The following is a 113981-nucleotide window of genomic DNA, read 5'->3' on the forward strand; positions in this document are numbered from 1 at the left end:
ATCGAAGGGCGCTGCCCGTTCGATGTGGGGCGTATTCTACTCACTTGTGGTTATACGTCAACCCTTTGGCTCACTCTTTTATCGATTCGCCGTTTTCGTCAGGCGCTCGAGCAGCTCGCTGCGACGGGCTTCGTCGATAAACGCCTCTTCCAGAGCATTGCGGTTGAGCGCCTGGAACGTCGACTCCTCCCAACCAAAGGCCTCGTGACAGGCGATATGGTTGGCCAACAGGCCGCCACCGAAATAGGCCGGGTCGTCGGAGCTGATGGTGATCTTGAGACCTTTATCGAGCAGCGCGGGCAGCGGGTGAGACTCGAGCCGGTCGACGACCTTGAGACAGACATTCGACAGCGGGCACACCGTTAGCACTACCTGCTCCTGGCGAAGACGCTCGGTAAGCGCTTCATCTTCAAGACAGCGCACGCCGTGGTCAATACGAACGACGTCAAGCTCGTCCAGCGCCTGGCGAATATAGTCGGCGGGCCCTTCCTCACCGGCATGGGCGACGCCCTTGATACCCGCGTTCCTTGCACGCTCGAACAGTGCCTTGAATTCAATCGGCGGATTATCACGCTCGGCGCTGTCCAGACCAATCGCGTCGAGCCGGGAATGGTAGGGAGCCGCCTGCTCGAAGACCTCGAGCGCCTCCTCGACCGGGCGGTCACGCAGAAACGCCATGATCATGCCCACCGAGAGATCAAGCGACGACTCGGCTTCCCGCTTGGCCTCGAGCAGCCCGGCCATGACCTCCTCGAGCGCCACACCTCTAATGAGATGCGCCTGGGGATCGAAATGCATGTCGATATGCACGACGCCTTCGCTGCGGGCGCGCTTGAAATAGTCGAGGGCCAGATCGAAGAAGTCCTGGCGGGTGCGCAGCACGTTCATGCCCTGGTAGTAGAGATTCAAAAACCCCTGCAGGTCATCGAAGTGATACGCCGCTTTGACCTCGTCAACGCTTGCGTAGTCGAGCTCGATACCGTTGCGTTGGGCCAGCTCGAACATCAGCTCCGGCTCGAGCGAGCCCTCGATGTGCAGATGAAGCTCGGTTTTGGGCAGCGCGCGTAAATACTCTTGCATGATGGTCTCCCTGTGGCCTGCCCGCCCGGGCTCCCTTCAAACAGGGGAAGCCCAGGCGCCTGCAAGCGAGCCGTGATGTAGCGAACGACTATACGTGAGCCCGGGAAACAGCGATACATCATCGGCCTGGTGAACCAGGTAGACCGCCGTTCGACCCTCAAGCCAACGATCGAGCGAGCCGGCGAGATGGCGAGCGGTAACCGCATCGACCCCGGCGAAAGGCTCATCGAGCAGCACGAGCGTCGGGTTGCGCAGAAAAAGCCTTGCCAGCGCTACGCGCCGCGCCTGGCCGCCGGATAGCTGGCGCCCCTTCTCCCCCACTGGCGTTTCAAGCCCCAGAGGCTGGGCGCGCGCCCACTCTGCCAGCGCTACCAGCTCGAGCACCTCCCAGAGCCGTTTATCACTGGCGCTCTCGTCGGCCAGGCGCAAGTTATCGGCCAGGCTCGCATCGAAGAGATCGACCTGTTGAGACAAGAACGCGAAGCGCTCGGCGCGCTGCACCGGCGTAAGCGCAGCGGGCGGCTGGCCCGCTACCGTCACGCATCCTTCGCTCGGCGCCAGCCGTCCCAGCAGCAAATGAGCAAGGGTCGATTTGCCCGCCCCGGAAACGCCGGTGATCGCTACCCGCCCCCCGGCGGGAATCGTCAGCGAAACGCCGCCGAGCGCCGGGGCGAGCATACCCGGATAGCTATAGCCCACACCTTCGAGCGTGACCGGGTCACCGGCAGGCGATTCGGGAAGCCGCGCGGGCGTGGCCTCGGCGCGCTCGGAAGGTGTCAGCCGATTCAAGCGGCAAGCGCTTGCATAGCTTGCGCCGAACTTGATGAACGCAGCGGGAAGCGCGGTATAAAGCTCGCTGGCGCCCAGCACCAGCAGCACCAGCATGATCACAACCGGCGCGGAGACGTCCTCGCCGGCCGCCTGCCCGCCGACCCAAAGCACGCCCACAAGCAGCGCCCCCATTACCCAGGAGACCAGCGCGTTACCCAGCGCCGCCTTGAACGCCAGATAGCGCTGATTGCGCCTTACGCGCGCCTCAAGCCTATCGATTTCGTTCTGGTGCCAGGCCAGCGTGCGGTAGCTTTCGAGCTCCGCGCTGGCCTGAAGCTGGTCCAGCACCCGGTAGCGCAGTGTCTGCTGATCATCCACCTGCTGGTAGCTTTGCCCAAACCCGAGCATTGCAAAGCCGAGCGTCAGCGCAAGCCAGAGCCCACCAAGCACCAGACCCACAGCCAGCGCCAGCATTGGCAGCCACAGGGCAATAAACAGCGTGACGAGTGCAATGGCTAAAAGCGACGCCAGCGGCGGCATGAGTAGGCGCAGATAGAAGTTGTCCAGCGTATCGATATCGGCGGTCAGCCGGCTCAGCCAGTCGCTCGCTCGCCGCCGGCCAAGCGTGGCGGGGTCGAGCTTTGTCAGGTATCCAAACACCTTGAAGCGTAGATCCGCCAGCAGTGTCAGCACCGCGTTATGATTGTGCAGGCGCTCTAGGTAGCGCGCCACGGTGCGCAGCAGCGCAAAAAAGCGGATACCGCCGCCGGGCACGTAGATATCCAGGCTCGACGGCTGCCCCGCCGCCAGCAACAGCCCGGCCAGCGCGCAGGCGGTAATGAACCAGCCGGAGAGCCCCAGCAGCGCAAGGCCGGCCAAAAGCGTTACGAGAACGAGTGCGGCGCCAAGGTAAAACGTCCGGCGTCGCCGGGTGAGTAGAAATAGCCAGGGGCGCAGCGCCCGAACAACGGTTTTCACGGTGACACCTCCTGGACCCGACCACCGTTGAAGCACAGCTGGCGGCCGGCGATCGCCATGACCTGCGGGTGATGGGTGGCGATGACCAGCGTGCGCCCCGCCTCCGCCCAGGCCTTGAGCGCCTTGATCACCAGCGCCTCAGTCGCGGCGTCGAGACTCGACGTCGGCTCATCGAGCAGCACCAGCGGCGCCGGGCTGAGATAGACCCGCGCCAGCGCCAGCCGCTGCGCCTGGCCGCCGGAGAGACCAACCCCGCGCTCCCCCAGCGGCGTCTCGAGCCCCTGGGGCAGCGCGGCCACGAGTTCCCCAAGCCCGGCCTGGTCGAGCGCTGCCAGAAGCGCGCGGTCATCCGCCTCGGGAGCGGCCAGGCGCAGATTCTCCGCCAGGCTGCCTTGAAGCAGGCAAGGGGTTTGATCGAGCCAGGCAATCGCCTCCGGGCGACGGCGAAGCTCGCCGGCCTGGGGCGCCATGAACCCGGCCAGCAGCGCCAGAAACGACGACTTGCCGCTGCCCGACGCCCCGGTCAAGGCGACGATATCGCCGCGCTCGAGGGAGAGCGTCACGCCTTCGAGCACCGGCGCGCCCTGGCCATGAGCCAAACTTATCCGGTCGAGTTCGAAAAGCGCGCGGTCGCTTTCGGGCAGCGCCAGCGCCTCATGGCGAGCGCTACGCTCGTTGAGAATGAACGCCAAACTCTCCGCCGCCCCGAGCGCCGCCGCGCGATCATGATAGTGCTGGGAAAGCGTGCGCAGCGGCTGGAAGAACTCCGGTGCCAGCAGCAGCACGGCCAGCCCGGAAAAGAGCGACAGCGAAGCCGCCGGGCCGAAATCGAGATAGCCCAGAAGCCCGAAGCCCACGTACATCGCCACCACCGCAATGGCCACGGAGGCGAAGAACTCGAGCACCGCAGAAGAAAGAAACGCCAGGCGCAGGGTTTTCATCGAAAGCCGCCGGTACTCGTCGGTGGCGTACCACACGTCCCGGCGCGCCGTGGCGGTACGCCCGAATAGCTGCAGCGTCGCCATGCCGCGTACCCGGTCGACGAAGTGCGCAGAAAGTCGCGAAACCGCGCCGAACTGCTCGCGGTTCATTCGCTCGGCGCCCATACCCACCAGCGCCATGAAAAGCGGAATCAGCGGCGCGGAAAGAAGCAGAAAGATCACCACCACGTAGTCGAGATAGCCGACCACCAGCGCGATCAATAGCGGCAGGATGACCACGATACGAAGCTGAGGATGAAAGCGGGCGAAGTAACCCTCCAGCGCATCGACGTGCTCGACGAGCTGCGTGGCCAACGCCCCGCTCTGTTGGCGGGTGAGCCATGCCGGCCCCAGCGCGGCGAGCTTTTCCAGCAGCGTATGACGCAGACGCTGGCGAAGTCGCAGCGCCGCCTCGAACCCCAGCGCCTCCTGGCCCCACTGAAGCAGCCCGCGCAGCGCGACCAGTACGAAAAGTCCTGCGAAGAGCCCCACAAACATGCCGGGCGGCTGGCCCTGTACCAGCATCTGCTCGGCAAGCCAGGCAACGCCGAGAAGAAGCCCCATCGTACAGATGCCGGCCAGCACTCCGCAGGCCGCCGCACCCATCAGCCGCGGCTTTTGTTCGCGCGCCAGACGCTCTAGCAGCCGGCGCGGCGTCAGTTCTACCGCATCACCGTTTGTACCGCTCATGAACTCAGTGGTACCCCTCGCCCACACGCACCTTGCCGCGGAATACCCAGTAGGTCCAGGCGGTGTAGGTCAGAATGACCGGGATCACGAAGAGCACACCAATGAGCAGAAAGAGCTGGGATTCCGGTGCCGAGGCAGCGTCCCATAGCGTGTAGTCCGGCGGCACGATCACCGGCCACTTGCTGACGATCAACCCAAGGTAAGTGAATACATAAATGCCCACCGTGGCGACGAAGGGCAGGCCTTCACGCCGAGCCTGAACGCTTCTGAACACAACCAGGGCACACAGCAATGCCAGCGCCGGGAAGATCCAGATAAAGCGCAGATGACCGAACCAGCGCTCCCACACCAGAGGATCGATGAACGGTGTCCAGAGGCTGATGATCGCGAATATCACCAGCACACCCGCCAGTAGCATCGGCGTAATCCTGTAGGCCCACTGCTGGATGTAGCCTTCGGACTTCATGATCAGCCAGGTCGAGCCCAGAAGCGCATAGCCAATCATCAGGCCAAGGCCGGTGAGCACCGAAAACGGTGTCAGCCAGTCGAGCGCCCCGCCGGTATAGACGAAGTCTTCGACGGAAAAGCCCTGGATGTAGGCACCGACCACAGCGCCCTGGGCAAACGCCGCCACCGCCGATCCCCAGCAGAACGCCCGATTCCACCAGCGGCGGTTTTTACGCGACTTGAAGCGAAACTCGAAGGCGATACCGCGAAAGATCAGCCCGGCGAGCATCAGAAACACGCCGATATAAAGCGCCGGCAGAAACACCGAATAAACCAGCGGAAAAGCCCCCAAAAGCCCCGCCCCGCCGAGTACCAGCCAGGTTTCGTTGCCGTCCCACACCGGTGCGACGGAGTTCATCATGACATCGCGGGCATCCTCGTCCGGGGCAAAGGGAAAAAGAATGCCCACCCCCAGGTCGAAGCCATCCATCAGCACGTACATGATGACACCAAAGCCAATGATCCCGGCCCAGATGATAGAGAGATCGAACATTTCCATGATTAGCTCCTGACCGGCTCAACGTCATCATCAAAGGGAGTATGCGCGGCGGAAAGCGGCCGCTTGGGACGGTCGGCGTCCGGGTCGACCCTGGCCTGGGCTTCACCGGGCAGCATGCCGTTACGTACCACGCGGGTGAGGTAGTAGATACCGGCGTAGAACACCACGGCGTAGACCAGCACGTAACCGGTCAGCGAGAACAGCGCCATGGGGCCGGTCAGCGAAGGCGTTACGCCTTCGGCGTGGGTCATCATGCCGTAGACGAGCCAGGGCGCACGGCCGGATTCGGTAACGATCCAGCCCGCCAGTACCGCGAGAAAGGGCGTGGCGATCATGCCGACCAGCACTTTCAAGTACAGCGTGTGCTCAAAAACCCGGGCGCGCCGGCGCAGCAGCAGTCCGGCAAAGGCGACGGCGATCATCACAAGGCCCAAGCCGACCATGACGCGAAACGACCAGAACACCAGCGCCACCGGCGGCTGCTCTTCCGGCGGTGCTTCGCTGATGCCGGGAATCTCACCGTCGAGGGAGTGGGTGAGGATGATGCTGGCGAGATTCGGGATACCGATCTCGAAGCGGTTCTCCTGGGCCTGCTGGTCCGGAATCGCGAACAGCAGAAGCGGCACGCTGCCGGAGGTTTCCCAGTGCCCTTCCATCGCTGCCACTTTGGTTGGCTGATGCTCGAGGGTATTGAGGCCGTGGTAATCGCCGATCACCGCCTGGGCGGGGGTGAGCACCATGAGAAGCCACAAACACATCGAAAGCGCCCGGCGGTTGGCCGGCACGTCACGCCCGCGCAGCAAGAACCAGGCGCTGACGCCGGCGACCACGAATCCGCCGGTGATGAACGATGCTACCGCCATGTGCGCGAAGCGGTACGGGAAGGAGGGATTGAAGATCGCCGCGCTCCAGGAGGTGACATGGAAGCGGTTATCGATCAGCTCGACCCCGGCCGGCGTGTGCATCCAGCTGTTGGCGGCGAGAATCCAGAACGCGGAAATGAAGGTACCCACCGCTACCATGACCGCCGCGAAGAGATGCACGCCTTCGGGTACCTTGCCGCGACCAAAGAGCAGAATGCCCAGAAACGCCGCCTCGAGAAAGAACGCCGTGACCACTTCGTAGCTCAGCACCGGCCCGATGAAGTTCGAGGCCGCAAGCGAAAAGTTGCTCCAGTTGGTGCCGAACTGGAAGGACATCACGATGCCCGACACCACACCCATGGCGAACACCACGGCGAAGACCTTCGTCCAGAACAGCGCCAGCCGGTCCCAGGCCGGATTTTCGGTCTTGTAGAAGAGCCCGTGCAGCAGCGCGATATAAGAAGCAAGACCGATGGTGAAGACGGGAAAGATGGTGTGAAAGCACACCACGAACGCGAACTGTATTCGCGAAAGCAGCAGGGGATCGAGTTCCATGACACTCTCCTGAAACCGGGGAAAAGTAGAACGCCCATGGGTAGCAAAAGCCTGGCTATGCCAGGAGGCCGGATACTACGCAGACCAGGCTATTTTTTACTCATGGCATTATCTTACGCCCTCGGCTACAGGGTTACACGGCTTCCCCGACGCCAATTATGTGTCGCAATGACGCACGTCAAGAATGCTCAACTCATCAGTACGATACTTACCATATAGCCGGTGTAGGCGATGAACAGCGTAAACAGCACACCCCCTTCGAGGCGGTTGATACGCCGCGGCCGGCCGCGCCAGGAGAACGCGAACAGCACCATCAAAAGCGTCATCGAGATCATCACGCTCCAGTCGCGCACCAGCACCTCGCGCCCGGCCTCGATCGGCATGATCACCCCGGCAAGCCCTACCACCGCCAGGCTGTTGAACAGATTCGACCCCACCACGTTACCCAGCACCATGTCGTGCTCGCGACGGCGTAGCGCGCTGATCGACGAAGCAAGCTCCGGCAGCGACGTACCCACCGCCACCACGGTCAGGCCGATGATCAGCTCGCTCACACCGAACATCTCGGCGATTTCGACCGCGCCCCACACCAGTAACCTGGAGCTTGCGATCAGAAGCGCCAGCCCGATCAGCGTCCAGGCGATCGACTTGCCGCGCGACATCGGTTTGGCATCGAGGGTTTCGCTCACCTCTTCTTCCAGCGCATCGGCCTGCTGACGGCGCGAGCTCCAGATGCTGTAACCGATAAACAGCACAAGCGCCACCAGAAGAATCAGCGCTTCGAGCCGCGTCACCCAGCCGTCGATGAGCATGTAGCCGGTGAGCATCATCACGATAACCAGTAGCGGCATCTCCTTGCGGATGACGCTCGAGTGCACGGCAAGCGGCGCCATCAGCGCGATGAACCCGAGCACCAGGCCGATATTGGCGATGTTAGAGCCGTAGGCATTGCCCACCGCCAGCCCCGGATTGCCCTGCACCGCCGCCAGTACCGATACCATCATTTCCGGCGCCGAGGTACCAAAGCCGATCACCAGCATGCCGATCAGAAGCGGTGAAAGCCCCAACCACCGCGAGGTGGCCGCGGCCCCATCGATGAATTTTTCCGCGCTCCAGATGAGTAGAACCAGTCCGATCACGACCGCCAGAAGAGCGAGCAGCATGAAGTGTCCTTGTGTGTTGTATCAGTGATTGGGTCAGCAAATCTTTCGCCCGCGTGGGAGAAAGCGTCTGCATCGTTGTCCAAGCGTGGGTAAGCGTCAAGCCTGGAGGGTACAATCCTTGCGTGCCGCGTTTGACAGCCTTTATCGCTCAACGTATTAATCGTGCTAAAAGCCGTGTCACGAGTCACGAATCGCCGAGAGTAACCCATTGCGCTACTACCCGCTCAAAAAGCGCCCCACCCTGACGCTTGCGCCACCCCGTGTCGATATCGAACCGCCGGAAACGCGGCTCACGCGAAGGCGCCTGCGCGCCTGCCACGAATGCGACTGGGTCAGTGCCCTGCCGCCGCTGGGCTCGGGCGAGAAAGCCAGCTGCCCGCGCTGCGGGCATACCCTGGTCAAGCGCCATCGCTACCCGGCCCAGCGCAGCATGGCGCTGGCCGTCTCCGCTTTCATCGCACTGATGGTCGCGGTGTCGTTTCCGTTCGTCAGCTTCAACGTCAGCGGCGTGAGCAATCGCATCGAGCTCTCCCAGACCGCCACCACGCTGATCACGTTCCAACAGCCCCTGGTCGCCATCGCGGTGATCATGACGATTGCCGTGCTGCCGGCGCTTTATCTGATCGGCGTGATGTGGCTTCAGTACGGGCTGCTGCGCGGCCGGCCGATGCCCTTCAGCCGCGACATCGCCCGCTCGCTTTCCCACTTCGTGCCCTGGATGATGGCGGATGTCTTCATCATCGGTGCGCTGGTCAGCCTGATCAAGATCGCGGGTCTTGCCCAGATTTCGCTGGGAATCTCGTTCTGGGCGTTCTGCATTTTCGCCATCCTGCTGCTCAAGACCAGCCAATCCCTGGATGCCGACTGGATGTGGTTTTCGTTGGAAGGCGAGCCGCTGGCGCCGGAAGGTACCCGCACCGCCTGCACCGCCGCCGCCCAGGGCGTGACCGGCTGCCCGACCTGCGGGCTGATCAACCGGCTGCCCAAAGGAGGCAAGGGGCGCTGCACGCGCTGCCACGAAAAACTCCACCTGCGCCTGCCCCATAGCCTGCAGCGCACCTGGGCACTGCTGTTCGCCGCCACCGTGATGTACATTCCGGCCAACGTCTACCCGATCATGACCACGACGAGCCTCGGTTCGAGCTCGCCGTCGACGATCATCGGCGGCGTAGTCCAGCTCATTCAGATGGGCTCCTGGCCGGTGGCGGCGGTCATTTTCATAGCCAGCGTCATCGTACCGGTGGGTAAACTCTTCGCCCTGGCGTGGCTTTGTCTCGTCGCCAGGCGCAGCCACGAGCTGCACGCCCAGAGCCGCACCCGGCTCTACCGGCTGACCGAGTTCATCGGCCGCTGGTCGATGGTCGACGTGTTCGTGGTCGCCATTCTGGTGGCGCTGATTCGCGCGGGATCCTTGATGTCGATTACCCCCGGCCCTGCTGCACTTGCCTTCGGCGCGGTGGTCGTGCTAACCATGCTCGCCGCGATGACCTTCGACCCCCGCCTTTTATGGGATACTCCGCCTCCGCGCCGCGCCAAACGCGGCGGTATGACACGGCTCAAGATAGCGACCAAGGAACCAGTGGATGGCTGACGATTTACCGCAACACGACACGCCCGCGCCCGATGAGAACGATCAGCATCGGGCCAAATCTTCACGCCAGACCCGCCTGTCGCCCATCTGGATCGTACCGATCGTCGCGCTGGTGATCGGCCTGTGGCTGGTTTACGACAACTACACCAGCCGCGGCACGCTGATCACCCTGACCACCAACAACGCCGAAGGCATCGAAGCCGGCAACACCCTGATTCGAAGCCGCAACGTCGAGATCGGCCTGGTACAGAGCGTGCGGCTTTCCGACGACCTTTCTCAAGTCGTGATGACCGCGCGCATTCAGCCGGAGGCCGAGGCGCTGCTGCGTGAAGATAGCCGCTTCTGGGTGGTCAAGCCGCGTATTGGCCGCGAAGGGATCAGCGGGCTCGGCACGGTGCTCTCCGGCGCCTATATACAGCTGCAGCCAGGCCGCTCCGAGGAGCCGCGTCGAGAGTTCGAGCTCAGCGACGTGCCGCCGGTGGCGGTCGCAGGCCAGGCCGGGCTTCAGATCAGCCTGGTCAGCCAGCTGGGCAACTCACTGCGCGTGGGCGACCCGGTGTCGTATCAGGGTTACACCGTTGGCCGGGTCGAGGACAACCGCTTCGACCCGGAGTCGCGCACCATGCAGCATCAGGTCTTCATCGAGGAGCCCTACGCCGATCTGGTCACCGATAGCACCCGCTTCTGGACCTCCAGCGGTATCGATTTTCGCCTCGACGCCAACGGCGTGCGGGTCAACGTGGAGTCGCTCGAAGCGCTGCTGGGCGGCGGCGTCACCTTCGGCGTGCCGGAAGATTTGCCCATGGGCAAGCCGGTAGCCAACAACGCCCGCTTCACGCTCTACGCCGACGAGGACGACGCCCGGGAGGGCACGTTCAACCGCTATCTCGAGTACGTGCTGCTGGTCGACGACACGGTGCGCGGGCTTTCCCGCGGGGCACCGGTGGAGTTTCGCGGCGTGCGCATGGGTAGCGTGGTTGCAGTGCCCTGGAACTTCACCGCGCCGCAGCCCAACTCGCGAGCGCAGTTCGCCATTCCGGTGCTGATCCGTATCGAGCCCCAGCGGCTGGGAATCGAAAGCGAGGATGTCGACCTGGAGGAGTGGGAGGCGCGCTTCAACCGCATGTTCGACCTGGGCCTTCGCGCCTCGCTCAAGAACGGCAACCTGCTGACCGGGGCGCTGTTCGTCGATCTCAACTTCCAGCGTGATCTGGCCGGTGACCATACGCCGGAGCTGTTCGCCGAGCGCACCGTCTTCCCCACCGTCGCCGGTGGCTTCGCCCAGATCCAGGCCCAGGTGACGAGCCTGCTCGACAAGCTCAACGCGCTGGAAGTCGAGCCGCTGCTGGCGGGGCTCGATCGCAATCTGCAGGCGTCCGAAAGCGTGCTCAACGAGGTGCGGGAAGTCAGTACCTCACTCAACGCGATCCTGAGCGACCCGGAGACCCAGGCGCTTGGCGGCAACGTCAATGCCACGCTCGAGGAGCTTCGCACCACGATCGAGGGGCTCTCGCCCTCGTCGCCGGCCTACCAGGATCTGACCTCGGCGATCGAGCGCCTCGATCGCCTGATGCGCGACCTGCAGCCGCTGACCCGCACGCTCAACGAAAACCCGCGGGCGCTGCTTTTTGACAACCTCGACGCGGAAGATCCGATCCCGCGCGCACCTCGGTAAAAGGATGACACCATGCGCCACCGGACGCTGACACTTTTAACCCTTCTGGGGCTGGTCCTGATACTGGGCGGCTGCGCTTCGAGCGTGGAACCGCCCGCGCGTTACACACTGCCCGTAGCGCCGATCACGCCCGCCGCCACGGCCACCGAGCACACCCTCGCCGTGCGCTCGCCCAGGCTCGCTCACTACCTGGACGTCGAGGGTATCGTCATGCAGCTCGACGACATCACGCTCAATGCCGCCCGCCAGCATCAGTGGGCTGAAGAGCTTGGCCGCCAGCTCGAGCGCGGGCTGCGCGGGCGCCTCTCCCGGGAGCTGCCGCTGGTGCAGGTGGTACGCGCCGAAGGCCGCCAGCAGGGCGCGGTGACGCTCGCCGTCGAAGTCGATCAGTTCCAGGGCCGCTTCGATGGCAACGCCGTGGCCAGCGGTCAGTGGCAGCTGCGCGGGGCAAACAACGAGCTGCTCGCCCTGGAAAGCTTCAACGTCGAAACCGAACTCGCCCAGGACGGCTATCCAGCGCTGGTGCGCGCGCTCGGCCAGAGCCTGGATGAGGTGGCCGCCGAGATCGCAAGCGATATCCGCACCGGCGGCTATTTTACCGCGCCTTGACGCCAATCGCGTCGCCGGGCGCCGAACCCGGTGACGCGCTACCGCGGCGTCAAAACGCCACCTTCCATCAAATGCCCCTCGCAGCCGGCGGCGCTATCTGGCAAACTTCGCTGCCGCGTGAGTCCGGCTTGCGCGTATCCCATTCATTTTTAACCCTGGCCCGGCGAGCGTACGCGCTTTCGCCGAGCAATGGCGGAGAACGCATGAGCTTTACCGAACTTGGTCTGCAGGACGATTTACTACGCGCCATTGACGCCCAGGGCTACACTACGCCCACGCCCATTCAGCAAAAGGCTATTCCACTGGTGCTGGCCGGGCGCGATCTTCTGGCCAGCGCCCAGACCGGCACGGGCAAGACCGCGGGCTTCACCCTGCCGCTTCTACAGCGGCTCAATAATGGTACACGCCCCGGCAAGCGTCAGGTGCGCGCACTGGTGCTGACCCCCACCCGCGAGCTTGCCGCTCAGGTCGGCGAAAGCGTGACCGACTACGGCAAGTTCCTGCCGCTCAAATCGCACATCATCTTCGGCGGCGTGGGTCAGAACCCTCAGGTGCAGGCGCTGAAAAACGGCCTTGACGTGCTGATCGCCACCCCCGGGCGGCTGATGGACCTGCAGCAACAGGGCCACGTCGACCTCTCTCGGGTCGAGATTCTGGTGCTCGACGAAGCCGACCGTATGCTCGATATGGGCTTCATCCACGACATCAAGCGCATCCTCAAGCTGCTGCCGCAAAAGCGTCAGAACCTGCTGTTCTCGGCGACCTTCTCCAACGAGATCCAGACGCTCGCCACCCAGCTACTAAACGACCCGGCGCTGGTCGAGGTCGCCCCGCGCAACACCACCGCCGAGAAGATCGAGCAGAGTGTTTACCGCGTGGATCGCGAGAAAAAGCGTGAGCTTCTGGCGCATTTGATCAGTCAGCACGGCTGGTTCCAGGTGCTGGTCTTCACCCGCACCAAGCACGGCGCCAACCGCCTGGCGGAGCAGCTCTCCAAACAGGAGATTCCGGCGATGGCGATCCACGGCAACAAGAGCCAGGGCGCGCGCACCCGAGCGCTGGGCGCGTTCAAGAGCGGCGACCTGCAGGTTCTGGTAGCCACCGACATCGCCGCTCGCGGACTCGATATCGACGAGCTGCCCTTCGTGGTCAATTTCGACCTGCCCAACGTTGCCGAGGATTACGTTCACCGCATCGGGCGTACCGGCCGCGCCGGCAGCAACGGCGAGGCGGTATCGCTGGTGTGTGTCGACGAGCACGCGCTGTTGGCCGGCATCGAGAAACTGATCAAGCAAACGCTGCCGAAAAAGATCGAGCCGGGCTTCGAGCCCGACCCCAACGCCAAGCCGCAGCCGATCGAGAACGGCCGCCGCGGTCAGCGCAAACCCGGCGGCGGTGGTCGCGGCCAGGGGCAGCGTCAGGGCCAGGGGCAGCGCCAGGGCGAGCGCTCGGACAAGGCGCCGCGTCGGCGCGCTCGCCGCTAGCGCGCTCGCTGCGAATATGCGAAGGTTGTCCGCTTTCAGACACCCGCCTTCAGGCCCCTGGCCGAACCCGTTCATGGAGTGATTATGGCGTCATCGCAACTGATCAACGACTACCGCCGGTGGTTGACCTTTCAGCGCCAGGAGCAGCTGAGCCGCGAACACCAGGGCGTCACCCAACGCCTGGAGGATGCGAAGGTCACCCCCAACCAGGTGATTCAGGCGTATCGCAGCATGGCAGAGAAAGCCTCCTCCGAGGGCGCCTGCTACCGCACGCTGTTTCTGCGTGAAAGCAGCGAAGAGGCGGCGCTGGTGTGCGAAGGGTGGCTGTTCATTCGCCGCGTGCTGAGCGAAGGCAACACCACCCGCGTGCGCGCCACGCTGCTGGAAACCTTCACCCTCGAGGAGGGCGTCATCGAGCCCGGCAACAAGCCCGCGCGCAAGGTCACCCTCGAGATCTTCGAGAAACTCGATATCAATAGGGCCATGCGCACCGACGTACGCGTCGATTGCCTCGAGGATTCGAAGGATTACCACTTCATTACCCTGATGGACGTCGCTCGCGGCGATCTTCGCCGCCACCTGAAGTAGTCCCATGACTTTGAAACGCAGCGCGACTTTCATCGCCCTGATGTTCGTGGTCGGGCTCAACTTGCGCCCTGCGCTTTCGTCGGTGGCCCCGCTTCTTACCCGCCTGCAGGAAAACGCCGGGCTCAGCCCGGCGGCGGCGGGGCTTCTGACCACCCTGCCGGTGCTGTTTCTGGGCATGGCGGCGCCACTGGCGCCGCTGCTCGCACGCCGGCTGGGTAGCGAGCGCGCCCTCAGTGCCGCCCTTCTACTGCTGACCGCGGCCCTTCTGCTACGCCCGCTTCCCGGTGCGCTGTTTATCACTACCGCGCTTGCCGGCGCGGCGATCGGTCTGGCCGGTACGCTGCTGCCGGGGCTGGTCAAGCGCGAACTTCCCGAAAGCGCGGATCTTCTGACCGGGCTCTACACCATGGCGCTCTGCTTTGGCGGTGCGCTCGGCGCGGGGCTCTCGGTGCCCATGGCCAACGCCTTCGGCGGCTGGCAGACGAGTCTCGCCAGTTGGGGGCTTCTGGCGCTGGTATCGCTTCTGCTTTGGGCGACGCTTGCGCCCAAACCGACCGCGAGCGCCGGGGCCAGCGTGTCCGGTGCGTCACTTGGCGCGCTTTTGCGCCAGCCGCTGACCTGGCAGGTGATGCTCTACATGGGCCTGCAATCCTCCATGGCCTATATCGTCTTTGGCTGGCTGCCGACGCTGTTGATCCATCGTGGCTACGGCGAGAGCGAGGCCGGCTTTATCATGGCGGTGTCGATCGTGTGCCAACTCGGTTCGGCGCTGTGTGCCCCCTGGCTTGCGCGGCTGGGCCGCGATCAGCGCCCGGCGCTGCTCACCATGCTGGGTGCCACCGCGCTCGGGCTCTATCTTCTGATGATCGCGCCGCTTGGCTTTCGCTGGCTGGGGGCGCTGTCGCTGGGGATCGGTCAGGGCGGCTGCTTCAGCCTGGCGCTGAGCCTTCTGGTGCTGCGCACCGCCAATGCCGGGCTTGCGGGCAAGCTCTCGGGGCTGGTGCAGGGTGGCGGCTACACCATCGCCGCGCTCGGCCCGTTCGGCGTCGGTCTGTTGCTGCAGGTGGGGGCACGCATCGACCATATCGCCTGGCTGCTGCTGGCGCTGATTGGCATCTGCTGCGTGTTTGCCCACCTGGCCGGGCGCGACCGAATCCTGGACGACGCCGGCGGCACGCTTCGCATTACGCCTTCAGCTTATACGCCTACCAGGGAAGGACCATGAAAAAGTCTCCCCAACTGCGCGACGCCGCCCGGCGCTGCGAGCGCCTGCTGGTGATCTACACCGGCGGCACGATCGGCATGCAAGGTGGCGACGCGGGCCTGGCCCCCGGTGAGGATTTCCCGATGCGGCTCGCCCGCGCGCTCGAAGGCCTGCCGGCCTCGATTCAGAGCGCGCTGCCGGCCTTCGAGATCGAAAGCCTTGAACCCTTGATCGACTCGAGTGCGGCCACGCCGCTGACCTGGCAGCGCATCGGCGCGCTGATCGCCGAGCGCTTCGACGCCTACAAGGGTTTCGTCGTGCTGCACGGCACCGACACGCTCGCCTTCAGCGCGGCAAGCCTTGCTTACCAGCTTCAGGGTCTCGACCGCCCGGTAGTGGTCACCGGCGCCATGCAGCCGCTCGAAGCGCCAGGCAGTGACGCACTCGACAATGTCGTCGGGGCGCTGCGCTTTGCCGCCAGCGAAACGCTCAAGGAGGTCGCGGTCCATTTCGCCGGGCGCCTCTATCGCGGCACGCGCGTGGTCAAGCGCCACAGCGAAGCGCCGGACGCCTTCGAGAGCCCCAACTATCCGCTGCTCGGCGAGCGCGTGGGCAGCGATTTCGTCGAGTACCCGGCCCGCGGGCTGGGCGCTACCCAGCGCGGCGCTCCGCGCTTCGAGCTTGCCAGTTACGCCGGCCTCGCCCAGGGCGAGGTGATTCGCCTGGCGCTCTGGCCCGGCATCAGCGCCTGGCAGCTCGAGGCTCTTTTGGGCGACGTTCGAGTAAAGGGCGCGCTACTGCAGCTCTGGGGAGCGGGTAATCTGCCCGACGACCCAGAACTTCTCGAGGTACTGGCCGGCGTCTGCGGTGAGGGCAAGCTGATTGCCGCCATCAGCCTGTGCCCGGCGGGAAGCGCGCATTTTGGCGCCTACGCGGCGGGCTCTGGCCTCGAGCAGGCAGGGGTACTTTCCGGCGCGGACATGACGCCGGAGGCCGCACTTGCCAAACTCGTGCACTTACTGGCCCAGCCGCTTTCCGAGGCCGACCGTCGCCAGCGCTTTCTCACGCCGCTGGTCGGCGAGCGCTGAGCTGGCGCCTCACGATATTCCGGCTATGGTTAACAACATGCGTTACTATGGCGAGGATAGCATCGCCAACGACTCACCAGGGAAAGGAAGAGAGAGATGGAACAACCCGTACACCAATTCAGCGATCTTTTCGAACAGCTCGGGCTCGATTCGGACAAGGCCTCGATCGAGGCGTTCATCGATAAAAACGGCCCGCTGCCGGACACCATGCCGATCGCCGAAGCGCCCTGCTGGAACGACTCCCAGGCGGCTTTTTTGCGTGAAGCCATCATCGAGGACGCGGACTGGGCGGAAGTGGTCGGCCATCTCGACGCCGCGATGCACCAGCCGCGCTAGTTAACCTTGATGACCGCGCGCCGCATCCACGCGGCGCCGGTACCACGCCCCTACCAGCAATAGACCCGCCAGCGCCAGAAGCGGCAGCAGAACGTCGAACTGCAGCGGGTCATCCTCCTCGATCGCTTCCAGCGCTCCGTGTATGGCGCTGCTGTAGACGCCCCACTTGATCGAAAGGCCCAGCGTCGCCGCCAACAAATAGGGCTTTAGCGGAAGCCGTGTGAGGCCAGCGGCGTAGTTGATCACCGAATGCGGAAAGCCCGGCAGTATGCGCAGCGCACACTGGGTGAGAAGATCGCTTCGCCGCTCGAGCCGAGCCATCACCTTCGCGGTCAGCCCGCCCGGCTCGATGCGGCTGTGAAAGCGCGCCGCAAGAAGATAAGCGCCCCAGGCCCCAGCTACGCTGCCAAGCGTGAGCATGAGCGTGGCCGCCACCGGCGTATAGAACGGGGCGATCAACCACAGGCCGATACTGCCGGGAAGCCCGATCGCGAGCGTCACCGCCATGACGAGGATGACCCCCAGAATCACCGCCGGATGGTGGGACATGGCCGAGGCCCACTGTTTGAACGCCGAGAGATTGGGCGAGTGCCAGAGCCAGACATAGCCAAGCATCGCCATCAGCGCAAAGAGCGCTACCCACCGCCAGCTTACATGCCGGGGTCTAGCCATTGAGCCGGGCTTCGACGCGATCGAGAATCTGCCGACTGACCTTGCCGACCATGGGTTGGGCGGCTTTATTGACGGCTTTCTCCATCAGCCGGTTGCGGATGTCGTAGGTCAGCGTCAGCGACACCCGTGTGCCCTCTTCCACCGGCTCGAGCCGGTAGCGCCCCTGATTCTTGACGCCGTCCAGCGACTCCCAGGCGAGCGTGTGCGGTGGATCGATTTCGGTCACGGCGACATCGAAGGCCCACTCCATGCCGACCGCGCGTACGTGCCAGCGGTAGCGGTTGTCGCCAAGCGTCTCGATCGAGTCGATCATATCGGAGTAGTCGGAAAAGTCCTCTACCCGGCGCAGCAGGTCGAATACGCGCTCCGGGGCGGCGTGGACGATTTCACTATGTTCTATGGTCGCCATGAATACGTCTCTTGAGGCTGTATGAACCAGCTTAGCATGACCCTTGCGGCGCACCTACCGCGCCTTGAAGGCGCATTCAAACGCACGGCTAGCCAAGCGCGCGGTCAATGCGTACACTGCCAGCCGTTCCGGACCGGACCCCGGATCTCTGCCCGATGGGCACTCAATAAATTCTCCGGCCAGCGAGTATCTGCATGCCCCTTTCCAACCCCTCTGTTTCCTCCACCGTAGTGATCTACTCCGGCGGCATGGACTCCTTTACCGTGTTACACCGCGCGCTCGAAGAAGGCCTTGAGGTTCACGCGCTCTCCTTCAATTACGGCCAGCGCCACCGCCGAGAGCTCGATACCGCCCGCCATGTGTGCGCAAAGCTCAATATCCCCCACCAGGTGGTGGACATCCGCGCGATTCACGGGCTGATCGACAACTCGGCGCTGACCGATGCCAGCGCCGCGATGCCCGACGCCGAGTACGCCGAGGAGAACCTGCAGGCCACGGTGGTCCCCAACCGCAACATGATCCTGTTGTCGCTGGCGATTGCCAAGGCGGTCAATATCGGCGCCGGGCGCGTCGACTACGGCGCCCACGGCGGCGACCACGTGCTCTACCCGGACTGCCGACCGGAATTCGTCGAGGCGATGCGCCACGCCGCCGCTATTGCCAATTTCGAGCCGGTCGAGGTGCACGCGCCTTATCTTGAGGCGACCAAGGCCGAGATCCTGCGCGAGGGCTTGGCGATGGGGCTCGATTACCGCGACACCTGGACCTGCTACGAGGGCCGCGAGCTCGCCTGCGGGCGCTGCGGCAGCTGTCGCGAACGGCTGGCCGCCTTCGCCGCAAACGGCGTGGCGGACCCGCTCGAGTACGAAACCGCCAGCGCCCCGGAGGCCGCCGATGTATCACGTTAAGGAGGCCTTCTACACCCTGCAGGGCGAAGGCGCTCAGGCCGGCCGCGCCAGCGTGTTTTGCCGCTTCACCGGTTGCAACCTCTGGTCCGGGCTCGAAAAGGATCGCGCCGGGGCGCGCTGCACTTTTTGCGACACCGACTTCATCGGCGTCGATGGTGAAGGCGGCGGCCGCTTCGACAGCGCCGAGGCACTTGGCGCCCACATAAAGGCGCTCTGGCCCGACGCGGCAAAAAACGCGGTGCCCTACGTGGTGTTTACCGGCGGCGAGCCGCTTTTACAGCTCGACCCGGCGCTGATCAAAGCAATCAAGGCAGAGGGTTTCGAAATCGGCGTGGAGACCAACGGCACCGTCAGCGTGCCGGACGGCATCGACTGGCTCTGCGTCAGCCCCAAGGGCGCCAACGCCCTCAAGGCGCTGGAAGGCGACGAACTCAAGCTCGTCTACCCCCAGTGTGATGCGGCGCCGGAGCGCTTCGAGACGCTCGGCTTTCGCCACTTCTTTTTGCAGCCGATGGACCAGGGCGGCGCCGAGCAGAACCAGGCGCGGGTCGCGGCCACCACCGCCTACTGCATGAAGCATCCTCAGTGGCGGCTGTCGCTGCAAACCCACAAGATCGCGGGGTTCGCCTGATGGCTCTTTTCGTAAAGCAGTTGAGTCATATCGACGTCTCGCTCTGGTGCCCACAGAGGGGGCTGGTCGGCGCCAGCTGGCAGGTCGACGCCTGCCTCGAGGGTGAGCTTGGCGAGGACGGCATGCTGTTCGACTTCGGCCGGGTCAAGCCCTTCATCAAGAAGAGCCTCGACGCCGGGGTCGACCATACCCTGCTGATGCCCACCCGCGCGGTGGGCGTCAGCATTGAGGAGTGCGTTGAGGGCCTGTGCATTCGCACCACCGCGCCCTACCCCATCGAGGTGCGCGGCCCGGCGCGCGCGTTCACGCTGGTCGACGTCGAGCACATCGAGCCCGCCGCGCTCGCCGTGTCCCTTGGCGAGGAGCTGACCCGCACCTGCCCGGAAAACGTCGAACGCGTCAGCCTAACGCTTTCTAATGAGGTGATTGACGGAGCGGCCTACGGCTATAGCCACGGGCTCAAACGCCACGACGGCAACTGCCAGCGCATCGCCCACGGCCACCGCTCGCGCCTTGAAATCCTTCAGCACGGTGAGCGCCAGCCGGCGCTCGAGGCGCGCTGGGCGGCGTGGCTCGACAACCGCTACCTGCTCGAGCGTGCCGATATCGTCTACCAGGACGAGCAAACGCTTGCGTGTCGCTACGAGGCCGGTGAAGGCCGCTTCGCGCTGAGCCTGCCGCTTGAGCGCTGCGCGGTGCTGGACACCCCCACTACGGTCGAGAACATCGCCCGCTGGCTCGCCGAGCGGATTGCGCGGGAGACGCAAACGCCAACCCGGGTAAACGCCTTCGAGGGCTTCAACAAGGGCGCCACCGCCGAAAGCGGGGGCGCCTGAGCGTGGCGGAACTGATCGCGATGGAAAACGGCGGGGGAAGAAGTGTTGCTGGCGAGGGCGGCACTCTCGCCAACGGCGGCTGCCGCGCCGGCTGCGGGGCGTGCTGCATCGCGCCGTCGATCAGCTCGGCGATTCCCGGCATGCCTGGCGGCAAGCCCGCCGGGCAGCGCTGCGTTCAGCTCGATAACGACAATCTCTGCCGGCTCTTTGGCGACCCGCGCCGCCCGGCGGTGTGCGCGCGGTTCGACTACGACCGCGACGTATGCGGCGAGCGTCGCGAGCAGGCGCTGGCGACGCTCACCTGGCTCGAAGCCAACACCTGAGCCCGATCAGCTCTCCATACCCGCCGGCTGGGGCAGCCGGCGCTCGAGCAGATTGACCCAGCGTACCAGCACCGGTGCGTCGCTATGGCTAACTCTCATCAGCCGCTCGCGAAACAGCTCGCGCGCTTTCTTGTCCTCCGGCGCGACGTGGGTCAGCCAGAACTCGAGCGCGCCGAGCTCGTGGTGGTAGTTGCCCTGCTCCCGCGCGTGGTCGATGGCAAGCTCCGCCAGCGCGCTGACCTCGCTCTTCGAGTAACCCTGAAGATGGCGCACCCGGGCAAGCTGGGTGGCGATCTCGGGCAGAAACAGCGTGCTGCGCTCCCGGGCGATCGTCAGGCACTGATCCAGATACTCCTCGGCGGCGGCCAGTTCGCCAAGCTCGATACAGGCGTCGGCGTACCACAGAATCGGGCGCTGAAAGCGGTCGCGGCCGTTGAGCTCTGCACGCTGATCGAGACTTTCCTTGATTTTGACCAGACCCGCCGGGTCACCGCTCAGCGCCTGCTGCCATCCAAGCACTCCCTGCGCGGAGACCTGCCAAAGCTGTAGATCCGGCGTGGCGGTCATCGCCGCGGCGCGCTCGGCGTGGCGGGCGGCCAGGTGCACGTGGCCCAGCTGGCGATAAAGCGCCGTGGCAAACATCAAGGCGATCGCCAGCGTCCCCGGGTGGCCGATTTTCTCGGCCAGTCGAATCGCCGCGGCGATCTGGCGCTCGGCGCGCTGGTAGTCGCCGCGCAGGCACAGCGTCCAGCCCTGAAAGCAGACCGCGCTTACCTGGGGGTGATCCGAGAACGGCAGCCATTCGATCATCATCGGCGCGTTGAGCGGGTCGAGCTCGTTGAAATGATCGAACGCCTGGGCGATGCGTCCGGCCCAGTACTCGCACTGCGCTCTGGCGTAGTCGGCAAGCCTGGCGTAGCGCGGATCCTCCAGCCGCTTGGCGATCGAGGAGAGCGTTGCCGCCAGCGCGAAGGCGTCGGCGTGAGCGTAACGCTGGCTGCGGCTGAGCCACAGCCCCCACTTGACCAGGAAGATCTGCTCCAGATCCTCCTCGTCATCGGTGTGGTCGCTGCCATAGGCGCGCAGAAGCTCGCGGGCGCTGACGAAGCACTCGTGCGCGGTGGGCGAGCCGTGGCCCTCCAGCGCAAAGGCGGCCTGGCCCTTGACGGTCAGAAGGCTCACTTCGCGCTCGACGTGTTCGTCGATATCGCTCAAGCAGCGCAGGCCCCGATCCGCCATTCTCAGCGCGGTACGGTTGGCGCTGACCTTGAGCGCCTCGCGCGCGGCAAGCTCGAAGTAGCGCGCAGCGCGGGCAAAATGGCCGCTGCGGCGCAGATGATTGGCGAAATCACCCGGGTGGCGGCTGATCCACATCGGAAAGCGCTCTTCGATCAGCGTGACGACCTGCTGATGGAGCACGCCGCGCACATCCGCAGGGCACGACTGATATGCCGCTTCGTGCAGAAGCTGATGACAGAACTGATACTCGGCCTCGGCGCCGGGCTGCTCGAAGGGCTCGATGATTTCGAGTTTGCGCATGTGCTCGAGCGCCCGAGAGAGCCGCCCCTTGTCGACCTGGCTTGCCTCGAGCAGCATATCGAAGCGAAAACGCCGGCCGAGCACCGCCGCCACGTGGGCGATTTCGCGGTCGCGCTCGAGCTGATCCACCCGGCTGGTCAAGAGGCCCAGAAGCCCGCGGGGCAGCTCGCTGAACTGCACGCTGCGCCCTTCGCGGCGGTCCATGTCCAGCCGCCGGCAGATCTCCTGTAAGTAAAGCGGCACGCCGTCGCAGCGCTCGACGATCTGATTCTTGAGCCGGGGGCTGATATGCACCTGGTAGCGGCTGGCGAGCTGGGTCAGAAGCCGCGCCGACTGGCCGGGGTCGAGCTTACCAAGCACGATCTGCTGATCCCAATGCAGCTTGACCGGAAGCGACTCGCGCCCGTGGTGGCTCGCTACCAGCATGAAGGCGGTATTGATCGCAAGCCTCGCCTGCAGGCCGGTCAGTACCTTGAAGGAGGGCTCATCGAGCCACTGAAGATCGTCGATCATCAGCAGCAGCGTGCGCCCCTGAGACTCGCGCTCGATCAGCCGGTGCAAGAGCCTGGCCACCAGCTCCACGGCCTCGCCGTTCTGGGTGAGCCTTGCAAGGTCATCGACCTCACGCACGCCGAGCGCCTGTTCGAGCAGCTGCTGGCGTTCGGCGTCGAGCGTGGGGAACTCGAGGGTGCGTAAAAGCGCGTGCAGCGCCTCGAGATCGCAAGGCTTCTGGCAGTGCCAAGCGAGCAACTGACGGGCGACGCCGTAGGGCTCGAGCACCGAAAGCCGGGTGGTGGGAAGCCAACATACCGCTGCGTCGCGGCTCAGTTCGAGCTGGCGAAAGCCGACCATCAGCGCCGACTTGCCCATGCCGGTGCCGCCGCGCACCAGTATGCTCTGGCGCAGCCCGATACTCGCTCGGGCCTGGCCGTCGCGCAGCGTTCTCAGCGCGGTTTCGCGGCCGATGAGACTCGGCGGCAGCGCATCGCGCCCACCCTCGTTCTGACCCAGCACCAGCGCGCGCAGGCGAATGCGGCCATCGCTTGCCACCAGCCGCGAGGAGAGCCTGGGCTGCAAATCGAGCGCCGGCGGCATGTGCTGGCTCGCCTGCTGGGAGATCACCAGTTCGCTGCCTTCGGCGGCGCTCATCAGCTCGAGCGAGAGCTGAGTCACCTGCCCCAGGGGGTCGGCGAGCTGACGCTCGGGAAGATACACCACCCGGCCGCTGTTGAGCCCGGCGGTCAGCTCGAAGCTCGGCGGAGCCTGATCGATGCTCCAGCGCCGCTCGATCTCCTGGGGCAGCGCCTGGCGACAGTGCTCGTACAGCGCGACCAGCTCGGCGAGCTGGTGGGCGGGGCCGTGGGTACCGAAGCAGGCAAGCCCTACGCCGCCGGTCGCACCGGGCAGCCAGAAGCCGCCCAGGTGATGACACTGCTGTTCGAGCCAGCGCAGAAGTTCCAGCTGTAGCGTCAGGCAGTGGCGCATGGCGCCGCGCTCCTGCCAATCGCCCTTGAGCGTTAGCCGAATGGCCATCACCGATAGCTGTCTGAGCTCGATTTCGTCATCGCGAAGCGGCTTGCTGTCGGCGGCCAGCGCCCGTGAGTAGGCGCCCTGGGGGCTCACCAGCTGGGCATCACTCTGACCATCGGACCAGTAGCTTGCCAGTTGCAGAAAGCCGGGCTCCGGCTGCTGGCCGGAGAGCGCGAGCAGCTGCAGGTAGCTCTGGTACTGTTCGTGGGCGGCGGCCATGTGGTTGCTTTCCGCCAGCTGGCGCACCAGCCGCTCGTGAAACGGGCCGTAGCCGGAGAAGCTGCTGACCAGCTCCTCGATCACCGAATCCGGTACATCGCTTTGGGTATCGAGCACCTGCTCGGCAAAGCGAATCACGCGCTGGCGCCACTCGTTTCGCACCTGCACCAGCCAGCGCTGAAACTCGCTGCAGTTGGCAAGCTGTAGCTCCTCGACCAGGTCGCCTCGGTAGCAGCTCATCACCGCCTCGAGTGTAGCGAGATCCGGCGGGCCTTCGAGCAGCGTTTGCAGTTCATGCAGGTCGACCTGCCAGTGTGGCGGCAAATCAAACGCGATGGTCTGGCGCGAAACGTTGAGCACCGTGTCGGCGTTGTCGCCAAGCGAGTGGCGCAGACAGTGCAGCGCGTGGCGCAGGTTGGTACGCCCGGAGGAGAGCCCCTGGTCGGGCCAGAGCAGCTCGGCTAGCGCGGCGCGATTGACCGGCTGACGATGCAACAGCAGATAGACCAGGAGCGCCTTGACCTTGTCGTAGCTGAAATGGGTCAGCACGCCCTCTTCAAGCGAAAGGGAGAAGTGGCCAAAAAGGGTCAGCTTGTCGATCTGTTGGGCATCGCGCATGAAGACTCATCCTGCCTGGACGGGGCTCGACTTAGGCCGGCACACCGCTATGAAAACGAAAGGCTGTATCGGTCGAGATGATCAGCTCGGCTTCACGCGCCACGAAAAAGGCGATGCGCTCATCGATCGGCGCCGCCGTTTGCTGGCGCGCCAGCAGCAGATAATCCTCGAAGTGGCGCCCTTCCGACTTGACCAGCGTGCGATAAAAGCGCGCCAGCTCCTCGTCGAGATAGGGAATCAAACGAGCGAAACGCTCGCAGCTTCGCGCCTCGATCAGCGCGCCGATGATCAGCACGTCGATCAGCCGCTCGGGCTCGTTGGGGCGCAGGTGACGACGCAACCCTTCGGCGTAGCGCGAGGCGCTCAGGTGGGTGTATTTCACCCCGCGGCGCTCCATCAGCCCCACGACCTGCTCGAAATGTAAAAGCTCTTCGCGCGCCAGCTGCGACATCTTGGCGAGCAAAAGCGGCTGATCGACGTGGCGGTAGAGAAGGTTCATCGCCGTCGAGGCAGCTTTTTTCTCACACTGGGCGTGATCGATCAAAAGCGTTTCAGGATTGGCCAGCGCCCAGCCAAGCCAGGCATCCGGCGTTGGGCAGGCGAGAAACGCATTGAGACTTTCGGGCAACAGATCCTCTGCGCCGAGCGCGTGATCAGAAGGTGTCAGTTCGGCTAACTCTATCGACATGGTCGGTATCCTGGCGCCTTATCCATCAAATACATACCTATACTCCGGTAGCTCGCACCGCTGCGTGCCATATAGCGACCTGAATGAAGACTATACCACGCGTTGGGCAGCTTTTCGGTCGAATCCAGGTATATCGGCGAGCGTAACCTGTTGGCGGGCTTGAGTCTTCTTATGCTATTCAAGAGCGCACTCATGAGTAATTGCAAACGGCTTTAAAGTCTAACGTCGTAGACGCTCCCCTCTCATGTCAATTCAAGGCTCGCCCAGTTTAAACGAACGTTTGCCATGATGCGCGCCACTCCTGGTCAAAAGTCGCAGTCGGCGCCGACCATCTTAACATTGTCGACAGTTTGTCGTAGAATCGCCGCCATCCATCCAGCGCTGTGTCATGCGACTGTCACGTGCCCGGCCGCACCCTGACCGTGTGGAAACGCGCCGGGTATTATCAAGAAACGAGAGGGCCCCAACGTGCTTGAAGCTTATCGCCAACATGTCGAGGAACGCGCCGCCGAAGGCGTACCACCCAAGCCCCTGAATGCCGAGCAGACCGCCGCGCTGATCGAGCTTCTCAAGAACCCGCCGGTCGGCGAAGAAGAGTTCATTCTAGAGCTGCTCACCCATCGCATTCCGCCGGGTGTCGACGAAGCCGCCTACGTCAAGGCCGGCTTTCTGACCGCTATCGCCAAGGGCGAAACCGAGTCGCCGCTCGTCGACAAGATCCACGCGGTGAAGCTCTTGGGCACCATGCAGGGTGGCTACAACATCGTCTCGCTGGTCGAGTTTCTCGATGACGAGGCGCTTGCGAAAGAAGCCGGCGAGCAGCTCAAGCACACCATCCTCATGTTCGACGCCTTCCATGATGTCGAAGAGCGCGCCAAAAACGGCAACGCCGTGGCCAAGGACGTCATGAACTCCTGGGCCGAGGCCGAATGGTACCTCTCCAAACCCGCGCTGGATGAAAAGATCGCCCTGACCGTGTTCAAGGTGCCCGGCGAAACCAACACCGACGATCTGTCGCCGGCGCCGGACGCCTGGTCGCGCCCGGACATTCCGCTGCACGCCAACGCCATGCTCAAGAACGAGCGCGACGGCATCACACCCGAAGTGCCCGGTACCCGCGGGCCGCTTGATCAGATCAACGCGGTCAAGGAGAAGGGCTTCCCGGTCGCCTACGTTGGCGACGTGGTAGGTACCGGCTCTTCGCGTAAGTCCGGGACCAACTCAGTGCTGTGGTTCTTCGGCGACGACATTGCGTACGTTCCCAACAAGCGCGCCGGCGGCTTCTGCTTTGGCGGCAAGATCGCACCGATCTTCTTCAACACCATGGAAGACTCCGGCGCCTTGCCCGTCGAAATGGATGTCTCGAAACTCGAGATGGGCGATGTCATCGACATCTACCCCTATGAAGGCAAGGTGTGCAAGCACGGCACCGACGAGGTGATCACCACCTTCGAGCTCAAGACCCAGCTGATTCTGGATGAAGTACGCGCGGGCGGGCGTATCCCGCTGATCATCGGCCGCGGGCTGACCGGCAAGGCGCGCGAGTCGCTCGGTCTTCCGGCCTCGGACGTATTCCGCCTCTCCGAGCAGCCAAAGGACACCGGCAAGGGCTTTACCCTGGCCCAGAAGATGGTCGGCAAGGCGTGCGATCTTCCCGGCGTGCGCCCGGGCATGTACTGCGAGCCGAAGATGACCACCGTTGGCTCTCAGGACACCACTGGCCCGATGACCCGCGACGAGCTCAAGGACCTGGCGTGCCTGGGCTTCCAGGCGGATCTGGTCATGCAGTCGTTCTGCCACACCTCTGCCTATCCCAAGCCGGTGGATGTGGACACCCACCACACCCTGCCGGACTTCATCATGAACCGCGGCGGCGTGTCGCTGCGCCCGGGCGACGGAATCATCCACAGCTGGCTCAACCGCATGCTGCTGCCGGACACCGTGGGCACCGGCGGCGACTCGCACACCCGCTTCCCGATGGGCATCTCCTTCCCGGCGGGCTCGGGGCTCGTTGCCTTTGCCGCCGCTACCGGCGTAATGCCGCTGGATATGCCGGAATCGGTGCTGGTGCGCTTCAAGGGCAAGCGCCAGCCCGGCGTGACGCTGCGCGATCTGGTCCACGCGATTCCGCTCTACGCCATCAAGCAGGGCCTTCTGACCGTGGCCAAGTCCGGCAAGAAGAATGCCTTCTCCGGGCGCATTCTCGAAATCGAAGGGCTCGAGGATCTGACCGTCGAGCAAGCCTTCGAGCTTTCCGATGCCTCCGCCGAGCGTAGTGCGGCGGGCTGCACCATTACGCTGTCTGACGAGAGCGTGACCGAGTACCTGAAGTCGAACATCACGCTTTTGAAGTGGATGATCGCCAACGGCTACGGCGACGAGCGCACCATCAGCCGGCGCATCGAGGGGATGGAAGCCTGGCTTGCCAACCCGAGCCTGATGCGCGCGGACAAGGACGCCGAGTACGCCGAGATCATCGAGATCGACCTCGACGAAATCAACGAGCCGGTACTCTGCGCGCCGAACGACCCGGACGATGCGCGGCTTCTTTCCGATGTGGCCGGCGAGAAGATCGACGAGGTGTTCATCGGTTCGTGCATGACCAACATCGGCCACTTCCGCGCGGCGGGCAAGCTTCTGGAGAAACAGCCGGCGGGCAGCCTCAAGACACGTTTGTGGCTGGCGCCGCCGACCAAAATGGATCAGCATCAGCTGACCGAAGAGGGGTACTACGGTATCTACGGCCGTGCGGGAGCCCGCATGGAAATGCCGGGATGTTCACTGTGTATGGGTAACCAGGCCCGCGTCGAAGCGAAAAGCACCGTGGTGTCCACGTCTACACGTAACTTCCCGAACCGTCTGGGCGATGGTGCCAACGTGTACCTGGCCTCGGCGGAGCTGGCGGCGGTCGCCGCCGTCGAAGGTCGTCTGCCAAGCGTCGAAGAGTACCAGCGCTACATGGGCGAATTTGACGCCATGGCCGGCGAGATCTATCGTTACATGAACTTCCACGAAATCGAGGAGTATCAAAAGATTGCCTCGAACGTGATTCCGGTTGCTCAGGAAGCCTAAGCGCCTTCTGACAACCGTTCCATCGCCGATGCTCGCACCATCGCAGAGGGGTTATCCGTTTTCCTCTCTGAGCCGATGACCGAACGCCCCGCTCCTCCTTCGAGGGCGGGGCGTTTTTTATCGCGCGACCCTTTTCATCGACCGTTGCCTTTTCATTGAACACTACAAGGAGCGTTTCATGACCCCGCCCTCTTACCCGCCTTCGCCACGCCGGATCTGTGCGACGCCCATCCGGAGGTGGTCGTGCTCGAACCCCTGTTCGTGAACCTGGTCAGCTTCACCGGCGCCACGATCAAATCGGGTCAGTGGCGCTACGCCGACAACAACGGCGTCATCGTCGCCGAACACGCCCTGCCCTTGGCCTGATCCGGCCTTTCGTCGCGCGGCCCGGCCGCGTTTTCATTGTCTTTCGAAGTGTTTGCCATGCAGTCGTTGATTTCTCTGGGCCGCGCTCTTTATCGCACGTTCAAGGAGCACCTGCGCCCGCTGGTCGCCTTTCATCTGCTCTTCACGCTGCTGGCCTCGGCGCTTTTGCTGCCGGCGATCGGCTGGGTGGCGCAGACGCTATTGTCGGTACTCAACCGCACCGTAATCTCCACCGAGGCGCTGGTGGCGCTGCTGTTCAGCCCTATCGGGCTCGTGACGCTCTCAATCGCACTGTGGTTCGGTTTTCTGCTGATCTATTGGCAGCAGGCCGGCATGCTGCTGGTCGCCAGCCGTCCTCGCGGTGGGCGCTACCGGCTGGCGTTCGAGGCGCTGTGGCAAAGTACAAAGCGCCTGCCGGCGCTTTCGGGGCTGGTGATTCTTCAGGTTGGCGCGCACCTGCTGCTGCTTGCACCGTTCATGGCCGCGCTCGCCTTCCTTCATGAAGTGCTGCTCAGCGGCATAGACCTTTACTATCTGCAGCGCGTGCGCCCGCCGGTGCTCTGGTATTTCATCGCCGGCGCCTTTCCGCTGGTGCTTGGCTGGATGGCGCTGGCCGCCTGGCTTTACCTGCGCTGGATGCTGGCGCTGCCGCTGGTAGCCATCGAGGGCCTGTCGCCGCTTTCCGCGCTCAAGCAGAGCGTACCCTTGACGCGCGGCTGGCGCCGCTCTATCGGCGCGGCAGTACTGACGCTTCTGGCGCTGATCGTGCTATTGCCGATTCTCGTGACCTGGCTTTTCGACCTGATCGTCACGCCGCTTTTGTGGTGGCTGCCCGAGCGCAGCGCCGTGCTGATTCCGGCCATGCTGGCCTACCTCACCGGGTTCGTGTTGATCACTTTGACCATCACCTTTCTCGGCGTGGCGCTCAACGCCCTGCTCTCGGCGTGCCTCTACCAGCGCCTGGCCGAGCGCTCGCCGCCAGCGCCCAGCGAGACCCGCCGCGCCGGCCGCTTTGCCTGGGCGCTCGAAGCGTTCGTGCTGCTGTTCGCGGCGCTGCAGGCCTGGTGGATTCTCAACAGTTTCGAGCTGCGCGATGACGTCAAGGTGATCGCCCATCGCGGAAGCTCCATGGTCGCGCCGGAAAACACCCTGGCCGCGGTGCGCCATGCCCTCGAGGATCGAGCGGACCTGGTCGAGCTCGACGTGCGCCTGAGCCTGGATAACGAGGTACTGCTTTATCACGACCGCAGCCTGACCCGCCTCACCGGCGACCCGCGAGATTTTGGCGAGCTGACCCGCGAGGAGCTGTCGCTGTTCGATATCGGCAGCTGGTTCGGCGACGCCTTCGTCGGCGAGCGGATCGCCGGGCTCGACGAGACGCTCGCACTGGTGCGCGGCAAGGCGGGGCTGATGATCGACATGAAGGCGTCGCCCGGTGACGAGCAGCGTCTGGCCCAGGCGGTGATCGAAGCGCTCGAGCGCGAATCGGACATCCGCTACCGCTGCTGGGCGACGCAACAAAGCGCGCTGGACGGCATGAGCGAGTGTGGCTTTCCCAACGCGCTTCTGGAGATGCGCGTGGCGACCATGACGCCGGCGCTCGCCCGCTGGATCAAGGAGCAGGCGCCGGCGCTTAGAGTGACGCTGCTGGCGCAGCTGATTCTGCCGGGCACCCTCGACCGGCGCCATTTCGACGCGCTGGGGCTCCGGCATAACCGTGTCACTCGCCAGGAGATCGAGCTGGCCGCGCGCTATGGCTACGAGATTCATGCCTGGACGGTCAACGACCGGGCCAGGATGTCGACGCTGATCGACCAGGGGGTGGATGCGATCATCACCGACTACCCGGACCGGCTCTCGGCGCTGATGCAGGACCGCCACGCGTTGAGCGATGGCGGCCTGCTGTTGGTGAAGCTGCGCAACTGGCTGCGCGAGTAGCGAGCCCGCTACTCGCCCATCACCACGCCTTCGCGGCGCGGGTCGGCGCCGCCGAAGAGCGTTCCGTCCTCGAGCCGGCGAATCGCCTGCAGGCCGCTGGTCAGCTCACGCTCGCTGACGTTGTGACCGCGCTCGGTAAGGGCTTCGATGGTCGCTTCGGGAAAACGCCCCTCCTCGACCCAGACATCGCCGCCCAGGGTTACCGCGTGGGGTAAATTGAGCGCTTCCTGGGCGCTCAAGCCCCAGTCGCGCATGGCCAGAAGCGAACGCGCGGTGTAGTGAATGATCGCCGCGCCGCCAGGCGAGCCAAGACTTGCCACGAACTCGCCGCTCTCCTGATCGAACACCAGCGTCGGGCTCATGCTCGAGCGCGGCCGTTTGCCGGGCTCGACCCGGTTGGCTACCGGCTCGCCATCGACCGTCGGAGTGAAGGAGAAGTCGGTCAGCTCGTTGTTGAGCAGATAGCCGCCGGGAAGCCCCGTGCCGCCGTCGGCCATGATGCGCGAGCCAAACGCCTGCTCGATGGTGGTGGTCATGGCCAAGGCGTTGCCGTCAGCGTCGACGATGCTGATATGGCTGGTGCCGTACTCGGGCTGAGTCGGCTGGCTTGCGTAGCTCACCGAGAACTCGCCGGGGTTACCGGGCTCGGCGGTGTCCCCCATGCTCGTATCGTCGATCAGCTGGCTGCGGCTTTCCAGATACGCAGGTGCGAGCATCGTCGTCCAATCACCGCCCGGCGCCTCGACGAAGGCCGGATCCGCGATATAGCGGTTGCGGTCGGCGAAGGCGAGTCGCGAGGCCTCCAGAAACTGGTGCAGCCAGCCGCTGCTGGTCACGCCGTTATCCAGCGGCGCCTCGACCATCGGCTGGTCATCGAGCATGCCCAGAATCTGCATGACGGTCAGATGGCCGGATGAAGGCGGCGGAAAGCCACAGACGTTCCACTGCTGCCAGGGGGTGCAGATCGCGTCGCGGTTGACGCTTTCGTAGCCGCTCAGATCTTCAAGGGTTATCGCTCCAGGGCGCAGTGGGTGGTTCTGCACCCGCGCCACCAGATCCTCGGCCACCTCGCCTTCGTAGAAAGCGCGGCTGCCCTCGTCGGCGATACGCCGCAGCACCGCGGCCAGCGCTGGATTGGTCAGCGTTTCGCCCACGGCGATCGCCTCGCCGGTATTGTCGTAGTAGAAGCGGGAAGCGATGGGATCGTCGCGTAGCGCCTGATCCTCATCGAGGCTCGTGTGCAGCCGCTGGCTGACCTGAAAGCCCTCCTCGGCGAGCGTGATCGCCGGCACGAACAGCGCTGACCAGTCGAGGCGGCCGTGGGCGGCGTGAGCGGTTTCCAGCATGCGCACGGTGCCGGGTACGCCGACCGAGCGCCCGCCGACCACCGCGTCCATGAACGCCATCGGCTCGCCGCCTTCCATGAACAGGTTCTCGTCGACCATGGCGGGCGCGGTTTCACGGCCATCGAAGGCGCTGACCTCATCGCCATCGTAATACATCAAGAACGCGCCGCCGCCGATGCCGCTGGACTGCGGCTCGACCAGCGACAGCACCATCTGCACGGCGATCGCCGCGTCGATGGCGTTGCCGCCGGCCTCGAGGATTTGAAAGCCGGCATCGGTGGCGAGTGGGTTGGCGGCGGCCACGGCGAACTTCTCGAAGGCCCAGCCGGGCTTATCCTCATAGCCCGAGCCGACCTCGGGGGTGACCGAGGGCGCCTCGTAGGTAAAGCCGAAGCTGTAAAGCGGCACCAGCAGCAGGCCGGTCAGGGGCAGCGTGGCCCAAAGTCGTTGCATGATCACTCCTTGACGTCTTGACGCGCAGGCGTTGGCGCCGTTGAACGGGGAACGGGTGTGACACCCTTTCACCAGGATAGCCTATAAAACGCCTCCGCCCGGCACAATGGCCGGGCGGAATCGGGCAGGCATTAACGCCGGTATCAGCCGATGGTCTCACCGGCCAGCATGAACCAGGTCTCCAGCACCGCATCCGGGTTGAGCGAGACCGAGTCGATGCCCTGCTCCATCAACCACTTGGCAAGTTCAGGATGATCCGACGGGCCCTGGCCGCAGATACCGACGTACTTGCCTTGTGCCTTGCACGCCTTGATCGCCATGGAAAGAAGCTTCTTCACCGCTTCGTTACGCTCGTCGAACAGGTGCGCAACGATGCCGGAGTCGCGGTCAAGTCCCAGGGTCAGCTGGGTCAGGTCGTTGGAGCCGATCGAGAAGCCGTCGAAGTGCTCGAGGAACTCGTCGGCCAGCAGAGCGTTGGCCGGCAGCTCGCACATCATGATCACCTTGAGATCGTCATCACGGCGATCCAGCCCGTTGGCGGCGAGCAGTTCGACGACCTCGCGCGCCTCAGAGGTGGTGCGCACGAAGGGCACCATGATCTCGACGTTCTTGAAGCCCATCTCGTCGCGCACGCGCTTGAGTGCTTGGCACTCAAGCTCGAAACAGGGGCGAAACGCCTCGGAGACGTAGCGCGAAGCGCCGCGAAAGCCGAGCATCGGGTTCTCTTCACCGGGTTCATAGAGCTTGCCACCGATCAGGTTCTCGTACTCGTTGGACTTGAAGTCCGACAGGCGCACGATGACCTTCTGCGGATAAAACGCGGCGGCAAGCGTCGACACCCCTTCGACGAGCTTGTCGACGTAGAAGCTGACCGGGTCATCGTAGCCCGCCGTGCGCGCGTCGATCACCTGCTGGAGATCCGGCGTCTGACGGTCGTACTCGAGAAGCGCCCTGGGGTGCACGCCGATCATGCGATTGATGATGAACTCGAGCCTGGCCAGGCCCACCCCCGCATTGGGCAGCCCCGCAAAGCCGAAGGCGCGGTCCGGGTTGCCCACGTTCATCATGATCTTGAACGGGATTTCCGGCATGGCGTCGACGCTCGATACCTTGCATTCAAAATCGAGAAGCCCCTCGTAGACGTTGCCGGTATCGCCTTCGGAGCAGGAGACGGTGACGTCGACCCCTTCGCGAAGCTCGGTGGTGGCGTCACCGCAGCCGACCACCGCCGGGATGCCGAGTTCGCGAGCGATGATCGCCGCGTGGCAGGTGCGCCCTCCGCGGTTGGTGACGATCGCCGAGGCGCGCTTCATGATCGGCTCCCAGTCCGGGTCGGTCATGTCGGTGACCAGTACGTCGCCGGACTGGACCTTCTCCATGTCGTCCGGGCTCATCACCACCTTGACCGTGCCGCTGCCGATACGCTGGCCGATGGCGCGGCCGGTGATCAGCTTGCGCCCCTTCTCCTTGAGGTAAAAGCGCTCGAGCTTGCCGCCCTCCTGCTGGGAGACCACGGTTTCCGGGCGCGCCTGAACGATGTATAGCTTGCCGTCGTCGCCGTCCAGCGCCCACTCGATGTCCATCGGGCGGGCGTAGTGCTGCTCGATGGTCACCGCCTGGCGGGCAAGGTCCATGACCTGTTCGTCGTTGATGCAGAAACGCCCGCGATCGGAAAGCGGCACGTCGACGGTGGCCACGGACTTGCCGGCGCTGGCGCTTTCGCCGTAGATCATCTTGATCAGCTTGGAGCCGAGCGTGCGGCGCAGCACCGCCGGGCGGCCAGCCGCAAGCGTCGGCTTATGAACGTAAAACTCGTCCGGGTTGACCGCGCCCTGCACGACCGTCTCCCCCAGGCCCCAGGAGGCGGTGACGAACACCGCATCGCGGTAGCCGGACTCGGTATCCAGGGTGAACATGACGCCGGAGGCGCCGGTTTCCGAACGCACCATTTTCTGCACGCCGGCGGAGAGCGCGACGTTCTCGTGGGCGTAGCCGCGATGCACGCGGTAGGAAATGGCGCGGTCGTTGAAGAGTGACGCGAACACTTCGTGCACGGCGCGCTTGACGTTGTCGAAGCCTTCGATGTTCAGGAAGGTCTCCTGCTGGCCGGCAAAGGAGGCGTCCGGCAGATCCTCGGCGGTGGCGGAGCTTCGCACCGCGGCCTTGAGATTCGGGTGACGGCTCTGGAGCTCGGCGTAGGCATCGGCCAGCGCGCTCTCGAAAGCGGGCGGCAAAGGCGTGTCGATGATCCACTGGCGAATGGTGCTACCGGCCTCGGCTAGCGCCTTGACATCGTCGACGTCGAGGCGCGAGAGCAGCGCATTGATGCGGTCGTTCAAGCCTTCATGGGCGAGAAACTCGCGATAGGCGTGGGCAGTCGTGGCGAAGCCACCGGGGACGGTCACGCCGACGCCGGCCAGGTTGGAGATCATCTCACCGAGCGAGGCGTTCTTGCCGCCCACGCGCTCGACGTCGTTCATGCCCAGCTGCTCGAACCCCACAATGTACTCTTGCACGCAATACCCCTTGTCTTGTCGTCAACCTCAGGTTGAACCACCGAACGCGTCGGCCATGGCCATCGAGCGTGTCACCCTATCACCACCCCTTCGTATTCGCCATTAGTCTAATAGCGAAGGTTTTGAAGGTTTTTTACAACACACGCCGTTTTACCGCCGGATATGTAGTCGAGCGCGGGCGGGCCGTTGTGCCGGGAGCGGTAAGCGGTGAAAATGGCGCTTCACGAATAGGTGCGAGAGGGAGTCAGCCATGAAGCGTACGGCGTTTTTCATTTCCGACGGCACGGGCATCACTGCCGAAAGCCTGGGGCGAAGCCTTCTGGCGCAGTTCAGCGGCGTCGAGATCACGATGCTGACCAAGCCCTACATCGACACGATCGAAAAGGCCCGGGCGCTTGCGGACATCATCGACGCCACCGCCAACCGCGACGGCCAGCGGCCGATCATCATCGACACCATCGTCGATCAGAGCATCCGCGATGTGATTCGTGAGGCTCAGGGCTTCAAGGTCGACGTCTTCTCGACTTTTCTCGAGCCGCTGGAGCAGGAGCTTGCCACCCACTCCTCCTACAGCGTGGGCCGCACCCACGCGATCGGCAGCGACGACGTTTACATGGACCGTATCCACTCGGTGCATTTTGCCCTCGACAACGACGACGGCGCCCGCACCCACCAGTATGATCAGGCGGACGTGATTCTGGTCGGCGTGTCGCGCTGCGGCAAGACGCCGACCTCGCTCTACCTGGCGCTGCAGTTCGGCATCCGCGCGGCCAACTACCCGCTGACCGAGGATGATCTCGATGAAGACGGCAGTCTCAAACTGCCCCGGGTACTCGCCCCGCACCGTCATAAGCTGTTCGGACTGACCATCGACGCGCGCAGGCTCTCGGCGATTCGCAACGAGCGCCGCCCCAACAGCCGCTACAGCTCCATCGATCAGTGCGTGCAGGAGGTCGAGCAGGCGGCGGCGCTTTACCGCTCGATGAACATTCCCTTCATCGATACCACGCGCTTCTCGATCGAGGAGATCTCGACGCGCATGATCGCCGAAACCGGGCTCGCGCGGCGCTTTTCGCCGCGCTGAGCCCTGGAGGTTTAGAGGCCCTTGGGCGCAAAGATGCCCGGGGCGTTGCGCCAGTAGCCCTTGTAGTCCATACCGAAGCCAAACACGTAGCGGTCCGCCACTTCGAGGCCGCAGTAGTCGGCCTTAAGCCCAGGCACCGCCTTGCGGTCATGGGTCTTGTCGACCAGCACCGCGGTGGACACACTCGCCGCCTGCGCCTCTTCGCAGTACTTGAGAATCGCTGCCAGGGTCGCGCCCTCGTCGAGGATGTCGTCGATGATCACCACGTGGCGCCCGGCCATCGGCACTTCCGGCGAGACCCGCCAGAAGAGCTCGCCGCCGCGCAGTTCGTTGCGATAGCGCGTGGCGTGCAGGTAATCCACCTCGAGCGGAAAGCCTAGCCGGGTCAGCAAATGCCCGGTGGTGATCAGCCCGCCGTTCATCACGCAGTAGAATACCGGCAGCTTGTCGCCGAGATCCGCAGTGATCGCTTCCGCCATCCGGTCAAGCGCCCTTTCCACTTCTTCCTGGCTGATCAGGCAGTCGGCGTTATCCATCAGCTCGCGCATCGAATCCAGCGATTCGAGGGCTTGTTTATCCAGTTTGGCCATCGTGGGCTCCAGCGGTGATGTCAAAAAATAACGAATCCAGGCGCCGATGAATCATCGTCGCTTGGTGGGTTCGCCTGGATCGTCAAAAGGGTCGTTGAACGAGTCGTCGAAAAAGATTAGAGGCTTGCCAGCTCGCTCAAGCGGGCATTGGCGCGGCGCCAGCGCTTGAGCGCAGAAAGTGCCTCGAGATCCGGCCGGGCGCGGGCGTAGCGCAGCTTACCGGTGCGCCGATTGTCGATACCGCCGACGCCCTTGACCACTTCGAGCGCCGCCTCGCGGTCGTTGCACACCAGCAGCATGTCGCAGCCGGCGTTAAGCGCTGCGCGCGCCCGCGCCAAAGGGCCGCCGGCGACGTGGGCGCCGGCCATGGTCAGGTCGTCGGAGAAGATCGCGCCCTTGAAGCCGAGCGACTCGCGCAGCATCCCAAGCCAGGCCGGAGAAAAGCCTGCCGGGCGCGCATCGAAAGCGCTGAACACCACGTGGGCCGGCATGACGCCATCGAGCTGACCGGCAAGTCGTGTGAATGGGACAAGATCCCGCGCTTTTAGCTCGGCAAGCGTGCGGGTGTCCTCGGCAACGCTTACGTGGGTGTCGGCTTCGATGCCGCCGTGGCCGGGGAAGTGCTTGCCCACCGCCGCCATGCCGGCTTCGTGCAGGCCCTGAATGAAGCGCGCGCCAAGCTCGGCAACGTGCTCGGGATCAAAGCCAAAGCTGCGATCGCCGATCACGCTCGATACCCCGCTTTCGACATCGAGTACCGGGGCAAAGCTTAGATCGAGCCCGCAGGCGGCCATTTCCATGCCCAGAAGCCAGCCGGCATCGTTTGCCAACTGCCCGCCCTCGGCCGGGTCATCGGCGTAGAGCTTTCCAATGCGCGCCATCGGCGGCAGGCGCGTCACGCCCTGGCGAATACGCTGTACGCGTCCGCCCTCCTGATCGATGCCGATCAGGATGTCCGGGCGAACGCGGCGAATATCGGCACACAGCGCGCTGACCTGCTCGGCGCCTTCGACGTTGCGCGCAAACAGGATCACCCCGCCGACGGCGGTATCGGCCAACAGCGCCTTTTCGGCGCGGGTAATGATGGGCCCTTCCAGGTCGAGCATGACCGGGCCAAGCGGTTGCGTCATCGGCATCTATCCAGCAAAACGGGCGCTCATTCTAGTCGATTGGCGCCTGCAAGCGAAACCGGAGCCGGTTAGTCGTGAAGCCAGACCGGCGTGCCCGGCGTGGCGAAGTCGAAAAGCCACAAGAGATCACTGTTGCGCAGCCGCACGCAGCCGTGGGACGCCGCCACGCCCATGGGCTCGCCAGGCGGCGTGCCGTGCAGGTAGATATAGCGGCGCTGGGAGTCGACGTCGCAACCCCGGTTGACGCCGCGCTCGAGCCCGCAAAGCCAGAGGATGCGGGTGAGAATCCAGTCGCGCTTCGGGTTTCGCTCGCCAAGCGCTGCCGTGAACACCTCGCCGGTAAAGCGCCGGCCGCGAAACACCGCGTTCTCGGGAAGGCCCGCGCCGATGGCGGCGCGCACGTAGTGCCAGCCGGCGGGGGTCTGGCCGCTGCCTTCCCGCTGGCCGGTGCCGTTTTTGCCGCTCGACACCGCGCACTCATGGGCAAGCCTCTTGCCCTGCCAGGCGCGAAGGCGCTGTTCGCTCAGGTCGATTTCGAGCCAGGGCGCCTCCCGCGGCGGTAACTCAGCCAGTCGGGGCGTGGGCATGGGGCGTCTCCTCGAGCGCGGGGGGAAGCGGTGCGTTCATCGCCGAGACCACCACCGGGCGCAGGCGGCGGATCAGATCACGCACCGACACCTGTTCGTCGTACTCCTTGGCAGCGATATCGCGCAGCGCATCGAGCCCGGAGAGCGTGAAGATCACCGTGCCGAGCATGAAGTGCAGCCGCCAGAAACGCTCGGCATCGGGAAGCCCCGGCGTTGCACGGCGCACGAGCTCGACGAAGCGGGTGAAGACATCGCCGTACTGCTGCTGAATATAGCGGCGAAGATGCCCCTGAGCCTGACTGTAGGCAAGCCCCAACAAGCGCATGAATACCTTCAGGCTGTTGCGCTCGGCGGGCACGCTCAGCACGGTGCTCGCCATGGTTTCGAGCAGCACCTCGAGCGGTATTTCCTCGTTGCCATAGCGCTCGCCAAGCGTATCGAGTGCCTCGTGAAAGCGCAGGCTGAACGGGTCGAGATAGCGTGCGAACACCGCCTGGATCAGCGCCTTCTTGGAGCCGAAGTGGTAGTTCACCGCCGCCAGGTTGACCCGCGCCTTGCTGGTAATGGTACGAAGCGAGGTTTCGGCGAAGCCGCGCTCGGCGAACAGCACTTCTGCCGTATCCAGAATACGCGTGACCGTATCAGACTGGGCCATGGCGCCCTCCAGAAAAACGAGTGTTTAAAACATGGCGAGAAAACATGAGCGCGATAGTAGGCCATTACGCCCCCGCGCTCAATTGGCAAGCCGCTCTTTCATCGTCGATTGACCCGTAACGGCTTTATAATCCGGGGCTTGAGTCATATACTGGACGAAGGAACATACTGTATAATTAAACACATATCGTTTTAGTCATTTTTTTCAAGCTACCCTGTCACGTTGGAGTCCGCCATGTCCCGTCCTCTTACAGTACGTCAGCAGAACGTGTTTGATTTTATCGTCAAGACAATGAACGAGTACGGCTACCCTCCGACGCGCGCTGAAATCGCCAAGGCCTTGGGCTTTCGCTCGCCCAACGCCGCCGAAGAGCACCTGCGCGCGCTCGAGCGCAAGGGCGCGATCCGCATCATTCGCCACACCTCCCGCGGTATCCGCCTGCCCAACCAGGACACGCCGGAAGTCGCCGAGGCGGCCAACGACGTAAACGAAAACGCCGAGACGTCGACCCAGGGCCTTCCGATCATCGGCGAGGTCGCTGCGGGCAGTCCGATTCTTGCCGCCGAGCACATCGACCGCTATTGCCCGCTGCCGGCGGAGTATTTCACTCCGAAAGCCGACTACTTGCTGCGCGTGCGCGGGCTGTCGATGAAGGATATCGGCATTCTTGAAGGCGACCTGCTCGCGGTACACCGCACCGAACGGGTGCGCGATGGCCAGATCGTGGTGGCCCGCCTCGAGGACGAAGTGACCGTCAAGCGCTTTCGTCGCGACGGCCACCGGGTCACCCTGCACGCCGAAAACAGCGACTTCGCTCCGATCGAGATCGACCTGCGAAGCCAGGCGCTCGATATCGAAGGTGTGGGCGTGGGCGTGATTCGCGGCGGCAGCGGCCAGGCGCTGGGCTAAACGTCTAAAATCGGAAGCAGCAAAACGCCTCGCTAGCGTGTCGGGCAGCCCGGCACCGCACCCAACTCGATTCGCACCCCATACAGCGACTTCCAAACAAAAGGGGTACCTGGCGTACCCCTTTTTCGCGCCTGGTTGAAAACCACCTGTCTAGTTGAAAACCACCGTCTTGTTGCCGTCGATCAGTACGCGATCCTCCAGGTGCCACCTCAACCCGCGGGCGAGCACGGATTTCTCCACGTCGCGGCCAAAGCGCACCAGGTCCGTCGGCGTGTGGCAGTGGCTGACGCGGTGAATGTCCTGCTCGATGATCGGGCCGGCGTCGAGCTCTTCGGTGACGTAGTGGCAGGTCGCGCCGATCAGCTTCACGCCGCGCTCGAACGCCTGGTGGTAAGGCTTGGCGCCGGCAAACGACGGCAGAAAGCTGTGGTGAATGTTGATGATCTGCCCGGCGTAGTGCGTGCACAGCGCCGGCGGCAGAATCTGCATGTAGCGCGCCAGCACGATGCAGTCTGCCTCGAGCGCGTCGATCTGGCGCTGCACCGCATCGAACGCCGCCTGCTTGTCGTTGGGGTCGACCGCGATATGGAAGTAGGGGATCTCGTACCACTCGGAAAGCGAGCGCATGTCCGGATGGTTCGAAATGACGCCGACGATGTTGCAGTCGAGTTCGCCGGCCTGCCAGCGGTAGAGTAGATCGACCAGGCAGTGGGACTCTTTCGACACCATGATCACCACGTTGCGCCGCGCTTGCGTATCGACCAGCGCCCACTGCATGTCGAAGGCGTTGGCGATCGGCGCGAACGCCTCGGCCAGCGCCTCGCGGCTCATGCCGACCGAATCGGCGAGAATCTCGTAGCGCATGAAAAAGCGCCCGGACTCGAGATCCGAGTGCTGGCTCGCCTCGGTGATGGAGCCGCCATGTTGGGCGATGAAGCTCGACACGCGCGCCACGATGCCCACCTGGTCGGGGCAGGAAACGACTAACCGGTAGTAATGCGACATGAATATACTCTTTAATACTTTCCTGGGTACGCGCCTGGATACGCGCTTGCTTACACGCCTAAGTGCGCTCTATTGATACGCTCTTTTACCCACTCTTGAAGACACGCGTTGATAACCGGCGTGAAACGACGCTTTTATCGCTGCGCAGGGCCTGGCCCGGCACGAGACGTTAGTGTAACGCAAGCAGGCGCCGGGGGCATTGCCATCATTGTTAGCCGCCCCCGCCTTACCGTATAGTTAAAGCCTTACTTTTCAGGCTGTTCATATTCAATGGATCCATCACGCGTTCAACTTCGACCCCGTCGCCGCCCTCCCCTGCGCATTTTGCCGCTGGGGGGCTGCGGTGAAATAGGAATGAACCTGACGCTTTATGGGTTCGAGGATCACTGGATCGCCATCGATTGCGGCATGATGATTCGCCAGGACCTGCCAAGCGCCCCGCTGCAGGTACCCAATACCCAGACGCTGAGCGAGCTTTCGATCACGCCGAAGGCGCTCTATATCACCCACGGGCACGAGGATCACATCGGCGCGGTCGCCTGGCTCTGGCCAAGATGGCAGTGCCCGATCTACGCCACCCCTCTGGCGGCGGGCCTTTTGCGTCACAAGTTCGCCGAGCACAACCTATCCAGCGTTGCGATCAAGGTGATCGAACCCGGCGACGCCGTCGAGCAGGGCCCGTTCACGCTGCGCTATCTCCTGATGACCCACTCCATTCCCGAGAGCTGCGCCATCATGATGCTCGCCGGCGGCTATCGGGTACTGCATACCGGCGACTGGAAGCTCGACCCCGCGCCCTTGATCGGCCCGAGCGTCAACCCTTCACACTTCCAGGCGCTGGCTCCACTCGATCTGGTGGTGGGCGATTCGACCAACGCGCCGCTGCCCGGCATCGCGGGCAGCGAAGGCGACGTCGCCGAGGCGCTCGGCCGAACGCTCAAGGAGTGCAAAGGGCGCGTGGTGGTCTCCTGCTTTGCCAGCAATCTCGCCCGGGTATGGGCGATCGGCCAAGCGGCGGCTCAAAACGGCCGGCGGGTGAGCCTGATGGGCCGCTCGATGGAGCGCATGGTGAACGTGGCCCGCGGGCTTGGCTATCTCGATGACTTTCCAGCGCTGGTGCCGCCCCAGGATTTGGGCTATCTACCGGCCGATGAAGTCGTAGTGATTGCCACCGGCAGCCAGGGCGAACCGCGTGCCGCCCTGCAGCGCCTGGCGCAAGGACGCCACCCGTTCATGGACCTTGAAGCCGGCGACAACGTGATCTTCTCCGCCAAAGCGATCCCCGGCAACGAGCGCCCTATCGCCGCGCTCAAAAAGCGCTTCGACCGGCTCGGCGTCAGCGTGTTCGACGAAACCAACCACCCGGAGCTTCACGCCACCGGCCACCCCGCTCAGGAGGAGATCAGGACGCTCTATCGCTGGATTCGTCCCGCCGCGCTCTTGCCGGTGCACGGTGAGGCGGTTCACCAGCACGCGCACCAGCGCCTGGCGGAAGAACTCGGCATCAACGCGCCGCTCGCCCCGGTCAACGGCGACCTGCTCTGTCTGGATAACGAAGGCTTGAGAGTCGAGGCGCGCTACCCGCAGCTCCCCCACGTGGTAGATCAGAACAGCGTCACCCCCCATCCCGGGCTCGAATCCGCCCAGCCAGGCAGCGCGCGCCGCGGCACGCTGTTTCTCGCGCTGCCGGTATGCGCCACCGACACTGGCTGGCAGCGCATCGGCCGGCTGATGCTGGACTCGAGCAACGCAAGCCCGATCGACGAGGAGAGCTTTGGCGACTGGCTCGACGAGCGCCTTGAGGAGATCAAGGCCGACACCCTGGCCGAGCTCAGAGAAGCCCTTACCCCGGGGCTGGTTCACTGGCTGGGCGAACACTGCCAGCACCTGCCCGAGGTCCACCTTCAAATCATGGCGAGCGAGTCGCCGGCGGGCTGAGCGACCAGCGCGCCGCATCATTGAGATCGCTTTCGCGCTCCTTGACCCAGTAGTCGCCTTGGCGGGAGTGCTCTTTTTTCCAGAACGGCGCCCGCGTTTTCAAGATGTCCATGATGAAATCGCAGGCGCTGAAAGCTTCGCGCCGGTGGGCGCTGGCCACCACCACTCGCACGATGGGGTCGCCCGGACTCAGCCGACCGACTCGATGGACGATCACGACGCCCTCGAGCGCAAAGCGTTCAAACGCCTCGACCCCTATGTCGTGAAGCGCGCGCTCGGTCATGCCCGGGTAGTGCTCGAGAGTGAGTCCGGTGACGTCCGGCGCCTCGTTGAAGTCGCGCACCAGCCCGGTGAAGCTCACCACCGCGCCGATGTCACGGCGTTGCGCGATCAGGTCGGCGTAGCCCTCATCGAGGGCAAAGGGCGCTTGCTGTACCGATACGAATATCGAAGGGTCGCTCATTCAGCCTCCCGTGACCGGCGGAAAGAAGGCGATCTCGTCCTCGTTGGTAAGCGGCGCAGCGTCGTTGGCCATCACCTGGTTGATCGCGCAGAGCGTACGGGTGTCCGACAGCGCCTCGAAGCGCGCGTCTCGCGCTTTGAGGTGCGCCTTGAGCCCGGCTACGTCGCGGCTTTCGAGCTCGGCAAGTGATAGCGATAAATCGCTTTCGCCGACCCGCTCGCGCAGTTCGGCCAGAAACTTGACCCGCACGCAGGGCGACACCGCACAGCGCTCGCCCAGGCTGACCTCGCCAGGGCTACCCTCGCCGGTAACGATCGGGCCCGGGTCGCGCTGGTAGTCGCCGCGCACGCCGCCGCGCTTGCTCTCGAGCTGGATCGCCTCGATCCGCATCGCCTTGTCGGCGGCCTTACACATATCGTAGAGCGTCAGGCACGCTACCGATACCGCGGTCAGCGCCTCCATCTCGACGCCGGTGCGCCCGGAGAGTTTGCAAAACGCCTCGACGTTGACCGCGCTGGCCTCGAAGTCGAGCTCGAAATCGATACTCACCTTACTCAGCGAAAGCGAGTGGCACAGCGGAATCAGCTCGGCGGTGCGTTTGGCCGCCTGAATGCCGGCGATACGCGCGGTGGCGAGCACGTCGCCCTTCGGCAGGTCGCCATCGCTTAGCAGTTTCAGCGTGGCGGGCGCCATGACGATGCGGCCAGACGCCAACGCTTCACGGCGCGACGCCTGCTTGTCGGCGATATCCACCATGTTGGCTTCGCCCTGTGCGTTCAAATGCGTCAGCTGCATGTCGTTACCTTTTGTCTTCGCTAAACGCGCGGGTCCAGTCGATCACCCAGCGCGCGATCTCATCGATGTTATCAAGGTTTAGCCGCGGGATAGAAGCGTTGAACGTCTCGCCCACCTCGCCCTTGAGCGCGGCGGCCACCAGGTACTCGCTTTGCAGAATCGCCGAATCGCCGATGCCGTCGCGGTAGAGCACGAGCTTGGGCAGCGCGGCCTGCTTGAAGCCTTCGACAATCACCAGGTCCGGTTGGTGCGCGGCCATTAATGACAACAGGTGATCGAGATCCGGCGCCTCGCGCCCCGGGGTCTCCTGCATCAGCGCGTAGCGCTGGCTCGATGCCACCAGCATGGGCGCGGCGCCGGCTTCGCGCAGCCGGTAGCTATCCTTGCCGGGCTTGTCGATATCGAAGGCGTGGTGGGCGTGCTTGATCACGCCGACGTTTAGTCCCAATTCGCGAAGCCGCGGCAATAGTGCGGTCAGAAGCGTCGTCTTGCCCGTACCGCTCCAGGCGGCCACGCCGAGTACGGGAAACGCACGTGGTGTCAGCGACATCAAACCCTCCTTTTATCGCGCCTGCGCTTCAAACCTGCTCTTTTGCCGCCGGCAATAGCGCGTTCAGCGCGATGCCTACCAGCGCCGCCAGGCTCACGCCCTGGAGCGTGAACTGCCCGCCGCCGAACTGCATGCCGCCAATGCCGAAGACCAGAATCAGCGAAACCACCACCAGGTTACGCGGCGCGGTCAGCGACTGGCCGGCGCGCACCAGGGTGTTCATGCCGACCACCGCGATCGAGCCAAACAGCAGCGTCATGATCCCACCCATGACCGGGCCGGGAATGGTCAAAAGCAGTGCTCCCAGTTTGCTGACGAAGGCCAGCACGATCGCAAGCAAGGCAGCGATGATCATGTAGAGCGGGTTGAAAGCGCGAGTCAGCGTGACCGCGCCGGTCACCTCGGAGTAGGTGGTATTGGGCGGGCCACCGAACAGCGCCGCCACCATCGTCGCCAGGCCATCGCCGAGCAGCGTGCGGTGAAGGCCGGGCTTTTCGAGATAGTTCTCCCGCGTGACCGAGCCGATCGCGACCATGTCGCCAATGTGCTCCACCGCCGGGGCGATCGCCACCGGAATCATGAACAGGATCGCAGCCCAGTGAAAGCTCGGCGCGGTAAAGGCCGGCACCGACAGCCAGGCCGCCTCGCGGATCGGGCTAAAGTCAACCACCCCCATGATCAGCGAAAGCGCGTAGCCGGTGATCACCCCGCCGATGATCGGCACCAGGCGTAGAAGGCCGCGACCGAACACTGCCAGCACCAGGGTGACGAAAAGACTCGCCATGGAGAGAAAAATCGCCTGGCCGTAGGCGATGTGGTCGCTGGTTTCGCCTACGGCCATGCTTACCGCGACCGGTGCCAGTGCAAGCCCGATCACCATGATCACCGGCCCCACCACTACCGGCGGCAACAGTCTATTGAGCCACCCGACCCCTTTAAAACGCACGATTTGCGATATAACGGTATAAACAAAACCGGCCGCCATCAGCCCGCCAAGCGTGGCGGGAACACCGAAGCTTGCGATCGAGCCCTGAATCGGCGCGATGAACGCAAACGACGAGGCGAGAAAGACCGGTACGCTCTGGCGCGTCACGCCGTGAAAGACCAGCGTGCCCACGCCTGCGGTGAACAGCGCCACACTCGGGTCGAGCCCGGTCAACAGCGGCACCAGCACCAGCGCACCGAAGGCCACGAAGAGCATCTGCGCCCCGGTCAGAAGCGTTCTGGGCCAGCTCTGCTGGCGTCGTAACCCACTCATTGCCATATCCTTACCCTTGAGGGTCCTGCGTGAAGCAAGCGCCGGGGGGTGAGGCGATTCATCGCGCCACCCTTTCGCGCTCAAAAAAAAGCCCCCAACGCGAGGCGCAAGGGGCGGATGAAAACGGGAGGCGCTCAGCGCGTTCCAAAGATCTTGTCACCGGCGTCGCCGAGTCCCGGCACGATATAGCCGTTCTCGTCCAGGCGCTCGTCGACGGAAGCGGTATAGATATCGATATCCGGGTGCGCTTCTTGTACGCGCTCGATCCCTTCGGGGGCGGCGACCAGCACGATCACTTTCATGCTTTCACAGCCGCGCTCGCGCAGCATATCGAGGGTGGCGATCATCGAGCCGCCGGTGGCGAGCATCGGGTCGATGACGATCGCCATGCGCTCTTCGATATCGTTGGCGAACTTGGAGAAGTACGGCACTGGCTGCAGCGTCTCTTCGTCGCGGTAGAGACCGACCACGCTGACCCGGGCGCTGGGAATCAGGTCGGTCACGCCTTCGAGCATGCCAAGCCCCGCGCGCAGAATCGGCACCACGGTCACCTTCTTGCCTTTCAGGCGCAGAGTGTTGATACGCTCGCCGTTCCAGCCTTCGATCTCGTGGTTTTCGAGCTCCAGATCCTGGGTCGCTTCGTAGGTGAGCAGCTTGGCCACCTCTCCGGCCAGCTCGCGAAAGCTCTTGGTGCTCAAGCCCCCTTCCCGCATGAGGCCCAACTTGTGCTGGACGAGCGGATGATTAATGGCGTAAACACTCATGGAACTACCTCACTGCAGGATGGAAAGCGCCCGGCCGACGCAAAATTGCGCGCCATTCTACCCGCAACCGGGGGCAAGGTTAAGGGGTCTCGGGCAATTGCCAGTTGATCGGCGCTCGCTTCTGCTCTTCCAGAAAGCGGTTCGCCTGGGAGAAGTGGCGATTACCCAGAAAGCCGCGGTGCGCCGACAGCGGCGATGGGTGTGGCGACTCCAGCACCAGGTGGCGCGACTGATCGATCAGCGCCTTTTTCTGCCGGGCGTGGCTACCCCACAGCAAGAACACACAGGGCTTTGCGTGCTCGCTGACGGTTTCGATCGCCGCGTCGGTAAAGCCTTCCCACCCCTTGCCGCGGTGCGAAGCGGCGTTGCCGCGCTCCACCGTCAGGGCGGTGTTCAACAGCAATACCCCCTGCTTCGCCCAGGGCTCGAGAAAGCCGTGGTTGACCGGAATGAACCCGACGTCGCTGGCGAGCTCTTTATAGATATTGACCAGCGACGGCGGCACCGGCACTTGTGGGAGCACCGAAAAGCAGAGCCCGTGGGCCTGGTTGGGCCCGTGGTACGGATCCTGGCCCAGTATGACGACCTTCACCTCGGAGAGCGGCGTCAGCTCGAAGGCGCGAAACCAGTTCGACGAGTGCGGGTAGATCACCTTCTTCGCCGCTTTCTCCTCGGCCAGAAACGCCTTGAGCGAGGCCATGTAGTCGGCCTGAAACTCCTGGCCCAGCCACTCGCTCCACTCCGCGGGTAATGGGTCGGTCATGTCATCTCATCTCTTGATCTGATCGGCGAGCGGTTCGACGTAGGCGATGCCCATGTCCCAGGGAAACTGAATCCAGCAGTTCTGACCCACTTCGGTGAGGTACTGATCCACCAGCGGGCGGCCATCGGGCTTGGCGTAGATGGTGACGAAGTGCGCCCTGGGCAGCATTTCGCGCACCGCCCGGGCGGTCTTGCCGGTATCGACCAGGTCGTCGACCAGTAGCCAGCCGTCGCCGTCGTGGTCGACGCCCTTCAATACGCCGAGCCCGCCCTGATCCATATGGTCGTAGCTCTTGATGCAGACCGTATCGATCAGACGGATATTGAGCTCACGGGCGATCAGCGCGGCGGGAATCAGCCCGCCCCGGGTGATCGCGACGATGCCCTTGAAGTCGCGCTCGATCAGCTGGTGGCAAAGCGCGCGCACGTCGCGGTGAAGCTGATCCCAGGAAACGGTGAAATGCTGGTGGTAGCGGTCGCTGCTCATGGCCCTACTCGTCTTCGTTGAAGGAACAGACGGCGAACACGTTGAAACCCGCGTCGCGAATCTTTTGCGAGCCGCCGAGCTCCGGCAGATCGATGATGGTCGCGGTCTCGACGACCTGTCCGCCGCTGCGCTGGATCAGGTTGGCGGCGGCGAGCATGGTACCGCCAGTCGCGATCAAGTCGTCCATCAGCAGGATACGGTCCTGCTGCTCGAAGGCATCGGCGTGAAGCTCTACTTCCGAATGGCCGTACTCGAGGGTATAGGTTTCACTGATGGTCTTGAACGGCAGCTTGCCCTTCTTGCGCACCGGTACGAAGCTGCAGCCAAGCTCATAGGCCAGCGGCGCACCGATGATGAAACCCCGGGCGTCGATCGCCGCGATGGCATCCAGGTCCATCTCCTGATAGCGGTGCACGAAACTATCGATCAGCTTGCGAAAGGCCGCGCTGTTTTGCAGCAAAGGGGTAATGTCACGAAAGTTGACCCCCTGCTCAGGCCAGTCGGGAACCGTGCGAATAACGGACTTGATGTAGTCGCCGTAGATGCTCATCGCGTCTCTCATTGGTTGAAACGGGCCAGGCTTTTAGCCTAGCCGAAGAAGAAAAATTTGACCGCAAACAGAACACCCAGAATCACCACCGCCGGGTTCAGGTCGCGAAAGCGCCCGGAGAGCGTCTTGATGCCGACGAAGCTAATGAACCCGAGCGCGATGCCATCGGCAATTGAAAACGTCAGCGGCATGGCGAGTGCTGCGATCAGCACCGGAGCGGCGTCGGTCGGGTCTTCCCAATTGGCGTGGGAAAGGCTGCCCGCCATCAGTACCGCCACGTACAACAGCGCGCCGGCGGTCGCGTAGGCGGGAATGGAGCCGGCCAGCGGGGCGAAAAACAGGCTGATCAGAAACAGCACGCCCACGACCACGGCGGTCAGCCCCGTGCGCCCGCCGGAGGCGATGCCCGCGGTGGACTCGATGTAGCTTGTGGTGGTCGACGTACCCAGCGCCGCACCGGCCATCGAGGCGGTACTGTCGGCCATCATGGCGCGGCCGATGCGCGGCAGTTTGCCATCCTTGTCCAGCAGTTTGCCGCGGTGGGCAACGCCGACCAGGGTGCCAGAGGTGTCGAACAGGTCGACGAACAAAAAAGCGAAGATGACGCTTAACATGGCCACGTCAAGCGCGCCGGCCAGGTCCATCGCCATGAAGGTCGGGGCGATCGACGGCGGCATCGACATCAGCCCGCCGTACGCGTTGTGACCCAGCAGCATGGCCACCACGGTCACGCCCAGAATGCCGATCATCACAGCACCGGTGACGTTGAGATAAGCAAGGGCGGTAATGGCGAAAAAGCCGATGAGCGCGTAGATCGGGGCGGGCTGGGAGAGATCACCCAGGGAGACGAAGGTGGCCGGGTTGGCGACGACGATACCGGCATTCTTGAGCGCGATCATCGCCAGAAACAGGCCGATACCGGCGGCGATCCCCAGACGCAGCGACAGCGGGATGGAGTTGATGATCCACTCGCGAATGCGAAAGATGCTGAGCAGGAAAAAGGTCAGACCCGAGAAGAACACCGCCCCCAGCGCCGCTTCCCAGCTGTAGCCCATTCCCAGCACCACCCCGTAGGTGAAGAAGGCGTTGAGCCCCATGCCCGGCGCCTGAGCGATCGGGTAGTTGGCCCAAAGGCCCATGACGAAACAGCCGATAGCGGCGGCCAGGCAGGTCGCGACGAACACCGCGCCGTAATCCATCCCCGCTTCCGAGAGAATGCTCGGGTTGACGAAGATGATGTAGGCCATGGTCAAAAAAGTAGTGATCCCAGCGATCACTTCGGTTTTGACGTTGGTCTTTTGCTCGGTGAGCTTGAAATAGTTATCCAGACCCTTCATTTTTTTTGATCCCTGCGCCCTTTGCGAAGAAAGCCGCACAGTCTACCGAAAGCTCGAAAGCGATGCGAGCCCGGTCGGCGGCGGCCGGTGGGGTGCGGGCAAGCCCGCGATGAGTCTCTAGCAAGCTTCAGGCCATGCTGCTTTGCCGTTTAAACGTACGGCTTACGCTCGGGCGGCCAGCACCCTCTCGACGGTTTCGACGATCACCTGGGTTTGCGGGTCGACCTCGATGTTGACCTTCGCCCCGGGCAGGCGGTGCTTGAGCATCGTGCGCTCGAGGGTTTCCGGGATCAGGTTGACACTGAACTCGATGCGACCGAGAGTGCGGCGCACATCGCCCACGGTCAGGCTGATCCCGTCAACACCGATATAGCCCTTCTCGAACACGAAGCGGCCAAACTCCGCAGGTAGCGCAAACCAGAGCCGCCGGTTGTTCGGCGCCTCGTCGATGGCGACCACCTCGGCCATGCTGATGATATGGCCGGACATGGCGTGGCCGCCGATCTCATCGCCAAAGCGCGCGGCGCGCTCGATATTGACGCTCTCGCCCACCTCGAGCGCACCAAGATTGGTCAACCGGAGGGTTTCACGCATCAGATCGAAGCTCACCCGCTCGCCATCGATCGCCGTAACGGTCAGGCACACGCCGTTGTGCGCCACCGATGCGCCGAGCTCGAGCCCTGCGCGCAGCGCATCACAAAGCGCCACCACGTGGGTGCGAAACCCTTCGAGCTCGCGAATCTCAACGATATTCGCCGTTCCCTGCACGATACCTGTAAACATGCCTCTCCCCTTTCGTGACAAGCGCCAAAAGCGCTGAATGCTCAAAGCGCCATTATCGCCCGTTAAACGGGCCAGGCTAAAGAGCCGGGCGCGTTTTATCCCCTGCACAGCTCAGCCGGCCCTGCCACGGCGGGCGCCAATTGACAACCCGCCAGTGCCTCTTTAGACTTTCGCCGCCATTACGATAGACGCCGATTTGTACCCCGATTGCGGGCGTCCACCAGCCGAGTGCGCGGTGAAGTGCAGCTAAAAGGGTGTGTCAAACGTAAGTGGCCGCCCATGGAGGTGGCCTTTTTTTATGTTAACCCCCGCCACTTTACGTCTTCGGCCTCACCCAAAGGCAGACGCCATGATCGAACTCAGTAACGTTAGCAAAACCTTCGGCAGCGGCGACCGCGCGGTCCATGCCCTGAAGAACATCGACCTGACCATCCCCCAGGGCACCATTCATGGCGTGATCGGCCTGTCCGGCGCCGGCAAATCGACGCTGATCCGCTGTGTGAACCTTCTGGAGCGCCCCAGCGAAGGCCGCGTGTCGGTGGATGGGCGTGAACTCACGACGCTTGACCGCGGCGAGCTCAACCGCGCGCGCCACCGTATCGGCATGATCTTTCAGCACTTCAACCTGCTGACCAACCGTACGGTCTTCGACAACGTCGCGCTTCCGCTCGAGCTCATGGGCGAAAAGCGCAGCGCCATCAAAAGCAGGGTAGCGCCGCTTCTGGACATGGTCGGGCTTTCCGACAAGACACGCATGTACCCGGCCCAGCTCTCCGGCGGCCAGAAACAGCGCGTGGCGATCGCCCGAGCGCTTGCAAGCCAGCCCAAGGTGCTCTTGTGCGACGAGGCGACCTCGGCGCTCGACCCCCAGACCACCGGCGCGATTCTGGAGCTTCTGCGCGACATCAACCAGAAGCTCGGCATCACCATTTTGCTGATCACCCATGAAATGGAAGTAGTGAAGTCGATCTGCCACCGCGTCAGCCTGATCTCCGGCGGCGAGCTGGTGGAGGACGCCGACGTGGGCGACTTCTTCACCGCCCCGCGCACCGCGCTTGGCCGCGAATTCTTGAACGACTTTCTCCAGCTAAGCCCGCCCAAGGAGCTTCTGGCGCGCCTGAGCGATGTCCAGAGCCCGCAGAGCCATCCGGTGGTTCGCCTGACCTTCTCGGGGGATGCGGTTTCGACGCCGCTGATTTCGCGGCTGGCCCGCGAGTGCAACGTCGATGTCAGCATTCTGCAGGCGAAGGTGGAGTCGATTCAGGAGCGCACCCTGGGGCTGATGATCGCCGAGCTTCTCGGCAGCGCCGAGCAAACCCGCAAGGCGATGGCCTATCTTCAAGCGCATCAACTACAGGTAGAGGTACTTGGCCATGTCCAGCGCGATGTTTGATCTCGTTTTACAGGCAACTCTGGATACGCTCTATATGGTGGCGGTGTCCGGGCTGATCTCGACGCTGGTGGGTCTGCCACTGGGCGTACTTTTATACGTGACGCGCCCGCGCCAGATTCTGGCGATGCCCGCGCTCAACCACGCGCTGAGCCTGATCACCAACATCGGCCGCTCGATTCCGTTCATCATCCTGATGGTGGCGATCATTCCGTTTACCCGCATGCTGGTCGGCACCTCGATCGGCATCAACGCCGCCTCGGTGCCGCTGACCATTGCCGCGATTCCGTTCGTCGCGCGGCTGATCGAAGGGGCGCTCAACGAGATTTCGCCGGGCCTGGTCGAGTCCGCTCAGGCGATGGGCGCCACGCCCTGGCAGATCATCTGCAAGGTGCTGATTCCCGAGGCGCGCGGCGGCATCATCACCGGGCTGACCATCACCGTGGTCACCCTGGTGAGCTACTCTGCCATGGCCGGCGCCGTGGGCGGCGGCGGGCTGGGTGATTTGGGCATTCGCTACGGCTACAACCGCTTCAACCCGACCATCATGCTGATCACGGTCGTGGTGCTGGTGGTGATGGTGCAGGGTTTTCAAAGCCTGGGCGACTACCTGGTGCGCAAGAGCGATCGCAAATAGCATCTTGAAAATGACCGGCACGGCATACATATAACTCGAAAGCATTATGATCCGGCTTTTTATTGCTACAATATCGGCTACGTCACAACCAATACGCTCATTCACAGGAGAAACATCATGTACAAGCAGCTGTTCGGCGGCCTGACCGCCCTGGCACTCGCCATCAACGTAGCCAACGCCCAAGAAGCCAAAAGCATCAAGATGGGCACCGTGGCTGGCCCTGAAACTCAGGTAATGGAAGTTGCCGCGCGCATCGCCAAGGAGGAGTACAACCTCGATGTCGAAATCGTCGAGTTCACCGACTACGTGACGCCGAACGCTGCACTGGCCGACGGCAGCCTCGACGCCAACGCCTATCAGCACGCGCCGTATCTCGAAACGATGAACAGCGACCGCGGCTACGACCTCGTTGCCGCCGGCTACACCTTCGTGTATCCAATCGGCGCCTACTCCGAGAAGTACGATAGCCTCGATGAGCTGCCGGACGGCGCCCAGATCGCGCTACCCAACGACCCGACCAACGAAGGCCGCTCGCTGATCCTGATGCACAACCATGGTCTGATCACGCTGAATGACCCGGAGAACCTCGAAGCGACGCCGATCGACATCGCCGAGAACCCGCGCAACTTCCGCTTCCGCGAGATCGAAGCCGCGCAGCTGCCGCGCATTCTGCCGGACGTCGACATGGCGTTCATCAACAACACCTTCGCCCAGCCGGCGGGCCTGGGGCTGGACGACGCGCTGCTGCGTGAAGGCCCGGAATCACCCTACGTCAACCTGATCGCGGTGCGCAGCGGTGACGAGGAGCGCGAGGAAATCCAGCAGCTCGTCGACGCCTACCAGCGCGACGAAGTGATCGAAAAAGCCGAAGAACTCTTCCAGGGCGGCGCCGTGCCGGGCTGGACCGAGTAATACTCTGCTCAAGGCGCCCGGCGAACGCAGCGGCGCCTGACAGGCCGGCCTCATGGCCGGCCTTTTCTTTATGACTCCTACGAGGTCACCATGCCAAGCGTCGATTACGCTCTTTTGAACCGCCAGCTCGAGGCCCTGCTCGACACCCGCGACTGGCTCACCAACAGCGCCCAGACCAGCGCGTTTCTCATGCAGGCGCTTTCTGATCTCAACTGGGTCGGCTTCTACCTGCAGCGAGAAAGAGACGTACTGCACCTGGGGCCGTTTCAGGGCAAGCCCGCCTGCCACCCCATCCCTTTTGAGAAAGGCGTTTGCGGCGCGGCGGCGCGCACCCAAACCACGCAGCGTATCGACGACGTACACGCCGTGGCGGACCACATCGCCTGCGACGCCGCCTCCAACTCGGAGCTGGTAGTGCCGATCGTCGTCGATGGCGCCCTCTGGGGTGTACTCGATATCGATAGCCCCAGGACCGCTCGCTTCAGTCAGGAAGATCAGGCCGGTATCGAGGCGCTGGTCGCCACCTTCATCGCCCGCACCGCGCTCGAGCGCCCCGCCTTCGACTGAGTCACCAGGGGTGGCGCAACGCAAAACGCCCCGACCTTGCGGCCGGGGCGTTTCTGAATTCTGGTAGGACCAGGCGGATTTGAACCGCCGACCTCCACGATGTCAACGTGGCGCTCTAACCAACTGAGCTATGGTCCTTCATGCACTGTCGTTCAAGTGCTCTCTTTTCTACACTGCCAAACGCGGTTTGGTAGGACCAGGCGGATTTGAACCGCCGACCTCCACGATGTCAACGTGGCGCTCTAACCAACTGAGCTATGGTCCTCCAGTGCGGTGCGTATTCTACTTCTTCACGGCTCGATTGCAACCGTTTTTTTAATCGCGCTCATTTTATAGGGTATTGAAAAGAAAGTTCTCTTTTACATCGACACCGCTTTCCCAAGCCAGCTACGCTTAACCGAATATTTCTTATCACACGTTAAGGGGGTTTACTTGCTGACTTTTCTGCTCGGCGGCCTGGCCATGCTTCTGCTGCTGGTGACCGCGATTCCCCACGTGCGCATTCGCTGGTGGCTGGTGCGCAGCTTCGAATTTCCCCGCGTACAGATCGCCCTGGTGGCGCTTTGCAACGCAGCTGCGGCGATGCTGCTGCTGGAGCCGGGGCACTGGCGCTCCGCTACTGGTATCTTCTCGCTGATCGTACTGATCGTCCAGGGCGGCTACATCCTGCCCTGGACCCGGCTCTGGCCGGCCGAAGTGCTGGCGGCGCAGACGCCTGATGAGAGTCGCCAGCTGACGCTGATGATTTCCAACGTCCTGACCCCGAACCGTAACGCCCAAGGGTTGATCGACATGGTCGAGGCAAATCAGCCGGATATTCTGATTACCCTCGAGTCCGATGATTGGTGGCAGACAACGCTCGATGCCGCGCTCGAGGAGCACTGGTCCTACAGCGTCAAGATCCCTCTCGACAACCTTTACGGCATGCACCTCTACTCGCGCCTGGAGCTGACCGATACCGAGGTCAAATGGCTGATTCAGGACGACATCCCCTCGATTCATACTTTCGTGACGCTTGATAGCGGCGAGCGAATTCGCCTGTTCGCGGTGCACCCGCGCCCGCCGGCGCCGAGCGAAAGCGAAAAGTCGCTCTGGCGCGACGCCGAACTTTTATGGGTGGGTAAACACATTCACGAAGACCCGCAGCCTTCGCTGGTCGCGGGGGATCTGAACGACGTGGCCTGGTCGCGCACCACGCGGCGCTTTTGCCGCGTGGGCGGCATGCTCGACCCGCGCCGGGGCCGCGGCATGTTCAGCACCTTCCACGCCAGCTACCCGTTTCTGCGCTGGCCGCTCGATCATATCTTCGTGACCGAACACTTCACCCTGGTGAGCATGCGCCGCCTGCAGGCGTTCGGCTCCGATCACTTCCCGATTATCGCCACCTTCAGCTATACCCCTGCCCGTCAGGACGAGCAGGAGACGCCGGAGGCGACCGAGGAGGAGCGAGAGCAGGCCAACGAGACCATCGCCGAGGGCAAGACGGAGAAACAGGAGAAGTAACCCGCCCGGCCCCTGGGCTTACTCCGGAACGCCGCCCTGGGTCAGCACGGCGGGGTCCAGCAGGCGCTCGAGCGTTTCGCGATCCAGGTCGGTTTCCTCTTCGGCGACATCGAGGATCGGGCGACCCGCCTGGTAGGCCTTTTTAGCCACGGCGGCGGCGGCGTTATAACCGATCGTGCTGTTGAGTGCGGTGACCAGAATCGGGTTGCGCGCCAGCGGCTCCCGAAGGTGGTCTTCGCGCACCTTGAAAGTGGCGATGGCGCGCGTGGCCATAAGGTGCGCGGTATTGCTCATCAGCGTAATCGAGGCCAGCAGGTTCGAGGCCACTAGCGGCAGCATCACGTTGAGCTGGAAGTTACCGCTTTGGCCGGCCACGGTGATCGCGCTGTCGTAGCCGATTACTTGAGCGGCGGCCTGGGCGGCGGATTCGGGAATCACCGGATTGACCTTGCCCGGCATGATCGAACTACCCGGCTGCAGCGCTTCGAGCTCGATTTCACCGAGCCCCGCCAGCGGCCCTGAATTCATCCAGCGCAGGTCGTTGGCGATCTTCATGATCACGCAGGCGAGCCCCTTGAGCTGGCCGGAGAGCTCGACCGCGGCGTCCTGGCTCGAAAGACTAGCGAAGAAGCTGTCGTTGGGCGAAAAGGTGAGCCCGGTCTGGCGGCTCAAATCGCTTGCCACCCGTTCGGCGAAGCCTTCCGGCGCATTGATGCCGGTCCCCACTGCGGTGCCGCCCTGGGCCAGGCGCTGCAGCCGCTCCATGGCGCTGTCGAAGCGCTCGATCGCCTGACCGACCTGGCTCGACCAGCCGCCCAGCTCCTGATCCATGCGCAGCGGCATGGCATCCATCAGGTGGGTGCGCCCGGTCTTGACCACATTCTTGACTTCATCTGCACGCTTGTCGATGGTCTCGCGAAGCGTTACCAGCGCCGGGCGCAGCGACTCCTTGACGGCGATGGCGGCGGCGACGTGAATCGCGCTCGGAATTACGTCGTTGCTCGACTGGCCCATGTTGACATGGTCGTTGGGCGTGACCTCGACGCCCTCTCGCGAGGCGAGCGTGGCGAGCACTTCGTTGACGTTCATGTTGGTCGAGGTGCCGGAGCCGGTCTGGAAGACATCGACCGGGAACTGGTCGTCGTGTTCGCCGTCGATCACCGCTTGCGCCGCCTTCTCGATGGCGCTGGCGCGCGCTTCATCCAGCAGACCCAGCTCTTTATTGCTACGCGCGGCGGCGAGTTTGATCCGCGCTACCGCGTGCACGAAGGCCGTCGGCATCGGTGTGTTCGACACCGGAAAGTTATTGATCGCGCGCTGGGTCTGGGCGCCGTAGAGCGCACTCTCCGGCACCTCGAGTTCGCCCATGCTGTCGCGTTCGGTACGGGTTTTCATTCGACCTCTCCTCTTGTCTTGTCCATTCAATGGTCACCGGGACCTGGCCACTGAATCGTGCCCCACGCCGGGGCTTTGTCCGCGCTGAATGCGCTCGATTCATCCACTTAAACCCTAGTCATGGAACGCGCTTACGACAACATAAGCGAGACCCGGCCGAGAGGTTGCAGCGCACAACGACGCTTGCTATGCTGCAGTGCAGCAAGACGGGCAATAGGGCTCAAATCCCGAGTGCCTACCCGCTATCGATTCAAAAGGAGAACACAATGAGCGCCTTTGACCAGAAGCCACTGAATGAGCAGTTCCACACTTTATTCGTCGCCCCGGTGCAGGCGTTCGTCTCACTTGGCGTGGATGCCTCGGAAAAACTGATCAGCGCCCAGCTCGATGCGCAAAAGGCCTATCTGGAGATGGGGCTCACCCAGACGCGGCAGCTCATAGAGGTCAAGGATGGCGCCGAGCTCAAGGCGTACATGGAGGGCCAGCAGGGCGTGGCGAAAAATTTCGTCGAGCGCGTCAAAAGCGACGCCGACCAGGTCAGCTCGATTCAGCGAGACTTTCTAAGCCAAAGCCAGAAGCTGACCGAGCAGAACGTGCAAAAGGCACAAGAGGCGGCTCAGAACTTCAGCAAGAGCGCCTGAACGCCAAACGAAAAAGCGGGCGCTACCAGGCGAGCGCCGATTTGACGAAGGGAATGGTGAGCTTGCGCTTGGCCGAAAGCGACGCCTGATCGAGAATCTCGAGCGCCTTGCAAAGCTCGCCCAGCTCCCTCGGGCCGCGGTGAAGAATGTAACGGCCCACGTCGTCGGGCAGCTCCATACCGCGCACTCTGGCGCGTAGCTTGAGCGTTTGCAGTCGCTCTGTGTCATCCAGCGGGTGCAGGTGATAAGTGACGCCGAAACTCAGCCGCGAGGCCAGATCCGACAGCGCCACATCGAGCTGGCGCGGCGGGGCGCTGGCCGCGATGATCAGCCCCTTGTTGGCATCACGCAGCCGGTTGAAGGCGTGAAACAGCGCCTCTTCCCAGCGCTTGCGGCCCAGCACGCACTCCAGGTCGTCGATCGCGACCAGATCCAGCCGCTCGATCTCCTCGAGCATCATGGGGGGGAAGTGGCCCAGATCCGCAAGCGGCAAATAGAGCGCGCGTCGGTCGCGATCCGACGCGGCGTGACAAGCCGCCTGCAGAAGATGGCTTCGCCCGCTGCCCGGCGCCCCCCAAAGGTAGATGAACGGCTCGGCGTCCGGCTCGAGTTGGCGGTCAAGTGACGTCAAGAGCGACGCGTTGGCCTGTGAGGCAAAATAGTTGCCGAAGGTGGCATCATCGCGCAGCCCGACGCCGAGCGGCAGCTGAGCCGGTACTCTGCTCATGGATTCTCCCTGTCCCCTTGATGGTCGAGCCGGTGGATGGGCTGCGCATTGGCCAGCGGATCGTCACCGTAAAGCTCGCTTTTCTTGTAACGCTCGATCGCCTCGCGCAGTAGCACCATGATCACCGCGGCGGCGGGCAGCGCCAATAGTACGCCAGTTAAGCCGAAAAGAGTGCCCCCGGCGAGCACCGCGAAAATCACCGCCACCGGGTGCAGGCCGATCTTGTCACCCAGCAGTTTGGGCTGAAGCACGACACTCTCCATGACCTGCCCCACGCTGAACACGGCCAGTACCCCGGCAAGTCCCCACCAGCTCTCGAACTGGAAAAACGCCACGATCAGCGCCACGCCAAGTCCAACGATGAAGCCGAGAAATGGCACGATGCTGACCAACCCCGAGACGACCCCGATCAGAAGCCCGAAGTTGAGCCCGATCAGCGTCAGCCCCAGCGCGTAGATCACTCCCAGGCTCAGCATCACCAGGAGCTGACCGCGCAAAAACGCCGCCAGTACCTCATCGCAGCGTTTGGCCAGTCGGGCGACATCGGCGGCGTAGTGGCGCGGCAAAAGCTCGGCGACGTTGGCCAGAAGGCGGCTCCAGTCGAGCAGGAGGTAGAACGTCACCACCGGAATCAGCGCCACGTAAGTGATCCAGGTAAGAAACGCCGCACCAGAGCGGCCGATGCTTCCCAGCGCCTGGGCGAGATACCCCCCGGCATCACGCCAGTTCTCGAGCAGCGTCGTTTGCAGATTGCCAAGCTCGGCGCGCACGTCATAGCCGGTCCACTCGAGCACCTGGGGCGCCAGCCGGTTTTCCACCCAGGTAAAGACGTTGGGCAACACTTCGCCAAGCTGCTTGATTTGCGAAACGATCAATGGAATCAGAATCAGCAGCGCCGCGGTCAGCACCAGAAACAGCGCCACGAAGACGCTGGCTACCGCCAGCGGGCGCTTGAGCCCCAAGCCCTGGAGGCGGTTGACGATCGGGTCGACCAGATACGCCACGATCATGCCGGCGATGAACGGCATCAGCACCGAATCCAGCAGGTAGACGAAGCCGATCAGCAGTATCAGAAATAGAGCGCCCCACGTTGAGTTGCGCATGTTCTTTCGCTCCTGAAGCCTTGCCCGGTTGCTGTATAAGACCCTGTTATCGCTATAAGATAACGCGTCTTGCGAGATAACTCGACACGACAATGCGGCGCCCATCGCCAAATGATACAATCCGCCGGATTATTGGCCAGCCCCGGCCCATCCTCTCCCGTACCGCTGCAGGTTCTCAAGGATTAGTCATGACCAAGACCTCCCCTTCCCAGGCGCCCTCTTCTCTTAGCTATAAAGACGCCGGCGTCGACATCGATGCCGGCAATGCCCTGGTGGAACGTATCAAGCACGTGGCCAAACGCACCACGCGCCCGGAAGTGATGGGCGGGCTTGGCGGGTTCGGCGCGCTTTGTGAGCTGCCAAAGGGCTACCGGGAGCCGGTACTGGTGACCGGCACCGACGGGGTAGGCACCAAATTACGCCTGGCGATGGACCTTGGTCAGCACGATACCATTGGCATCGATCTGGTCGCCATGTGCGTCAACGACCTGGTAGTGGCCGGCGCCGAGCCCTTCGTGTTTCTCGACTACTACGCCACCGGCAAACTCGATATCGACATCGCCGCCGACGTGGTCACCGGCATTGGTGCCGGCTGCGAGCAGGCGGGCTGCGCGCTGGTCGGCGGCGAAACCGCCGAGATGCCCGGCATGTACGAAGGCAGCGACTACGACCTGGCGGGGTTCTGCGTCGGCGTGGTGGAAAAATCCGAGATTCTCGACGGAAGCAAGGTCGGCGAAGGCGACGTACTGCTGGGCCTTGCCTCATCAGGCCCGCACTCCAACGGCTACTCGCTGATTCGCAAGATCCTTGAAATCAGCGATGCCGCCCTCGACGAAACCCTCGACGGCAAGCCGCTGGGCGAGGCGCTGATGGCGCCGACGCGTATCTACGTCAAGCCGCTTTTGTCGATGATGCGCGACACCGAGCTATCCGTTCACGCGCTTTCGCACATTACCGGCGGCGGGCTTTTAGAGAACATTCCGCGTGTGCTGCCCGAACAGCTTGCCGCACGGGTCGACGTCAGCGCTTGGCAGCGCCCGGCGGTGTTTAACTGGCTCAAGCAAAAAGGCAACGTCAGCGAGGTGGAGATGCATCGCGTGCTCAACTGCGGTATCGGCATGGTGGTCGTAGTGCCGCAGGAGCAGGCCGACAGCGCAATGCGCTACCTGCAGGAGCAGGGCGAAACCGTTTATCGCATCGGGGAGATCGTCAAGCGCGATGGGGACGCCGTGCTCCTCGAGAACCTGAACACGGGAGCGGGCGAGCAGTGAGTAGCGAGCAGTACGTAAGCGACACGCTCAACGACATGACCCCGGAGCCGGTCGAACAGCGCCGCGTCGTGGTACTGATTTCCGGCAGCGGCAGCAACCTGGCCGCGCTGATCGAAGCGCAAAGCCACGACCGCCTCGGCGGTGAGATCGTCGCGGTGATCTCCAACGAGCCCGCCGCTTTCGGGCTCAAGCGCGCCCACGAAGCGGGTATCGAGGCGGTCGCCCTGCCCCACCGCGAGTACGAAAGCCGCGAGGCTTACGATGGCGCCTTGATCAAGGTGATCGAGCGCCACGAGCCGGATCTAATCGTGCTGGCGGGTTTCATGCGCATTCTCACCCCGCGCTTCGTGCAGCGCTTTATGGGCCGCATGCTCAACATCCACCCGTCGCTTCTGCCCGCCTACCAAGGGCTTCACACCCACGCCCGGGCGCTGGCCGACGGCGTCGACGTGCACGGCTGCAGCGTGCACTTCGTAACCGAAGAACTCGACGGCGGCCCGGTGGTGCTCCAGGCCGAGTGCCGGGTCGAGCAAGGGGACAGCGAAGAGCGCCTGAAGGAGAAGGTGCACGCCCGCGAGCATCTGATCTACCCGATTGCGGTGCAGTGGTTCCTGGAGGGGCGCCTCAAGTACGCCGCCGAGCGCGCCACCATGGACGGCCACCCATTGCCGGCCCACGGCATGCGCCTGTCTCACGACGACGCCGAAGCGGAGCTTGGTGATGAAAGCGATGAAGCCGACCAATAGCCCTGATGTCGTTCAGTCAAGGTATCCAGCCACCCATTACGCTTGGCTAGTCTATCGTGGGAGGCCGCTTTAGCGGGCGAATGGCGCCGTCAGGCGCCTTGGCTTGGCTACCCGTCGCGAGCTGAAGCTCCCTCCCACAAAACCTGACCAGGTCTAACTGACTAGCATTAACCCTTGGTCCGCCTTAGCCTTAAAAAAAGCGCGCCTCGAACTCGAAGGCGCGCTTTTTCGTTACCGCGTCTCAGGTGCGCGGCAGGGTCACACCGCGCTGGCCCATGTACTTGCCGCCGCGGTCCTTGTAGGAAGTTTCGCACTCCTCGTCGGCGCCGAGAAAGAGCATCTGGGCCACGCCTTCGTGGGCGTAAATCTTGGCCGGCAGATTGGTGGTGTTGGAGAATTCCAGCGTCACGTGGCCTTCCCACTCGGGTTCGAGCGGGGTCACGTTGACGATGATGCCGCAGCGCGCGTAGGTCGATTTACCCAGGCAGATGGTGAGCACGTTGCGCGGAATGCGAAAGTACTCCACGGTGCGCGCCAGCGCAAAGGAGTTCGGCGGAATGATACAGACATCGCCCTTGACGTCGACGAAACTCTTGTCATCGAACGCCTTGGGGTCGACGATCGCCGAGTGGATATTGGTGAACACCTTGAACTCGTCGGAGCAGCGCACGTCGTAGCCGTAGCTCGAGGTGCCGTAGGAGATCACCTTCTGGTCGTTGACGTGGCGTACCTGACCGGGCTCGAAGGGTTCGATCATGGCCTCGTTCTCGGCCATCCGCCGAATCCACTTGTCTGACTGAATACTCATCGTTGCACGTCACTCGCTAAAGGAAATCGTGGGGCCGCTCTGGCGGTTCCCCGTCACCGTGTCTGCTACCTGGCGGGCGATATCGCCAAAAGTCTGGCTCTCGGAACTCTCCGGATTCGAGATCACGCTCGGCTTGCCGGAGTCCGCCAGCTCGCGAATCGACATCGCCAGCGGCAAGCGGCCCAGAAGCGTCGTCGCGTACTCGTCGGCAATGCGCTCACCGCCGCCGGTACCGAAAATCGCCGCTTCATGGCCGCACTGTTCGCACTTGTAAAGGCTCATGTTCTCGACCACGCCCACCACCGGGACGTTGACCTTGCGAAACATCTCGATGCCCTTGCGCGCGTCCAGAAGCGCGATATCCTGGGGCGTAGTCACGATCACAGCACCCGAGACCGGCACCTTCTGAGCAAGCGTGAGCTGGATATCGCCGGTGCCCGGCGGCATGTCGATCAACAGAAAGTCGAGCTCGCCCCACTGGGTTTGATTGAGCATCTGCTGAAACGCGCCGGCCACCATCGGCCCACGCCACACCATCGCGTCGCGGGTATTGACCAGAAACGCCATCGACATCGCCTTGATCCCGTGAGCCTCGAGCGGGAAAAACGCGTTTTCGCCGGCGGGCTCTGGGCGCGTGCCCTCTTTCACGCCGAGCATCTGCGCCTGGCTCGGCCCGTAGATGTCGGCATCGAGAACGCCCACGCGATAGCCCTGGCTGGCCAGCGCTAGCGCCAGGTTGACGGTCACGGTGGATTTGCCCACGCCGCCCTTACCGGACGCTACCGCGATGATGTGCTTGATCCCATCCATTGCACGCTCCCTTCCTGTAGCGGTTGATTGGCGCCATGATACGCGCTGGCCGCGCCGGTATAAACTCGAAACACAAAAAAGCGGGCCCGGAAGGCCGGACCCGCTTGAAAGATGAAATGTTAGGGGATTAGGAGTCAGGAGAAGGCATCAGTTGTTCTGCTGAGCCCCCTGCGCCGGCGACTCCTCCTGCTCGTCGTCGCTCTGCTCGCCATCGTTTTGCCCTTGAGCATCTTGCTGGCCGCTCTGGCCCTGAGCGCTTTGGCCTTGCCCGCTCTGCCCCTGCTGATTCTGACCTGATTGGCCCTGTTGGCCCTGTTGGCCCTGTTGGCCCTGCTGATTCTGATCCGGTTGGCCTTGCTGGCTCTGACCGGAAGCACTCTGGCTACTCTCCCCGGAAGATTCTTCGCCGGCCAGGTTGGGCACATCATCTTCGGCGGGGTCATCGACTTCGCCAAGCCGGGCGTCGAGCGCCGACAGCTCGTCGCGCCAGTCGCTTAGCTGGCTCTCCAGACGCTGGAGCTGCTCTTCACGGCTTTCGATATCGCTTTCGACATTGGCCAACTCTTCACGGCCGATATCGAGCGCGACCATCAGGTCATCCATTTCGTTGCGCACCTGAGTCAGGCTCTGCTCCTGCTCCTCGCGCTGCTCGCTGAGCGAGTCGATTTCCGACTGCAGCTCGTCGCGCTCGCTGGTGGCGCTTTCGCGCTCGCTTTCGAGCTCGTCGAGCTGCTGCTGGGCGCTGTCCAGCTCTTCCTGCAGACTGGATAGCTGCTCGTTGGCCTCATTTACCTGACTTTCAAGGCTGTCGAGCTCTTCCTGGGCGTCGTTTTGCTCTTCGAGGGCTTGCTGGCGCTGCTCTTCGGCCTGCTGACGCGCGGTTTCAGCCTCCTGGCGAGCCTCTTCGGCGCTTTCACGCGCCTGCTCGATCTGCTCGAGGTTGGACTGCGCTTCGTCGCGGGCCGATACCGCCTCGTCACGCTCGTCGCGAAGCGACTGCATGTTCTGCTCGGCGCTTTGAACTTCCTCGCTGAGGCTATCGAGCTCCTGCTGGCGCGTGTCACGCTCGCTTTCGAGCTCCTCGAGCCGTGACTGGGTCGTGCTGACCTGCTCTTCGGCTTCGCTAAGCGCCTGTTGAGCCTCATTCCGGCGCTGCTCGAGCGACGCGATCTCTTCGCGCATGGCGTTCAGGTCGGTTTCAACCTGCTCGATTTCGTTGACCCGTTGGCTCAAGCGCTGATTCTGCTGCTCGGAGGTGGCCAAGTCCGCTTGCAGCGTATCGATCCGCTCGCGGTGGGTGTTGGCGTTGGACTGCGCCATGATCGCCCATACTACGGCCACGGCGGCGATACCGGCGATGGCGCGTACGCGGTTGTGTTTGAAGAGCTCTTTGGTGCTCAAGCGGCCGGGAGGTTGTTGATCGAGCTTCTGTTCGTCTGCCATGATGCGTCCCTGAATAAAATTGTTGATATTCAAAACAGTAGTTAAGTTGTCCGGACCCTGCCAGTTATTCTCCCAAAACCCGCCGAGGGTAGCGTGAAAGCCCTGCAAACAGCGGGTTTAAAATCTAAAAAATGGAACTGATATTACAATAAAATATAAAAACGAACGCGTCGTGTCGGTAAAGGCTTACAGCAAGACGCGAGTGCAGGCGCTACTCTGTAGCGATACCTCGAGGTTTTCCTAACGCTGCTTCATGTGGACGCTGCATGCACGTCAATGATTCATCCTTCGAAAGGCCGTCTAGCGCCGAATACCTGCTCCCCTCGTTACCGGGCGTCATTTTTCAGCTACACCGCTCACCCCAAGGACGACTGCGCTTTACCTACCTTGAAGGCGACGCCACCATTCTCGAACAGATGGACCGCGCCCACCTGGCCGAAAGCGCTAACGGGGCCATCGAACAGCTGACCGGCGAGCACTGGCCCATGGTGGAAGCGGCCATCGAACGTTCGGCGCGCTGGCTGGTACCGCTGACGACCCGCTTTCAGCTCTGCCACCCGACCCATCGAGCGTACTGGGTGGGCGTGAGTGCCACGCCGGTACGCACCGCCGAAGGCGTTCGCTTCAACGGCATGATGATGAACATCACAGGCCAGGTGGTGAACGAGCAGCGCCTCGAGCGGCGCTGCTATACCGATGTGCTGACCGGGCTCCCCAATCGGCGCAAGCTGATGATGGAGCTCAACCGCCTGAGCATGGCCAGTCAAAACGAACAAGCGCCGTTTTCCATCATGATGATCGATGTGGATTTTTTCAAACGCGTCAACGACCGCTTCGGCCATGATCGCGGTGACGAGATCCTGAAAGCCCTCGCCGAGCAGGTCAGGGCGCTTTTACGCGATAGCGACATGCTGGCGCGTTTGGGCGGCGAGGAGTTCGTGGCGGTGGCGCCACGCACCTCGCTCAATCACTGCGTGAGTGTGGCCGAGCGCGTGCGCGAACATATCGCCGGCTGTGATTTGGGGGCCGGCCCCGGTGAAGTCACCGTCAGTATCGGCATCGCCGAGTACCGCCCGGCAGAAATTCTTCCCACCCTGTTGAAGCGCGCGGACAAGGCGCTCTACCGCGCCAAGGATTTCGGCCGCGACTGCGTGTACCAAATCATTTGAGGCTGCTTTTTCGAGTTCGATACGTGACTCTTTTAGCGATTCCCGCGCTGGCGGTGTGGCAGTTCCCCTGGTGGGGTGGCATCATGAAGTACTGCACATTCCTGTCATCGTTAGAGAGGTAGTCATTTCAATGTTCGAGCATATTGAGCGGGTCCCGGGAGACGCCATTCTTGGACTGATCGAAGCGTTCAAAAAAGACACCAACCCGCAGAAGGTGGACCTGGGCGTTGGCGTATACCGCGATGCCAAGGGCAATACGCCGGTCATGCGCGCCGTCAAGGAAGCGGAGGCTCGCCTGCTCGAGAGCGAAACCACCAAGACCTATATCGGCTCCCACGGCGCGCCGGCCTACGGCGACGCGGTGCTGAAAGTGGTTCTGGGCGAGGACTCACCGGTGCTGGCCAACTCGCGCGCCAGCGTCACCCAGTCCCCCGGCGGTACCGGGGCACTGCGGCTGGCGGCGGACTTCATCGCGTCGCAAATGCCGGGCAAGGGCATCTGGGTCAGCGACCCGACCTGGCCGAACCACCACGGTATCTTTACCTCGGCGGGCATCGAACTGCACAAATACCCCTACGTCGACCCGGACAACCGGCTGGATTTCGACGGCATGGTCAGCGCGCTCAAGAAGATTCCCGAAGGCGACGTCGTAGTGCTGCACGCCTGCTGCCACAACCCGACCGGGTTCGATCTTTCGACCTCCCAGTGGCAACAAGTGCTCGAGATTCTCAAGGAGCGCAAGCTGATGCCGCTGGTCGACTTCGCTTACCAGGGCTTCGGTGAAGGCCTCGAAGAGGACGCCTACGGCGTGCGGCTGCTGGCGGAAAACCTCGACGAGGTGATGATCACCAGCTCCTGCTCCAAGAACTTCGGCATCTACTGCGAGCGTACCGGCAGCCTGATTCTGGTGGCGAAAGACCAGCAGCAGATGGAGAACGTGCGCTCGCAGATCGCCATCGTCGCGCGGGAAAACTACTCCAACCCGCCGGCGCACGGTGGCGCCATCGTCAGCGAGATTCTCAACGATGCCGAGCTCACCGCCATGTGGCGTGAAGAGCTGACCGAAATGCGCGATCGCATCAACACCCTGCGTCGCGACTTCGTTGAAGCACTGAAGCCCTACGGGCTCGCCGACAAGTACGCCTGCGTTGCCGAGCAGCGCGGTATGTTCTCCTACACCGGCCTCACGCCGGAGCAGGTCGACCGCTTGCGCGACGAGTTCGGCATCTACATGGTGCGCTCGGGCCGGGCCAACGTGGCCGGCTTCTCTCACGAGAACCTGCCCTATCTCGCCAAGGCCATCGCCGCCGTCAACGAGTAACGCACCTCACCTCAAGCGCCCGGACCCACGTCCGGGCGCTCTTGTTTTGACTCCCTGAAAACTGACCGATCAGTCAAACCTGCGTTTGCTGGCGTTTCCCTTCGAGGCACTTCATGGCGGCCCACGGCTTTCACTACCCCTGGTACAAGCGAGAGGACACCGATGCGTTCTTCGCTCTGTTTCAAAACAATATCGCCAACTTCGTCATCATCGCGATCACCATGCTGGGCATGGATTTTCCGCCGGAGATCGTCTTTGGTCAGGTCCTGCCAGGTGCTGCGGTCGCGGTCATGGTGGGCAATTTCTACTACGCCTATAGCGCCACGCGCCTGGCGCACAAGGAGCAGCGAAGCGACGTCACCGCGCTCTCCTACGGTATTTCGACGCCGGTGATGTTCGTGTTTTTATTCGGTGTGCTGCTGCCGGCAAAACAGCTAACCGGCGACGCCACGCTTGCCTGGCAGGTGGCGGTGGCGGCGTGCTTCATCAGCGGCGCGATAGAAGTGCTGGTGAGCCTGGTCGGGCGTTTCGTACAGCGTCATCTGCCTCGGGCGGCGATGCTCGGGGCGGTGGCCGGTGTGGCGCTGACCTTCATCGCCGGCGAGATGCTGTTCAAGACCCTAGAGATGCCTGTGGTCGGCCTGCTGGTGCTGGGCATCACCATCGTCGGGCTGGTCGCGCGAGTGAGCATGCCCTTCAAGCTGCCCACCTCGCTGTTCGCCATCGTGCTCGGCACGGTGATGGCCTACCTGATCGGCGATGCCGGCGGGGAGCGCTTCAGCGACGCCTTCACCCATCTCGGCTTTTATCCGCTGCTGCCTAATATGGCCTGGTGGGAGGGCATGACGCTGCTGTTCGGCGCCCTGCTGGCGGTGCTGACCGTGGTGCTGCCGATCACGCTTTACAACGCCATCGAGACGATGAACAACGTCGAGGCGATGGAAGCCGCCGGCGACCGTTACGACGTTCGCGAGTGCCAAGCCGTGGACGGCGTGGGCACCATGATTGGCGCGCTGTTTGGCGGCGTATTTCCAACCACGGTCTACATCGCCACCGTCGGCGCCAAATGGATGGGCGCCGGGCGCGGCTATAGCCTGATGAACGGCGCGGTCTACGCGCTGGCCACCATGCTGGGGCTCATCGCCGCGCTGGCGGCGATCATTCCCGTCTCGGTGGTAGCGCCGATTCTGGTGTTCGTCGGCATCTCGATGATCGCCACCGCCTTTCAGGCCAACGACACGCGCTACTACCCGGCGGTGGCGCTCGCCATGCTGCCCTACTTCGCCAACTACGTCTCGACGCGCTTCAACCGCGGCGCCGAGGAGGTGGTCAGCGGTATCTCCTCCGCCATCGTGGTGATGGGCCAGGGGGCGATGTTCATGGCGATTCTGCTCGGCGCGATGACGGTATGCGCCATCGACCACCGCTTCAAGAAGGCCGCCGTCTTCGCGCTGGTCGCCGCTGGATTCTCCTTCGTGGGGCTGATGCACGCCCCGGCGCTCGCCTTCAATGCAGCCCCCGAGTTCGTGATGGGCTATCTCGCCATGGCGCTCATGTTCATGTACTTCGCGTTGGCTCGCCCGGCGCCGCGCTAGCCGCGCCCGCCTGGCGATGCGGGCGCGAAAGAATGCGCCGCAGCACCCGCCAGGCGGCCAGCCCCGCCAGCACGTTACCGGCTGCCGCGCCGGCGGCCAGCCCCACCCATCCATACGTCAGCGCGCCCAGCCACAGGCAAGGCAGGTAGAACACGAACAGCCTTGCGCTCGAGAGCAGCATGGCACGAAGCGGCCAGCCTAGTGCGTTACCCGCCGACACCACCAGCATGCAGATGCCCAAAAGCGCGTAGCTTGGCAGTAAAAAGCGAATCAGCAGCGTGAGCGCCTCACGCACCTCATCGCTTCCCGCCAGCGCCGCCGCAAGCCAGGGCGCGAGGAGCGCCAGTACTACGCCCAGCGTTAGCTGCCACACCAGCGCTACCTTGAGCGCCAGGCGCATCAGCCGATGAATCTGGTCCCAGTCGCCGGCACCGAAACAGCGCCCGAGCCAGGGCGGCAGCGACATGGTCATGGCCAGGATCACCATCAGCGAGACCGTCTCCAGCCGGCTGGCGAGCCCCCAGGCCGCTACCTGTACTTCGCCAAGCCCCGCCACCGCGGTGATCGCCAGCATCGCGGCCAGTGGTGGCATCAGCTGGCTGATCATCGCAGGCCCGGCGATCCCCGTAAAAGTGCGCCAGGAAGCGAGCGCCTCGGTATAAACACCGGTCAGCGTGAGCCACGCGTGGCGGGCGAGCCGGCGCCCGATCACCAAAAGGCCCACGCAGAAGGCGATAACGCTCGCCCAGGCCGCCCCGGGCAGCCCTAGCCCCGGCCACGAGCCGACACCAAAAATCAAAAGAGGATCCAGCGCCAGATTGACGGCGCTGCTGAGCACCATCATCTTGCCCGGCAGGAAGGTATCGCCGTGGGCGCGAAACAGGCTATAGATAAAGTAAAGCACCGCGGCAAGCCAGGCCGAGAAGAGCTGCGGCCCCCAGTAGCGGCGAATGGTGCCAAGCGCTGTGTCGTCGGCGCCAAGCAGCGAAAAGATCGGCGCTTGAAGTACCCAGAGCGCGAGCGCCAGCGCCCCGATCACCGCGCCGCCGGCCATCAACACCAGGCTTCCCAACCGTTTGGCGCGCTCGTTCTCCCCAGCCCCCAGCGCCCGCGAGATCAGCGCGGCGATGGCGATGCCCATGCCCACCTGCACGCCGATGATCAGAAACGACAGCGGAAAGGTGAAGGACTGGGCGGCCAGCGGCGCCGTGCCCAGGCGCGCGATAAAGGCGCTATCGACCAGCTGAAAGCCCAGAAGCGACAGAACGCCGATGGCCATCGGCCAGGTTTGTCGCCAAAGCGTCACGGCCAGATCGTGCTTTGAGGAAGCGGCCAAATTTAAACTCCTGAAATTCACGGATCGGTCCATACCAACGCAAAAGCGCCGCCGCCCCATCGGGGGCGGTGGCGCTTCTTTTATCACGCCGATTTTACTGGCGGATACCCTCGAAAGTCACGTAGAGCTCGAGCTCATGCATGGCTTCGGGGAAATCGCTCATGTCGATGCCGTAGTCGGCGAGCGTGATCATGGTGCTGCCCTCGAAACCGGCGCGGTAGTTACCCCAGGGGTCTTCGCCTTCACCGATCAGGGTGACCGGCATTTCGATCTGCTGGGTTTCACCGTGCAGGGTCAGCTCGCCGGTCAACGTACCTTCGTTGTCACCTTCGGACTCGAAGCCGGTCGAGGTGAAGGTGGCAGTCGGGTACTCGCTGGCGTTGAGGAAATCTTCGCTCAGGATATGGCGGTCGCGCTCGGCATGGTTGGAGTTGAGGCTATCGACCTGCACTTCCACGTTGACAGAGGACGCGTCGAGATCGTCTTCGTCATAGGTGAAGTCGCCTGAGAACTCTTCGAAGCTGCCCAGAATATAGGACATGCCGAGGTGGCTGATCTTGAACTGCACGAACGCGTGCTGGCCTTCGGTATCGATCATGTAGTCGGCGGCCTGGGCCTGGCTCAGCGGTACCAGCGCGGCGGCGGCAACGGCACTTGCCAAAAGACTCTTCTTCAACATCGAAATAACTCCTCTCTTTCCCTGAAATACCCGAAGCGATACGCCCCGAGTGAAACTTGTCAAACCGGCCGGCGGCTGTGCGCCGGGTTGAGCATACGCACCAGCGTCTTGTGACGGCCGATCCAGTGGTGTTTGAGTGCGGCCAGAGCGTGACCGGCGGCGATCACGATCAGCGACACCGCGCTGTACCAGTGAATATCGCCCGCGATACTGGCCTGATTGGGCAGTCCCGAGAGCAGCGCCGGCATCTCGAACCAGCCAAATACGTTGATGCCGCGGCCGTTGGCCGTCGAAATCATATAGCCGCTCATCATGACCAGAAGCAGCAGCAAGTAAAGTCCTACATGGCCCAGGTGGGCCGCCAGGTTTTCCAGTCGGCTGGCTTCGCCGGCCGGCGTCGGTTGGTATAGCCGCCAGACGATACGCGCACCGGTGGCCAGCAGCAGCAGAATACCGATCGAGCGGTGGATGAAAGGAGCCTGGTTGTACCAGGGATCGTAGTAGCCCAGTCCGGTCGTCCACCAGCCCAACAGGAAAAGGCCAATGATGGCGAGCGCACTCAGCCAGTGAAACGCGATGCTGACGATTCCCCAGCCGCTTTTCGAGTTACGCCACATGTCCCGTTCCTCTTGTTTGAAGTCCGTTTCGAATAGATCGAAACGATCGCTCACATCACTATTCGAATAACCGACATGAGCATAACGGTTTGATGCTCGGAGTACCGCTGAAAAAAGCGGGATATTTCATTCGTAAAATTCGTTCGTTACCCGACTAAAGAGCAGAACCCTATCGATGTTTTCGAACGCAAATGGAAAAAACCCCACTCACGTGGGGTTTTCTACAGGGTATTTGTGAAAGTGTGTCTGCTAGAGCCGCCGGCCTAGTCGGTCAGCGCATCCAGCCCGCGAGAGAGATCGTCTCGAATATCCTGTTGGCCTTCAAGCCCCACAGCGATTCGAATCAACCCCGGGGTGATCCCCGCAGCTTCGCGCTGGGCGTCACTCAGCCGCCCGTGAGTGGTCGTGGCCGGGTGGGTGATAGTGGTTTTGACGTCGCCCAGATTGCCGGTGATCGACAAAAGCCGGGTGGCGTCGATCACCTGCCAGGCGCCCTCTTGCCCCTTGACGACCTCGACGCCCAGCACCGCTCCGAAACCGCGCTGCTGCGTTTTGGCAAGCTCGTGCTGGGGGTGGTGCTCAAGCCCGCTGTAGTGAACCCGGGTCACCGCTGGATGACGTTCCAGCCACTCGGCCAGCGCATGGGCGTTTTCGCTATGCGCTTTCATGCGAAGCGAGAGCGTTTCGAGGCCTTTGGTAAAGATCCAGGCGTTGAAGGGGCTCATGCAGGGCCCACAGGTACGCACCACGCCAAAAATCTCTTCGAGCAGGCCGTGACGGCCGACCACGGCACCACCAATCGCCCGCCCCTGGCCGTCGAGGTACTTGGTGGCCGAGTGAATCACCAGATCCGCCCCCAGCGCCAGAGGCTGTTGCAGCGCCGGCGTCAAGAAGCAGTTATCGATCGCCAGCAGCGCCGCGTGTTGATGGGCAAGTGCCGCCAGCGCCTTGATATCGGTCACTTCCGAAAGCGGGTTCGAAGGCGTTTCGGCGTATAACAGGCGCGTTTTGGGCCCTATGGCCTGCTCCCAAGCGTCAAGATCCGAAAGCTCGACGTAGCGGGTGGTAATGCCGAACTTACCCAGATACTTGTCGAACAGGCTGACCGTAGAGCCGAACAGCGAGCGTGAGGCAACGATTTCATCACCCTGGGATAAATGCCCCAGGGCGATGGATAGAATCGCCGACATCCCGGAGCTGGTCGCCACGCAGCGCTCGCCGCCTTCGAGTGCGGCCAGGCGGCGCTCGAAGGTGTGCACCGTTGGATTGGTGAAGCGCGAGTAGACGTTGCCCGCCTCCTTGCCGCCGAATTTGCGCGCCGCTTCGGCGGCGCTCTCGTAGACGAAGCTCGAGGTGGGAAAGATCGGCTCGGCGTGCTCCTGCTCAAAGGTGCGGTGGTGACCGGCGCGAATGGCCAGCGTCTCGAGCGAGTAGTTCGAAGGGTCTTGATCGTCGTGCATGGTCATCCTTCCCGGCATATCGCGTGCGTGTTAGTCGTCCAGGTCATCGTCCTGGTTATGCATGTCCACCAGGGCGTGGTCGCCGGCGCTCTGATCCTTGGCGGCGTCGCTTCGATGGGCTTCGAGCACCGCCAGGTAGGCGTCGTCGATATCGCCGGTGACGTAGTTGCCGTCGAACACCGAGCAGTCGAACTCGCGCATCTCCGGGTTCACCTCGCGGCACGCCGCTTTCAGATCCTCGAGATCCTGATAGAAGATGCGATCAGCGCCGATCAGCTCGCCGACTTCCGCCTCGGTACGCCCGTGGGCGATCAGCTCCGAGGCCACCGGCATGTCGATACCGTAGACGTTGGGGTAGCGCACCGGGGGCGCGGCGGAGGCGAAGTAGACGTTGCGCGCGCCGGCGTCGCGGGCCATCTGGATGATCTGCTTGCAGGTAGTCCCGCGCACGATGGAGTCGTCCACCAGTAGCACGTTCTTGCCACGAAACTCGACGTCGATGGCGTTGAGCTTTTGCCGCACGGATTTTTTGCGCTGGGTCTGGCCCGGCATGATGAAGGTTCGTCCGATGTATCGGTTCTTCATGAAGCCTTCGCGGTAGGTCACGCCCAGGTGCTGGGCCATTTCCAGCGCTGAGGTGCGCGAGGTATCCGGAATCGGAATGACCACGTCGATATCGTGATCCGGCCACTCGTTGAGGATACGATCGCCGAGCTTGCGGCCCATCTGCATGCGGGTGCCGTAAACGTAGGCGCCGTCGAGCAGCGAATCCGGGCGCGCCAGATAGACGTGTTCGAAAATGCACGGGTAGAGCTCCGGGCGATCCGCGCATACCTGGGTGTGGTAGTTGCCCTGCATATCGACGAAAATCGCCTCGCCTGGGGCCAGATCGCGCTCGAGCTCGAAGCCGCCGACGTCCAGCGCCACGGATTCCGAGGCGATCATCACTTCCTGGGTGTCGCCCTCCTGGCGCGTGCCGAACACCACCGGGCGAATGCCGTGCGGGTCGCGAAACGCCACCATGCCGAAGCCGTTGATGATCGCCACCGCCGCATAGCCGCCCTTGCAGCGCCGATGCACGCGGCGCACCGCGTCGAAGATATCCTCGGCGGTCAAATGAAGGCCCTGCTTACCGAGCTCGTGAGCGAACACGTTGAGCAGCACTTCCGAGTCGGAGCTGGTGTTGATATGGCGAAGGTCGGTGGAGAAGAGCTCCTGCTTCAGCTGCTCGGAGTTGGTCAGGTTGCCGTTGTGGGCAAGCGCGATGCCGTAGGGCGAGTTGACGTAGAACGGCTGCGATTCGGCTTCGCTCGAGGAGCCCGCCGTTGGGTAGCGCACGTGGCCGATGCCCAGATGCCCTTTCAGGCGCGCCATGTGGCGGGTGTGGAACACGTCGCGCACCAGGCCGTTACTCTTGCGCAGTAAAAAGCGTCCCTCGCTCCACGTCATCATGCCCGCGGCGTCCTGCCCTCGGTGCTGAAGCACGGTCAGGGCATCGTAGATCCCCTGATTAACCGCTTGCCCGGCCAGAAGGCCCACTATACCGCACATGCCTGTTACCTCTCTTTATGCCGTGGCTTACCCTGGGTAAGCCCGAACGTGTTCAAACCAAATCGTTGCCCGCCGGCGCGTCAAGGAGCGTTACCCTCCGGCGCGGCGGGGGTGTCGAAGGCGCGGCCCGGGCGTAGCTCGGGCAGGCTGATATCGCGAAGCGACTCCGGGGCGCGGGGCAGTTCTCGCTCCCACTGGTTGAGCTGGCTCACCGCCCAATCGCGTAGTTCGATGAAGGTCGGGCGCAGGCTCGCCTGTTGCCAGGCCTGTAGATCCGAAAGCGGCGTCAGGGTGATCAACACCGTGGCCACCAGCAGCACCACTGCGCCGCGGGCGAGGCCAAAGGCAGCGCCGGCCAGGCGGTTGAGCAGCCCCATACCGACCCAGACGACGGCAGCGTGCACTAGCCGAATTACGATGCCGCAAAGAAGAATGACCGCGAAAATGACCAGCGCAAAAGCCAGCACCAGCCGCGCATCGTAGCTGTCGATCAGCCCGCTCAAGAGTTCGGCGACCGGGTCGGCGAGCACCCGCGCCGCCATGAGTGCCACGACCCAGGCCCCGAGGCCCAGCGCTTCGCGCACGAAGCCGCGCAGAAATCCCGCCAGCATCGAAAGCGCGAGAACGGCCAGAAACAGCGCATCGAGCCAGGTAAGCGCCATCGTCAGTCTCGTACCCGGACCAGAAGCCCTTGAACGTTGGCGCGCTGCTTGATCACCGCCATCGCCGACTCGCCCTCTTCAGACGTGGCGTAGGGGCCGACGTAAACCGAAGTCAGGTTGTTGTCGCGAGCGCGGCGAAACGCGCTGAAGCCCTGACTCGAGAGCTGCTCGCTCAAACGCTCGGCGTTGGACACATCACCAAAGCTGCCCACCTGCACTGCCCACTCGCCCTGGGCGGCGGTGGCCGGCCCGCTCGAGGAAGGACTGGCGTTTGACGACGAGCCGTTGCTCGGCGCGCTGGAGGCGGTGTCGTTCGAGGCTACGAGCTCCGCAATCGGGTCGGGCTCTGGAGCGGAAGACTCGACCTGACCGGTTTGCGGGCTTTGCGGCTCGGCCTCCACGCTCTCCACGCCCGGCTGATTGGCGCCGCTTTGGGTCACTTCGCCGCGGGGTAGCGCGTTGATGCTCGAGGGCATCTGCGGTACCGGCACTTCCTGACGCGGGACGCTAGCCGGCTGCTCGATGACGAAGGTGGGCTGCGGGCGCTCTTCGCGCGGCGCCGGGTCGCTCATCAGCCACGGCACGAAAATCGCCAGCAGCGCGAGTAGAATCACGAGTCCGCTGATACGTTCCGTTTTACCGTATTTCATCTCCCTCTCCTTGACCCGTAGGGCCGGGTATCGCTATCGCTGGGCATTGAGGCATCAGGCCTGGGGCAGCGAATGCTCGAGCAGCGCCGCAACGGTTTTGAACGAACCCATGGCGAGCACGCGATCATCACGTTGCAAGGCGCCACCGATAATCTCGACGCCTTCGACCGGCGAGGCGGCCAGGCCGCGCACCGTGCCGCCCTTACGCTCGATGCGCTCGGCAAGCTCATTGGCGCTGCGCCCGCGCTCACCGTCCAGCGTCACGCAGACCCAGTCGGTCACGCGCGGCAACAGGGCATCGATCACGCCGTCGGCGTCCTTGTCCTGGAGCATGCCGATAAGCGCCCACTGACGCCCGCCTTCCGGAGGGGCTGGCAAGCGCCGAGCGACGTAGCGAGCAGCGTGGGGATTGTGGCCCACGTCCAGGCACCACTGGCCGACCCACTGCATGCGCCCGGCCACGATCAGGCCGCGAAACGCTTCGGCGCAGAGGCGGGTATCGAAGGTGACACCCACCAGCGCCAGCGCCTGCAGGGCGGTGGCGGCGTTGTCGATGGGCAGCCCCGGGTCCGGCAGCGCGTCGAGCGAAACAGTATCGCCGTCGACGGTGATTCCGTGCCAGCACCAGGGCGTGGTGAGATCGCCCGGCGCCTTGACGCCGGCGCTGTGCCAGAAACCCACGTCCAGCTTGTACACCGGCGCCGCCATGGCGATGGCGGTGTCTGGCACGCTGACCGGAAGCGAATTGCTGCCCAGCACCGCGGGCTTGAGGGGGCGAAAGATGCCGGCTTTTTCCCGGCCGATCTGCTCGACGTCGGTGCCCAGATAGTCAGCGTGGTCGAGTGCCACGGTGGTGACGATACTGACATCGGGCTCGATGATATTGACCGCATCGAGCCGGCCGCCCAGCCCCACTTCCAAAAGCGCCAGATCGAGCTTTTCCTGGCACAGGCACCAGAGCGCACAGAGCGTTCCCGCTTCGAAATAGGTCAGGCTGACCGACGGCGCCTGCAGGCGCGCTTTTTCTACCCGCTCGAAGCCTTCGATCAGCTGGGCGTCGCTTGCCAGCTGGCCGTTGACGGTGACGCGCTCGTTGTAGCGCACCAGATGCGGCGAGGTGTAGGTGCCCGAACGCCAGCCGTGGGCGCGGGCCACGGCGTCCATCATGGCAAGCGTGGAGCCCTTGCCGTTGGTGCCCGCCACCATGATCACGTGTTTGGCGATCGGCCGCTCCAGAAGATCCATGCGCCTTGCCACTTCCGCCACGCGCACAAGCCCCATATCGATACCGACCGGATGCTGGGTCTCGAGATGCTCGAGCCATTCAGCCAGGGTACCAGGCATCGGGGCACCAGGCATCGAGGCACCAGGCATTGAGGTACTAGGCATTGCGGTTTTGTTCATCGGTCACCGCGGCCTGGGTCTCGGTCGGCGCCTTCGCTTCGGCGGCGTTGGCAAGACTCTCCTCGTCGACCACCGGCTCCTTGATCTCTACCGCCGGTTCGGCGGGCGCTTCACTTGAGCGCGGGCTCTGGTGGGTCAGCTTGCGCAGTACGCCACCCACGCGCTCGCGCATGTCGTGGCGGTGAACGATCATGTCCACGGTGCCGTGCTCGAGCAGAAACTCGCTGCGCTGAAAGCCTTCCGGCAGCGTTTCGCGCACGGTCTGCTCGATGACGCGCGGCCCGGCGAAACCGATCAGCGCGTTGGGCTCGGCGATATTGAGATCTCCAAGCATCGCAAGCGAGGCGGAGACGCCGCCAAACACCGGGTCGGTGAGCACCGAGATATAGGGAATGCCGGCCTGCTTGAGTTTTTCCAGCGCCGCGGAAGTCTTGGCCATCTGCATCAGGGAGAACAGCGCCTCCTGCATGCGCGCCCCGCCCGAGGCGCCGAAACAGACCAGCGGAATCTCTTCTTCCAGCGCGAGCGTAGCGGCGCGCACGAACTTTTCACCCACGACCGCCCCCATGGAACCGCCCATGAAGGTAAACTCGAAGGAGACGGCAACGATCGGCAAGCCGTCGAGATTGCCGCGCATGGCGATCAGCGCATCCTTCTCGCCGGTCTCCTTCTGCGCCGCGCTCAGGCGATCCTTGTATTTTTTGGAGTCCTTGAACTTGAGCCGGTCGACGGGTTCGAGCTCAGCGGAGATCTCTTCGCGCCCTTCCTTGTCCAGAAACCAGTCGAGGCGTTTGCGCGCGGTCAGCCGCAGGTGATGGTCGCACTTGGGGCAAACGCTTTGATGTTTCTCAAGCTCCGGCAGATAGAGAACCGCCTCGCACTTGGGGCATTTACGCCAGAGACCGTCGGGCACGCTGGCACGGCGATCCTTACGCTGGATACGGCCCATGGAGGGTACGATTTTGTCTAACCAGCTCATATCAAAAAGGCTTCCGTATACGTCATCGCCCGGCGCTGGCCAGGCTGTGGGTGTCGTCGATCAAATGAGTGTAGTCGATGAAGAGTCTCAGGCGTCCATCGCGGCGCGCATCTCGCCCAGCACCGTGCGCAGCTCGCCGGCGATCACCTCGGGCGTCTCCACGTTGGCGGCGATGCGGTTGACCAAAGCGCTTCCGACGATTACGCCGTCCGCCACCTTGGCCACTTCGGCGGCGGTCACGCCGTCGCGAATGCCGAAGCCGACGCATAGCGGCAGCGCCGTCATCTCCTTGAGCGGCGCCAAGTGCGCGGCCACGTCATCGGCGTTGAGCGTTGCCGCGCCGGTCACCCCCTTGAGCGACACGTAGTAAAGATACCCTTCACCATGGGCGCATATTGTAGCGGCTCGGGCACTCGAAGTGGTAGGTGCCACGAGGAAAATCGCCGCCAGATCATGCGCCTTCAGCAGCGGCCCGAACTCCTCGGCCTCTTCCGGGGGCATGTCGACCACCAGTACGCCGTCGACACCGACGCTTGCCGCGCGCTTTGCGAAGTGGGCGTAGCCGATACGCTCGATCGGGTTCAGGTAGCCCATCAACACGACCGGGGTGACGCTATCGCTTTGGCGAAACTCCGCCACCATGTCCAGCAGATCCACCAGCCGCGTGCCCTTGGCAAGCGCGCGCTCGCAGGCCTTCTGGATCACCGGGCCATCGGCCATGGGGTCTGAAAACGGCACGCCCAGCTCGATCACGTCGGCTCCGGCCTCGACCAGCGCGTGCATGAAGCCCACGGTATGTTCAGGCCCCGGGTCGCCGGCGGTGATGTAGGGAATCAGGGCCTTGCGACCCTGGCGTTTGAGTTCCTCGAAGCGCTGATCGATACGATTCATGCTCACCCTTAAAACTTGATGCCGTCGATGTCGGCCACGGTCATGATGTCCTTGTCACCGCGCCCGGAAAGATTGACCACGATGTGCTGATCACGCCCCATGGTCGGCGCCAGCACCTTGGCATGAGCCAGGGCGTGGGCGGACTCGAGCGCCGGCATGATCCCCTCCATGCGGGTCAGCTCGCGAAACGCCTCGAGCACCTCTTTATCGTTGGCGGCGACGTAGTTGACCCGCCCAACGTCCTTCCACAGCGAGTGCTCCGGCCCCACGCCCGGATAATCGAGCCCGGCGGAGATCGAGTGGGTGTCCGAGACCTGCCCCGCTTCATCGGACATCAGGTAGGTGCGGTTGCCGTGCAGCACGCCGCGCGGCGCGTTGGAGGCCAGAGGGGCCGCGTGGCGGCCGGTCTCGACGCCGTCGCCGCCGGCCTCGACGCCGTACATGGCGACCTCTTCGTCCTCGAGAAACGGGTAGAAAAGTCCGATGGCGTTGGAACCTCCGCCCACACACGCCACCAGCGCATCCGGCAGCCGGCCGATCTGCTCGAGTGACTGGCGGCGCGCCTCGCGCCCGGCCACGGCGTTGAAGTCGCGCACCAGCTGCGGGTACGGATGGGGCCCGGCCACGGTGCCGATGATGTAGAAGGTGTCATCGACGTTGGTGACCCAGTCCCGGAGCGCCTCGTTCATGGCGTCCTTGAGCGTGCGCGTGCCGGACTCCACCGGAATGACGCGGGCGCCGAGCAGGTGCATGCGGTAGACGTTGAGCTTCTGGCGCTCGACGTCCTGGGCCCCCATGTAGATATCGCAGGAGAGGCCCAGCCGCGCGGCAACGGTGGCGGTGGCCACGCCGTGCTGGCCGGCGCCGGTTTCGGCGATCACCCGCGGCTTGCCGCTCTTTTTCGCCAGCAGCGCCTGGCCGATGGTGTTGTTCACCTTGTGGGCGCCGGTGTGGTTCAAGTCCTCGCGCTTGAGCCAGATCTGCGCGCCGCCGATCGCTTCGGACCAGCGTTTGGCGTGATACAGCGGCGACGGGCGCCCGACGTAGTGGGCAAGGTCATAATCGAACTCCGCCTGGAAGGCCGGATCGTCGCGCAGGCTTGAGTAGGTTTGCTCCAGTTCCTCGAGCGCGAAGCTCAGGGTCTCGGAGACGAAGCGCCCGCCGTAGGGGCCGTAGTGGCCGCGCGCATCGGGCATTCGGGTCAGGTCGCTGAAACGATTCTTGACGGTGTCACCTGTAGCTCTGTCAGTCACTGGATACCTCGCAGGATCGCCCGCTCGGGCAAACGATCAATGTACGTGGGGAATGGACGTGGGGCACGGCGAATCTCAATTCGCGTGATTGCACTCCCTGAGCGCCGCAGCGCGGACGAAGGCGTGCATCAGCGCCGCATCCTTGATGCCGGGGGCGGCCTCGATGCCGCCGGAAACGTCCAGCGCGAAGGGCGCCACGCGCGCCACCGCCTCACCGGCATTGGCCGGCGTCAATCCACCGGCGAGGATAACAGGTTTTTCATAATCTGCGGGAATTCTGGACCAGTCGAACACCTCGCCGGTGCCTCCTGGAACGCCCGGCCGGTAGGCATCCAGCAGCAGCGCCTGGGCGCCAGCATACTCGGCGGCGGCGCGGTTCAGATCGAGCCCGTCACGCATACGCAGCGCTTTGATCCAGGGCGCGTCGAACCGGGTGCAGAACGCCGCCGGCTCGTCGCCGTGAAACTGCAGCAGATCCAGGTGCGGCCGGCAGCGGGCAATGAACGCAGGCGGCTGATCGACGAAGAGGCCAACGCGCGTCACGAACGCCGGCACTCGCCTGCCCAGCGCCTCGAGTACTTCCGGGGTGATCGCGCGCTTGCTGCCCGGCCAGAGCACGAACCCCAGCGCGTCGACCCCGCACTCAACGGCGCGGTCGATATCCTCCGGGCGAGTGATTCCACAGAACTTGATGCGCGTGCGCATGGCGTACCTCGGCAAAATGCGGTGGGTCTCAGCGGCTTGCGCGCGCGGGGCTGTTGGCAAAGGAGAGTCTGCGACGCGCCTCGATGCGCGAATTGTTCGGCAGCGCACGGTCGCCGGTCCACTCGCCGGTAAAGGCGAGAAGATGCGGCCCCAGCGGTTCGCGCGGGAGCTCGAAGCGCTCGTCGTACACCGAGTCGACGAAGTGAAGCCCGCAGGCCGGCGCGGTGACGTCGCCGTCGCGGCGGCTCTTCTTGGCCAGCAGCGTCGCGATGTAGGCTTCATCCTGTACGCCGCGCCCTACGCTTGCCAGCGCCCCCGCGATATTGCGAATCATGTGGTGCAAGAAGGCGTTGCCCTGAATGTCGATCACTACCAGCTGGCCATAGCGATGCACCTCGCAAAAGTGCATCTGCCGCCAGGGCGTTCGCGACTGGCACCCGGCCGCGCGAAAGCTCGAGAAGTCGTGCTCGCCCACCAGCGCCTGGGCGGCGCGGTGCATGGCGTCGGCGTCGAGCGGGTCGCGACACCAGGTCACGTTGTGGCGCTCGAGCACCGGGCGGCTCGGCTGGTTCAGAAACACGTAGCGGTAGCGCCGTGCCAGCGCCCCCAGCCGTGAGTGAAAGTCATCGGAGACCGGCTTGACCCAGCGGATGGCCACATCCCTGGGCAGGTTGGAGTTGGCGCCGAAGATCCACGCCTTTTCGCTGCGCTTAACCGGCGGGTCGAAGTGGACGACCTGGCGGGTGGCGTGCACGCCGGAGTCGGTGCGCCCGCTCGGGTGAATCTGTATCGGGGCGCCGGCCACCCGCGCCAGCGCATCCTCGATGGCACCCTGAACGGAAGCGGCGTGGCGTAAGCGCTGAAAGCCGCTAAAGCGCGTGCCGTCGTACTCGATGCCCAGCGCCAGCCGACCGGTCAGCGGCGTGGTTTCGTCGAAATGGTAAAAAAGCGTCATTCAGCCACGCCGTCTCGCAGAAGTTGGGAAAAAAAGAGTCAGTTATTATCCCGGCCTCGCGGCTTAAATGCTACCTCCTCGATCTCCCACTCCGGCTCCGCCGGCGCCCGGTCGGCCACTGGCGCAGGCTCAGTAGCCCTGGGTTTGATATCGAGGCTTTCCGGCCGGTAGTCGATCGTATGATTGAGCGGTCGGGCGGATCGTTTCGGCGTCAGCGCCAGCGCCTCCTCGGCGGGCTCGAACGGCTCCTGGGCCGGCGTTTCGGGCTCTTGCGGCGCGTGGCGCTCGGTTTCGTCTTCGTCGAGCCACTGGCTCGGCCGCTGAGGTATGCGACCGTGGCCGCTCAGCGCCCGGCGCTCGAGCGCCAGGGTTTGAGGCGCGGGGCTTTCCGGCATCGGCGACTGCTCAGTGGCAGGCTCGGGGTTAGGTTCAGTGGCGTCCGGCATCTCGCTCATCGAAGGCGTCGCGGCGTTTTCCTGGCCCAGGGTTTCGTCCGCGGGCGCTTCAGGCGCAAGCGGTGGCCGCGGGGGGAATTCTGCGCGTTCATCGAAGGCGATGGCGGTTAAGGCGGCGGGCGCCTGACTGGCTGTTTCCTGACGCACCTTATCGTGGCTTGCTGCCTTCTGACTGACCGGCTCCTGGGCCGGGGTCGGCGCCACGGTCGGTTTGGCCGCAGCGGCAGGTGTGGGTGCGGGTTTGGGCGGGCTCGGAGCCCGCTCCGGGGGCACAGCGGCCGCCGCCGGCGCGGGCTCCCACTGGCGCTCGCGGCGGCGGCGGCTAATCACCATCGCCGCCAGCAACAGCGCAAGGCCCAGCCCCACCGGCCAGACCCAGTGCTGGCGCAGGGTATCCATAAAGCCGCTGGTGCTTGCCGATGTCGGCGCCGCTTCCGGCCGCGCCAACGCCTGGGGCTGGGCGGCCAGCGACTGGACCTCGCCCAGCGTTTGGCGCAGCTCGGCGACCTGGCGCTCGAGCGCGACGATCTGCGCGGCCTGGCGGTCCTGCTCCTCCAGAAGCGCCTGGTATTGGCTTTCCGTCGGTGCGGCCTCGACCGTGGCGAAGGGTGAAAGCGAGGCCAGCACCTGGCCCAGCACGTCGGTTGCCAGCGGACTGTTGGCCCAGGCACGGCCATCGGGAATCGGCTCGCCGCTGACCGCCAGCGCCGCCTCGATGCTTTCGGGCGCGAGGCTCAATGTCGTCGGCGCCTGTCGGGGAAGGTCGTCGATCGCGGCCAGCGCCTCGCGGATGCCTGGGCCTGTCGGCAGTGCGCTTTCGCCTTCGCCCACTGCTCCCTGCCCTTCATCCGCCTCGCTACCGACGAGTGCGGTGTCGCTTTCAAGCGCTGGCTGCGCGCCGGGTGACGGCTGGGTAGCGCTTGCCACCGCGGTCATTTGATCGGTGCCGGAAGCCCCCGCTCCGCTTCGCGCGTTGACCGCCTGGGCGGCCTGCTGCGGGCTGAGGCTGAGCGCCTCGTCTCGCTCGGGCAGGCGCAGGCGCTGGCCCACGCGCAGGCTATCGATATTGCCGTCGGCAAACGCCTCCGGGTTGGCGTCGGCCAGCGCGATGATCATCTGCTGTACGTCGACACCCGGTGCGCGGGTGCGCAGCGCGATATCCCAGAGCGTATCGCCCCTGGCAACCGTTGCGTGGGTGGCGCTCGGCGGCACTGGCGCGCTGGCAGCCACTGGCGCAGGCGCGGCGGCCGAGGGCAAAGGCGAGCTCGAGGAGGAAATAGCGCTGGGAGTCTGCGCCAGCGTTGAGGCTTCAGCGCCGGGCAGGTAGTCGACCGGATCGAACAGCAACGTGACTGCCCGGGTCTGGCGCCCCGTGGGGGTATCGAGGGTGACCAGCACGTCGAGCCAGGGTGTATCAATAACGCGCGGACTCTCGAGGCGCAGGTAGCTGCGCCCGTTCTGGCGCACCGGCGTCACCGCGACGCCGGCCAACAGCGGCGACCACGTAAGCCCCGCCGCGGTAAACGCGGAGGGCTCGGCTACCGCGGCGCTGATCTGCTCGACCGGCACGCCATCGGCCTGGACCAGTTCGATCCGGGCATCCAGCGGCGCCTGCAGCGGCGAAAGCGCGCTGGCTTGACCCAGCCCCACGGCCAGCGCCGCCGGGCTAAGCGTTGAGAGAACGAGCCAGGCACCCCTGGCGAGCGTATTTTTCATCAAGGCCCCTGATCGCGATTGCCGTTAATCGATTAGCCGAATGCCCAAGCGTCGCGGCGCTGTCACTCTTTATTACCATACCCGGTTTGGTACGTCCTTCCTACGCGAGTGTAGCGGTTAATCCTCATGGCAAATAAAAAGGGAAGCCCCTGGGGCCTCCCTTTTTCCAACGATCGCGCTTGAACAATAGCGCGTGGTTCGATCGCGGACTTACTGCTCGCGCAGAATCTTGAGCATCCGCTTGAGCGGCTCCGCCGCGCCCCACAGGAGCTGATCGCCGACGCTGAAGGCAGAAAGATACTCGCCGCCCATGTTGAGCTTGCGCAGACGGCCGACCGGTACGTCCAGCGTGCCGGTCGCCGCCGCTGGCGTAAGCCCGGCAATGGTCGCTTCCTTGTCGTTGGGGATCAGCTTGACCCAGTCGTTGTGGCTCTTGATGCGGTCTTCGATCTCGTCGAGCGGTACGTCCTGTTTGAGCTTGATGGTGAACGCCTGGCTGTGTGAGCGCATCGCGCCGATACGCACGCACAGACCGTCGATCGGGATCGGGTTGTCGCCAAGGCCGAGGATCTTGTTGGTTTCGACGAAGCCTTTCCACTCCTCGCGGCTTTGGCCGCTTTCGAGCTTGCTGTCGATCCAGGGAATCAGGCTACCGGCCAAGGGGGCGGTAAAGTTCTCGACCGGGAAGTCGCCACCGCGCATTTTGGCAGTGACCTGACGGTCGATCTCGAGAATGGCGCTGGCCGGGTCAGAAAGGTCCGTGGCTACGCTGTCGCGCAGATCGCCCATCTGATTGAGAAGCTCGCGCATGTGCTTGGCGCCGGAGCCGGAGGCGGCCTGGTAGGTCATCGAGGTCATCCACTCGATCATGTTGGCCTCGAACAGCCCCCCCAGGCCCATCAACATCAGGCTCACGGTGCAGTTGCCGCCGACAAAGGTCCTGGCACCTTTCGCCAGCTGCTGGTCGATCACGTGGCGGTTGACCGGGTCGAGCACGATGGTCGCTTCGTCTTCCATCCGTAGGGTGCTCGCCGCGTCGATCCAGTAGCCGTTCCAGCCGCCCTGGCGCAGATCCTTGTATACCTTTTTGGTGTAGTCGCCGCCCTGGCAGGTGACGATCACATCCAGCGCCTTGAGCGCGTCGAGGTCAAAAGCATCCTTGAGTTTGGGTACGTCCACACCGATATCGGGTCCAGGCTGGCCCACCTGGGAGGTGGTGAAGAACACCGGCTCGATGCCGTTGAAATCACCCTCTTGCTGCATACGGTTCATCAGAACCGACCCGACCATGCCGCGCCATCCTACGAATCCGACCTTCAACATGTAACGTCCTCCAATGGATGAGAATCTGAAAACAGGATCACTCTGCAAAGCCTTCACTATAACAAAAGAGATCGGCCGCTGCTGACAGCGGCCGATCGAGCGGTGAACGCCTCTTGTCGCAAGGGCCTCAGCCGAGCCGAGCAAACGCCTCGAGCACGGCGTCGCCCATTTCGACGGTAGAGCTTCGCTTTTCGCCTTCCTGAGCGATGTCCGCGGTGCGAAGCCCCTGGTCGAGCACGTCGCCCACGGCGGCTTCGATACGCTCGGCGAAGGCCGGCTCGTCGAGGGAGTAGCGCAGCATCATTGCCACCGAGAGCATCATCGCCAGCGGGTTGGCCAGGTTTTGGCCTGCGATGTCCGGGGCACTGCCGTGGCAAGGCTCGAACATGCCCTGCCCCGTCTCGTTGAGTGAGGCCGACGGCAGCATGCCGATAGAGCCGGTGAGCATGGCGGCAGCGTCCGAGAGAATGTCGCCGAACATGTTACCGGTAACCACCACGTCGAACTGCTTGGGCGCGCGAACGAGCTGCATGGCGGCGTTATCGACGTACATGTGGGAGAGCTCGACGTCCGGATACTCCGGCGCCAGGCGCTCCATCACTTCGCGCCACAGAATGGTGACCTCGAGCACGTTGGCCTTGTCCACGGAGCATAGTTTCTTGCCACGCTTTTGCGCCATCTCGAAGGCGACCCGGCCGATGCGCTCGATCTCGGACTCGGAATAGACGTAGGTATTGAAGCCCACCCGCTCACCGCCGCGCTCCTCGATGCCGCGGGGCTGGCCAAAATAGATACCGCCGGTGAGTTCGCGCACGATCATGATATCGAGCCCGGAGACCAGCTCCGGCTTCAGACTCGAGGCGCTCGCTAGCTGCGGGTACAAAAGCGCCGGGCGCAGGTTGCCGAAAAGCCCCAGATTCTTGCGCAGGCCCAGCAGGCCCTTCTCCGGACGTTTGGAGAGATCCTCGAGCTTGTCCCACTTCGGCCCGCCGACGGCGCCGAGCAGAATGGCATCGGCCGCCCTGGCTTTTTCCAGCGTCTCGGCGGGCAGCGGCTCGCCAAACGCGTCATAAGCCGAGCCGCCGACCAGCGCCTCTTCCACCTCGATATCGAGCCCCGCTTTTTGGCAGGCCTCGAGCAGGCGCGCCGCCTGGGCGGCGATTTCCGGGCCGATGCCATCACCGGGCAAAAGCAGTACTTTCCGGGTCATGCGAATTCCTTAAAAAAGCGTCGGTGAAGGTCAAGCGCTCTGGCGGAAAAGCCACGGGCGCGTCTGGCGGTGCTTCTCTTCAAAGGCGCGGATGGCGTCTTCGTCCTGAAGCGTAATGCCGATATCGTCGAGCCCTTCGAGCAGGCAGTGCTTGCGAAACGCGTCCACTTCAAAAGTAAAGACATCGCCATTTGGGGTGGTGACGCGCTGGTTTTCCAGATCGATATCGAGCCGGTAGCCCTCGTTGGCCTCGACCTCGGCAAAGAGCTGGTCGACCTGCTCTTCGGCCAGGGTGATCAACAGGATGCCGTTCTTGAACGCATTGTTGTAGAAGATATCGGCAAAGCTCGGCGCGATCACCGCGCGAAAGCCGAAGTCCTCCAGCGCCCAAGGGGCGTGCTCGCGGGAGCTGCCGCAGCCGAAGTTGCGCCGGGCGAGCAGCACCTGGGCGCCCTGGTAGCGCGGCTGATTGAGCACGAAGCCTTCATTGAGCGGGCGCTTCGAGCAGTCCTGGCCGGGCTGGCCCTCGTCGAGATAGCGCAGCTCGTCGAATAGATTGACGCCGAAGCCGGTGCGCTTGATCGATTTCAAAAACTGCTTGGGGATGATCAGGTCGGTGTCGACGTTGGCGCGATCCAGCGGCGCGACCAGACCTTCCAGGCGTTCGAACTTTTTCATGTCAGGCCTCCTGGGCGTGAGTGGCGTCGTTGGCGGGCAGCGTGCGGACATCGACGAAGTGCCCGGCGATCGCGGCGGCGGCAGCCATGGCCGGGCTCACCAGATGGGTGCGCCCACCGTAGCCCTGGCGGCCTTCGAAGTTGCGGTTCGACGTCGAGGCGCAGTGCTCACCGGCGCCGAGCTTGTCGGCGTTCATCGCCAGGCACATGGAGCAGCCCGGCTCGCGCCACTCGAAGCCCGCCTCGATAAAGATCCTGTCGAGCCCTTCGGCTTCCGCCTGGCGTTTCACCAGGCCCGAGCCCGGCACCACCATGGCGAGCTTGATCGAGTCTGCCACCTTGTTGCCCTTGGCCACTTTGGCGGCTTCGCGCAGATCCTCGATGCGCGAGTTGGTGCAGGAGCCGATGAACACCTTGTCGAGCTTGATGTCGGTGATCTTCTGGTTCGCCTGCAGGCCCATGTACTCCAGCGCCCGGGTGTGGCTGCGCTTGACGGTGTCATCAGAAGCGGCCATCGGGTCCGGCACCTGGCCGGAAATGCCGGTGACCATTTCGGGGCTGGTGCCCCAGCTCACTTGGGGTTCGATCTCTTCGGCTTTCAGCGTGACGACCTTGTCGAAATGAGCGTCATCGTCGGAGACCAGCTCGCGCCAGTCGGCGACCGCGGCTTCCCACTGCTCGTCAGTCGGCGCGAAGGGGCGCTTGGCGAGGTACTCGATGGTGGTGTCGTCGACGCCTATCAGGCCCACCCGGGCGCCGGCTTCGATCGCCATGTTGCACACGGTCATGCGCCCTTCCATCGAAAGCGACGCGATAGCGCTGCCGGCGAACTCGATGGCGTAGCCGGTACCGCCGGCGGTGCCGATCTCGCCGATGATCGCCAGCACCACGTCCTTGGCGGTGACACCGAGACCAAGCGTGCCCTCGACGCGCACCTGCATGTTCTTCATCTTTTGCGCCAGCAAACACTGGGTCGCCAGCACGTGTTCGACTTCCGACGTGCCGATGCCGTGGGCAAGTGCCGCGAAAGCGCCGTGGGTGGCGGTATGGGAGTCGCCGCACACCACGGTCATGCCGGGAAGTGTCGCGCCCTGCTCCGGGCCCACCACGTGAACGATGCCTTGGCGCGGGTCGTTGATCTTGAACTCTTCGATGCCGTACTCGCCGCAGTTGTCGTCGAGCGTCTGCACCTGAATCAACGAGACCGGGTCCTCGATACCGCTGTTTCCGGCGGCGCGCTCCTTTAGCGTGGTCGGCACGTTGTGATCCGGCGTTGCGAGGTTGGCATCCAACCGCCAGGGTTTACGCTTGGCCAGGCGCAGGCCTTCAAAGGCCTGAGGCGAGGTCACTTCATGCAGCAGCTGGCGGTCGATGTAGATCAGCGCGGTGCCGTCGTCGCGCTGCTTCACCAGATGCTGGTTCCAGAGTTTGTCGTACAGGGTTTGACCTGTGGGTGCGTGTTGACCTGACATGGTGCTCTCCCGGGCAGTGCCCTGCTGGTTCGGTCCGGCTTTTTTGCCTGCCGCCTCTATGGGCGACTGTTGAAGCCAGTGTCACGCGCCTCGCACATAAAAGCAATTCATGTTATTCATGGAATGGATTCCAGTATGGAATATAAACGAGACTCTCTTCATGGATACGCAGAGCCTACAGGCGTTCATTGCGGTCGCCGACACCCAGAGCTTTTCCCGCGCCGCCGAGCGGCTGCACTTGACTCAGCCGGCGGTGAGCAAACGCATCGCCGCGCTCGAGATGCAGGTGGGCGCCCGCCTATTTGATCGCATCGGGCGGCGTATTTCGCTCACCGAGGCGGGACATCTGCTGCGCCCGCGGGCGCAGCGCATCATGCAGGCGGTCGAGGATAGCCGCCAGGCACTGGCGAACCTTTCCGGCCACGTTGGCGGCAAACTGACGCTGGGAACGAGCCACCATATTGGCCTTCATAGGCTGCCGCCTATACTCAAACGCTACACCGAACGCCACCCGGACGTGGCGCTGGATCTACGCTTTCTCGACTCGGAGCTTGCCTACCAGGGCGTGCTCGACGGCACGCTCGAAATCGCGGTGGTGACGCTAGCGCCCACGCCACTTCTACAGCTGGATACCGTCGAGCTATGGCGCGACCGGCTCTGCTTCGTCTGCGCGCCGGACCACCCGCTACGGGTAGCCACGTCTCCCATTGCGCTCGAAACGCTTTGCGACTTCACTTGCGTGATGCCAGGGCTCAAGACTTTTACCCATTCACTGATCGAAAAGCGCTTCGTTGATGCCGGCCTCACCCTTTCGGTGGGCATGGCGACCAACTATCTCGAAACGCTCAAGATGATGTGTAGCGTGGCGCTTGGATGGAGCGTGCTGCCCGAGCGGATGCTCGATGAAAGCCTCGTGGAACTAAACGTCCAAACGCCACGACTCGAACGCCCGCTGGGGTACCTTACCCATACCAACCGCACCCTCTCCAACGCCGCTCGCTCCATGATCGAAGCGCTTCAGGCTGTTTAATGCACATGCTAGCGCCGGCACGCCTGGAGTGACGACGATTTTAATACCTCCAACCCCATTAAATAGAACTATAAAAAATAATGGGGGGAGTTGTCGGGCCCTGACACCGTTCAGTTTTTATCCTTATTTCACGCTCAGTAAACTCCTATATACTAAAAGTTACACTTGATTACATAAGTGTGGCTTGATTCGCTCTGTGCAGGATTTACACCATGCAAAGCCCTTTTCGCCGATTTTGGCCCGTTGGTCTCGCTGCTGGCTTGATAGCAGGGGCCGTCCATGGCCAAAGCACGACGGATCTCACCCGCGAAGCATTAGTCGTTAACGCCCGAAGCGGCGACCTTGATGCGTCGATTGGCGGGCTTCAGGCGCTGTACGCGCAAACCAATGACGCGCTGGTACGCGCAGACCTGATCGCCCTTTTGCTGCGCGCCGAGCGCTTTGACGAGGCGCTGGCGGTTTGTCGCTTCTGCGCGCTCGAGCAGTACCGTCCTGATGAGCTTGAAAACCTGGGCGCTGCGGCGCGGCGCATCGAGGTGTTCGAGCAGGCGCTCGCCTTCTACCACGCGCTTTCCCAGCGCCAGCCGCAAAACGCCCAGGGCTTTCTGGGCCAGGCGCTGGTCTACACCGATCTTCAGCGCTACCCCCTGGCCGAGATCGCGCTGGAAAACTACGAGCGCCTCGCTGGCACCACGACCGCAGGGCTTCAGGCGCGCGGCTATCTCGCCTCGCGCACGCAAAACGCCACTCAGGAACTCGCCGCACGCCAGGCGCTGGTCGAGCGCGACCCGGCCAATGAAAGCGAGCTGCAGGCCGTTTATCGGCTGGCCGTGGGGCTCGGGGCGAGTAGCGCCGCGCGCGCGCTGATGAGCCAGAACCCGGACGTATTCACCGCAAGTGACCGGCTGTGGCTCGCCTATTATGAAGCGGTCACCGACGTTCGCCTCGGTATTCATACCGATACGCCGTCGCGCACGGAAAGCGGCCTTGCCCAGCTCGAAAGCGTTCTACAAAACCCCGAGCTTCCCGACGAGCTCGAGCGGCTGGCGGAGTACGACCGCGTGGTGGCGCTGGCTGAGCTTCGCCGATTCAGCGAAGCCGAGGCGCTTTCAAGGCGTCTCGAACTTCAGCACGGCGCCCTGCCCGACTACGTGCTGCGCGCCCGGGCACTGGCGCTCAACGGTTTGGGCCGGCCCAGTGAGGCGACGCAGCTCTATAGTGAGCTGATCGCGCGCTCGCCAGCGCTTGCCATCGACCCAAGCGACCCGCTCAACGAAGGCCTCTTTTATAGCTATACCGACGCTCAGCGCTTTCAGGAGGCCGACCGTCTGCTCAAGCGCTGGCTCAGCCAGGAGCCCGAGTACCGGCTGGATTTCACCCGTACCACGCAGATTCCCAACGTCAATCATCAAAAGGCGCTGATGCTCGAGGTGCTGCTGACCGCCTGGCGGGGCCAGATGAACGATGCCGCCGAGCGGCTGGCAAGCTACCAGGAGCAGGCCCCCGGCGAGCCCTACCTGTGGCTTGCCAAAGGCGATCTCGAGCGCGCGCGTGGCCTGCCGCGCCAGGCGGAAACCTCCTATCAGCAAGCCGAAACGCTGTTGCCCCCGGACCAGCGCCACCAGGCCGAGCACGGCGAGCTGCTCGCGCGGCTTCAACGTGGCCAGTGGGCCGGCACGGTTGATGAGATCGCCCGGGAAATTCGCCAGGCGCGCCCCGGCGCCTCCCGCGACGAGCTGGCCCGCGAGTGGCGCGAGGCGCGCGCGCCGCAGTTGAGCGCTACCTTCACTCGCAGCAGCGGTGAAGGCGTGAGTACTCAGGCATCGCGAGAGTGGCGCTCCCAAGTCCGCCTTGATGGCCCGCGCAACGCCCAGGGCTCGCGCCCGTTTCTCACCCAAACCAATCAGTACGGCGAGTTCGACGGCCAGGATCTGCGCACCGGGACCACCGTGGCCGGCTACGAGCTCAACCTGCACCCGGCAACGGTGGTGCTCTCGGCGGGCCACCGGGCGCAGCTGGGTGACGGTTTTCTCGCCCAGGCAGAGCTTCGCTACGCCGCCAGCGACCACGTGACGGCAACGGTGGCCGCCGAGTACAACACCCAGGACACCCCGCTTCGCGCGCTCAACGACGGCGTCAGCGCCGACCGCTACCGGGGCGAAGTAGCGCTCTACCGCGACGAGCGCGGCGCCGGGGCAATCGGGGTCTCAGCGATGGATTTTGAAGATGGCAACCTGCGCCGCGCCGCCTACGGCTACTGGAACGAAACCCTCTACCACCTGGATCGCTGGCAGGTAAACGGCGAGATTCAGGCCGCCACCTCGCTCAACGACCAGATCGAGGCGAGCTACTTCAATCCGGAGCGCGACGCGAGCCTGGCCGGCGCCCTGTCGGTGAACTACGAAATCCCGCTCGGCTATCGCAAGAGCTTCATCCAGACACTGATGCTGGGTTCCGGCCGCTACTGGCAAAAGACCTTCGACGACGAAAACACCTGGTCGATCGGCTACGGTCACCGTTTCGAGCTCGCCCCGAGCTTGAGCCTCGAGTACGGCTTCACCCGCGAGCGCGCGGTCTATGACGGTCAGGCGGAGTACGACAACACCTTGACCGCTGGCTTTATATGGAGATTTCTGTAATGCACTGGCGCACGCTCGTTACCGCCCTGGCGGCCCTCATGTTCAGCGTCCAGGTTCACGCCGAGCGGGTGGTCGATGACTTCGTCGTCATCAGCTATCACGACGTGGTCGACCGCCAGGTCACACCGGACCTTCCGATCTATTCACAGACCATCACCCGTAACCGTCTCGTCGAGCATTTCAACCTGATCGAGGCCGAAGGCTACCACCCGGTCAGCTTCCAGCAGATTATTGAGGCGCGCAGCGGCGGCGCGCCGCTGCCGGACAAGGCGGTGCTGCTGACCTTCGACGACGGCTACCGGAGCTTCTACGACATCGTATTTCCACTTTTGAAGCTCTATGACTTTCCTGCCGTGCAGGCGGTGGTCGGCAGCTGGCTCGACGTGCCCGCCGGCGGCCAGGTGCCCTACGGCAACATCACGCTTCCCCGCGAGCGTTTTCTGAGCTGGGCTCAGGTGCGCGAAATGGATGCCTCGCCGCTGGTCGAAATCGCCTCGCACACCTTCGATCTTCATCAGGGCGTGCTCGGCAACCCTCAGGGCAACGAGCAGGGCGCGGCGGTGACCAGTATCTGGAGCCCGCAAAGCGGCTACGAAAGCGAAGCCGCCTATACCGCGCGCATCCGTAACGACATGGCGCGTACCCGCGAGCAGTTCGAGGAGCACCTGGGGCGCGAGCCGCGCATGATGGTCTGGCCCTACGGCGCCTACAGCCAGGCGACCCTCGATATGGCCGCCGAGGTGGGCATGCGCTACACCTTTAGCCTCTTGAGCGCGCCCAATCGCGCCGGCGACTCGCTTGCGCGCATTCACCGCTACCTGATCGACCAGGAGACCAGCCTGGAGACGCTCGGCGAAATCCTCGCCAACAAGATGTGGGAGAACGAGGCGCTGCGCATCGTTCACGTCGATCTCGACTACGTGTATGACCCGGATCCGGTGCAGCAGGAGCAGAATCTCGACCGGCTGGTTCAGCGCATCTATAGCTACGGCATCACCACGGTGTACCTTCAGGCCTTTGCTGACCCGGAAGGCGACGGCGTCGCCAACGCGCTCTACTTCCCCAACCGCCACCTGCCGATGCGCGCGGATCTCTTCAACCGCGTGGCCTGGCAGCTCAAGAAACGCGCCGGGGTAAAGGTGTACGCCTGGATGCCGGTGCTCTCCTTCGATCTGGGTGACGGCTACCCGTACGTGGTCAACGAGCGTACCGGCGGCGAGTCGCCGGAGCACTACCGGCGCCTTTCGCCGTTCGTCGCCGACAACCGCCGCCTCATCAAAGAGATCTATGAGGATCTCGGCCGCCTGACCAAGTTCGACGGCGTGCTGTTCCACGACGACGCTTTTCTGACCGATCACGAGGATGCGGGGAGTGAAGCGCTCAGCGCCTATGCAAACGCCGGCCTGCCCGCCGATATCGACGCCCTGCAGCAAGATACCGCGCTTTCGCGCTGGACCGCTTTCAAGGAGCAGACGTTGGCTGACTTCACTCAGGAGCTTCTGCGCTCGGCCAACTACTACCGTCAGTCGGACAACAAGGATTTCACCAGTTCGCGCAACATCTACGCGGTGACGATCATGGAGCCGGAAAGCGAGACCTGGTTCTCCCAAAGCGCGGACGGCTTCGCCCGCGCCTACGACTATGTGGCGGTCATGGCCATGCCCTACATGGAAGAGGCGGAAAACCCCGAGGCCTGGCTCAGGGAGCTCGCCCGGCGCTCGCTTACCGAGGTCAGCGCCGAACAGCTGGTGTTCGAGCTGCAAACCCAGGATTGGCGTACGCAAACGCCGATTCCAAGCGAGGAAATCGCCGGCTGGATTCGGCTGCTGCGCGAGGAAGGCATCCGCCATATCGGCTACTATCCGGACGACTTCCTCCAGAACCACCCGGACGTCAGCATCATCAAGCCGGTCTTTTCCAACGGCCGACGCTTTAGAGCCCTGCCATGAACCTGCTCGACACTCTCGCCACGTTCACGCTGGGCTACCCAAGCGTGATGGCCACGATCTGGATCTGCGGTGGCGTCTATTTCTACCTGCACTGGGAGCGCAAGCAGCCCTCGCACACACCGTTTCAGTACGACCCGTCGGCACCGCCGGTCACGGTGCTGCTGCCCTGCTACAACGAAGGTTTGAACGTGGATGAAACCATCAGCCACCTGTTCAAGCAGAACTACCCCAACATGGACGTGGTGGCGATCAACGACGGCAGCCGTGATGACACCCTGATAAGGCTACAAGCGTTGGCCGAGCGCTACCCGAAGCTCACGGTGCTCGATCAACCCAACCAGGGCAAGGCCAGCGCCATGAACAATGGGCTGTCCCACGCCACCGGCGAGATCATCGTGGGTATCGATGGCGACGCTATTCTCGACTACGACGCCGTAGGCTTCATGGTCAGCCACTTCGTGGCAAGCCCACGAGTGAGCGGCGTGACCGGCAACCCCCGGGTGAGAACCCGCTCGACGGCGATCGGCAAGATCCAGACCGGCGAGTTCTCGGCGATCATCGGGCTGATCAAACGCGCCCAGCGTATCTACGGCATGGTGTTCACCATTTCTGGCGTGATCTGCGCCTTTCGCCGTCAGGCGCTGGATAAAATCGGCGGCTGGAGTACCGACATGATCACCGAGGACATCGACGTCAGCTGGCGGCTGCAGCTCGACGGCGGCCAGGTACGCTACGAGCCGCGGGCCATGTGCTGGGTCTTGATGCCGGAAACCCTGCGCGGGCTCTACAAGCAGCGCCTGCGCTGGGCCCAGGGCGGCGGCGAGGTGTTCTTACGCTACTTCAGCCAGACCATGCGCTGGCGAAACCGCCGCTTCTGGATTCTGATGCTCGAGTACATCGTCAGCGTCGTCTGGTGCTACTCGGTGCTTGCGCTCGTCGCTTGCTGGTTGATCACCAAAGCGCTGACGCCGGAAGGCTGGCAGCTCTCTGCCGGGATGCTGTCGTACTTCAGCAGCATCCTGATTCTCGTAAGCTTCATCCAGTTTTCCGTGAGTTTCTACATCGATAGCCGCTACGACCGGGACATTCTCAAATGCGTCTACTGGAGCATCTGGTACCCGTTCGCGTACTGGATATTGAACCTGGTCACCGTCATCGTCGCGTTTCCCAAAGCGATGAGGCGCCAAAAGGGACGGCTAGCCACCTGGCAAAGCCCCGACAGAGGAGAGGCCTTCAATGAGCAACAAACTGACACCCGTGATCATCGATAACCCGTGCCAGAAGTGCTGGCAGTACCGCACGCGCGACACGCTCATGGCGCTGGTGACCCTCGGCCTCTGGCTGCTGGTGCTTTCCAGGCTTTACGATTTTTACGCCGTCGAGGAGGCGCTACTCGAGCGTCTCTACAGTGCGACCATGCTGCAACTGCTGGTAGCGGGTTTCATCGCGACGTTTTTAGCCTTTCACCTGTGGGCGATGTACAACCGCTACCTGCACGTGAGCGTGCTGCGCCAGGCCGAACGCGCCGCAAAGCTCTCAACGCCGGACCCGCAAGTCGAGCTTGGCGAGACGCGTTGGCAGATCGATGCACCGCTGTACGAGCGAAAGGAAACCGTACACTGACCGCTCGCCAACGCTTGAGCGCTAAAACCCGCTCAACGCCGGTTCAAGCGCTGCCGATACCGGTAGATGCCCGAGACCAGCAGCGCAAGCCCCAGCCCCGACAGCAGGCTCACGCTCCTGGCGGCGACGCCCAGCGGCTGGCCAAGCCACAGCGAATAGCCGATAAAGGCCAGCATCGAGGCGATCATCAGCGTGCCGGAAACCACCAGCACCTGCCACGGAATCCAGACATCGCGGGCCTTTCGCTCATGATCGATTCGTCGCTGGTCACGGTTTGAAAGCGTCATGCTGGCCTCCTCCGCTGTTAACCCGATTGACGACATGCACCCCTTGAAGCATAGCCTGTCCGCCCGGCCTACACCCGCGCCCCAGGGCCCAAGGCTGGCCTTTACCCTTGGATCCGATTAGCCTGCTAATACCGTATCGAAGGAGAGAGCATGGACAGGACCAACGCGCGACAGCGGCTGGCGGGGGCGCTGGCGCTGGCCGGGCTGATCGTTCAAATCATCGGCTTTACCGGACTTTTCAGCTCGACTCAAGCCGTCAGCTACCTGCTATGGGCGGCGGTGGCGCTTTTGTGGAAGGACATTCCCGGGCGCTCGCGCCTGCAGGCCGGCGTTCTGATCGCGCTCGGGCTTTTAATGTTGATCGCGGCGCGCGTGTTCTTCGACGCGAACATCGAGTGGGCCCATAGTCTGGAAGGCAACGTGTTCGTGGTGGCGATGCTGGTAGGCGTCAGTTTCATCACGCTGATCGGCCGCGAGGGCAACAAGCCCACCGCCGGTCGGCGCCTGACCGGCAGCGGCGGCATCTTGCGCACCTGGCTGGGGGTGCATTTTCTCGGCACCATTCTCAACGTTTCTACCGTCTTCATGGTGGGCGATCGTATTGCGCGGCGCGCGCCGCTGACTACGCCGCAATTCCTGGCGCTCAACCGCGGGCTTTCCAGCGCGGCGTTCTGGTCGCCGTTTTTCGCCTCGATGGGGGTAGTGATCGCGCTGGCCCCGCAAGTGCAGTACAGCCAGATTGCGCTGATCGGGCTGCCGATCGCGCTGGCCTCCGGCGCGTTCACCACGTTTGAGCTCAGCCGCCGTTTCGATCTTGCGGAGGTCGACGGCTTCTCGCTCTCGCCTAAAAGTCTGTTCATGCCGGCAGCCATGGCGCTGGGTGTGATGCTGTTTCACTTCGGCCTCACCCCGGAGCTGACCATCGTCAGCATCATCACGTTTCTGATTCCGGCGGTAGCGGTCGCAGCGAACCTGCGCGATGGCGCGGTGTTCACGCTCAAGCGCGTTCGCCAGCACACCTTCAACCGCTTGCCGGGGATGCGCGGCGAGCTTTCGCTCTTTCTCGCCGCCGGGCTTTTGACCATCGGCCTTTCGACGCTGGTAAATGCCGCGGCGGGCGAGTCCTGGACGCTGTTCGAGCGCTTCGGCACCCTGCAAGCCATGGCGAGCTACGCCGCCATTCTCATCAGCGCCCTGGCCGGGCTTCATCCGATCATCGGCATCTCGATTCTGGCCTCGATCCTCAATCTGGCCGCACACGAGCAGACGCTGTTCGCCTTCGTGGCGCTCAGCGGCTGGGCGGTGGGTACCAGCGTCGGGCCGCTGTCCGGCATCAACCTGTCGCTTCAAGGGCGCTACGGTATCAGCGGCTATCAGATGATGCGCGACAACCTGCCCTACGCCGCTGTAATGAGCCTGATCGCACTAGCAACGATCGCCGTCATCGGCACGCTCGGCGGGTAACTCAGGTTTCGATGATCCGGCTCGGGAAGCGGTAGAAGTAGCGATGCCCGCACTGGTGGCAGGGCTCGAGGCGCGCCACCCGTTCGAGCATTACCTGGGCATCGCAATGCACGCAGGCCATGAGCCCGGGGGCGGCCATTTCGCCTTCGCAGTAGTCCGCCCGAGCGGCTTCCAGATCATCCTCGAAGCGCTCGCGCTCGACCACACTGCGATCGGCAATCGACAACAGCGACTCCGCTACCCGCCGCGACAGCGTATCGATGTCGACGCCGAGCCACTGCGCCACCTGCTTGCCGGAATCGGCCATGTAGGTGCGCATGTCCTTCAAATCGCGCTCGACCCAGGCACGCAGCAGCGCCAGCTCGTCTTTGGTGTACTCCTCGAACTCGGCCTCGAAGGCCACGGCGTCGTCGAGATCCTTCTGCAGATTGGTCCAGGTGAGCTCGTTTGCGCCCTCCTTCATCCGCTCGAGCAAGCGCTCGTAGCCTTCGCGTAAACGGTGATCGTTGTCTCGTTCCATGGGTGCTCTCCTTTATCACTACCGCTTTCAATACCGTACTTGAGTGCCTGGCCGCTATCGTCGGCTAACCGTTCAAGGTTTTATCAGCATAGGATACAATCGGATCTACTTGTCTGACACTCGTCATTCTCATTCATACCGCGCCCGCAGGGGCGAATTACGCCAAGGCATTGAAAAAACCGATGGATGCACACTACAGCCCTCGTGAGATCGAACGTGACGCCCAGCAGTACTGGGACAAGAACCAGTGCTTCAAAGCGGTAGAAGACGCCAATCGCGAAAAGTTCTACTGCCTCTCCATGTTCCCCTACCCCAGCGGTAAGCTCCACATGGGCCACGTGCGAAACTACACCATCGGTGACGTGGTCTCGCGTTTTCACCGCATGCAGGGCAAGAACGTGATGCAGCCCATGGGCTGGGACGCCTTCGGCATGCCGGCAGAGAACGCCGCCATCCAGAACCAGGTGCCGCCGGGCGAGTGGACCTACCAGAACATCGACTACATGCGCAACCAGCTGAAGGCGTTGGGCTTCGCCTACGACTGGAGCCGCGAATTCGCCACCTGCGATTCAAGCTACTACCGCTGGGAGCAGTGGTTCTTCGGCAAGCTGATCGAGAAGGGGCTGGTCTACAAGAAGATGTCCACGGTCAACTGGGACCCGGTGGATCAGACGGTGCTGGCCAACGAGCAGGTGATCGAAGGCCGCGGCTGGCGCTCCGGAGCGCTCGTCGAGCGCAAGGAGATTCCGCTGTGGTTTCTGAAGATCACCGACTACGCCGACGAACTGCTGGCGGACCTGGATAAGGTCGAGTGGCCGGAGCAGGTCAAGACCATGCAGCGCAACTGGATCGGCAAATCGAAAGGCGTCGAGCTTAGCTTCGACATCGAAGCCCAAAACGGTGAGACGTGCGAACCGCTGTCGGTGTACACCACCCGCCCGGACACGCTGATGGGCGTGACCTACGTCGCCGTGGCTGCCGGGCATCCGCTTGCCAAAGCCGCCGCCGAGCACAACCCCGAGCTTGCCGCCTTCTGCGAAGAGTGCGCCAAAGGCGGCACCTCCGAAGCCGAGATGGCGACCAAGGAGAAGCTCGGCATGGCCACCGGCCATAGCGCGATCCACCCGATCACCGGCGAGCCGGTGCCGGTGTTCGTTGCCAACTTCGTGCTCATGGAGTTCGGCACGGGTGCTGTCATGGCGGTACCCGCCCACGACCAGCGCGATTGGGAGTTCGCTACCAAGTACGGCGTGGCGATCAAGCCGGTCATCGCGGCGGAAAACGGCGAAGCGCCGGATCTTTCCCAGGCCGCTTATACCGAACACGGCACGCTGATCAACTCCGGCGAGTTCGACGGCCTGGGGTTCGAGGCGGCCTTTGACGCCATCGCCGGCAAACTCAAGGAGCTCGGCCGCGGCGAGGTGAAAACCAACTTCCGCATCCGCGACTGGGGCGTGGCCCGCCAGCGCTACTGGGGCGCGCCGATTCCGGTCAAGTACGGCCCCGAAGGCCAGACCGTGCCGCTGTCTGACGACGAGCTGCCGGTGAAGCTTCCCATGGAAGTCACCGTCGACGCCTCGGGTTCGCCGCTCAAGAAGATGCCGGAATTTTTTGATCTGGGCGACGGCTGGACGCGGGAAACCGACACCTTCGACACCTTCATGGAGTCCTCCTGGTACTTTGCCCGCTTCGCCTGCGCCGACAATCACGATGCCATGCTCGACGAGCGCGCCAACTACTGGCTGCCGGTGGATCTCTATATCGGCGGCATCGAGCACGCCATCCTGCACCTGCTCTACGCGCGCTTTTTCCACAAGCTGATGCGCGATTTCGGCCTGGTCGACTGCGACGAGCCGTTCCAGCAACTGCTCACCCAGGGCATGGTGATCGCCGAAACCTACTACCGCACGCTCGATAACGGCGGCAAGCAGTGGTTCAACCCGGCGGACGTGGAAGTCACCCGCGACGACAAGGGCCGCCCGGTGAGTGCGGTGCTGATGAGCGACGGCCAGCCTGTCGAGATGGGCGGCATCGAGAAGATGTCCAAGTCCAAGAACAACGGGGTCGACCCGCAGTCGATGATCGACCGCTTCGGCGCCGACACCGTGCGCCTGTTCATGATGTTCGCCGCCCCGCCGGAGCAGTCGCTCGAGTGGTCAGACTCCGGCGTCGAAGGCGCGCACCGCTTTTTGAAGCGGATGTGGCGCCAGGTCCAGGAGCACCTGGAAGCCGGCACGCCGGACTCGATTGACACCGCCGCGCTTGATGATGATCAGAAAGCGCTGCGGCGCAAGACCCACGAGACGATCAAGAAAGCGAGCGACGACATCGGCCGTCGCACCACTTTCAATACCGCCATCGCCGCGGTGATGGAGCTTTCCAACGCCATCGGCAAGTTCGATGCGACCTCCGGCCAGAGCCTGGCCGTAGCGCGCGAGGCGCTCGAGGCCTGCGTGCTGATTCTCGCGCCGATTACGCCGCACCTTTGTCACACCCTGTGGCAGGCGCTTGGCCACCAGGAGCCGGCGATCGAGGCGACCTGGCCGGCGGTGGACGAGTCGGCGCTGACCCGCGATAGCCTCGAGCTCGTGGTGCAGGTCAACGGCAAGCTGCGCGCGCGCATCGAGGTGCCGGCCAGCGCCGATAAAGCCGCCGTCGAGCAGCTCGCCATCGCCAACGACAACGTGCAGCGTCATCTGGAGGGTCAAACCGTGCGCAAGGTGATCGTGGTGCCGGGCAAGCTGGTCAATATCGTGGTGGGCGGCTAATGGCTGCTCTTTCACGCCGTCGCCTGCTCGCGTTGGGAGGCGCCGCCGCCACGGCGGCGCTGCTCGTCGGCTGCGGCTTTCAGCTGCGCAGCGCGGACTCACTCCCGACCCTACCGCCGCTCTCGCTCGAGGGCGATACGTCGACCCCGCTTACCCGCGAACTCGAAAGCGTGCTCACCCGCCAGGGCACCGAGGTCACAGCAAACGCGCCCTGGCGCGTCACCCTCGGCGCACCTTCCGTGGAGAACCGGGCGCTTGGCAGCGAAGGCCGCGCCAACCGCGACCACGAGCTGACCATGCGGGTAACGCTTTCGGTCCAGCGCCGCCAGGACAACGCCTATGTGCTCAACAACGAAGTGATGTCGACCTCCACGCGCATTCGTATCAACGATGACGATCTGCTCAACCGCGAAGCGCTGCTCGAGGAAGCGAACCTGACGCTGGCCCGCCAGCTCGCGCGCCGCATCGTCGAGCGGCTGGGGACGCTCGAGGCACCCTCTTGAAGGTATTCGCCGACCAGCTACCCGCCCAGCTCGCCAAAAAGCTCCCCCGAGTCGTGATCGTGGCCGGCGACGAGCCGCTTCAGCACCGCGACGCCTGCGACGCGGTGCGCCAGGCGGCCCGCAGCGCCGGTATCGAGGAGCGCGAAGTGCTCGATGTCGAACCCAACTTCGCCTGGGGGCGACTTCTCGAAACCGCCAGTAACCTGTCGCTGTTCGCCAGCAACAAGCTGCTGGAGCTGCGTTTGGGCAACCAGAAGCTCGGCCAGGAGGGGAGTAAAGCGCTCGCTCGCTACGCCGAGCTGATGGAGCAAAGCGACGACGTGCTCTTGATCAGCATGGGTAAGCTCGACGCCAAGCAGCAGAAGAGCGCCTGGTTCAAGGCGCTCGATAAGCACGGCCTGTTCGTACCTGTGTGGCCGGTGGACGCCTCGCGCCTTGGCTACTGGCTGCGCGACCGCGCCGGGCTCTATAACGTGCAGATCGATCTCGACGCCGCCCGGCTTCTCGGCGAGCGCACCGAAGGCAATCTGCTCGCCGCAGACCAGGAGCTTCAAAAGCTTGCGCTGATCCACCCGCCCAATACGCGGCTCACCGTCGAGAGCATTGCCGTGGGCGTCGAGGATAGCGCGCGCTTCGATGTCTTCAATCTGGCCGACGCCTGCTTGAAGGGCGAGCCGCAGCGCGTCTCGCGTATCGTCGCCGGGCTTCAAAGCGAAGGCGTGGAAGCGCCGATCGTACTCTGGGCGCTGACCCGCGAGCTGCGCACCCTGCTCTCGCTGCACCAGCATCTCGATCAGGGCCAGAGCTTCGAGCACGCCTGCAAAAGCCAGAAACCGATGATCTTCGACAAGCGTCGCCCGGCCTACCAGAAAGCGATCAACCGTCTGCCGATGAAGCGCCTTCATAAGCTGCTGCTGATGGCGCAGCGCCTGGATCTCGCAGTCAAGGGCGCTTCTCGCGTACCGCTCTGGCCCGGGCTTCACGATTTGGCGATGACGATGGGCGGCGCGAAAGGTATACTCGCCGAAACGCCCTGGACCTACCGGGTCGTGGGATAACTGACTTATCAAGAAGCGCCAAGCGCCCCGTTCAAGGATCGAAAAACGATGAAAACCCTGCGTGCCTCTCTTTCTGCTCTGTTGATTCTGGCGCTGGTCGTCACCAGCCTGCCGGTGGTGGCTTCCGTCGATGCCTCCGACCGCGCCCTGATCTCCACGCAGTCGGTGCTCGCAAACGACAAGGCCGGTGCTGAGCGCCAGCGCATCCACGACGTGCTCGCCCGTGCCGACGTGCGCGAGGCGCTGGTCAGCCAGGGCGTCGACCCGGTCGACGTGCAGGCCCGCGTGGCGGCGCTCAGCGACTCTGAGGCCCGCGAAATGGCCGAGCGCCTCGACGACCTGCCCGCCGGCGCCAGCGGTGTAGTGGGTACCCTGTTTGCCGTGTTCATCATTCTGCTGATCACCGACATCCTGGGTTTGACCGACGTTTATCCGTTCACTCGCTAGGTCGTCCATGCCTCGACTTCTCGCCAACGCCCGCACTGCGGGCGTTTTCGTACTCGCGCTGTGGCTTGCCGGCTGCGCCCGCACTCCGGTACTGCTCGACAGCACCTATCAAAGCATCACGCCCCAGGTCGAGCTGGTCGATGTACCCTTCGTTGCCCAGACCGAGTATCAGTGCGGCCCGGCGAGTCTGGCCATGGTGCTTGGTTACCTGGGCCATACGCCTGGCCTCGATACGCTGATTCACGAGGTCTACCTGCCCGCGCGAGAAGGCAGCCTTCAGCCGGAAATGCTCGCAACGGCCCGCCGCCATGACGTGATCGCCTATCCGATACGCCCGACCCTGGATGCGCTATTACACCACCTGGAAGCGGATGAGCCGGTGGTCGTGATGCAGAACCTGGCGCTGCCGATCTACCCGCTGTGGCACTACGCCGTCGCCGTCGGGTTCGACCTTGCTAACGAACAGCTGATTCTGCGAAGCGGCGACATCGAGCGCCATGAGATCGCCTTCAGACGCTTCGACGCCACCTGGGCGCGAAGTGAGCGTTGGGGCTTCGTGGTCAAGCCGCCAGGCGAGCTGCCGGTCGATGTCTCCAAGCGCGCCGCGCTGGATGCGATCAGCGCCTTTGAGGCGCTTAACGGTGCCGGCGCGGCGCTAAGCAGCTGGCAAGCGCTGGTCGAGCGCTATCCCCAGAGCGGGCTTGCCTGGTTTGCGCTCGGCAACGCCTTTTTCGACGAAAACGAGCCTGCCAGCGCTCGCCATGCCTTCGAAGCCGCCACCCACGCCGACCCGGAACTCGGCGCCGCCTGGCTCAACCTGGGGCTTTTGCTTGCAAATGAAGACGACGCTGACGCCGCCCAGCAAGCGTTTGCCCGGGCGGCGGCGCTGGAAGGCCCCTGGCAGGCGCGCGCCCGCGAGCTGCTAAACGACCAAGACGAGTAAGCAGAGACACAAAAGGGCCCGAGGGGCCCTTTTGTCGTTTTGGGTGCGTGGCGTTAGAAAACCCGATTCAGCCCGTTCTGCGCCGCGACGCGGTAGGCCTCGGCCATGGTCGGGTAGTTGAAGGTAGTGCTGACGAAGTAGCGCAAGGTATTGGCATCGCCCTCCTGCTGCATGATCGCCTGGCCGATATGCAGGATCTCGGAGGCCTGGTCGCCGAAGCAGTGAATGCCGAGAATCTCCAGCGTATCCTGGTGAAACAGGATCTTGAGCATGCCGACGGTGTCGCCGGTGATCTGCGCGCGGGCGGTATCCTTGAAAAACGCCTTGCCGACCTCGTAGGGCACCTTCGCCTCGGTGAGCTCGCGCTCGTTGGGCCCAAACGAGCTTATCTCGGGAATGGTGTAAATCCCGGTCGGGATGTCGGTAACGAAGCGGTACTCCTTGTCGAGCAGCTCGTTGCTCGAGTTCAGGCCCTGATCGTAGGCGGCGCTGGCCAGACTCGGCCAGCCGATCACATCCCCGGCCGCATGAATATGAGGAAGCTCGGTACGGTAGTGGTCGTCGACGCTGAGCTGGCCGCGGCCGTTGGGCACCAGCCCGATGTTCTCGAGGCCCAAGCTATCGGTGTTGCCGGTACGGCCATTGGCCCACAAAAACGCGTCGGCACGAATCTTCTTGCCGGATTTCAGGTAGACCACCACCCCGGACTCGTCCGGCTCGACGCGGTCGTACTCCTCGTTGTGACGAATCAGCACGCCGTGCTTGCGCAGGTGGTAGGAGAGCGCGTCGCTGATCTCGGCGTCGAGAAACGAGAGCAGGCTATCGCGGCTGTTGATCAGATCGACCTTGATGCCAAGCCCCGAGAAGATCGAGGCGTACTCGCAGCCGATGACCCCGGCGCCGAAAATCACCATGGTGCGCGGCGTATGCGCCATCGAAAGGATGGTATCGGAGCAGTAGATGCGCGGATGGCTAAAGTCGATGTCGCCGGGCCGGTAGGGGCGCGAGCCGGTGGCGATGACGAACTTCTTCGCCACCAGCTCCTCGACCCCCTCCTGACGATCGCGCACCAGCAGCGTGTGCTCGTCCTTGAAGCGCGCGGTGCCGTGAATCAAATCGATGCGGTTACGCGCGTAAAAGGTAGTGCGCATCTCGACCTGGCGGTCGATGGTGTCGCGGGAGCGCTCCATGACGCGCGGATAGGAGAACATGCGCGGCTCGCCGATATCGCGGAACATGCGGTTGGTATTGAACGCCATGATCTGCTTGACCTGGTGGCGCAGCGCTTTCGAAGGAATCGTGCCCCAGTGGGTGCAGTTGCCGCCGACCCGGGGCTGCTTTTCGATGATCGCCACGCGCTGATCGTTCTTGGCCGCATTGATGGCCGCGCTCTCGCCGGCCGGGCCCGTTCCGATCACCACCACATCGTAATTGTGAACCGCCATACCGTCTGCGTCTCCTCGCTCCATTGTCGTTACGCTCTTGAGCGCATCATCGTCACACTCGTCTTCGCCTCGGGCGGCTTACTCAGCGGCGCGTTGCGTCGTAGCCCAGATCCGCCCCTCGGCTTTCGTCGCTCGCCCGGCGCAGGCTGCCGCGCTTGCGGTTCTCTTCTTCGCAGACCTTGTCCTTGCCGCCGCAGATATCGCAGCCGTCCTTCATGCCGATCGCATTGAGGCCGCCGCAGGAGCCGGCGATCGGCTTACGTCCGACCAGCACGCCCACCGCCATGGCGGTCATGATCAGCGCCATGAAACCCAATACCAGTAGCCAAATAGTCATATCAAGCCTCCTTTACGTACCTGCCCTCAGGACAGCGCAGCGCGTTGAAAGTGCCGTAAACCGAGCCGTTTTGCCATCGTGGCCTGCCTCATTATACCGTAAAGCGCGCGGTATGATCAGGCAGAACCCGTCAGCCATAAAACGAACGGGGCTAGCGATGGCTAGCCCCGTTGCGGACATGAAGGCGATGTTAACCGCCGAAGTCATCCAGCATGATGTTTTCAGGTTCCACACCCATGTCGAGCAGAAGCTTGATCACGGAGGCGTTCATCATGGGCGGCCCGCACATGTAGTACTCGCAATCTTCCGGCGCCGGGTGGTCCTTCAGATAGTTTTCGTACAGCACGTTGTGAATGAAGCCGGTCGGCCCTTCCCAGTTGTCATCCGGTAGCGGGTCGGAGAGCGCCAGGTGCCACTCGAAGTTCGAGAACTCTTCGGCGAGCTGGTCGTACTCTTCGTTGTAGAACGTCTCGCGCCAGGAGCGCGCGCCGTACCAGAACGAGATCTTGCGGTCGGTCTTCAAACGCTTCAGCTGATCGAAGATATGGCTGCGCATCGGCGCCATGCCGGCACCGCCACCCACGAAGATCATCTCGGCGTCGGTGTCCTTGGCGAAAAACTCGCCAAACGGTCCCATGACCTCGACCTTATCACCCTCTTTCAGGCTGAAGACGTAGGTCGACATCAGGCCAGGCGGGTGGCTGGATTTGGGCGGCGGCGTCGCGATACGGATGTTGAACTTCAGAAGGCCCTTCTCTTCCGGGTAGTTCGCCATCGAGTAGGCGCGGATCACTTCTTCGTTGTTCTTGTGGGAAACGTCGAAGAGATTGAATTTCTCCCAATCCTCGCGGTACTCCTCGTCGATATCGAAGTCCGAAAACTTGATGTCGTAAGGAGGCGCGACCAGCTGGACATAGCCACCGGCGCGGAAAGCGACTTCCTCGCCTTCGGGAAGCTTCAGGTTGAGCTCCTTGATGAAGGTGGCGACGTTGGGGTTGGCGGTGACTTCGCACTCCCACTTCTTGACGCCGAACACTTCCTCGGGCACTTCGATCTTCATATCCTGCTTGACCGGTACCTGACAGGAGAGGCGCCAACCTTCTTTCTTCTCACGCATGGTGAAGTGCGACTCTTCGGTCGGCAGAATCGAGCCGCCGCCCTCTTCCACGCGGCACTTGCACTGAGCGCAGGAGCCGCCGCCGCCGCAGGCGGAGGAGAGGAAGATACCGTTGGCCGCCAGGGTGTTCAAAAGCTTGCCGCCGGCCTGGGTCGTCAGGGTGTTCTCGGGGTCGTCGTTGACCTCGATGGTCACGTCCCCGCTACTCACGAGCTTGCTGCGCGCTGCCAGAATGATCGCCGTCAGGCTGATGACGATGATCGTGAACATGACAACACCGAGCAAGATGACGGATGTATCAATCATGTCGGGTTCCTATTGCTGAGGGTTTTCCCACTCGGCGGCCGAAGCCGCCGAGACAACCGGCCGATTAAAGCTGAATGCCCGAAAAGGACATGAAGCCCAGAGACATCAAGCCAACGGTGATGAACGTAATGCCCAGCCCCTGCAGGCCGCCCGGCACATCGCTGTACTTCAGCTTCTCGCGGATACCCGCAAGCGCCGCGATGGCCAGCGCCCAGCCGGTACCGGCACCGAAGCCATACACCACGGCTTCACCGAAATTGTAGTTACGCTCGACCATGAAGAGCACGCCACCGAGGATGGCGCAGTTCACGGTGATCAGCGGCAGGAAAACGCCCAGCGCGTTGTAGAGCGACGGCACGTACTTGTCCAGAAACATCTCCATGATCTGAACGAGTGCGGCGATCACGCCGATGTAGGAGAGAAGGCCAAGAAACGAAAGATCGATGTTCTCGGCACCTTCGATACCGGTCCAGGTCAGCGCACCTTCCTGCAAGAGGTAGGTGAACACCAGGTTGTTCACCGGCACGGTGACGGTGAGCACCACGATGACCGCAATGCCAAGACCGATCGCCGAGGAGACCTTCTTCGATACCGCGAGAAACGTACACATGCCCAGAAAGAAGGCCAGCGCCATGTTCTCGACGAAGACCGAAGCGACGAAAAGGCTCAGATAGTGTTCCATGTTACACGGCCTCCTTCGGCTTGGTGTTTTCCTTCATCTTGAACTCGTTCTCCTCGACCTGCTCCGGGTTGATCGAGCGCAGCACCCAGATCAGAAGGCCGATGATGAAGAACGCGGAAGGCGGCAGCAGCAAAAGACCGTTGGTGATGTACCAGCCGCCGTCCTGAACGGTGGGCAGCACGGTGAAGCCGAATACGCTACCCGCGCCGAGAAGCTCGCGGAAAAAGCCCACGACCATCAGCACGAAACCGTAGCCCAGGCCGTTGCCGATACCGTCGAGAAACGACATGCCCGGCGTATTGGACATGGCGAAGCCTTCGGCGCGGCCCATCACGATGCAGTTGGTGATGATCAGACCCACGAAGACCGAAAGCTGCTTGGACATTTCGTAGGCGTAGGCTTTCAGAATCTGGTCTACCACGATAACCAGCGACGCGATGATGGTCATCTGCACGATGATCCGGATCGCCGAGGGAATGTGGTTGCGAATCAGCGAGACGAACAGATTCGAGAACGAGGTTACGAAAATAACCGCCAGCGCCATGACCAGCGAAACGCTCATGCTGGTGGTCACCGCCAGCGCCGAACAGATCCCCAGAATCTGCAAAGCGATGGGGTTGTTCTGGAATATGGGCGCGGTCAACACGCCCTTTGCATTAGCTTCCGCCATGATCAAGCCCCCTCAACGTCGTTGAAGTCGGTGTCGGTCTCTTCGGCGTCTTCCGGGTCGGTACCTTCACGGAACTTCGCCAGATACGGGCCGAAGCCTTCCTCGCTGAGCCAGTACTGCAGCATGTTGGTCACGCCATTACTGGTCAGCGTGGCGCCGGACAGCGCGTCCACTTCGTACTCACTGCTGGCACCGCCCTTGGTCAGGTGGATCTCCGGCGAAAGGTCGCCCTCGTCGTCGTAGATCTTCTTGCCTTCCCACTGCGCTTGCCAGCGCGGGTTGTTCACTTCAGCACCCAGCCCCGGGGTTTCGCTGTGTTCGAAGTAGGTGATACTCACGATAGTGTTGCCATCGCCTTCGACGGACAGGAAGCCGCGCATACGACCCCAAAGGCCCTGACCGCGAATCGGCAGAACGATCTGATCCGGTGAATCCGGGTCACCGACCAGGTAAACGGTGGCGTAGTACTCGACTCGCGAAAGCCCCGCGATATCACGATCACCCGACAGCGTGCGGCCGGTGGCCGGGTCACGCGCGGCTTCGAAGCCGTCGTACTGGTCCGGGTCGAACTCGTCAGTGTAGTCGCCGGTTTCGAGCTCGACCACGCGACCGGTGATCTGCTCGGCGAAGGCCTCTTCCACATCCATGCCCGGCTCGTAGAGCTTGGCGACGTTGAGGATATTGGTCTTGCGGTCGAGCTCCTGGTTGAGCTGCTGAGTCGGGCGTAGCGCGACCGCCGCGGTGGAGACGATCACCGAGCAGACGATACACAGCGAAAACGCCACGATCAGAATTTTCTTGATGGAGTTGTTACCTTGTGCCATTAGGCAGTCTCCTCGGCCGGTGCGCCGACACGCTTCTTACGACGCTTGACGTTGGCCTGGACGAAGAAGTAATCGATCAAGGGCGCGAACAGGTTGGAGAACAGGATCGCCAGCATGATGCCTTCCGGGAACGCCGGGTTCACCACGCGGATCAATACCGTCATTACACCGATCAGCGCACCGAAGACCAGGCGGCCCTGGTTGGTCATCGACGCCGACACCGGGTCGGTGGCCATGAACACCATGCCGAAGGCGAAACCGCCGATCACCAGATGCCAGTACCAGGGCATGGCGAACATCGGGTTGGTCTCGGAGCCGATCAGGTTGAACAGCGTACTGGTGATCACCATACCGAGGAACACCCCGAGCATGATTCGCCAGGAGGCGATGCGCGTCCAAAGCAGCACCGCCGCACCCAACAGGATCGCCAGCGTCGACACCTCACCCACCGAGCCCGGTACGAAGCCGAAGAAGGCGTCGGTCCAGCTGAAGGTGTTGGTCAGGGTATCCATACCGTCCTGGAAGGCCATCGAAAGCGCGGTCGCGCCGGTGTAGCCGTCGGCGGCGACCCAAACGCTGTCACCGGAGATTTGCGCCGGGTAGGCGAAGTACAAAAACGCCCGGCCGGTCAGCGCGGGGTTCAAGAAGTTCTTGCCGGTGCCGCCGAATATCTCCTTGCCGATCACCACACCGAAGGTGATGCCCAGCGCTACCTGCCAAAGCGGAATGGTCGCCGGCAGAATCAGCGCGTAGAGCACCGAGGTGACGAAGAAGCCTTCGTTGACTTCGTGGCCGCGCTTGAGCGCGAACAGCACTTCCCAGAACCCGCCAACGGCGAAGGTCACCAGATAGATCGGCAGAAAGTAGGTCGCGCCGAGCACGAAGTTGGCCCAGAAGCTGCCCGGGTCGTGGCCGCCGGCAAGCGCCATCATCACGGCTTCGCGCCAGCCGCCCATCGAGGCGTAACCGGCGTCGATAGCGACGTTGGCCTGCCAACCCGCGTTCCACATGCCAAAGAACATGGCCGGGAAGGTACACAGCCACACGGTGATCATGATCCGCTTGAGATCGATCCCGTCACGTACGTGGGCGGTGGTCTTGGCCACGCTCGGCGGCGAGTAGAAAATGGTGTCTACGGCTTCGTAAAGCGGGTAGAGCTTCTCGTACTTGCCACCCTTGTGGAAGTGCGGCTCGAGCGTGTCGAGTGTCTGTCGAATACCCATATCAGGCCTCTTTCTCGATCATGGTGAGATTGTCACGCAGGATAGGGCCGTACTCATATTTGCCCGGACAAGCGTACGTACACAGAGCCAGATCTTCTTCGTCGAGCTCCAGACAGCCGAGGTCCATGGCAGATTCGATGTCACCCACGATCAAAGAGCGTAGAAGCTGGGTCGGCATCACGTCCAAAGGCATGACCCGCTCGTAATTACCCACCGGCACCATCGCCCGCTCGGAGCCGTTGGTGGAGGTGGTCGGCGCGAAGTTATGCAGTCCCTTGAATTTGGAGAGATAAATACCCATGACCGAGTGGCGATTGGCACCCGGCGAGAGCCAGCCCATGAAGGTACGCTTGTTGCCCTCTTCAAGCAGGCTCACCTGGTTGTGAAAGCGCCCCAGATACGTGAGCTGCCCTTCGGCGGCAAAACCGGAGAACACAGAGCCGGAAATCATTCGGGTATCGTGAGGTTCGATCACTTCGCCGGCCAAAAGCTCCTCGAGGCTCGCCCCGATACGGGTACGCATCAGGCGCGGCTTTTCAGCGCGCGGGCCGCCCACGGCGATGATACGGCTGACGTCGAGTTTGCCTTCGACGAACAGCTTGCCGAACGCGATCACGTCCTGATAACCGATGTGCCAAACCTGCTTGTGCAGTGCCACCGGTGAAAGGTAGTGAATGTGCGTGCCGACAAGCCCCGCCGGATGCGGACCCTTAAAGCTTTCGCTCTTGACGCCGCTCAAGTCGGCGCCGGGAATCGAGGCGTCTTCACCCGTGCACAGAAAAACGTTGCCCTCGGTCAGGCGGGTTAGCACCTTGAGGCCGTCTTCGAATGCCTGGGTATTTTCGTTGATGATCAGCGCCGGATCCGGGCTGAGTGGATGGGTATCCACCGCCGTCACGAAGATATCGGCGGGTTTGGCGTCGAGCGCCGGCGTACGCGAGAACGGACGCGTGCGCAGCGCCGTCCAGAGTCCGGTTTCGACCAGTTGATCGACGACCAGCTGCCGGTCGAGATTGCCCAGCGCGTCACGCTCGTGCGAGGCGAACGTCTGTACTTCTTCGCTCTCATCGACTTTGATGACTACGGAGAGTAGCCGTCGTTTTTCGCCACGGTTAATGGCCACTACTTCACCACCGGCGGGTGCGGTAAAACGCACGCCGTCGATTTTCTTGTCGGTGAAGAGCAGCTGGCCCAGTTTGACCTTGTCCCCTTCCTGAACTTCCATGGTCGGCTTCATGCCAACGTAGTCAGTTCCCAGGATAGCCACGTGGCGCACCGGTTGCGCATCGTCGATACGCTGCTCCGGGGCACCCGTGATGGGAAGATCCAGGCCTTTTTTGACTTCGATCATAGTCTCGCCCAGTTGATGGATCGGATATACGAAGGTAAGGGGTTCGAAAGCTTCTTTTCTGCAAAGAGAGTTTTTGTTGGCGGTGCAGATTGTTACCAGTCAGGCTCAAGCAATCTTGAACCACCCCGAAAAAATCTACCGTATTATAAAGACAAGCGCGTCCAATGACCACATCCCCCGCTGCCTCCTAAAGTGTTATATACATATAGGTTTCATTTTATTCGGCGCATAAAAAACGCCACCTCGCGGTGGCGTTGGTGCGTACTGTTGCTTCCTGCCGGCTCAGGCGTGGGGCAGCTTCAAGAACTCGACGTTGGACATGTGCTGCAGAATGCGGATCACCTGGCAGCTGTAGCCGAACTCGTTGTCGTACCACATGTAGACCACCGCGTGGTGTCCGTTGGCGATGGTCGCCTTGGCGTCGACGATGCCGGCGTGACGGTTGCCGACGAAGTCCGACGACACCACTTCCGCCGAGTCGACGAAGTCGATCTGTTTCTGGTAGGCGGAGTCAATCGACATGCGGCGCAGATAGTCGTTGAGCGCGGCGGCATCGGTCTCTTTTTCGAAGGTCAGGTTCAAAATCGCCATCGATACGTTGGGCGTCGGTACGCGGATGGCGTTACCGGTCAGCTTGCCCTCGAGCTCCGGCAGCGCCTTGGCGACCGCTTTGGCCGCGCCGGTTTCGGTCAACACCATGTTGAGCGCGGCGCTGCGGCCGCGCCGGTCACCCTTGTGGTAGTTGTCGATCAGGTTCTGGTCGTTGGTGTAGGCGTGGACGGTCTCGACGTGACCGGTCTTGACGCCATACTCGTCGTTAAGCACCTTGAGCACCGGCACGATGGCGTTGGTGGTACAGGACGCCGCCGACACGATGCGATCCTGCTCGCCGATCGCGGTGTGGTTGATGCCGTAAACGATGTTCTTGATATCGCCCTTGCCCGGCGCGGTCAGAAGCGCCTTGGCCACGCCCTTGCACTCCAGATGCTGGCCAAGGCCCGCTTCGTCGCGCCAGATGCCGGTGTTATCGACCACCACGGCGTTGTCGATGCCGTAGGCGGTGTAGTCGATCTCGGAAGGCGAGTCGGCGTAGATGACCTGCACCACGTTGCCGTTGATGGTCAGGGTGCGCGCCTCGGCGTCGACGGAAATCGAGCCCTCGAAAGGCCCATGCACCGAGTCGCGGCGCAAAAGGCTCGCGCGCTTTTCAAGATCCTTGGCGATGTCGCCGCGCCCGCGCACGACGATGGCGCGTAGACGCAGCAGATTACCGCCGCCGGCTTTCTCCACCAGTACGCGAGCCAGCAGCCGGCCGATGCGGCCAAACCCGTAAAGCACCACGTCCTTGGGCTCACCGATGCCCGCGCCGGGCTGATAACCGTCGACGATCTCGGAAAGTTCGCGAGCGAGAAAGGCTTTCAAATCGCCGCCGCCCTGACGCTTGAAACTGACCCCGAGCTTGCCGATATCGACGTGGGCCGGCCCCAGGTTCATCGCCACCATCGCCTCGACGATCGGGAAGGTATCCTGAACCGACAGCTCCGTGCCCTCGATTTTACGCACGAAGCGGTGATCCTTGAGAATCCGGATGACCGATTTCTTGATCAGCGAGCGCCCAAACATAGTCGCGACAACGTTGTTCTGACGGTAGAGCTTGCCGACCAGCGGAATCATCTGCTCGGCAAGCGCTTCGTCGCTTTGCCACTGTTGAAAAACGTTATCGAGCGTTGGCTGACTCACGGGCGGGCCCCTTTGCGGTTGAAATGTAAACGCCGCGTATTATCCGAAGGTTACGATCGAACCGCAATCAAAGGATAGTCGCACGCCGTGTAGGGGTATTACACAAATGCCCACTTGACTACAAACCCGAAACGCGGTTGGCGCCACCCCTCTGCCGGACGCGACCGATGGTGTATGATAAGACTTTTGTCCAAGCGCGCAGATTCAAGTCTATGTCCTCTTTCTCCCTGCTCGACCCGCCGCGCCCCCAGGGGGTGCGGGACACGCTCTACCTGACGGCGCCGCCGGGCAGTGCCACGGCCCTAGCGCTTGCCAACATCGCCGACGACGGCCCGCTTCTGATCGTCACCCCCAGCACCGCAAGCGCCCAGCGCCTGGAGCAGGACCTGGCGTTCTACAGCCAAGTGCCGGTGCTGCCCTTCCCGGACTGGGAAACACTGCCCTACGACAGCTTTTCGCCGCACCAGGATATCGTCTCGGCCCGGCTTAGAACCCTCAAACTGCTCCAGGAAGGGGTCAAGGGCATCGTGCTGGTGCCGATCAACACGCTGATGCAGCGCCTGGCGCCGGTCTCCTATATCGCCGGGCGGGTGATGTCGCTCGAAACCGGCGCCACGCTCGATCGTGAAAGCTTTCGCGAGTCGCTTTCG

103 protein-coding genes and 2 tRNA genes (1 of these 105 running past the window's edge) are annotated in these 113981 nt (G+C 63.3%); 41 read left to right on the forward strand and 64 right to left on the reverse strand.

Annotated features, from left to right (window positions below; all coding sequences use genetic code 11):
* Positions 1-78: 78 nt before the first annotated feature.
* The 6 genes from ACGK9R_RS09460 to ACGK9R_RS09485 form a co-directional block, all read right to left on the reverse strand.
* Complete coding sequence (locus tag ACGK9R_RS09460) at positions 79-1080, reverse strand: adenosine deaminase (protein ID WP_394580569.1); 1002 nt, start codon at positions 1078-1080, stop codon at positions 79-81.
* 36 nt (positions 1081-1116) lie between these two features.
* Positions 1117-2829, reverse strand: coding sequence for a thiol reductant ABC exporter subunit CydC (gene cydC / locus ACGK9R_RS09465; protein ID WP_394580571.1), 1713 nt, complete (start codon positions 2827-2829; stop codon positions 1117-1119).
* Entirely contained in the window at positions 2826-4499 is a 1674-nt protein-coding gene (cydD, locus tag ACGK9R_RS09470) for a thiol reductant ABC exporter subunit CydD (RefSeq protein ID WP_394580573.1), read from the reverse strand. The genes cydC and cydD overlap by 4 nt, the downstream gene beginning before the upstream one ends.
* A gap of 4 nt (positions 4500-4503) precedes the next feature.
* On the reverse strand, positions 4504-5505 hold the full coding sequence (gene cydB, locus ACGK9R_RS09475; RefSeq protein ID WP_394580575.1) for a cytochrome d ubiquinol oxidase subunit II: 1002 nt from the start codon (positions 5503-5505) through the stop codon (positions 4504-4506).
* Between the two features lie 2 nt (positions 5506-5507).
* Positions 5508-6923 carry a cytochrome ubiquinol oxidase subunit I gene (locus ACGK9R_RS09480; protein ID WP_394580577.1) on the reverse strand — a complete coding sequence of 472 codons (1416 nt, stop codon included), beginning with the start codon at positions 6921-6923 and terminating at the stop codon, positions 5508-5510.
* A gap of 188 nt (positions 6924-7111) precedes the next feature.
* Positions 7112-8086, reverse strand: coding sequence for a calcium/sodium antiporter (locus ACGK9R_RS09485; RefSeq protein WP_394580579.1), 975 nt, complete (start codon positions 8084-8086; stop codon positions 7112-7114).
* 208 nt (positions 8087-8294) lie between these two features.
* Here ACGK9R_RS09485 and ACGK9R_RS09490 point away from each other — a divergent pair, with 208 nt between their 5' ends.
* From ACGK9R_RS09490 to ACGK9R_RS09525, 8 genes are all read left to right on the forward strand, one after another.
* Complete coding sequence (locus ACGK9R_RS09490; protein ID WP_394580581.1) at positions 8295-9677, forward strand: PqiA/YebS family transporter subunit; 1383 nt, start codon at positions 8295-8297, stop codon at positions 9675-9677.
* The gene (gene pqiB / locus ACGK9R_RS09495) at positions 9670-11352 is read left to right on the forward strand and encodes an intermembrane transport protein PqiB (protein WP_394580583.1); all 1683 of its coding nucleotides are present in this window, start codon (positions 9670-9672) and stop codon (positions 11350-11352) included. Before ACGK9R_RS09490 ends, pqiB begins: the two co-directional genes overlap by 8 nt.
* A 12-nt stretch (positions 11353-11364) precedes the next feature.
* Entirely contained in the window at positions 11365-11961 is a 597-nt protein-coding gene (locus ACGK9R_RS09500; RefSeq protein WP_394580585.1) for a membrane integrity-associated transporter subunit PqiC, read from the forward strand.
* Between the two features lie 203 nt (positions 11962-12164).
* Entirely contained in the window at positions 12165-13445 is a 1281-nt protein-coding gene (locus ACGK9R_RS09505) for a DEAD/DEAH box helicase (RefSeq protein ID WP_394580587.1), read from the forward strand.
* An 84-nt stretch (positions 13446-13529) separates the two neighbouring features.
* Positions 13530-14033 (forward strand): hypothetical protein, encoded by a 504-nt coding sequence (locus tag ACGK9R_RS09510; protein WP_394580589.1) that lies wholly within the window; start codon positions 13530-13532, stop codon positions 14031-14033.
* A gap of 4 nt (positions 14034-14037) precedes the next feature.
* Positions 14038-15258 (forward strand): MFS transporter, encoded by a 1221-nt coding sequence (locus ACGK9R_RS09515; protein WP_394580591.1) that lies wholly within the window; start codon positions 14038-14040, stop codon positions 15256-15258.
* Positions 15255-16325, forward strand: a complete 1071-nt coding sequence (locus ACGK9R_RS09520; RefSeq protein ID WP_394580592.1) for an asparaginase — start codon at positions 15255-15257, stop codon at positions 16323-16325. The genes ACGK9R_RS09515 and ACGK9R_RS09520 overlap by 4 nt, the downstream gene beginning before the upstream one ends.
* A gap of 96 nt (positions 16326-16421) precedes the next feature.
* The gene (locus ACGK9R_RS09525) at positions 16422-16661 is read left to right on the forward strand and encodes a DUF2789 domain-containing protein (protein WP_394580594.1); all 240 of its coding nucleotides are present in this window, start codon (positions 16422-16424) and stop codon (positions 16659-16661) included.
* Here the strand turns inward: ACGK9R_RS09525 and ACGK9R_RS09530 are convergent, their stop codons facing one another.
* Positions 16662-17333: a TVP38/TMEM64 family protein gene (locus tag ACGK9R_RS09530; RefSeq protein WP_394580596.1), complete on the reverse strand. Its 672-nt coding sequence runs from the start codon at positions 17331-17333 to the stop codon at positions 16662-16664.
* Positions 17326-17742, reverse strand: coding sequence for an SRPBCC family protein (locus tag ACGK9R_RS09535; RefSeq protein WP_394580597.1), 417 nt, complete (start codon positions 17740-17742; stop codon positions 17326-17328). The genes ACGK9R_RS09530 and ACGK9R_RS09535 overlap by 8 nt, the downstream gene beginning before the upstream one ends.
* Positions 17743-17936: 194 nt before the next feature.
* Here ACGK9R_RS09535 and queC point away from each other — a divergent pair, with 194 nt between their 5' ends.
* The 4 genes from queC to ACGK9R_RS09555 are packed head-to-tail and all read left to right on the forward strand — an operon-like array spanning position 17937 to position 20440.
* The gene (gene queC / locus ACGK9R_RS09540; protein WP_394580599.1) at positions 17937-18650 is read left to right on the forward strand and encodes a 7-cyano-7-deazaguanine synthase QueC; all 714 of its coding nucleotides are present in this window, start codon (positions 17937-17939) and stop codon (positions 18648-18650) included.
* Positions 18637-19281 carry a 7-carboxy-7-deazaguanine synthase gene (gene queE, locus ACGK9R_RS09545; RefSeq protein WP_394580601.1) on the forward strand — a complete coding sequence of 215 codons (645 nt, stop codon included), beginning with the start codon at positions 18637-18639 and terminating at the stop codon, positions 19279-19281. The genes queC and queE overlap by 14 nt, the downstream gene beginning before the upstream one ends.
* Positions 19281-20117: a 6-carboxytetrahydropterin synthase gene (locus ACGK9R_RS09550; protein ID WP_394580603.1), complete on the forward strand. Its 837-nt coding sequence runs from the start codon at positions 19281-19283 to the stop codon at positions 20115-20117. The genes queE and ACGK9R_RS09550 overlap by 1 nt, the downstream gene beginning before the upstream one ends.
* Before the next feature lie 20 nt (positions 20118-20137).
* On the forward strand, positions 20138-20440 hold the full coding sequence (locus ACGK9R_RS09555; protein WP_394581110.1) for a YkgJ family cysteine cluster protein: 303 nt from the start codon (positions 20138-20140) through the stop codon (positions 20438-20440).
* A gap of 6 nt (positions 20441-20446) precedes the next feature.
* Here ACGK9R_RS09555 and ACGK9R_RS09560 read toward each other — a convergent pair whose 3' ends face one another.
* Complete coding sequence (locus ACGK9R_RS09560; protein WP_394580605.1) at positions 20447-24346, reverse strand: AAA family ATPase; 3900 nt, start codon at positions 24344-24346, stop codon at positions 20447-20449.
* A gap of 31 nt (positions 24347-24377) precedes the next feature.
* Positions 24378-25034: a tRNA-(ms[2]io[6]A)-hydroxylase gene (locus ACGK9R_RS09565; RefSeq protein WP_394580607.1), complete on the reverse strand. Its 657-nt coding sequence runs from the start codon at positions 25032-25034 to the stop codon at positions 24378-24380.
* Positions 25035-25502: 468 nt separating this feature from the next.
* Here ACGK9R_RS09565 and acnB point away from each other — a divergent pair, with 468 nt between their 5' ends.
* From acnB to ACGK9R_RS09580, 3 genes are all read left to right on the forward strand, one after another.
* A complete protein-coding gene (gene acnB / locus ACGK9R_RS09570; RefSeq protein ID WP_394580609.1) occupies positions 25503-28106 on the forward strand; it encodes a bifunctional aconitate hydratase 2/2-methylisocitrate dehydratase in 2604 nt (867 codons plus the stop codon).
* Between the two features lie 243 nt (positions 28107-28349).
* Complete coding sequence (locus tag ACGK9R_RS09575) at positions 28350-28472, forward strand: hypothetical protein (protein ID WP_394580611.1); 123 nt, start codon at positions 28350-28352, stop codon at positions 28470-28472.
* Positions 28473-28529: 57 nt separating this feature from the next.
* On the forward strand, positions 28530-30410 hold the full coding sequence (locus tag ACGK9R_RS09580) for a glycerophosphodiester phosphodiesterase family protein (protein WP_394580612.1): 1881 nt from the start codon (positions 28530-28532) through the stop codon (positions 30408-30410).
* Positions 30411-30418: 8 nt separating this feature from the next.
* On the opposite strand, the gene ggt is transcribed toward ACGK9R_RS09580, so the two are convergent.
* Both ggt and ppsA read right to left on the reverse strand, forming a co-directional pair.
* A complete protein-coding gene (gene ggt / locus ACGK9R_RS09585; protein WP_394580614.1) occupies positions 30419-32209 on the reverse strand; it encodes a gamma-glutamyltransferase in 1791 nt (596 codons plus the stop codon).
* Positions 32210-32352: 143 nt separating this feature from the next.
* Entirely contained in the window at positions 32353-34725 is a 2373-nt protein-coding gene (gene ppsA, locus ACGK9R_RS09590; protein ID WP_394580616.1) for a phosphoenolpyruvate synthase, read from the reverse strand.
* Positions 34726-34975: 250 nt separating this feature from the next.
* On the opposite strand from ppsA, the gene ACGK9R_RS09595 reads away from it, so the two are divergent.
* Positions 34976-35809 carry a pyruvate, water dikinase regulatory protein gene (locus tag ACGK9R_RS09595; RefSeq protein ID WP_394580618.1) on the forward strand — a complete coding sequence of 278 codons (834 nt, stop codon included), beginning with the start codon at positions 34976-34978 and terminating at the stop codon, positions 35807-35809.
* Positions 35810-35820: 11 nt separating this feature from the next.
* Here the strand turns inward: ACGK9R_RS09595 and ACGK9R_RS09600 are convergent, their stop codons facing one another.
* The 4 genes from ACGK9R_RS09600 to ACGK9R_RS09615 all read right to left on the reverse strand — a co-directional run bounded on the left by ACGK9R_RS09600 (position 35821) and on the right by ACGK9R_RS09615 (position 38771).
* Entirely contained in the window at positions 35821-36399 is a 579-nt protein-coding gene (locus ACGK9R_RS09600) for a hypoxanthine-guanine phosphoribosyltransferase (RefSeq protein WP_394580619.1), read from the reverse strand.
* 116 nt (positions 36400-36515) lie between these two features.
* On the reverse strand, positions 36516-37529 hold the full coding sequence (nagZ, locus tag ACGK9R_RS09605; RefSeq protein ID WP_394580621.1) for a beta-N-acetylhexosaminidase: 1014 nt from the start codon (positions 37527-37529) through the stop codon (positions 36516-36518).
* 68 nt (positions 37530-37597) lie between these two features.
* The gene (locus ACGK9R_RS09610; protein WP_394580623.1) at positions 37598-38116 is read right to left on the reverse strand and encodes a L,D-transpeptidase family protein; all 519 of its coding nucleotides are present in this window, start codon (positions 38114-38116) and stop codon (positions 37598-37600) included.
* The gene (locus tag ACGK9R_RS09615) at positions 38094-38771 is read right to left on the reverse strand and encodes a TetR/AcrR family transcriptional regulator (RefSeq protein WP_394580625.1); all 678 of its coding nucleotides are present in this window, start codon (positions 38769-38771) and stop codon (positions 38094-38096) included. The genes ACGK9R_RS09610 and ACGK9R_RS09615 overlap by 23 nt, the downstream gene beginning before the upstream one ends.
* Positions 38772-39005: 234 nt before the next feature.
* On the opposite strand from ACGK9R_RS09615, the gene lexA reads away from it, so the two are divergent.
* The gene (gene lexA, locus ACGK9R_RS09620) at positions 39006-39680 is read left to right on the forward strand and encodes a transcriptional repressor LexA (protein ID WP_394580627.1); all 675 of its coding nucleotides are present in this window, start codon (positions 39006-39008) and stop codon (positions 39678-39680) included.
* Between the two features lie 150 nt (positions 39681-39830).
* Here the strand turns inward: lexA and purU are convergent, their stop codons facing one another.
* A complete protein-coding gene (gene purU, locus ACGK9R_RS09625) occupies positions 39831-40685 on the reverse strand; it encodes a formyltetrahydrofolate deformylase (protein ID WP_394580629.1) in 855 nt (284 codons plus the stop codon).
* A 354-nt stretch (positions 40686-41039) separates the two neighbouring features.
* Between purU and ACGK9R_RS09630 the strand changes: the two genes are divergently transcribed.
* Positions 41040-42623, forward strand: coding sequence for a ribonuclease J (locus tag ACGK9R_RS09630; RefSeq protein WP_394580631.1), 1584 nt, complete (start codon positions 41040-41042; stop codon positions 42621-42623).
* On the opposite strand, the gene moaE is transcribed toward ACGK9R_RS09630, so the two are convergent.
* The 10 genes from moaE to ACGK9R_RS09680 all read right to left on the reverse strand — a co-directional run bounded on the left by moaE (position 42595) and on the right by ACGK9R_RS09680 (position 50372).
* Positions 42595-43086, reverse strand: coding sequence for a molybdopterin synthase catalytic subunit MoaE (moaE, locus tag ACGK9R_RS09635; protein WP_394580633.1), 492 nt, complete (start codon positions 43084-43086; stop codon positions 42595-42597). The two genes, ACGK9R_RS09630 and moaE, sit on opposite strands and share 29 nt — an antisense overlap.
* Positions 43087-43881 carry a cyclic pyranopterin monophosphate synthase MoaC gene (moaC, locus tag ACGK9R_RS09640; protein ID WP_394580635.1) on the reverse strand — a complete coding sequence of 265 codons (795 nt, stop codon included), beginning with the start codon at positions 43879-43881 and terminating at the stop codon, positions 43087-43089. It abuts the gene before it with no gap.
* A 4-nt stretch (positions 43882-43885) separates the two neighbouring features.
* Entirely contained in the window at positions 43886-44431 is a 546-nt protein-coding gene (gene mobB, locus ACGK9R_RS09645; protein WP_394580637.1) for a molybdopterin-guanine dinucleotide biosynthesis protein B, read from the reverse strand.
* Positions 44432-44459: 28 nt separating this feature from the next.
* Positions 44460-45689: a uracil-xanthine permease family protein gene (locus tag ACGK9R_RS09650; RefSeq protein WP_394580639.1), complete on the reverse strand. Its 1230-nt coding sequence runs from the start codon at positions 45687-45689 to the stop codon at positions 44460-44462.
* A 134-nt stretch (positions 45690-45823) separates the two neighbouring features.
* Positions 45824-46453, reverse strand: a complete 630-nt coding sequence (gene upp, locus ACGK9R_RS09655) for a uracil phosphoribosyltransferase (RefSeq protein WP_394580641.1) — start codon at positions 46451-46453, stop codon at positions 45824-45826.
* 79 nt (positions 46454-46532) lie between these two features.
* Positions 46533-47216 (reverse strand): uracil-DNA glycosylase, encoded by a 684-nt coding sequence (gene ung / locus ACGK9R_RS09660; RefSeq protein ID WP_394580643.1) that lies wholly within the window; start codon positions 47214-47216, stop codon positions 46533-46535.
* 6 nt (positions 47217-47222) lie between these two features.
* A complete protein-coding gene (gene gpt, locus ACGK9R_RS09665) occupies positions 47223-47702 on the reverse strand; it encodes a xanthine phosphoribosyltransferase (RefSeq protein ID WP_394580645.1) in 480 nt (159 codons plus the stop codon).
* 4 nt (positions 47703-47706) lie between these two features.
* Positions 47707-48252, reverse strand: coding sequence for an adenine phosphoribosyltransferase (locus ACGK9R_RS09670; protein ID WP_394580647.1), 546 nt, complete (start codon positions 48250-48252; stop codon positions 47707-47709).
* Between the two features lie 38 nt (positions 48253-48290).
* Positions 48291-49589 carry an NCS2 family permease gene (locus ACGK9R_RS09675; RefSeq protein WP_394580649.1) on the reverse strand — a complete coding sequence of 433 codons (1299 nt, stop codon included), beginning with the start codon at positions 49587-49589 and terminating at the stop codon, positions 48291-48293.
* A 162-nt stretch (positions 49590-49751) separates the two neighbouring features.
* A complete protein-coding gene (locus tag ACGK9R_RS09680) occupies positions 49752-50372 on the reverse strand; it encodes a riboflavin synthase subunit alpha (RefSeq protein ID WP_394580650.1) in 621 nt (206 codons plus the stop codon).
* 349 nt (positions 50373-50721) lie between these two features.
* On the opposite strand from ACGK9R_RS09680, the gene ACGK9R_RS09685 reads away from it, so the two are divergent.
* From ACGK9R_RS09685 to ACGK9R_RS09700, 4 genes are all read left to right on the forward strand, one after another.
* On the forward strand, positions 50722-51765 hold the full coding sequence (locus ACGK9R_RS09685; protein WP_394580652.1) for a methionine ABC transporter ATP-binding protein: 1044 nt from the start codon (positions 50722-50724) through the stop codon (positions 51763-51765).
* Positions 51746-52399, forward strand: coding sequence for a methionine ABC transporter permease (locus ACGK9R_RS09690; protein ID WP_394580654.1), 654 nt, complete (start codon positions 51746-51748; stop codon positions 52397-52399). The genes ACGK9R_RS09685 and ACGK9R_RS09690 overlap by 20 nt, the downstream gene beginning before the upstream one ends.
* 117 nt (positions 52400-52516) lie before the next feature.
* On the forward strand, positions 52517-53311 hold the full coding sequence (locus ACGK9R_RS09695) for a MetQ/NlpA family ABC transporter substrate-binding protein (RefSeq protein ID WP_394580656.1): 795 nt from the start codon (positions 52517-52519) through the stop codon (positions 53309-53311).
* 90 nt (positions 53312-53401) lie between these two features.
* The gene (locus ACGK9R_RS09700) at positions 53402-53878 is read left to right on the forward strand and encodes a GAF domain-containing protein (protein WP_394580658.1); all 477 of its coding nucleotides are present in this window, start codon (positions 53402-53404) and stop codon (positions 53876-53878) included.
* Positions 53879-53939: 61 nt separating this feature from the next.
* Here the strand turns inward: ACGK9R_RS09700 and ACGK9R_RS09705 are convergent.
* Positions 53940-54016: transfer RNA gene (locus tag ACGK9R_RS09705), tRNA-Val, on the reverse strand.
* A gap of 50 nt (positions 54017-54066) precedes the next feature.
* Positions 54067-54143 (reverse strand) — tRNA-Val (locus tag ACGK9R_RS09710).
* A 167-nt stretch (positions 54144-54310) separates the two neighbouring features.
* Between ACGK9R_RS09710 and ACGK9R_RS09715 the strand changes: the two genes are divergently transcribed.
* Positions 54311-55381, forward strand: a complete 1071-nt coding sequence (locus tag ACGK9R_RS09715; protein ID WP_394580660.1) for an endonuclease/exonuclease/phosphatase family protein — start codon at positions 54311-54313, stop codon at positions 55379-55381.
* A gap of 18 nt (positions 55382-55399) precedes the next feature.
* On the opposite strand, the gene ACGK9R_RS09720 is transcribed toward ACGK9R_RS09715, so the two are convergent.
* A complete protein-coding gene (locus tag ACGK9R_RS09720; protein ID WP_394580662.1) occupies positions 55400-56776 on the reverse strand; it encodes a class II fumarate hydratase in 1377 nt (458 codons plus the stop codon).
* Positions 56777-57042: 266 nt separating this feature from the next.
* Between ACGK9R_RS09720 and ACGK9R_RS09725 the strand changes: the two genes are divergently transcribed.
* On the forward strand, positions 57043-57417 hold the full coding sequence (locus ACGK9R_RS09725; RefSeq protein WP_394580664.1) for a phasin family protein: 375 nt from the start codon (positions 57043-57045) through the stop codon (positions 57415-57417).
* Between the two features lie 22 nt (positions 57418-57439).
* Here ACGK9R_RS09725 and hda read toward each other — a convergent pair whose 3' ends face one another.
* Together hda and ACGK9R_RS09735 are read right to left on the reverse strand one after the other, a co-directional pair.
* Positions 57440-58144: a DnaA regulatory inactivator Hda gene (gene hda / locus ACGK9R_RS09730; protein ID WP_394580665.1), complete on the reverse strand. Its 705-nt coding sequence runs from the start codon at positions 58142-58144 to the stop codon at positions 57440-57442.
* Positions 58141-59247, reverse strand: a complete 1107-nt coding sequence (locus tag ACGK9R_RS09735) for an AI-2E family transporter (RefSeq protein WP_394580667.1) — start codon at positions 59245-59247, stop codon at positions 58141-58143. Before ACGK9R_RS09735 ends, hda begins: the two co-directional genes overlap by 4 nt.
* A gap of 188 nt (positions 59248-59435) precedes the next feature.
* Here ACGK9R_RS09735 and purM point away from each other — a divergent pair, with 188 nt between their 5' ends.
* Both purM and purN read left to right on the forward strand, forming a co-directional pair.
* Positions 59436-60518: a phosphoribosylformylglycinamidine cyclo-ligase gene (gene purM / locus ACGK9R_RS09740; protein ID WP_394580669.1), complete on the forward strand. Its 1083-nt coding sequence runs from the start codon at positions 59436-59438 to the stop codon at positions 60516-60518.
* Positions 60519-60553: 35 nt separating this feature from the next.
* Positions 60554-61264 (forward strand): phosphoribosylglycinamide formyltransferase, encoded by a 711-nt coding sequence (purN, locus tag ACGK9R_RS09745; protein ID WP_394581112.1) that lies wholly within the window; start codon positions 60554-60556, stop codon positions 61262-61264.
* Positions 61265-61505: 241 nt separating this feature from the next.
* On the opposite strand, the gene dcd is transcribed toward purN, so the two are convergent.
* The 3 genes from dcd to ACGK9R_RS09760 all read right to left on the reverse strand — a co-directional run bounded on the left by dcd (position 61506) and on the right by ACGK9R_RS09760 (position 64325).
* Positions 61506-62072 carry a dCTP deaminase gene (gene dcd / locus ACGK9R_RS09750; protein WP_394580671.1) on the reverse strand — a complete coding sequence of 189 codons (567 nt, stop codon included), beginning with the start codon at positions 62070-62072 and terminating at the stop codon, positions 61506-61508.
* 9 nt (positions 62073-62081) lie between these two features.
* Positions 62082-62882, reverse strand: coding sequence for an iron-sulfur cluster carrier protein ApbC (gene apbC, locus ACGK9R_RS09755; RefSeq protein ID WP_394580673.1), 801 nt, complete (start codon positions 62880-62882; stop codon positions 62082-62084).
* 147 nt (positions 62883-63029) lie between these two features.
* The gene (locus ACGK9R_RS09760; protein WP_394580675.1) at positions 63030-64325 is read right to left on the reverse strand and encodes a kinesin; all 1296 of its coding nucleotides are present in this window, start codon (positions 64323-64325) and stop codon (positions 63030-63032) included.
* Between the two features lie 266 nt (positions 64326-64591).
* On the opposite strand from ACGK9R_RS09760, the gene ACGK9R_RS09765 reads away from it, so the two are divergent.
* From ACGK9R_RS09765 to ACGK9R_RS09775, 3 genes are all read left to right on the forward strand, one after another.
* Entirely contained in the window at positions 64592-65494 is a 903-nt protein-coding gene (locus tag ACGK9R_RS09765) for a GGDEF domain-containing protein (protein WP_394580677.1), read from the forward strand.
* A 130-nt stretch (positions 65495-65624) separates the two neighbouring features.
* Positions 65625-66815, forward strand: a complete 1191-nt coding sequence (locus tag ACGK9R_RS09770; RefSeq protein WP_394580679.1) for an aromatic amino acid transaminase — start codon at positions 65625-65627, stop codon at positions 66813-66815.
* Positions 66816-66928: 113 nt separating this feature from the next.
* Positions 66929-68410: an NCS2 family permease gene (locus ACGK9R_RS09775; protein WP_394580681.1), complete on the forward strand. Its 1482-nt coding sequence runs from the start codon at positions 66929-66931 to the stop codon at positions 68408-68410.
* Here ACGK9R_RS09775 and ACGK9R_RS09780 read toward each other — a convergent pair.
* The 18 genes from ACGK9R_RS09780 to leuC all read right to left on the reverse strand — a co-directional run bounded on the left by ACGK9R_RS09780 (position 68373) and on the right by leuC (position 88405).
* The gene (locus ACGK9R_RS09780; protein ID WP_394581114.1) at positions 68373-69689 is read right to left on the reverse strand and encodes an MATE family efflux transporter; all 1317 of its coding nucleotides are present in this window, start codon (positions 69687-69689) and stop codon (positions 68373-68375) included. The genes ACGK9R_RS09775 and ACGK9R_RS09780 overlap by 38 nt on opposite strands.
* 151 nt (positions 69690-69840) lie before the next feature.
* The gene (locus ACGK9R_RS09785) at positions 69841-70425 is read right to left on the reverse strand and encodes a YceI family protein (RefSeq protein WP_394580683.1); all 585 of its coding nucleotides are present in this window, start codon (positions 70423-70425) and stop codon (positions 69841-69843) included.
* A gap of 59 nt (positions 70426-70484) precedes the next feature.
* Complete coding sequence (locus ACGK9R_RS09790; protein ID WP_394580685.1) at positions 70485-71042, reverse strand: cytochrome b; 558 nt, start codon at positions 71040-71042, stop codon at positions 70485-70487.
* A 263-nt stretch (positions 71043-71305) separates the two neighbouring features.
* Positions 71306-72502, reverse strand: a complete 1197-nt coding sequence (locus tag ACGK9R_RS09795) for an O-succinylhomoserine sulfhydrylase (protein ID WP_394580687.1) — start codon at positions 72500-72502, stop codon at positions 71306-71308.
* A gap of 30 nt (positions 72503-72532) precedes the next feature.
* Positions 72533-74053 carry an amidophosphoribosyltransferase gene (gene purF / locus ACGK9R_RS09800; RefSeq protein ID WP_394580689.1) on the reverse strand — a complete coding sequence of 507 codons (1521 nt, stop codon included), beginning with the start codon at positions 74051-74053 and terminating at the stop codon, positions 72533-72535.
* A gap of 80 nt (positions 74054-74133) precedes the next feature.
* The gene (locus ACGK9R_RS09805) at positions 74134-74715 is read right to left on the reverse strand and encodes a CvpA family protein (RefSeq protein WP_394580691.1); all 582 of its coding nucleotides are present in this window, start codon (positions 74713-74715) and stop codon (positions 74134-74136) included.
* 2 nt (positions 74716-74717) lie between these two features.
* Positions 74718-75365 (reverse strand): SPOR domain-containing protein, encoded by a 648-nt coding sequence (locus ACGK9R_RS09810; RefSeq protein WP_394580693.1) that lies wholly within the window; start codon positions 75363-75365, stop codon positions 74718-74720.
* A gap of 54 nt (positions 75366-75419) precedes the next feature.
* Positions 75420-76709, reverse strand: a complete 1290-nt coding sequence (gene folC, locus ACGK9R_RS09815) for a bifunctional tetrahydrofolate synthase/dihydrofolate synthase (protein WP_394580695.1) — start codon at positions 76707-76709, stop codon at positions 75420-75422.
* A 37-nt stretch (positions 76710-76746) separates the two neighbouring features.
* Positions 76747-77748, reverse strand: coding sequence for an acetyl-CoA carboxylase, carboxyltransferase subunit beta (gene accD / locus ACGK9R_RS09820; protein WP_394580697.1), 1002 nt, complete (start codon positions 77746-77748; stop codon positions 76747-76749).
* 87 nt (positions 77749-77835) lie between these two features.
* Positions 77836-78639, reverse strand: coding sequence for a tryptophan synthase subunit alpha (gene trpA / locus ACGK9R_RS09825; RefSeq protein WP_394580699.1), 804 nt, complete (start codon positions 78637-78639; stop codon positions 77836-77838).
* Positions 78640-78647: 8 nt separating this feature from the next.
* Positions 78648-79835 (reverse strand): tryptophan synthase subunit beta, encoded by a 1188-nt coding sequence (trpB, locus tag ACGK9R_RS09830; protein WP_394581116.1) that lies wholly within the window; start codon positions 79833-79835, stop codon positions 78648-78650.
* 132 nt (positions 79836-79967) lie between these two features.
* Positions 79968-80597, reverse strand: coding sequence for a phosphoribosylanthranilate isomerase (locus ACGK9R_RS09835; RefSeq protein WP_394580701.1), 630 nt, complete (start codon positions 80595-80597; stop codon positions 79968-79970).
* A 28-nt stretch (positions 80598-80625) separates the two neighbouring features.
* Complete coding sequence (gene truA, locus ACGK9R_RS09840) at positions 80626-81552, reverse strand: tRNA pseudouridine(38-40) synthase TruA (protein ID WP_394580702.1); 927 nt, start codon at positions 81550-81552, stop codon at positions 80626-80628.
* A gap of 38 nt (positions 81553-81590) precedes the next feature.
* Positions 81591-83723: a FimV/HubP family polar landmark protein gene (locus ACGK9R_RS09845; protein ID WP_394580704.1), complete on the reverse strand. Its 2133-nt coding sequence runs from the start codon at positions 83721-83723 to the stop codon at positions 81591-81593.
* A gap of 210 nt (positions 83724-83933) precedes the next feature.
* On the reverse strand, positions 83934-85046 hold the full coding sequence (gene asd / locus ACGK9R_RS09850) for an aspartate-semialdehyde dehydrogenase (RefSeq protein ID WP_394580706.1): 1113 nt from the start codon (positions 85044-85046) through the stop codon (positions 83934-83936).
* 127 nt (positions 85047-85173) lie between these two features.
* Positions 85174-86256, reverse strand: coding sequence for a 3-isopropylmalate dehydrogenase (gene leuB, locus ACGK9R_RS09855; RefSeq protein WP_394580708.1), 1083 nt, complete (start codon positions 86254-86256; stop codon positions 85174-85176).
* 30 nt (positions 86257-86286) lie between these two features.
* Positions 86287-86934, reverse strand: a complete 648-nt coding sequence (leuD, locus tag ACGK9R_RS09860) for a 3-isopropylmalate dehydratase small subunit (protein ID WP_394580710.1) — start codon at positions 86932-86934, stop codon at positions 86287-86289.
* Between the two features lies 1 nt (position 86935).
* A complete protein-coding gene (gene leuC, locus ACGK9R_RS09865; RefSeq protein WP_394580712.1) occupies positions 86936-88405 on the reverse strand; it encodes a 3-isopropylmalate dehydratase large subunit in 1470 nt (489 codons plus the stop codon).
* 160 nt (positions 88406-88565) lie between these two features.
* Between leuC and ACGK9R_RS09870 the strand changes: the two genes are divergently transcribed.
* From ACGK9R_RS09870 to ACGK9R_RS09890, 5 genes are all read left to right on the forward strand, one after another.
* Entirely contained in the window at positions 88566-89435 is an 870-nt protein-coding gene (locus tag ACGK9R_RS09870) for a LysR family transcriptional regulator (RefSeq protein ID WP_394580714.1), read from the forward strand.
* A 212-nt stretch (positions 89436-89647) separates the two neighbouring features.
* A complete protein-coding gene (gene pgaA, locus ACGK9R_RS09875) occupies positions 89648-92074 on the forward strand; it encodes a poly-beta-1,6 N-acetyl-D-glucosamine export porin PgaA (protein WP_394580716.1) in 2427 nt (808 codons plus the stop codon).
* On the forward strand, positions 92074-94023 hold the full coding sequence (gene pgaB / locus ACGK9R_RS09880) for a poly-beta-1,6-N-acetyl-D-glucosamine N-deacetylase PgaB (protein WP_394580718.1): 1950 nt from the start codon (positions 92074-92076) through the stop codon (positions 94021-94023). Before pgaA ends, pgaB begins: the two co-directional genes overlap by 1 nt.
* Positions 94020-95294, forward strand: coding sequence for a poly-beta-1,6-N-acetyl-D-glucosamine synthase (pgaC, locus tag ACGK9R_RS09885; RefSeq protein ID WP_394580719.1), 1275 nt, complete (start codon positions 94020-94022; stop codon positions 95292-95294). The genes pgaB and pgaC overlap by 4 nt, the downstream gene beginning before the upstream one ends.
* The gene (locus ACGK9R_RS09890; RefSeq protein ID WP_394580721.1) at positions 95260-95646 is read left to right on the forward strand and encodes a hypothetical protein; all 387 of its coding nucleotides are present in this window, start codon (positions 95260-95262) and stop codon (positions 95644-95646) included. The genes pgaC and ACGK9R_RS09890 overlap by 35 nt, the downstream gene beginning before the upstream one ends.
* 32 nt (positions 95647-95678) lie before the next feature.
* Here ACGK9R_RS09890 and ACGK9R_RS09895 read toward each other — a convergent pair whose 3' ends face one another.
* Positions 95679-95933, reverse strand: coding sequence for a hypothetical protein (locus ACGK9R_RS09895; protein WP_394580723.1), 255 nt, complete (start codon positions 95931-95933; stop codon positions 95679-95681).
* 150 nt (positions 95934-96083) lie between these two features.
* Between ACGK9R_RS09895 and ACGK9R_RS09900 the strand changes: the two genes are divergently transcribed.
* The gene (locus ACGK9R_RS09900) at positions 96084-97397 is read left to right on the forward strand and encodes a hypothetical protein (protein ID WP_394580725.1); all 1314 of its coding nucleotides are present in this window, start codon (positions 96084-96086) and stop codon (positions 97395-97397) included.
* Between the two features lies 1 nt (position 97398).
* On the opposite strand, the gene ACGK9R_RS09905 is transcribed toward ACGK9R_RS09900, so the two are convergent.
* The gene (locus tag ACGK9R_RS09905) at positions 97399-97917 is read right to left on the reverse strand and encodes a zinc ribbon-containing protein (RefSeq protein WP_394580727.1); all 519 of its coding nucleotides are present in this window, start codon (positions 97915-97917) and stop codon (positions 97399-97401) included.
* A gap of 182 nt (positions 97918-98099) precedes the next feature.
* On the opposite strand from ACGK9R_RS09905, the gene leuS reads away from it, so the two are divergent.
* From leuS to ACGK9R_RS09930, 5 genes are read left to right on the forward strand one after another with little or no spacing between them, the layout of a single operon-like run.
* The gene (gene leuS, locus ACGK9R_RS09910; protein WP_394580729.1) at positions 98100-100685 is read left to right on the forward strand and encodes a leucine--tRNA ligase; all 2586 of its coding nucleotides are present in this window, start codon (positions 98100-98102) and stop codon (positions 100683-100685) included.
* Entirely contained in the window at positions 100685-101188 is a 504-nt protein-coding gene (lptE, locus tag ACGK9R_RS09915) for an LPS assembly lipoprotein LptE (RefSeq protein ID WP_394580731.1), read from the forward strand. Before leuS ends, lptE begins: the two co-directional genes overlap by 1 nt.
* On the forward strand, positions 101185-102246 hold the full coding sequence (holA, locus tag ACGK9R_RS09920; RefSeq protein WP_394580733.1) for a DNA polymerase III subunit delta: 1062 nt from the start codon (positions 101185-101187) through the stop codon (positions 102244-102246). The genes lptE and holA overlap by 4 nt, the downstream gene beginning before the upstream one ends.
* 48 nt (positions 102247-102294) lie before the next feature.
* Positions 102295-102693, forward strand: coding sequence for a PA2779 family protein (locus ACGK9R_RS09925; RefSeq protein WP_394580734.1), 399 nt, complete (start codon positions 102295-102297; stop codon positions 102691-102693).
* A 7-nt stretch (positions 102694-102700) separates the two neighbouring features.
* Positions 102701-103636: a PA2778 family cysteine peptidase gene (locus tag ACGK9R_RS09930; protein WP_394580736.1), complete on the forward strand. Its 936-nt coding sequence runs from the start codon at positions 102701-102703 to the stop codon at positions 103634-103636.
* Between the two features lie 53 nt (positions 103637-103689).
* Here the strand turns inward: ACGK9R_RS09930 and sthA are convergent, their stop codons facing one another.
* From sthA to ACGK9R_RS09975, 9 genes are all read right to left on the reverse strand, one after another.
* Positions 103690-105081: a Si-specific NAD(P)(+) transhydrogenase gene (gene sthA / locus ACGK9R_RS09935; RefSeq protein ID WP_394580738.1), complete on the reverse strand. Its 1392-nt coding sequence runs from the start codon at positions 105079-105081 to the stop codon at positions 103690-103692.
* An 82-nt stretch (positions 105082-105163) separates the two neighbouring features.
* Positions 105164-105418 carry a (Na+)-NQR maturation NqrM gene (gene nqrM, locus ACGK9R_RS09940; protein ID WP_394580739.1) on the reverse strand — a complete coding sequence of 85 codons (255 nt, stop codon included), beginning with the start codon at positions 105416-105418 and terminating at the stop codon, positions 105164-105166.
* A gap of 190 nt (positions 105419-105608) precedes the next feature.
* Positions 105609-106841, reverse strand: coding sequence for an NADH:ubiquinone reductase (Na(+)-transporting) subunit F (gene nqrF, locus ACGK9R_RS09945; RefSeq protein WP_394580741.1), 1233 nt, complete (start codon positions 106839-106841; stop codon positions 105609-105611).
* Positions 106842-106905: 64 nt separating this feature from the next.
* Positions 106906-107523 (reverse strand): NADH:ubiquinone reductase (Na(+)-transporting) subunit E, encoded by a 618-nt coding sequence (nqrE, locus tag ACGK9R_RS09950; protein WP_394580743.1) that lies wholly within the window; start codon positions 107521-107523, stop codon positions 106906-106908.
* Between the two features lies 1 nt (position 107524).
* On the reverse strand, positions 107525-108193 hold the full coding sequence (locus tag ACGK9R_RS09955) for an NADH:ubiquinone reductase (Na(+)-transporting) subunit D (RefSeq protein WP_394580745.1): 669 nt from the start codon (positions 108191-108193) through the stop codon (positions 107525-107527).
* A 2-nt stretch (positions 108194-108195) separates the two neighbouring features.
* A complete protein-coding gene (locus tag ACGK9R_RS09960) occupies positions 108196-109017 on the reverse strand; it encodes a Na(+)-translocating NADH-quinone reductase subunit C (protein WP_394580747.1) in 822 nt (273 codons plus the stop codon).
* On the reverse strand, positions 109017-110240 hold the full coding sequence (locus ACGK9R_RS09965; RefSeq protein ID WP_394580749.1) for an NADH:ubiquinone reductase (Na(+)-transporting) subunit B: 1224 nt from the start codon (positions 110238-110240) through the stop codon (positions 109017-109019). The genes ACGK9R_RS09960 and ACGK9R_RS09965 overlap by 1 nt, the downstream gene beginning before the upstream one ends.
* Position 110241: 1 nt before the next feature.
* A complete protein-coding gene (locus ACGK9R_RS09970) occupies positions 110242-111591 on the reverse strand; it encodes a Na(+)-translocating NADH-quinone reductase subunit A (protein WP_394580751.1) in 1350 nt (449 codons plus the stop codon).
* A 282-nt stretch (positions 111592-111873) separates the two neighbouring features.
* Positions 111874-113331 carry a glyceraldehyde-3-phosphate dehydrogenase gene (locus ACGK9R_RS09975; protein ID WP_394580753.1) on the reverse strand — a complete coding sequence of 486 codons (1458 nt, stop codon included), beginning with the start codon at positions 113329-113331 and terminating at the stop codon, positions 111874-111876.
* 212 nt (positions 113332-113543) lie between these two features.
* On the opposite strand from ACGK9R_RS09975, the gene mfd reads away from it, so the two are divergent.
* On the forward strand, positions 113544-113981 hold the beginning of the coding sequence (mfd, locus tag ACGK9R_RS09980; protein WP_394580755.1) for a transcription-repair coupling factor. Its footprint extends 3015 nt past the window's final position; only the first 438 of its 3453 coding nucleotides appear in the window; its start codon is at positions 113544-113546; its stop codon lies off the right edge, out of view.

Source organism: Halomonas sp. HNIBRBA4712 (assembly GCF_043558675.1).
Classification (GTDB): Bacteria; Pseudomonadota; Gammaproteobacteria; order Pseudomonadales; family Halomonadaceae; genus Vreelandella.

Coding starts and splice junctions, on each gene's coding strand:
- ACGK9R_RS09955 (WP_394580745.1), bottom strand. CDS start 108,193: ATGGCGGAAGCTAATGCAAAGGGCGTGTTGACCGCGCCCATATTCCAG.
- ACGK9R_RS09480 (WP_394580577.1), bottom strand. CDS start 6,923: ATGGAACTCGATCCCCTGCTGCTTTCGCGAATACAGTTCGCGTTCGTG.
- ACGK9R_RS09535 (WP_394580597.1), bottom strand. CDS start 17,742: ATGGCGACCATAGAACATAGTGAAATCGTCCACGCCGCCCCGGAGCGC.
- ACGK9R_RS09595 (WP_394580618.1), top strand. CDS start 34,976: ATGAAGCGTACGGCGTTTTTCATTTCCGACGGCACGGGCATCACTGCC.
- upp (WP_394580641.1), bottom strand. CDS start 46,453: ATGAGTGTTTACGCCATTAATCATCCGCTCGTCCAGCACAAGTTGGGC.
- apbC (WP_394580673.1), bottom strand. CDS start 62,882: ATGGATGGGATCAAGCACATCATCGCGGTAGCGTCCGGTAAGGGCGGC.
- ACGK9R_RS09780 (WP_394581114.1), bottom strand. CDS start 69,689: ATGGCCATCGGCGTTCTGTCGCTTCTGGGCTTTCAGCTGGTCGATAGC.
- leuB (WP_394580708.1), bottom strand. CDS start 86,256: ATGACCCGGAAAGTACTGCTTTTGCCCGGTGATGGCATCGGCCCGGAA.
- ACGK9R_RS09485 (WP_394580579.1), bottom strand. CDS start 8,086: ATGCTGCTCGCTCTTCTGGCGGTCGTGATCGGACTGGTTCTACTCATC.
- ACGK9R_RS09890 (WP_394580721.1), top strand. CDS start 95,260: ATGAGCAACAAACTGACACCCGTGATCATCGATAACCCGTGCCAGAAG.
- ACGK9R_RS09690 (WP_394580654.1), top strand. CDS start 51,746: ATGTCCAGCGCGATGTTTGATCTCGTTTTACAGGCAACTCTGGATACG.
- ACGK9R_RS09525 (WP_394580594.1), top strand. CDS start 16,422: ATGGAACAACCCGTACACCAATTCAGCGATCTTTTCGAACAGCTCGGG.
- ACGK9R_RS09870 (WP_394580714.1), top strand. CDS start 88,566: ATGGATACGCAGAGCCTACAGGCGTTCATTGCGGTCGCCGACACCCAG.
- ACGK9R_RS09555 (WP_394581110.1), top strand. CDS start 20,138: ATGGAAAACGGCGGGGGAAGAAGTGTTGCTGGCGAGGGCGGCACTCTC.
- dcd (WP_394580671.1), bottom strand. CDS start 62,072: ATGAGTATTCAGTCAGACAAGTGGATTCGGCGGATGGCCGAGAACGAG.
- ACGK9R_RS09460 (WP_394580569.1), bottom strand. CDS start 1,080: ATGCAAGAGTATTTACGCGCGCTGCCCAAAACCGAGCTTCATCTGCAC.
- ACGK9R_RS09805 (WP_394580691.1), bottom strand. CDS start 74,715: ATGGCGCTTACCTGGCTCGATGCGCTGTTTCTGGCCGTTCTCGCGCTT.
- ACGK9R_RS09895 (WP_394580723.1), bottom strand. CDS start 95,933: ATGACGCTTTCAAACCGTGACCAGCGACGAATCGATCATGAGCGAAAG.
- ACGK9R_RS09930 (WP_394580736.1), top strand. CDS start 102,701: ATGCCTCGACTTCTCGCCAACGCCCGCACTGCGGGCGTTTTCGTACTC.
- ACGK9R_RS09520 (WP_394580592.1), top strand. CDS start 15,255: ATGAAAAAGTCTCCCCAACTGCGCGACGCCGCCCGGCGCTGCGAGCGC.
- ACGK9R_RS09960 (WP_394580747.1), bottom strand. CDS start 109,017: ATGGCACAAGGTAACAACTCCATCAAGAAAATTCTGATCGTGGCGTTT.
- lexA (WP_394580627.1), top strand. CDS start 39,006: ATGTCCCGTCCTCTTACAGTACGTCAGCAGAACGTGTTTGATTTTATC.
- ACGK9R_RS09775 (WP_394580681.1), top strand. CDS start 66,929: ATGGCGGCCCACGGCTTTCACTACCCCTGGTACAAGCGAGAGGACACC.
- lptE (WP_394580731.1), top strand. CDS start 100,685: ATGGCTGCTCTTTCACGCCGTCGCCTGCTCGCGTTGGGAGGCGCCGCC.
- gpt (WP_394580645.1), bottom strand. CDS start 47,702: ATGAGCAGCGACCGCTACCACCAGCATTTCACCGTTTCCTGGGATCAG.
- ACGK9R_RS09725 (WP_394580664.1), top strand. CDS start 57,043: ATGAGCGCCTTTGACCAGAAGCCACTGAATGAGCAGTTCCACACTTTA.
- purF (WP_394580689.1), bottom strand. CDS start 74,053: ATGTGCGGTATAGTGGGCCTTCTGGCCGGGCAAGCGGTTAATCAGGGG.
- ACGK9R_RS09565 (WP_394580607.1), bottom strand. CDS start 25,034: ATGTCGATAGAGTTAGCCGAACTGACACCTTCTGATCACGCGCTCGGC.
- ACGK9R_RS09835 (WP_394580701.1), bottom strand. CDS start 80,597: ATGCGCACGCGCATCAAGTTCTGTGGAATCACTCGCCCGGAGGATATC.
- ACGK9R_RS09670 (WP_394580647.1), bottom strand. CDS start 48,252: ATGAGCATCTACGGCGACTACATCAAGTCCGTTATTCGCACGGTTCCC.
- ACGK9R_RS09685 (WP_394580652.1), top strand. CDS start 50,722: ATGATCGAACTCAGTAACGTTAGCAAAACCTTCGGCAGCGGCGACCGC.
- ggt (WP_394580614.1), bottom strand. CDS start 32,209: ATGCAACGACTTTGGGCCACGCTGCCCCTGACCGGCCTGCTGCTGGTG.
- ACGK9R_RS09905 (WP_394580727.1), bottom strand. CDS start 97,917: ATGGAACGAGACAACGATCACCGTTTACGCGAAGGCTACGAGCGCTTG.
- ACGK9R_RS09680 (WP_394580650.1), bottom strand. CDS start 50,372: ATGTTTACAGGTATCGTGCAGGGAACGGCGAATATCGTTGAGATTCGC.
- cydD (WP_394580573.1), bottom strand. CDS start 4,499: ATGAGCGGTACAAACGGTGATGCGGTAGAACTGACGCCGCGCCGGCTG.
- moaE (WP_394580633.1), bottom strand. CDS start 43,086: ATGAGCGACCCTTCGATATTCGTATCGGTACAGCAAGCGCCCTTTGCC.
- ACGK9R_RS09650 (WP_394580639.1), bottom strand. CDS start 45,689: ATGAGTGGGTTACGACGCCAGCAGAGCTGGCCCAGAACGCTTCTGACC.
- purM (WP_394580669.1), top strand. CDS start 59,436: ATGACCAAGACCTCCCCTTCCCAGGCGCCCTCTTCTCTTAGCTATAAA.
- ACGK9R_RS09515 (WP_394580591.1), top strand. CDS start 14,038: ATGACTTTGAAACGCAGCGCGACTTTCATCGCCCTGATGTTCGTGGTC.
- trpA (WP_394580699.1), bottom strand. CDS start 78,639: ATGAATCGTATCGATCAGCGCTTCGAGGAACTCAAACGCCAGGGTCGC.
- ACGK9R_RS09795 (WP_394580687.1), bottom strand. CDS start 72,502: ATGCACGACGATCAAGACCCTTCGAACTACTCGCTCGAGACGCTGGCC.
- purN (WP_394581112.1), top strand. CDS start 60,554: ATGACCCCGGAGCCGGTCGAACAGCGCCGCGTCGTGGTACTGATTTCC.
- pgaB (WP_394580718.1), top strand. CDS start 92,074: ATGCACTGGCGCACGCTCGTTACCGCCCTGGCGGCCCTCATGTTCAGC.
- pqiB (WP_394580583.1), top strand. CDS start 9,670: ATGGCTGACGATTTACCGCAACACGACACGCCCGCGCCCGATGAGAAC.
- ACGK9R_RS09720 (WP_394580662.1), bottom strand. CDS start 56,776: ATGAAAACCCGTACCGAACGCGACAGCATGGGCGAACTCGAGGTGCCG.
- asd (WP_394580706.1), bottom strand. CDS start 85,046: ATGTTGAAGGTCGGATTCGTAGGATGGCGCGGCATGGTCGGGTCGGTT.
- ACGK9R_RS09580 (WP_394580612.1), top strand. CDS start 28,530: ATGCAGTCGTTGATTTCTCTGGGCCGCGCTCTTTATCGCACGTTCAAG.
- ACGK9R_RS09760 (WP_394580675.1), bottom strand. CDS start 64,325: ATGGCAGACGAACAGAAGCTCGATCAACAACCTCCCGGCCGCTTGAGC.
- ACGK9R_RS09925 (WP_394580734.1), top strand. CDS start 102,295: ATGAAAACCCTGCGTGCCTCTCTTTCTGCTCTGTTGATTCTGGCGCTG.
- ACGK9R_RS09505 (WP_394580587.1), top strand. CDS start 12,165: ATGAGCTTTACCGAACTTGGTCTGCAGGACGATTTACTACGCGCCATT.
- hda (WP_394580665.1), bottom strand. CDS start 58,144: ATGAGCAGAGTACCGGCTCAGCTGCCGCTCGGCGTCGGGCTGCGCGAT.
- ACGK9R_RS09550 (WP_394580603.1), top strand. CDS start 19,281: ATGGCTCTTTTCGTAAAGCAGTTGAGTCATATCGACGTCTCGCTCTGG.
- ACGK9R_RS09810 (WP_394580693.1), bottom strand. CDS start 75,365: ATGAAATACGGTAAAACGGAACGTATCAGCGGACTCGTGATTCTACTC.
- ACGK9R_RS09770 (WP_394580679.1), top strand. CDS start 65,625: ATGTTCGAGCATATTGAGCGGGTCCCGGGAGACGCCATTCTTGGACTG.
- nqrM (WP_394580739.1), bottom strand. CDS start 105,418: ATGACTATTTGGCTACTGGTATTGGGTTTCATGGCGCTGATCATGACC.
- nqrF (WP_394580741.1), bottom strand. CDS start 106,841: ATGATTGATACATCCGTCATCTTGCTCGGTGTTGTCATGTTCACGATC.
- leuD (WP_394580710.1), bottom strand. CDS start 86,934: ATGAAAAAGTTCGAACGCCTGGAAGGTCTGGTCGCGCCGCTGGATCGC.
- ACGK9R_RS09790 (WP_394580685.1), bottom strand. CDS start 71,042: ATGTGGCGTAACTCGAAAAGCGGCTGGGGAATCGTCAGCATCGCGTTT.
- ACGK9R_RS09735 (WP_394580667.1), bottom strand. CDS start 59,247: ATGCGCAACTCAACGTGGGGCGCTCTATTTCTGATACTGCTGATCGGC.
- ACGK9R_RS09610 (WP_394580623.1), bottom strand. CDS start 38,116: ATGCCCACGCCCCGACTGGCTGAGTTACCGCCGCGGGAGGCGCCCTGG.
- pgaC (WP_394580719.1), top strand. CDS start 94,020: ATGAACCTGCTCGACACTCTCGCCACGTTCACGCTGGGCTACCCAAGC.
- ACGK9R_RS09630 (WP_394580631.1), top strand. CDS start 41,040: ATGAACCTGACGCTTTATGGGTTCGAGGATCACTGGATCGCCATCGAT.
- ACGK9R_RS09500 (WP_394580585.1), top strand. CDS start 11,365: ATGCGCCACCGGACGCTGACACTTTTAACCCTTCTGGGGCTGGTCCTG.
- truA (WP_394580702.1), bottom strand. CDS start 81,552: ATGACGCTTTTTTACCATTTCGACGAAACCACGCCGCTGACCGGTCGG.
- ACGK9R_RS09845 (WP_394580704.1), bottom strand. CDS start 83,723: ATGAAAAATACGCTCGCCAGGGGTGCCTGGCTCGTTCTCTCAACGCTT.
- folC (WP_394580695.1), bottom strand. CDS start 76,709: ATGCCTGGTACCCTGGCTGAATGGCTCGAGCATCTCGAGACCCAGCAT.
- ACGK9R_RS09965 (WP_394580749.1), bottom strand. CDS start 110,240: ATGGGTATTCGACAGACACTCGACACGCTCGAGCCGCACTTCCACAAG.
- ACGK9R_RS09765 (WP_394580677.1), top strand. CDS start 64,592: ATGCACGTCAATGATTCATCCTTCGAAAGGCCGTCTAGCGCCGAATAC.
- trpB (WP_394581116.1), bottom strand. CDS start 79,835: ATGCCCGATGCGCGCGGCCACTACGGCCCCTACGGCGGGCGCTTCGTC.
- sthA (WP_394580738.1), bottom strand. CDS start 105,081: ATGGCGGTTCACAATTACGATGTGGTGGTGATCGGAACGGGCCCGGCC.
- queC (WP_394580599.1), top strand. CDS start 17,937: ATGCCCCTTTCCAACCCCTCTGTTTCCTCCACCGTAGTGATCTACTCC.
- nqrE (WP_394580743.1), bottom strand. CDS start 107,523: ATGGAACACTATCTGAGCCTTTTCGTCGCTTCGGTCTTCGTCGAGAAC.
- ung (WP_394580643.1), bottom strand. CDS start 47,216: ATGACCGACCCATTACCCGCGGAGTGGAGCGAGTGGCTGGGCCAGGAG.
- ACGK9R_RS09900 (WP_394580725.1), top strand. CDS start 96,084: ATGGACAGGACCAACGCGCGACAGCGGCTGGCGGGGGCGCTGGCGCTG.
- ACGK9R_RS09510 (WP_394580589.1), top strand. CDS start 13,530: ATGGCGTCATCGCAACTGATCAACGACTACCGCCGGTGGTTGACCTTT.
- ACGK9R_RS09675 (WP_394580649.1), bottom strand. CDS start 49,589: ATGAAGGGTCTGGATAACTATTTCAAGCTCACCGAGCAAAAGACCAAC.
- ACGK9R_RS09560 (WP_394580605.1), bottom strand. CDS start 24,346: ATGCGCGATGCCCAACAGATCGACAAGCTGACCCTTTTTGGCCACTTC.
- cydB (WP_394580575.1), bottom strand. CDS start 5,505: ATGGAAATGTTCGATCTCTCTATCATCTGGGCCGGGATCATTGGCTTT.
- purU (WP_394580629.1), bottom strand. CDS start 40,685: ATGTCGCATTACTACCGGTTAGTCGTTTCCTGCCCCGACCAGGTGGGC.
- mobB (WP_394580637.1), bottom strand. CDS start 44,431: ATGTCGCTGACACCACGTGCGTTTCCCGTACTCGGCGTGGCCGCCTGG.
- ACGK9R_RS09785 (WP_394580683.1), bottom strand. CDS start 70,425: ATGTTGAAGAAGAGTCTTTTGGCAAGTGCCGTTGCCGCCGCCGCGCTG.
- ACGK9R_RS09970 (WP_394580751.1), bottom strand. CDS start 111,591: ATGATCGAAGTCAAAAAAGGCCTGGATCTTCCCATCACGGGTGCCCCG.
- pgaA (WP_394580716.1), top strand. CDS start 89,648: ATGCAAAGCCCTTTTCGCCGATTTTGGCCCGTTGGTCTCGCTGCTGGC.
- ACGK9R_RS09530 (WP_394580596.1), bottom strand. CDS start 17,333: ATGGCTAGACCCCGGCATGTAAGCTGGCGGTGGGTAGCGCTCTTTGCG.
- ACGK9R_RS09695 (WP_394580656.1), top strand. CDS start 52,517: ATGTACAAGCAGCTGTTCGGCGGCCTGACCGCCCTGGCACTCGCCATC.
- nagZ (WP_394580621.1), bottom strand. CDS start 37,529: ATGACGCAACCGCTTGGCCCGGTCATGCTCGACCTGGAAGGGCCCATC.
- accD (WP_394580697.1), bottom strand. CDS start 77,748: ATGAGCTGGTTAGACAAAATCGTACCCTCCATGGGCCGTATCCAGCGT.
- ACGK9R_RS09700 (WP_394580658.1), top strand. CDS start 53,402: ATGCCAAGCGTCGATTACGCTCTTTTGAACCGCCAGCTCGAGGCCCTG.
- leuS (WP_394580729.1), top strand. CDS start 98,100: ATGGATGCACACTACAGCCCTCGTGAGATCGAACGTGACGCCCAGCAG.
- ACGK9R_RS09600 (WP_394580619.1), bottom strand. CDS start 36,399: ATGGCCAAACTGGATAAACAAGCCCTCGAATCGCTGGATTCGATGCGC.
- moaC (WP_394580635.1), bottom strand. CDS start 43,881: ATGCAGCTGACGCATTTGAACGCACAGGGCGAAGCCAACATGGTGGAT.
- queE (WP_394580601.1), top strand. CDS start 18,637: ATGTATCACGTTAAGGAGGCCTTCTACACCCTGCAGGGCGAAGGCGCT.
- ACGK9R_RS09615 (WP_394580625.1), bottom strand. CDS start 38,771: ATGGCCCAGTCTGATACGGTCACGCGTATTCTGGATACGGCAGAAGTG.
- leuC (WP_394580712.1), bottom strand. CDS start 88,405: ATGTCAGGTCAACACGCACCCACAGGTCAAACCCTGTACGACAAACTC.